A 115,343-nucleotide genomic window follows, 5' to 3' on the forward strand; every position below is an offset into this window, starting at 1 on the left:
GGTGGAGGTTTCGCGGAACCTCGGCACCAAGGGCTACCTGATCGACAACTCGAAGGCGATTCGCCCGGAGTGGCTGGAAGGCGTGGCCACGGTGGCGGTGACGGCTGGCGCCTCCGCGCCCGAAGTGCTGGTTGAGGATGTGGTGAAGTACCTGGGCTCCAAGGGCTTTGGCTCGGTCGAAGAAGTGGAAGTGATGCCGGAGAATGTGCGCTTCGGGCTGCCGCCTGAGATTGTGCAGGCGATTCAGGCCGCGCCGTCTTCTCCTGTGTCCGCTTAAACGTTGTTCACCAGAAATCGACGGGAAAGCAACGAGTTCGCATGAGCGTATCGGAAAGAGCGCAACCCGGGGGGAATCCTATTCCGGGAAGCACTTCGCAATCCGCAGTGAAATTCGGGCGCATTGATGCGGCCCTGGAAGATGTGAAGCGCGCGATCGCGGGCGCGAAGGACCGCGTCTTTGCGCAGCAGAGCAAAGACGGCTGGTGGTGCGGCGAGCTTGAGGCCGACTCCATGCTCGAGGCTGACTATATCTTCGCGCACACGCTGCTGGGCACCGGCGATGCGGGCAAAATGAAGCGCGCTCTCACCGAGATGCTGCGCTACCAGAATGAAGACGGAAGCTGGAGCATCTATCCCGGCGGCCCCGGCAACATCAGCCTGACGGTGAAGTGCTACTTCTCGGCCAAGCTGATGGGCATGACCGCCGATAACCCGATCCTGGTAAAGGCACGGGAGTGGATTCTGGCCCACGGCGGTGTGGTGGAGTGCAACACCTTCACGAAGATTTATCTGTGCTTCCTGGGGCAGTACGAGTACGACGCAGTGCCGGCGATTCCGCCGGAGATCGTGCTCTTCCCGAACTGGTTTTACTTCAACATCTACGAGATTTCGTCGTGGTCGCGCGCCATTCTGGTGCCGCTCTCGATCGCGTATGCGAAGAAACCGTTCAAGAAGATTCCGCCTGAGCAGGGCATTGATGAGCTGTTTGTGGGCGGCCGCGAGAAGGCCAACCTGCACCTGCGCTGGGACAGCAAAAACCTGCTGAGCTGGCGCAATTTCTTTCTGGCGCTCGACCGTGTGACGCACTGGTTTGAGCGGGTACACATTCGCCCGCTGCGCTCGATTGCGCTCAAGAAGGCCGAGAAGTGGATGCTGGCGCGCTTTGAGATGTCCGATGGATTGGGCGCGATTTATCCAGCCATGCTGAACGCCATCATTGCGCTGCGCTGCCTCGGGTATTCGCTCGATGATCCGCAGGTGCTGCGAGCAATGGATGAGTTTGAGAAGCTCGGCATCGACGAGCCCGAGGGCACGGCGGAGTATGCAGAGCCGACCTTCCGCATGCAGCCCTGCGTTTCGCCGGTGTGGGACACGGCGCAGGCTGTCTTTGCGCTGGGCGAGGCTGGCGTGCCGAGGAACGATCCGCGCATGCAGAAGGCCGCCGACTGGCTGCTCTCAAAGGAAGTGCGGCACAAGGGCGACTGGGCCATGAAGGTGCGCAATGCGCAGCCGGGTGGCTGGTATTTCGAGTTCAACAACGAGTTTTATCCTGACGTGGACGACTCGGCGCAGGTGCTGCTGGCGCTGAACAAGGTCGATAATCCGCGCGAGCGCTACCAGTACGACGTCTGCCAGCGCGCCATTGACTGGATCTTTGCGATGCAGTGCCGCAACGGCGGCTGGGCGAGCTTTGACAAAGACAACACGAAGATGATCTTCCAGTACGTGCCGTTTGCCGACCACAACGCGATGCTCGATCCGCCGACGGTCGATATCACGGGGCGCATTCTGGAGATGCTGGCCACCTACGGCTACACGCGCAAGGACCGCCGCGTGGAGAAGGCCATCAAGTTCATCTATGACGAGCAGGAGCCGGACGGAAGCTGGTTTGGCCGCTGGGGCGTGAACTACTTGTACGGCACCTTCCTGGTGCTGCGCGGGCTGGAGGCCATCGGGGTGTGGAACCACGAGCCGCAGATTCAGCAGGCGGCGGAGTGGATTCGCTCGGTGCAGAATGCCGATGGCGGCTGGGGTGAGACCTGCGGCAGCTATGACGACCCCAACACGCGCGGCGTGGGACCGAGCACGCCCTCGCAGACGGCATGGGCCATTCTGGGGCTGCTCTCAGCCGGTGATGATCGCAGCGATTCGGTGGCCAAGGGCATCAAATGGTTATTGGCGCACCAGAAGCCCGATGGCGGCTGGGATGAGAGCACCGGCAGTGGATCGAAACATCAGGCGCTGTACACGGGCACCGGTTTTCCGCGCGTGTTCTATCTGGCGTATCACCAGTACCGGGATTACTTCCCGCTGCTGGCGCTGACCAATTACGAAAAAGCCATGGAGCGCGGCGAATAAGCCGGCGGAGGATTTGTAACAATGGCCGTACCCATTTCACAGGCATGGACTGTTGCTTCATATGTGCTGAAGCAGAAGATCAAGGGACGCAAGCGCTATCCGCTGGTGCTCATGCTGGAGCCGCTGTTTCGCTGCAACCTGGCGTGCGCCGGCTGCGGCAAAATTCAGTACCCCGCGCACATTCTGAAGCAGGAGCTGACGCCGGAGGAGTGCTTCCGCGCGGTAGAAGAGTGCGGCGCGCCGATGGTGTCGATTCCGGGCGGCGAGCCTTTGTTGCATCCGCAGATGCCCGAGATTGTGGCCGGGCTGGTGGCGCGCAAGAAGTACGTTTATATGTGCACGAACGCGCTGCTTCTTAAAGAGAAACTTCATCTCTTCAAGCCGAGCAAATATCTCTCCTTCTCAGTGCATGTGGACGGCCAGCGCGAGCATCACGACTTCTCAGTGTGCCGCGAGGGCGGCTATGACATTGCGATGGAAGGCGTGCGCGCGGCGGTGGCTGCGGGCTTCCGCGTGACGACGAACACTACGCTGTTCGACGGCGCGGACCCGAACTCAGTGCGCGCGCACTTTGACGAGCTGATGGCGGCAGGAGTCGAGAGCATGATGGTCTCGCCGGGCTACACGTATGACAAGGCTCCTGACCAGAATCACTTTCTGGGCAAGGCGCGCTCGCGCAAGCTCTTCCGCATGATTCTGTCGAACCGCAACAAGAGCTGGCAGTTCAACACGCATCCGCTCTTCTCAGAGTTCCTGATGGGCAAGCAGCACTTTGAGTGCACGCCCTGGGGCATGCCGACCTTCTCGATCTTTGGCTGGCAGAAGCCCTGCTACCTGCTGCAGGACGGCTATGCCGATACCTTCGCCGAGCTGATGGAAGCCACGAAGTGGGAGGAGTACGGCGCGAAGAGCGGGAATCCGCGCTGCGCCAACTGCATGGTGCACTCCGGCCACGAGGCATCGGCGGTGGACTACAACTTCAGCTCGCTGAAGGGCTTTCTGACGACGGCGAAGAAGTATATGTTCCCGTCGCTTTACCCGGATGCGGACGCGCAGAAGATGCTGAACGAATGGAAGCCGGAGCATCCGCAGCCGCTGGTGCAGATTGCGCCGCAGGCTCACGAAACGATGGAAACCGTCTCAGGAGACTAGTCCGCATGGCAACAGAACAGCAGGAACGGGCAAAGACAGACCAGTTGCGGATTCACAACGCCGATGAGCTGGAGCACATCGCAGGCCGCGAAAAAGAGGATCTGCAGGGATGGATTCCTTCGCTGGCGAGCGATGAGGAAATTCGCGTGGCGCTCGAAAAGGCCTTTGATTATCGCGGCGACATTACCTTGACGTTAAAGGATGGCCGCCAGGTGCAGGGCTACATCTTTGATCGACGCACGGGTACGTCGCTGGCCGACTCGCTGGTGAGGATGATTCCCGCGACCGAGCGCACGAAGCTGTCGATTCCTTATGCCGAGATCGCGGCGCTGCACTTCAGCGGGCGCGATACGGCGGCGGGCAAGAGCTTCGAGGCCTGGGTGAAGAAGTACTGGGAGAAGAAGGCGCGCGGCGAGAAGAACATTCAGATCGAGCCGGAAAAGCTGGACTAGAACTCACTATCCCCATGTCCGAAACCACGGACATGGGGCACCCCTTTTCTCTAAAACTCACCATTCCATGTCTAGACACACGGACATGGGCACCCCTTAATCTTTGATCTGGTGTCCAGGCGGATGTCCACGAGGCAGCCGTGAGAGGATTTACGCGGACTCCTCGCCCTGCTGGGGCGAGGTTGCTTTTTGGGGCTCGATGCGGCCGTGCAGGGCAACGATGTCTTCCGTACTGCAGACGTGCTCCGCTTCCTGCGCGCTGAGGCTGTCGACCGGGCCTGCCGCTCCTACGGTGCGAAAGCAGCGCAGGCAAATGCTCTCATGCATACCAGACCGCAACGGACGATGGGCGAACTGCCGGTTCGAGGGCATGGCCGAGGCCTTTTTACAGATGGATTTGGCTGGATAGTAGCACGGTTTTAGAAAATGGTCGCGTCAAACTTTGGGTGGAAGGGAAGTTCTTTTGCCGGGCCGTTGGCGCGCACAAGGGCCTGAGATGTCCGGGCAAATGCCAGAAAGCACACGGCCCGATGCAGGCCAGTGCGGCTTGCATCGGGCGCTATCTTGGCACGCGAGAAATGCTAGTCGAGAATGTGCAGATCCTTGCCTGGCTTGAAGCGGACGGCCTTGCCGGGCGTGATGGAGACTTCGGTTCCGGTGCGGGGATTGCGTCCGATGCCGGTTTTGCGGGGGCGCACGTTGAAGACGCCAAAGCCGCGCAACTCAATGCGCTGACCCTCGGCCAGGGCGTGCTTGAGGCTCTCAAAGACGGTGTCCACGGCATGTTCGGCCTTGGTCCGGGGCAGCCCGGTGCGTTCAATGACGTGGTGAATAATATCCTGCTTGATCATAGGGTCACCTCGGCGGCGCGGAATATGAAGTTAGAACGATGCTAGGAAGAACGCCCCGCATTGTCAACGCGTTGTCCCTTTCGTAAGATGCAGTTTCTGGAAGTATTTTGTTGCTTTCTCACTTAAATTGATACGAGGAACCACAGGAGCAGGATGTCCATCAAAAGCGATCGTTGGATTCGGGAACAGGCCCTCAAGGGCATGATTGAGCCCTTCAGTGAGAAGCAGGTGCGCGAGGGCGTGATTTCGTATGGCTTGTCATCGTATGGGTATGACCTGCGGGTCTCCAACGAGTTCAAGATCTTCACCAACGTCAACAGCGCGATTATTGATCCGAAGAACTTTGATGAGCGCTCGTTTGTCACGGTCGAGGCCGACTCGGTGATTGTGCCGCCGAACAGCTTTGCGCTGGCGCGCTCGATTGAGTACTTCCGCATTCCCCGCGATGTGCTAACCATCTGCGTGGGCAAATCGACCTATGCCCGCTGCGGCATCATTGTGAACGTAACGCCCTTTGAGCCGGAATGGGAGGGCTACGTGACGCTTGAGATCTCAAACACGACGCCGCTGCCCGCCAAGGTGTACGCCAACGAAGGGCTGTGCCAGATTCTGTTTTTTCAGGGCGACGAGCCGTGCGAGATCAGCTACGCTGACAAGAAGGGCAAGTACCAGAACCAGCAGGGGATTGTGCTGCCCAAGCTGTAACCTCTGTCTGCCGCGGGTCAATTGATTTGCAAGATGGCGAGCGAATAAAAATCGGATTGCTGGAGTTTGAGCCCCTCCGGGTCGCGGGGCTGCTCTCGATTTTTGAGGCAGCGCCGCAGTATGAGGTGCTGGCGACGGACATGAAGGACATCCTCGCCAACAAGTCGATTGACCTGGTGCTGTTTGGGCTGCAACCGCCGGAGTCGTTTGAGCGGCTTGCGCGGCTGCGCGCCGAGCGGCCCTCGCTGCGGTTGATTGTGGTGGGCTCGCTGCGCGACGATGAAACCATCATCAACGCCATCGCCGTGGGAGCCAAAGGCTACGTGGAGAACCAGGCCACGCCGGAGCAACTGCTGCAGGCCATCGAGGTGGTGCTGAGCGGGTCCATCTGGGCGCCGCGGCGTGTGTTGTCAAAGTTTGTGGACCGCATGCTGCACTTCTCCGCCAAGCCGGTGCGCCGGCATACCAGCCAGTTCACTGAGCGGGAGCAGCAGGTGCTGCGCCTGCTGGTGGCGGCTCGCTCAAACCGCGAAATCGCCGAGACGCTGGGCATTGAAGCGCGCACGGTCAAGGCCTATGTAAAGACGCTGATGGCCAAGGTGGGCGTGGACAACCGCGTGGCGCTCTCACTGCACGCGGCCAGCGCGGCGCTGGTGGAAGAAGAGGATGAGGCGTAGAGGCTTGTTCGCGGGGCCGGGATTCGGCGCGCCTTTTCGCCCCTGAAAAATCGCAGAACCGCTTTTCATCCAGTCATTTCGCTGTGGTTTGCTACAGGGAAGCGGCCTGTCTTCGGTACCATAGTCGGAATACCATAAAGCCAGGAAGACAGAGCGAGATCCATGTCCGATTTTCTTGAGGCCCTGAAGCAGCGAGTGCTGGTCTACGACGGCGCGATGGGCACGAACATCCAGAAGCACGCGCTCACCCTTGACGATTACTGGGGCAAAGAGGGCTGCAACGAGCTGCTGGTGCTGAGCCGTCCTGACATTATCCGCGACATTCACGCGAGCTTTTTTGCCGTGGGCTGCGACGTGGTGGAGACAGACAGCTTCGGCTCCTCGCGCATTGTGCTGGCCGAGTATGATCTGCAAGACCAGACCCGCGAGCTGAACATCGCCGCCGCGAAGCTGGCGCGCGAAGTCGCCGACAGCTTCTCCACGCCGGATAGGCCGCGCTTTGTGGCCGGCTCCATCGGGCCGACGACCAAGCTGCCTTCGCTGGGGCATATCAGCTACGACGACATGGCGCTGACCTATCGCGAGCAGATTGAGGCGCTGATTGAGGGCGGCGTGGACGTGCTGCTGATTGAGACCGCGCAGGATTTGCTGCAGGCCAAGATCGCCCTGGCCGCCTGCCATGACGCCATGCGCGCGACGGGCAGGCATCTGCCCATCCAGATGCAGGTGACCATTGAGGCGACCGGCACGATGCTGCTCGGCACCGAGATTGGCGCGGCGCTGGCGACGCTGGAATGCTTTGATCCGGACATCATCGGTCTCAACTGCGCGACCGGCCCGGCGGAGATGAACGACGCCGTGCGCTTCCTGTGCCAGAATGCGACGCGGCCCGTCAGCGTGCTGCCCAATGCGGGTCTGCCGCAGAATGTGGGCGGCCATGCGGTGTATGCGCTCACTCCTGAGGAACTGGCGAAGTATCACCGCAGCTTCGTGACCGAATATGGCGTGCAGGTGGTGGGCGGCTGCTGCGGCACCACCCCTGAACATTTGAAGGCGGTGGTCGAAGCGGTCAAGGACGCAAAGCCCGCGCCGCGCCACGTGCAGCCGCAGTCCGTGGCGGCGAGCGCGTTTTCAGCGCTGCCGCTTGAAGTGGATGGCCAGCCGGTCATCGTGGCCGAGGAGATGAATACCACCACGCGCGTCGAGCACTTCCGCAACATGGTGCGCGCCGGGGACTACGACGGCATTCTGGCGCTGGCCAAGAAGCTGGTGGCCGAGGGCTCGCAGATGCTCGATCTCTGCTGCGCCATTGTGGGCGAGGACGAGAAGGCCTACATGTGCTCCGTGCTCGAGAAGATCGCCACGCGCGTGACGGCGCCCATTCTGGTGGACTCGACCGAAGCCGATGTGATCGAAGAGGGGTTGAAGCGCATTCCGGGCAAGCCGGTCATCAACTCCATCAATCTTGAGGATGGTGAAAAGCGCACCAGCCAGGTGCTGCCGATGGCCAAACGCTACGGCGCGGCGGTGATTGCGCTGACCATTGACGAAGACGGCATGGCGCTGACGGCGGAGAAGAAGGTAGCCGTTGCGCGCCGCATTCACGACCTGGCGGTGAACAAGTATGGATTGCGCCCGCAGGATCTCATCTTCGATCCTCTGACGCTGCCCATCTCCACCGGGCAGGAGGACTATCGCACGGCAGGCATCGAGACGCTCGAAGCCGTGCGGCGCATCAAGCAGGAGATTCCTTACGTCAAGACGATTCTGGGCGTGAGCAACATCAGCTTTGGGCTTAACGCCTATGCGCGGCGCGTGCTGAACAGCGTGTTTTTGAAGGAAGCGGTGGATCGCGGGCTCGACTCGGCCATCGTGAACTACTCCAAGATTTATCCGCTCTACAAGATTCCCGAGCGCGAGGTGGAGCTGGCGCGGCGTCTGGTGTTCTACGACACGGTCGAAGGCGATCCGCTGCAGGCCTACATGGCCCACTTTGCCGGCACCAAGGGCAAGGTGCAGGATGACTCAGAAGAGCTGGCCTCGCTGCCGGTGGACGAAACGCTGAAGCAGTTGATCATTCGCGGGGAGCGCAGCGTGGGCTCCGGCAGCAACAAGCGCTCGCTCGAAGAGGTGCTGGAGTCAGCGCTCACGGATTGGAAGCCGCTCGACCTGATCAACGACGTGCTGCTCGACGGCATGAAGACCGTGGGTGAACTGTTTGGCGCGCGCAAGATGCAGTTGCCCTCGGTGCTGGACTCGGCCGCCGTGATGAAGGCCGCCGTCGCCTACCTTGAGCCGAAGATGGAGCGCGTCGAAGGATCGCAGCGCGGCACCATCGTGCTGGCCACGGTGAAGGGCGACGTGCACGACATCGGCAAGAACCTGGTGGACATCATTCTCTCGAACAATGGCTTCAAGGTGGTGAATCTCGGCATCAAGCAGCCGGCGGACACCATCATCCAGGCCGCGCGCGAGCATAAGGCCGATGCGATCGGGCTGAGCGGCCTGCTGGTGAAATCCACGCTCGAAATGAAGTATGTCGTGCAGGACATGCAGCGGCTGGCCATGGAGATTCCCGTCATCTGCGGCGGCGCGGCGCTCACACGCAAGTATGTGGAAGAGGATTTGCGGCAGGAGTATTCGCAGGGCGTCTTTTATGCCGAGGATGCTTTCGCGGGCCTGCACGTGATGACGGACATCACCTCAGAAGAGGCTCTGCGCGAGGCGCGCATGAGCGAAGGCCGCACGGTGAAAGTCTTCCCGAAGAAGCCGGTGGTCGAGGTCTCTGCCGTGGATGCGGCCGCGCCGGTGGTGCGTTCGTCGTGGGTGACGGAGAATCCTGAGGTTCCGGTGCCGCCGTTCTTTGGCGTGCGCGTCAAAAAGGACTATGACCTCGACACGGTCTTCGAGTACATCAACGAGATCGCGCTCTTCAAGAATCAGTGGCAACTGAAGACCGCCTCGGCCACCGACTACGCGCGGCTGGTGGAGGAGAAGTATCGCCCCGTGCTCGAAGAGCTGAAGACCGAGGTGAAGCGCGAGGGATGGTTCCATCCGCAGATGGTGTATGGGTTTTTCCCGGCGCAGAGCGAAGGCAACGACCTGATTGTGTATGACGCCGAAGACCCCGCAAAGGAGCGGCTGCGCATCACCTTCCCGCGCCAGGCGGAGGGCCGCAAGCTCTCGATTGCCGACTTCTTCCGGCCGAAGAGCGAGGGCGTCTATGACGTGGTGGGCTTCTCCGTGGTGACGATTGGCCACGAGGCCAGCGAAGTCACGAAGCGGCTCTTTGACGCCGGTGACTTCACGCGCTACCTCTACCTGCACGGGCTGAGTGTGGAAACGGCCGAGGCGCTGGCCGAGCTGGCGCACAGGGAGATTCGCCAGGATCTCGGCATCGCGGGCGAAGACGCGCCGCGCATCAACGATCTCTTCCACCAGAAATATCGCGGGTCGCGCTATTCCTTTGGCTATCCGGCGTGCCCGAATCTTGAGGATCAGACGAAGATCTTCGAACTGCTCGAGCCGGAGAAGAATATTGGAGTGCGCCTGACCGAAGGCTTCCATCTGGAGCCGGAGCAGAGCACCAACGCGCTGATCGTGCATCATCCGCAGGCGAAGTATTTTGTGGTGTAAGCCGCGCTGCCGGAAATTTGCCGCAAACCTGAAACAATAGAGACAGAGATTCACACGAAAGGGCGAGGCCATGGGCTTCGCCCTTTTTCTGTTTCAGGAGGATGAGCAAGGCATGAGTGTGCAGAGCGAGTTTTTAGCGAAGGCCTGCGCGGCGGCGCGGGCGGCGGGGCACGTGTTTCCTGAGATGGCGGCCTGCGAGGCGGCGCTGGAGTCCGGCTGGGGACATTCGCGGCTCACCGAAGAGGCGAATAACCTCTTTGGCCAGAAGCAGGATGCCGGGCGCAACGAGGGCGTGGGCACGCTGGCGATGCCGACCCGCGAGTTTCTGCGCGGGGAGTGGGTGACGGTCGAGGCCGAGTGGGTGAAGTTTGCCGATTGGCAGGCCAGCTTTGCCGGCCGCATGCAGATTTTGCGCGCGCTGAGCGCCGAGTATGCGAGCTATGCCGCGGCGCTGCGGGCGAAGACGCCCGAGCAGTTTGTGCAACTGGTGTCGGAGCGATGGTCGACCGATCCGCGCCGCGCGGCCAAGGTGGTGGAGATTTATGACGCGCACCGCGCCGCGCTGACTGTCGTCTAGAGCCCGAGGGGCTCTGTTTCCGCGAAGACCCTGCCCACCATCACCAGCGCGGGGGCGGGCAGCGCCGGGTGCGAGGTTAGTTCCGCCAGCGTGAGGCGCACCATCTGCTGCCCCGGCAGGCTGCACTGTGAGATCACGGCGCAGGGCGTCTCCGGCGGCAGGCCGCTGGCGGCGAGGTCATGGGCCAGCCCCGCGTAGTCTGAGCCGGGCATGTAGAGCGCGAGCGTGGCCGAGGCGAGATTTTCCGGCAGGCGAAAGTAGCGGTGCTCGCCCTCGGTGCGCCCGGCGCGGTGCCCGGCCAGCAGCAGCACTCCTGAGGAGGCATCGCGCGCGGTGAGCGGGCTTTCGAGCGCAGCGGCAGCAGCCAGCGCCGCCGTGATGCCCGGCACAATTTCAAAGGGAATCCCGGCCTGCCGCAGCGCGTGGATTTCATCGGCGGCACGGCCAAACAGCAGCGGGTCGCCCACCTTGAGGCGCAGCACGGAGCGGCCGGCGCGCGCCTCCTGAATCATGAGGGCGTCAATCTCCGGCTGGGTGATGCTCTTGTCTCCGGCGCGCTTGGCGACGCTGACCACACGGGTCTGAGCTCCGGCGAGCTGCAGAATGGCCGCATCCACCAGGCCGTCATGCAGCACTACGTCTGCGGTGGCCAGCAGGCAGTGGGCGCGCACGGTCAGCAAACCGGGATCGCCGGGGCCTGCTCCGGTGAGATAAACTTTGCCTGCCTCAGCATTTTGCATTGCTTTCATCGTGTCACAAACGGGCCAGAATTTGTTTGCTTCTGTAACGGGGTACGATTTGCGCGCTTTCATTGTATTTTCTGCAACTTTTCCGGCGTCCAGGCCGTCCATTGGACGAGCCTGCCACAACTGAAAGTTTTCCGGCTGCGCGCATCCTTTGCCGGGACCTGATCAGAGAACCGCACCAGCTCCAACACGCTCCATCGCGAATGCTAAACTCCAATTTTCGACGGTAAGTCGAACGTAAAATACGCTTCCCTGAGACATCACCCGACCTATGGACGAGCAAAATCAGACTACCCCTGTCCCTCCGGACCATCGTTTGCCTGCGCACGCAGCCCCGGATGCGCCGCCCCCGAAGAAGCGTCCATGGATCTGGATCGTCGTCCTTGTGCTGATTGTGCTGGTCTTCTACTGGGGCCTCAAGCGGCATGACAAGAACGCCAAGATGGCCGCCGGCGGCCGGGGCCGCTTCTTTGGTCCGGTCTCTCTGACCACGGCCACCGCCAGGCAGGGCAGCATCGGCGTCTATGTGAGCGCGCTCGGCACGGTGACGGCGCTGCACACGGTCTCGATCAGCTCGCAGGTGACAGGCGTGATCAACGCCGTGCATTACCGCGAGGGGCAGTACGTGACCAAGGGGCAGCCGCTGGTGGATATTGATCCGCGTCCCTATCAGGCGCAGGTGATGCAGGCCCAGGGCACGCTCAAGCGCGACCAGAACCTGCTGGCCGAGGCGAAGATGGATCTCGCCCGCTACCAGACCGCGTGGTCACACAATGCAATTCCGCGCCAGACGCTTGAGGACCAGGAAAAGCTTGTCCTGCAGGACGAAGGCACGGTGGAAAACGACCAGGGCGTACTCAAGTATGACCAGGTGCAGTTGAGCTATTGCCACATCGTGGCGCCCATGGATGGCAAGGTGGGCCTGCGGCTGGTGGATCCCGGCAATCTGGTCACGGCCAACTCCAGCACGTCGCTGGTGGTGGTGACCTCGATGAATCCCATCACCGTGATTTCGCCCATCTCAGAGAGCGCGCTCACCCAGGTGCTGGCGCAGCCGGGGCACGGCCTGGGGCTGCCGATTGAAGTGTGGGACAGCAATAAGACCCACATGATCACCACCGGCAAGGTGACCTCCATCAACAATCAGATTGACACCACCACGGGCACGGTTCTGCTGCGCGCTACCTTCAATAACAGCAAGTATGAGCTGTATCCCAACCAGTTTGTGAACACGCGGCTGCTGGTGAAGACTCTTCAGAAGCAGACGCTGGTGCCCGATTCCGCCGTGCAGCACAACGGCAATGAGGCGTATGTTTTCCTCATTCAGCATGGGCCGCACGGGCTGACCGCCAAAATGCAGGATGTGACAACAGGCGTGTCAGACAACGGGATCGTGGCCGTGCAGGGCATTCAGTCGGGCGATGTGATTGCCAACAGCAGCTTTGAGAAGCTGCAGAATGGTTCGCAGGTCAAAATCTCCAAGGTGGCGATGTCCAGCAACACGAGCGAGAGCAACGTTCCGTGAGTCCGTCGCGCCCATTTATTCTGCGGCCCATCGCAACGTCGCTGTTGATGGCCGCCATTCTGCTGGTGGGTATTGTGGCTTACCGGCAGTTGCCCATCTCTGCCTTGCCGCAGGTGGACTATCCCACCATTCAGGTGCTCACCTTTTATCCCGGGGCAAGCCCTGACGTGACGGCTTCGACGGTCACGGCTCCCCTGGAGCGCCAGTTTGGCGAGATGCCCGGTCTGAGCCAGATGACCTCGACCAGCGCGGGCGGCGTGTCGGTGATCGTGCTGCAGTTCAGTCTGCAGTTGAACATCGACGTCGCCGAGCAGGAAGTGCAGGCGGCCATCAATGCCGCGCAGAGCCTGCTGCCGGCGAATTTGCCCGCGCCTCCGGTCTACAACAAAACCAATCCGGCCGATGCGCCCATTCTGACCATGGGCGTCACCTCAAACACCATGCAGCTCTCGCAGGTCGAAGACCTGATTGATACGCGGCTGGTGCCGAAGCTTGCCCAGATCAGCGGCGTGGGCATGGTGACCATCAGCGGCGGCCAGCGGCCGGCGGTTCGCATTCAGGTCAACCCCACCAAGCTGGCCGGGTACGGCATCAGCCTTGAGGCCGTGCGCACCGCGCTCACACAGGCCAGCGTGAATGCCGCCAAGGGCAACTTTGACGGGCCACGGCTCGACTATCAGATTGACTCGAACGACCAGCTCACCGAGGCGAACGAGTACAACGATGTGGTCATCGCCTATCAGAATGGCGCGCCGGTCTTTTTGAAGAACGTGGCCACCGTGATCAACGGCGTCGAAAACGAGAATCAGGCTGCGTGGATGAACCGCCAGCCTGCGATCATTCTCAACATTCAGCGTCAGCCCGGGGCCAATACCATCTCGGTGGTGCGCAGCATCAAAGAAGCGCTGCCGCAACTGGAAGCGACACTGCCGGCGGGCATTCAACTGCACCAGCTCACCGACCTGACCACCAGCATTCAGGCCAGCGTCAACGACGTGGAGTTTGAACTGCTGCTCACCATCGGGCTGGTGGTGATGGTCATCTTCCTCTTTCTGCGCAGCCTCTACGCGACCATCATTCCCAGCGTGGCCGTGCCGCTTTCGCTGGTGGGCACCTTTGGCGCGATGTATCTGCTGGGCTACAGTCTCGACAACCTCTCGCTGATGGCGCTGACCATCTCCACCGGCTTTGTGGTGGATGACGCGATCGTGATGATTGAGAACATCTCGCGTTATCTCGAAGAGGGCTATTCGCCGATGGAGGCCGCCTTCAAGGGCTCCGGACAGATCGGCTTCACCATTCTGTCGTTGACGGTCTCGCTGATTGCCGTTCTGATTCCGCTGCTCTTCATGGGCGACGTGGTAGGGCGTCTCTTCCGCGAGTTTGCCGTGACGCTGGCGGTGACCATCATCATCTCGGCCGTGGTCTCGCTCACACTGACGCCGATGATGTGTTCGCGCATTCTGCGGCATGATCCCAAGGCGCAGCAGGGCCGCTTCTATCAGGCCTCGGAGCGCGTCTTCAACGGCATGATCGGCTTTTACGGCCGCACCCTAAAGGTGGTGCTGCGCTTTCAGCCCCTCACGCTGCTTGTGGCCGTGGCTACGCTCGTGCTCACGATTTTTCTGTACATCGTGATTCCCAAAGGCTTCTTTCCCACGCAGGACACAGGCGTCATCCAGGCCATTTCGCAGGGGCCGCCGGCAATTTCATTTGATGCGATGACGAAGCGCCAGCAGGAACTGGCCGACATTGTTCTCAAAGACCCGGCGGTGGAGAGCTTGTCCTCGTTCATCGGCGTGGACGGCATCAACACCACGATGAATACGGGCCGCATGTCGATCAACCTGAAGCCGATCAATCAGCGCGATGCGAGCGCGGCCGATGTGATCCGGCGGCTGCAGAACAAGCTGGCCCAGGTGCAGGGTATTCACCTGTATATGCAGCCCGTGCAGGACATCACCGTGGATGACCGCGTGAGCCGCACGCAATACCAGTACACGCTCGAAGACCCCGACAGCGACGAGTTGAATGAGTGGGCCGATAAATTTGTGGCCCGGCTCAAGAAGCTGCCCGATCTTGAAGACGTGGCCACGGACCAGCTCACCGGCGGCCGGGCAATCAATGTGGACATTGACCGCGTGACCGCCTCGCGGCTCGGCATTGCGCCCTCGACCATCGACAACGTGCTGTATGACGCCTATGGGCAGCGCCAGATCAATACGCTCTACACCTCGCTCAACCAGTACCACGTCATCATGGAGACCTCGCCCGAGTGGCGCGAGAATCCAGGGAATCTGGGCGACCTGTATGTGCAGTCGAACATCTCGGCGGGTGCCAGCGGGCCGGCCGCCGCGACCACATTTGCAGCCTCCGGTTCCAGCTCGGCCGGCTCCAACGCGACGACGACCGGAGTGCGCTACACGCCCTCGTCCGGCGTGATGAGCGTGCCCGGCAACCTGATCTCCACCTCGGGGCTGACGGTGAATGGCAGCTCGCTGAGCAGCGGCACCTATGGCGGAGTCACTCCGAACACCACCACGCAGGCTGTCAGCAACAGCGCCGTACCCTTGAGCGCGTTCACGCGCATCAGCTACGGAACCGAGTTGCTCTCGATCAATCATCAGGGGCAATTCCCGTCGGTGACGGTTTCCTTCAACCTGGGGCCGCATGCGGCGCTGGGCAATGCCATCAACTCGGTGGATAAGGTGGCCTCGCAGATGGGCTTTCCCGCCAGCCTGCAGCATGGCTGGGAGGGCACGGCGCAGGCCTTCAAGAGCTCGCTCTCCAACGAGGCTCTGCTGATTCTGGCCGCGCTGGTGGTGGTCTACATTGTGCTGGGTGTGTTGTATGAGAGCTTCATCCACCCCATCACGATTCTCTCCACGCTGCCGTCGGCCGGTGTGGGCGCGCTGCTGGCGCTGTTCCTCTTCGGGCAAAATCTCAACGTGGTCGCCATCATCGGCATCATTCTGCTCATCGGCATCGTGCAGAAGAACGGCATTCTGATCGTCGACTTCGCGCTTGAAGCCGAACGTGTGCGCGGCCTGAATGCGACTGAAGCTATTTATGAAGCGTGCCTGTTGCGCTTTCGCCCAATCATGATGACCACCATGGCCGCGCTGCTCGGCGGTCTGCCGCTGGCGCTCGGCACTGGCTATGGTTCTGAGCTGCGGCGTCCGCTGGGCATTGCCATGGTGGGCGGCCTGCTGTTGAGCCAGGTGCTCACGCTCTACACCACGCCGGTCATCTACATCTTCTTTGACAATCTTGGCCGGCGGCTCGGTCGCAAGCCACAAGGACCCCACCCGCAGCCGCCCGCGCAGACGGAGCTGGCATGAACCCCTGCGCACCCTTCATCCGGCGGCCCGTGGCCACCACCCTGCTGACGCTGGCGGTTGCCATCGCCGGTGCGGTGGGCTATTCGGTATTGCCGGTAGCGCCGCTGCCGCAGGTGGACTTCCCGACCATCAACGTGAATGCCAGTCTGCCGGGTGCAAGCGCCGAAACCATGGCGACCTCGGTGGCGACGCCGCTGGAGCGGCAGTTCGGCCAGATCTCGGGCGTGACCGAGATGACCTCGTCCAGTTCGCTCGGCAGTGCGTCCATCACGCTGCAGTTTGATCTGAACCGTGACATCAATGGCGCGGCCAACGATGTGCAGGCGGCTATCAATGCAGCGCGCACCTATCTGCCCGCAAACCTTCCCTCGAACCCAAACTATTTCAAGGAGAATCCCGCCGACAGCCCGATTCTCATCATGTCGCTGACGTCAAAGAAATACGACACCACGTACATGTATGACAAGGCTTCGACGATTTTTCAACAGAAGCTCTCGCAGATTAACGGCGTAGGCCAGGTCTTCATCGGCGGCGCATCCAGCCCCTCCGTGCGTGTGGAGGTGAACCCCACCCAACTGGAGAGTTACGGGCTGACGCTGCCCGACCTGCAGGCCGCTCTGAGCACTCAGAACGCCGATCTGCCGCGCGGGCAGATTGCGAACAGTTCGATGACCGCCGACGTCATCACCAATGACCAGATTTCAAAGGCTGCGCAGTATCAGCCGCTGATCGTGGGCTATCACAACGGTGCGGCGGTTCGCCTTGACCAGGTAGCGCGTGTCTATGACGGTTCACAGAACGTTCGTACTGCCGGATACACAGATGGCGTGCCCTCGGTAACGGTCATCATCTTTCGCCAGCCCGGCGCGAACGTGATTCAGACCGTGGACCGCATCAAAGCCCAATTGCCGGCGCTTGAAGCAGATATTCCAACAGGCATCGATGTACATATCGTGCATGACCGCACGGTGACCATTCGCGCCTCGGTCAAAGACGTGGAGCTGACGCTTCTGGTCGCGCTGGTGCTGGTGGTGCTGGTAGTGTTTATCTTCCTGCGCAGCCCGCGCGCCACGCTGATTCCCTCGGTTGCGGTTCCGGTTTCCATTATTGGCACCTTTGCGGTGATGTATCTTCTGGGCTTCAGCCTCGACAACCTGTCGCTGATGGCGCTGACCATCTCCACGGGCTTTGTGGTCGATGACGCCATCGTGGTGATGGAAAACATCACGCGGCACGTTGAGAACGGCATGACCCCGATGGCCGCGGCGCTCAAGGGTGCGGGCGAAATCGGCTTCACGGTCTTTTCCATCAGCATGTCGCTGATTGCGGTCTTCATTCCCATTCTGCTGATGGGCGGCATTATCGGGCGTCTCTTCCGCGAGTTTGCCGTCACGCTGGCGACGGCCATCGTGGTGTCCATGGTGGTCTCGCTCACCACCACGCCCACCATGTGCGCGCATCTGCTCAAGGGGCACGAGCCAGAGAAGCAGAACCGCTTCAGCCGCGCCAGCGAAAAGGTCTTTGACAGTCTGCTGTGGGGTTACCGCAAATCGCTGGAGTGGGCGCTGGAGAATCCGGTCCTCATCCTGATCATTCTGGGGCTGACCATTGCGCTCAACTTTGTGCTCATCGCGCGCATTCCCAAGGGCTTCTTCCCCGAGCAGGACACGGGCTTTCTCATCGGCGGTGTCATGGGCCCGCAGGATGCATCTTTCCCCTATATGAATCACTCTTTGTTACAGATCGTGAAGGTGATTCAAGCCGATCCGGCCGTGGAGTATGTGAATGCCTACACAGGCGGCCGCGGCTCTACCAATAATGGGTTTGTTTTCGCCTCGCTCAAGCCACTGAGTGTACGCAAAATCAGCGCGACGGGCGTCATCAACCGCCTGCGTCCCAAGTTGAACAAGCTGACCGGCGCCGCAATCTTTCTGCAGTCGGCGCAGGACCTCCGTATCGGTGGACGCTCCAGCAACGCGCAATACCAGTACACGATTCAGTCCGACAACGAGGCTGATCTGCTGCATTGGGGGACCATCATCAAGCAGCACATGAGCCGCCTGCCCGGTTTTGCCGATGTCAACAGTGATCAGCAGGATGGCGGACTCGCCAAGCAACTGGATTACAACCGCATGACCGCTGCGCGTCTGGGGCAAACCTCGCAATCGCTCGACAGCGCCGTCTATTCCGCCTTTGGGCAGTCAGAAGTGTCGGTGATTCACAGCCCGCTCAACCAGTACTATGTCGTGCTTGAGGTCGCGCCCAAGTACTGGCAATCTCCCGAGGGGCTGAACAGCATTTACCTCAAGACCGGCAGCAGCGGCAGCAATGCTTCCTCCATGACGCCTCTGAGCCAGTTCGCGCGCTTTGAGACGACGACCACGCCGTTGCAGATCAATCACACGGGGCAGTTTCCCTCGGTGACGATCTCCTTCAATCTGCAGCCGGGCGTATCGCTGAGCACGGCGACGAGCGAGATTGACCGGATGGAAGAGCAGATTGGCCTGCCCGGCACCGTGCGCGGCACCTTCTCCGGCACCTTGCAGGCATTTCAAAAATCGCTCTCCACCGAGCCCATGCTCATCATCACGGCCATTCTGGCGGTCTACATCGTGCTGGGGGTTCTGTATGAGAGCCTGATGCATCCGCTCACAATTCTTTCCACGCTGCCCTCGGCCAGCGTCGGCGCGATGCTGGCCCTCATGCTGTTTCACAAGAACCTCGATGTGATCTCGATTATCGGCATTATTCTGCTGATCGGCATCGTGAAAAAGAATGCCATCATGATGATCGACTTTGCGCTGATGGTGGAACGCAACGAGGGAAAAAGTCCGCACGATTCCATCTTTGAGGCCTGCATGCTGCGCTTCCGGCCGATCATGATGACCACCACTGCCGCACTGGGCGGCGCGTTGCCGCTTGCCTTTGGCACCGGCATTGGCGCCGAGCTGCGGCGGCCGCTGGGCATCACCATCGTGGGCGGCCTCATGCTCAGCCAGATCATCACGCTCTATACCACCCCGGTGGTGTACCTTACGCTCGACCGTCTGCGCCTGCGGCTGCAGGGCAAGCAGCGCGATACTTTTCATCCCGGGGAACAAGCCGCCCATTAGCGGAGAACTGCCATGAAGATTCGACCACCCCATACCCGTTATCACCGCCTGCTGGCCGCTGCCACGCTTGTATCGCTGGCCGCGCTGGCCGGCTGCAACCTCGGGCCCAAGTATCATCCGCCCGCGCCGCCGCAGAAGCTGCCTGCGAACTACAAGGAATCCACCGTGCATTTTCAGGATGCTCCCGGCTGGAAGGTCGCGCAGCCCAGCGCGCCGATGCTGCATGGCGACTGGTGGCAGATATTTCACGACGCCGAGCTGAACAAGCTCGAAGGCGAACTGAACATCAACAACCAGAACATCAAGCAGTACTTTGAGAGCTTTCTTGAGGCTCGCGCCCTCGTGGCCGAGCAGCGCGCCAGCTTCTGGCCCACGCTCACCACCAAGCCGACCTGGAACCGTTCGCTGGCTTCCTCCACCATGTCGAACACCTACAACACAGGCACGGGTGCTTCCACGGCCACCAGCTCGGGCCAGAAGAGCACCATCATGGCGCTGCCCTTTGACGCCTCCTGGACGCCCGATCTCTGGGGACAGATTCGCAATCAGGTGCGCACAGCCGAGTACGCCTCGCAGGTCAGCGCCGCACAATTAGCCAATGAAAAGCTGACCGAGCAGGCCAGTCTCGCGGCCTTCTACTTTCAGTTGCGCGGGCAGGATGCGTTGATTGCCATTCTGCAGCAGACCGTGGCGGCCGATCAAAAGGCCTATGACGTGAACCTGTCGTCCTACAAGACCGGCGTGGGCGACTACATCTCGGTGGTTGAGGCCAAATCTACTCTCGAGAGCGCGCAGGCGCAGCTCACTAATCTGCAGGTGGCGCGCGCGCAATATGAGCATGCGATCGCGATGCTGATTGGCCAGCCGGCCACCAGCTTTTCGCTGCCGCCCGATCCCGGCTTCTTCACGCCGCCCCCCATCCCGGTGGGCATTCCTGCCGAACTGCTGCAGCGGCGTCCTGACATTGCCGCGGCCGAGCGCACGCTGGCCGAGGCCAATGCCACCATCGGCATTGGTTATGGTGCGTTCTTTCCCGCCATCACGCTGTCAGCGAGCGGCGGCTTTGAGAGCTCCACCTTCTCGCGCTGGTTTGAGTGGCCGAGCCGCTTCTGGTCGATCGGGCCTTCCATTTCGCAGACCATCTTCAATGGCGGACTCTACATCGCGCAGCTTCATCAGTACTCGGCCACCTACAACGCTGATCTGGCCACCTACCGCCAGACGGTGCTGGCGGCCTTTCAGCAGGTAGAGGACAACCTCTCGGCAACGCGGCTCTATTCGCAACAGATACTGCAGCAAAAAGCAGCCTTGGCCGATGCGCAGAAGTACCTGGCGCTGGAGCAGGGCCGCTACGAGAGCGGCATTGATCCTTATCTGAACGTGATCACCGCGCAGACCACCGTGCTCAATGACCAGCAGACCCTGGCCCAGGTGCAGGTGCTGCAGATGACCTCGGCCGTGCAGTTGATTGAGGCGCTGGGCGGCGGCTGGGACAAGTCGCAGTTGCCCACCCCCCGGCAGGTGGGCGCCAAGGTGCCCAAGAGCGAATACAAGCTGCAGCATTGATGGCATTGCCGGAGCGGCAACATTGACCCGCTCCGGCAATGCTTCGTATGATGAGAGAGCGGCTCCCGCCTGTTTGCGGAACCTGAGCCCGGCGGCGTAGCTCAGATGGTTAGAGCGACGGACTCATAACCCGTAGGTCGGAGGTTCGATTCCTCCCGCCGCCACCAAAGATCCCTTCCGTGACCTCCCACCTCGGCAACCGCAGAGAGTATGATTTGAAATAACGCGGCTTCGCTAGCGCTCTCTGAATCTATGTCTCGAAACTTCAAGCATGTTGTCCTCGGCCTCGCGGCCGCCGTGATTCTGGTCATCTTCCTGGGCGGATTCGCTCCGGCTGGCGTCAGCAGCCATCCCCTCGACAATGCCTATCAGCAGATGGGGGTCTATGAAGAGGTTCTGCACAAGATTCAGGCCGACTATGTGACGGTTCCTGACCTTGCCGACGTCACCACGGGCGCGCTGCATGGCCTGCTCGAATCCCTCGATGGCGATTCGGCCTACCTGACGCCTGTGGAGTACAAGCAGTACCTTGCGCATCAGAATGACGGCACCGCGCAGGTGGGTCTCATCGTTTCGTCGCGCGCGGGCTATGCCACGGTGGTTTCCGTGGTGCCTGACAGCCCTGCGGCCGGGCAGAAGATTCAGGATGGCGACATGATCGAGGCCATCAACGGACAGTCCACCTACAACATGTCCGTGGCCATGGTGCGTCTGCTGTTGCAGGGCCAGGCCGGCAGCAAGATCACGCTGCGCATGATCCGCGCACAGAGCATTTTGCCGGTCAACCTCACCATGACGCGCGCTGACAACCTGGCGCCCGCGCTCGAGGTGAAGCAATACGCAAACAACAATATCCTCTACATCAAGCCGTATTCGCTCACGACGCATCGCGTCGATGAGGTGATTGCAAAGCTCAAGAGCATGCCTGCCAATACCAAGGTGCTGCTCGATCTGCGCGACTCCGCGCAGGGTACCGAGGCCGACGGCCTGCGTTTGGCGAATGCTTTTATTCAGTCCGGCACGCTGGCCTCGCTGCACGGCCAGACCCTCGCGACCAAAGTCTTTCAGGCCAAGCCTGAGGACTTTGTCACGCACGCTCCGCTGGTGGTTCTCGTTAACCACGGTACGGCGGGCGCGGCCGAGATTGTGGCCGGTGCGGTGCTCGATGACAAACGCGGCGATGTGGTGGGCGACCCCACCTTTGGCGAGGGCGCACTGGTCAAGACCATCACGCTGCCCGATGGCGCGGCAGTGCTGCTGACTGTCGGCAAATATGAAACGCCAGACGGCGCCGCCATTGAAGACAAGGCCATCACTCCCAACTATCTGGTGGACGAGAGCATCGATTCCTACCTGGCCGAAGAGGGCGAACTGCCGGCCTCGGAAAAGAACACCCCGATTCAGGACGACCAGCTCAACAAGGGCCTCAGCCTGCTGCAGCAGAAAAAGGCGTAGCGGAACAGGACGGCGCGCTTGGATCGACTGGATCGACGCGGTCCCTGGGATGTCACCGAAGAGAGCTTTCACCGCAGGCCTGCTCGCGCGCAGCGTCCGGAGTTTCGTCCGCCCGCGCGCCGGCGCAAGGTGGCCGGCTCTCTCGCGCTGGTGCTGCTGGTGGTGCTTGCCGCTGCTGCCGGCTCGCTCGGCGGCGTGCTGCTCATCTATTCGGTCGATCTGCCGCAGATCTCCGAGCTTGAGCATTACCGCCCCATGTCCACCACAGAGATTTATGACCGCAACGGCCAGTTGATTGGCTCGTTTGCGCTGCAGCGCCGCACCGTGGTGCGCTACCAGGACTTCGCGCCGGTGCTGCGCGACGCCATCATCTCCATCGAAGACAAAAATTTTGAGAGCCACTGGGGCGTCAATCTCTTCCGCATCGCGGGCGCGGCTTATCACGACATGGTCTCGCACACCCGCTCGCAGGGCGCTTCCACGCTCACCATGCAACTGGCGCGCAATCTCTTCCTCTCTGACCGCCGTACCTTCTCGCGCAAGCTGCAAGAGGTACTGCTCACGCTGCAAATGGAGCACACCCTCACCAAGCAGCAAATCTTCACGCTGTATGCGAATCAGATCTATCTCGGCAGCGGCGTCTACGGCTTTGAGGCCGGCGCGGAGTTCTACTTCTCAAAGCACGCGAGCCAGCTCACCCTGCCCGAAGCCGCTCTGCTGGCCGCGCTGCCCAAAGGCCCAGAGGAATACTCGCCCATCCGCAACCCCACGCGGGCCTTTGAGCGCCGCAATCTCGTCATCGACGAGATGCTTGAGGACGGCAAGATTACCGACGCACAGGCCAACGCCGCCCGCAACGCGCCGCTGGGCCTGCACCTTGCGCCGCCGCCCAACTCGGTCGCGCCCTGGTTCGTTGAGAACGTGCGCGAAGAGCTGGACCGCCGCTTTGGCACGCAGCGCGTGCATGAGGCCGGGCTCAAGGTCTACACCACGCTTGACCTGAATCTGCAGAAGGTGGCGAATCAGGCGGTGCTGACCGGCCTGGAGGCCTATGAGCAGCGCCACGGCTGGCGGGGGCATCTGCTCAACGTGCTCGATGCCGATTTGAACCCCGAAACCTTCTGGCATCCGGACTGGTCAAACCCCGCCGTGCCCGGCGCCTGGATGCATGCCGTCGTCACCGATGTGGAGCCTTACCAGGTGACAGCGCGCATTGCCAAGCGCACCCTGCTGCTCGCTCCCGACGACTGGAAGTGGACCGGCTTCACTTCGGCGGAGAAGTTTCTGCACGTGGGCGACATCATCTATGTTCACCTGACCGCAGATGACGGCACCGTGCTGCACGGCGAGCTCGCCGAAGACTCCGGCGTCGAGGCCGCGCTGCTGGCCATCGACAACTCCACCGGCGGCGTGCTGGCCATGGTGGGCGGCCGCGACTTCAACCTCTCGCAGTTCAATCGCGCCACGCAGGCCGAGCGGCAGACCGGCTCATCCTTCAAACCCTATGTCTACACGGCGGCCGTCGAAGACGGCATCACGCCGCAGGATCACATTCTCGACACGCCGGTTTCATGGGGCTCATACGTGCCGCACAACTATGACCATCGCTTTGAGGGCAGCATCACCATCGAGCATGCCTTTGCCGATTCGCGCAACATTCCCGCGCTTAAGCTGGCTGCCAGGGTCGGCATTCACAATGTGATTGCATTGGCGCACAAATTTGGGGTGACCAGCAACATTCCGCCGTTTCTGCCCATTGCGCTGGGCGCGGTCGAGATCAGCCTTGAGCAGCAGGTCTCGGCCTACTCCGTCTTTCCGAATGACGGCGTTCGCATTGCCCCGCACCTGATTCGCAAGGTGACCGACGCGCAGGGCATTCCTTTGTTGCAGACTGAGCCGCAGGTGAGTGAAGTCATCACGGCGAAGACGGCCCGCACCATGATCGCCATGTTCAAAGACGTCATCGCGCACGGCACTGGAGAAAATGTCGCCGCGCTGCATCATGCGCTGGGCGGCAAGACCGGCACCACCAACAACTACACCGATGCATGGTTTGTGGGCTTTTCGCCCTCAACCACCTGTGGCGTGTGGGTGGGCTATGACGATCGCGAATCACTCGGCAAAGGCGAAACGGGCGCACACGCAGCGCTGCCCATCTGGACGGAATTCATGAAGGCTGCCATCACCGGCAAACCGGATGAGACCTTTCCCGGAGATGCTTTTCCACTGCCAGATTCCATGAAGGGAAGTACTATCCAGATACAACCTCATTCCGCCGCATCGCATCCTTGATGCGTGTTTGATTCACGCTTGAAACCTGCTTCTCTCTCCCCCCAAAAAGCCACGTCTGTGACATCATCGCTGTCTTAAGGGTCGCTGATGGCCATACAAAAATATCTTCGAACACTCCAAGGGAAATCATTGCCTGCTGTAATTGAAGAATTGCGCACTGCGCCGGGAGCGTTGCATTACGAAACGCGCACGCATATCGGCGCGCTGGATGGCATTCGAGGGCTGGCTGTGCTGATGGTCTTCGCCGATCATTATGGCAATCTCGACGCCTACTCACACTCCACCATGGTGATGCTCGCGGAGCATCTGAAATCGACGGGCTGGATGGGGGTGGACCTGTTCTTTGTACTCTCCGGCTTCCTGATTACAAACATTCTCTGGAGAACCCGGCAGCAGACGCATCGTGCGCGTAACTTCTACATGAAGCGCATCCTGCGCCTGTTTCCTGTTTACTACGGAGTCTGGATTTTTCTGCTCCTGTATAGCGCGATCACCGCGACCGGCTGGGAGCCGCGTGTTTTCCTGGAGTATCTTTTCTACGCCGGCAACTATGCGGCACCCACCCATTTGAGAATCGGCCCTTTCATGATCGACCACTTCTGGTCTCTCGCCGTGGAAGAGCAGTTTTACCTCATCTGGCCTCTGGTTTTATGGAATATCCGGCGCATGGATACAGCGCTCAGGCTGCTTGCGGCAATGTTCGGATTGTCCGCGTTGATCAAACTGGTGTGCCTGTTTGTAGATCCGAAAATTCACGCCTACTACTATTTGCCGACCCATATGGAGCCTCTTGCCGCGGGTGCGTTTGTCGCATTGGCATACATGAAGTGGCCGGATGCCTGCCAACGTGCCGCACGGGCCGGACTGGTCTTGACCGTGCCTGCCTTGGTAATTGCGTTCAATTACTTTCATGGGCTCGCTGATACGAGTCTCCGTGTCTTGACGGTGGCACTCCCACTGGTTGCGATCGCTGGCGTCTCGTTGCTTCTGCGCTCGTTGGACTCCAGAGCTTTCCTGGCAAAGCTGATGAACCTGCGTGTTCTCAGGTTTTACGGCAAGATCAGCTATGGTCTGTATGTCTATCACTACCTGTTGCAAATTCCTCTGAAGCAGGTCCTCTATGTGCCGATTCACCATGTCTTGAAAAGTCATCTTCTTGCGGGCGTTGCTTATTTTGCACTGGCACTCGCAGTGTGCACGCTCATCGCCACATTAAGCCTGCAGTTTTATGAGAAGCCATTCCTTAGAATGAAACGCCGATTTGAAGAACCTGCGGGCCCAGCCCAGGAGCAGGCAGCTTGAGCAAACGCGAGGGAGTGGAGCAATCAATGCCTCAATCGCGGCTTTCACTTGGCGGGCCCACTGCCAGCATGCCCGGCGAAACCTTTCCCGGAGTTGACGAGAAGGAGTGATATAGTCTTTTCAAGTCGAACGTAATCACTCGACTTCAGATTAATCCGCAAAATTTATAGTTCTGTAATGTGGACGGTGGATAGGTGCGCAGAGTGCTGTGCGGCTTAACGTCTACAGACGCAGCAGGCATGGTCAACAATTTCGCCTGACCCAGGCAGTCGACTAACAATGTCGAAAGAGCGGCTTAGAAAAATGAATGCCAATGTATTAGATCTCTCCCCTCAGGCGGAGAAGACGCAAATCAAGCCAAAGGCACACATCAGCGCACTCGATGGAATCCGTGGCCTGGCAGTGCTGCTGGTTTTCCTGGATCACTACGGAGATCTTACCCAGCATGCGCACTCTACCGTGCTGGTGCTCATGCAGCGAATCAAGTCGACAGGCTACATCGGTGTCGATATTTTCTTTGCTCTCTCTGGGTATCTGATTACTGGAATTCTCTGGAAAACGAAGCACGATGAGCATCGGGTCCGGAATTTCTACGCCAAGCGCGCACTTCGTCTCTTCCCCGTTTATTACGGCGTATGGATATTCCTGCTGCTGTATAGCGCCATCACTGGTGCGGGTTGGAACCCTGTGGCATTCCTGGAGTACTTATTTTATTGGGGAATCTGGCGGCACAGCATCACGGCATCATCGGTCCATTTCTTGTGGGCCATTTTTGGTCCCTCGCGGTAGAAGAGCAGTTTTATTTGCTCTGGCCGCTCGTTCTTTGGAACTGCCGAAGTTTGACTACAGCATTGCGACTGCTGGTCGCGCTGTTCTTCATTTCGCTTGGCCTGAAAATAGCGATATTAATCGGTCATTGGAACGTCCCGGCGTACTACCTTCTGCCGACTCACATGGAGTCGATTTCAGCCGGTGCGTTTATCGCGCTCGCGAATCTGCGGTGGCCCGACTTCTGTCAGCGTGCCGCCAAGATCGTGTTGCCAGCGACACTCATTGGACTGGTTGCAGCATTCGTCGTTCTGCATGGGCTGCCTGATCAAAAACTATTGCCGATCACCGTGGTTTTTCCTTTGGCTGGCGCGGGAAGCGCAGCATTGATTCTTCGGGCGCAGGATGTTGCATCTGTTTGGTCAAAGGTGATGAATTGGAAGGCGCTGCGCTTCTACGGAAAAATCAGCTATGGCTTTTACATTTATCACTACCTGCTGCGGGAAGTGCTCAAGAAGTACCTTTTCATTCCGCTTCACGGTTTAATCCACAATCGCATATTCGCTGGTAGCATCTACTTTGTTCTTGCTCTTGCAGTTTGCACGGGTATCTCCGCTGCCAGCTTCTACTTTTACGAGAGCAGATTTCTGAAGATGAAGCGCTACTTTGAGTCGCGTCCTGCTCGATAGCATGCATGTGCTCATGGCAAAGCCGCTCTTGGTATACGGAGTTAACGGGTTGCAGTAGAGGTGTGGCTATGGCGGTCACCGGAATGCAGCAGAGTGATTCACCGGATATAGGATCAGACACTTTCTCATTGCACGGCCGGCATGTCTGGCTCGAGCCGCTCACGCTCGACCATGTGCCGGGGCTGCTGGCAGCCGCCGCGGCCGATCCTGCGCTGTATGCGATGACGGTGGTTCCGCAGACGCACGCCGGCATGACAGAGTATGTGCAGACGGCGCTCGCCTGGCGCGAAGCCGGCACGGCCTTCCCCTTTGCCGTGCTGCGCGCCGACAGCGAGGAAGTGATTGGCTCAACGCGCTTCTATCAACTGGAGCATTGGGCATGGCCCCCCGGCCATCCACTGCATGGGCGTGCGACGCCGGACGCGTGCGAAATCGGCTACACCTGGTATGCCCCGAGCGCGGTGCGCACCGCAGTCAACACTGAGGCGAAGAAGCTGCTGCTCACCCACGCCTTTGAGCACTGGCAGGTGCTGCGCGTGTGTCTGCACACCGATGTGCGCAACGAGCGCTCGCGCCGCGCCATGGAGCGCATGGGCGCAAAGCTTGAGGGTATTTTGCGCGCGCACAAGATAGGCTCAGATCTCACCGTGCGCGACTCGGCCCGCTACTCCATCACGGCCGGGGAGTGGCCCGCCGTCAAAGCGCATCTTGAGGCTCTCGAGCAGCGCTACCTCTGACATTTCTCTTGCATCCGGCGCTCTCGCGGTGAATCCAAACAAAAGCCATGAAAAAGGTCACGCTTTATAGTCAACCCGGATGCCCGCCGTGTTTCGCGGCCAAGGCCTTTCTGCAATCGCGCAACGTGCCGTTTGAATACAAGGACGTGCAGGCCGACCCCGCGGCTTTGCAGGAGTTGCTCGCGCTCGACAGCCGCTCCACGCCCACGCTGGTGGTCGGCGAAGAGGTGATGATCGGCTTTGACCCCGACCGGCTCACCCGCATGCTCGAGGGGTAGAGCAGTTTAGGAAATACTGTGAACTTTCCTGCGGTTTCCTGGGTCGTCGCTCGCTGTTGGTCGCGACGACTTGGCGGCGGAGGCTTCGAGCTACACCATTTCCTAAACTGCTTTAACGCCGCTCGCACGCGCGGCAGCATGTTTCGCTTCGCAGCAGCAGGCCGTCAGCCCAGCCGCTCCGCCAGCCGGTGGTAGTGTTCGGCCTTCGCCACGTCGCGCATGATCTGCGCCTTCAGCGCCTCTGGGGAAGGGAAGGCCTGCTCGTCGCGCAGCCTTTGCAGAAAGCAGACTTCCACCGGCGTCTCCGGCGTGATTTCGACCGGGTCCGCTTCCGGATTCCAGCCCAGCAGATACGACTCAATCGCAAAGCGCTCCACGCCAAAGGTGGGGCGCACGCCGCAGTTGGTCACCGCGCGAAAGCTGCGCTTCGCCGCGCCCGCGCCGATGCGCACGCGCGTCACATACACGCCATGCGCCGGAACCAGCTCGTCATACGCGGCCAGATTGATGGTCGGCACCAGCAGCCGGCTGCCGATGCCGCGTCCGCGCTCCTGCGTGGAGCAGACGGAAAACGCGCGGCCCAGCAGCGCCCGCGCCATGCCCATTTCGCCGGCCGCGATGCGGCGGCGCACTTCGCTGCTTGAGACCGGCACCCCCCGCACGGTCAACACGCGATGCCCATACACGGCAAAGCCCATCTCCTTGCCGAACTCCACCAGCTCCGGCGTGCCGGCTTCGGCGCCGCGCCCAAAGCGGAAGCTGTCGCCTTCATGCACCTCCACGGCGTGCAGTCCGCGCGCCAGCACGCGCTCGGCAAAGTCGCGGGCCGGGGTCTGCGAAAACTCCCGTGTGAAGGGCAGCACCAGCGTGGCATCGAGACCCGTGGCAGCCAGCAAATCAAGCCGTTCCGGCAGCGGAGTGATGAGTCTCGGCGCGGCCTCGGGCCGCAGCAGGCGCACCGGGTGAGGATCAAACGTCACCGCCACCGAGGCTGCCTGCAGCGCGGCGGCGCGGGCGCGCACATCGGCGATGATGGCCTGGTGTCCGCGATGCACGCCGTCAAAGTTGCCGATGGCGGCCACGGTGGGGCCAAGCGCGGCGGGAATTTCGTCGAGTGAGCGGAAAACTTGCATGTCAGATTTCAATGGGGATGCGCAATCCGTCGTAGGACAGCCGCACATGCGGCGGAAAAGTGGCTTCAGTCGCCTCGTGATCAATCTCGTGCGACATATGCGTGAACCACGCCTGGCGCGGCTTCACCACCTCTACCCAATGCAGCGCTTCCTCAAGGTTGGCGTGGCTCGGGTGCTCCTGCGGCCGCAGCGCGTCGAGAATCATGACATCGAGCCCCTCAAGCAGCGGCAGGCTTGCGTCAGGAATGCTCTTCATGTCCGTCAGATAGGCAGCGTTGCCAAAGCGAAAGCCGGAGACCTCCACGTTGCCATGCTGCAGCGGTACGCGCTGAAAGGCGGCTCCCGCCACCTGCGTGGTGTCGTGCCCGTCAATGGGGAAGAGTTGGACGCGCGCGCGAGTGGGATACTGCGACGCGGGCGAAAAGGTGTACTCAAACACGCGCTCCAGAATGCGCGCGGTGTTGGCGTCGGCGTAAAGCGGCAGATAATTCGGCCTGTGGCGAAAGCTCAGCGGGCGCAGATCGTCCAGCCCCAGAATGTGGTCGGCATGCGGATGCGTATAAAACACCGCGTCCACGTGGTGTACTCCGGAGCGCAGGGCCTGCTCGCGAAAGTCCGGCCCCGTGTCGATGAGCACGCGGCGCGGCGCACCCTCCCACTGCCACTCCACGGCAATGGAGGGCCGCATGCGGCGATTGCGCGGGTCGGTCGAGGTGCACACCGCGCAGGTGCAGCCGAGCGTGGGCACCCCCATGGAGGTGCCGCTGCCGAGAATGACGATCTCTGCCTGCATGCCGGCTGCGGAGCCTACTTCTGCCCCGGAGGCGGCTGGTGCGCGGCCTTGGAGATGGCGTTGGTGATCTCCAGGAACATCATGCGCAGCTCAAAGAGCGCGCTCTGCAGCAGCGTCTGCTCGCGCTCGCTCAGGTTGCCTTTGGTCTTCTCCTGCAGCACGCTGAGCATGTCAATGCTCTGGCGCGCGCCAAGAATATCAATGCGCGGCTTCTGCCCCGGCTCGGTACCCGCACCCATGGCGATCATGGCCGAGAGATAGATCGACTGCACCACATGATCAAACGTCACCGGGCCGCTCGCCTGCATGCCGGGATTGGCCTGCTTGAGCATGTCATCGAGCTGCTGCGATGAGGCTTGATACGCCGCATGCTGCTCGGCGGACTCCTCTGCGGTAATTGGCGCGGGCTGGTCTTCTTCCGTCGCGGCTTCCGCAGCGGCATCTGTATGTGCCACCACAGGCTCCGGGGTTGCGGCCGCTTCCGGCTCGGGCTCGCGGCGCGGCATGCTGACCACCTTGGCGGCTTTGGGAGCAGCCTCCGGCGCGGATTCAGGAGCTACTGCCTGCGGCTCGAGGGTCTTCGCGGCTTCGCTCGGGCTCGCGGTGGTTTCGCCGTCGCGCAGGTCACCGTCAAAGGTGAACTTGCGGCGGTCAGTCACGGTAAATGCGGGTGGTTTCTCGTCCATGTCTCGTCTCTCCGCGTGAGCCTCTGGCTCCACGCTTAATCTCCAAGCCTGATGGCGCGGCCTGTCTTCCGGTCCAGATCACTTCGCCGGATGCTGCGCCGCCGGGGAAAGCTGTTGTGCTGCCGATGAAAGAATTTCAGTGCGAAGTGCAGTCAGCGCCGCGGCGTCAAGCGCGCGCAGCGTGCCTCCTTCATAGGTCAATGTCTGCTGGCGCTCCATAGCCTCGTTGCGCAGCATGGCCAGCCCCAGCAGGCGCGGGCCGCCGGGCAGCGCCGCCGCACTGGTGATTTCGCCAATCGCCTGTGCCTCGCCAACCTCTACGGGCGCGGGCAAAGCGGGCAGCGTGCCGGTCAGCTCCACCACGCGCAACTGCCGATGCACGGTCGCGCGCGAGCGAATGCGCTCCACAATCTCCTGCCCCAGATAGCAGCCCTTGTTAAAGTGCAGGGGACGGCTGCCGTCCACTTCCTGCGGCAGATATTTCTCGCTGAAGTCCACGCCATACTGCGGTACGCCTTCGAGCAGGCGCAGCATCTCGAGCGCGTCCGCACCTGCGGGCATCATCCCGGCCACTGCGAGCCGGTCCCAGAAGGCAGGCGCGTCGGCCTCGGCCATCCAGAGCGTGAAGCGGGGCACCACCGGCCCATACTCCTGCAGGATAAGAACGGGCTGCGAGCCCAGATCCGGCGCATCCACAAAGGTCAGCGGACCCTCCGGCAGCGGCAGTCCGGCACGTTCCAGCAGCAGCGCGGCTTCCGGTCCGGCCAAACCGATGGCGGCGCGTCCCTGCACCTTTTCGAGCTCCACATCGTCCATGATGATGAAATGATCGAAATGCTCCGCCAGCCCCGCCACCTGCGTCTCATCGGTCACCAGCAGGATATGATCGGGAAAGCGGCAGGCCGTCAGGTCGCCCAGAATTCTGCCCTGCGCATTGAGCACATAGCTGTAGTTCGAGTGGCCGGCAGGCAGATCCTTGATCGTGTTGGTGATCATGCCGTTCAGCCAGCGCTGCTGGTCGCCGCCGCGAATCGAAAGCAGGCTGCGATGCGCCAGATCAAAAACCGCCGCGGTGCTGAGCAATGCGTGCAGCTCCTGCGCGGCATCGCCAAACCGGCGCACGATGGCGCGGCCACTTCCCTGAGCCTGATCAGAAGACCATTCGGCTCCGGGGTACTTTTCCGCCAGATGCAAAGCGAGCGGGGAGATCGCTGCAGGGGTATCTACCATTCCTTGACTCACACTCGATTATATCGGGCCGCCCCCCCGCTACCACACCCGCTTCGCGCCCGATTCACACGCAAATTACGCATTTCACAGGACATCACGGGATGAATCTTCGACCTCGCCTTTTTTTTGCCACCGCTGTGCTCGCCGCGAGCGCGCTCTCAACGCTTCCCGCCACGGCGGCGGCGCAGACTCTGGAGCCTCCTGCCGCCAAGCCGGCCAGTGCGCAGCCCGATCCCTGCTCGGCCTTCGGTCCGGCTCCGGCGGCCAAACCAGCGGCGCAACAGAAGGCGGCCGCTGCGGCGAAGGCTGCCCCTGCTCAGGCCCCGGCCCAACCTGCAGCCCAATCTGCAGCCACCCCCCCGGCCAAATCCACGGCAAAAAAAGACAAGATCATCACTCCCGCCCAGGCCAAAGAGCTCTTTGCCTCCGTCGATCAGATCATGCAGTTCGACTCCAAAGACACGGGCCTGCCCATCCGGCATCCGGTGAAGCGCCAGCTCACCACGCGGGCGGCCGTCGAAAAGTATCTCGACTCCAAAATGCGCAACGGCAAAGACGAGCGCCGCATGCAGCGCTCCGCCGTTGAACTGAAAAAGTTTGGTCTGCTGCCGCGCGACTTTGACCTCGGGCCATTCCTGATCAAGCTGCTCAAGGAGCAGATCGCCGGCTACTACGACAGCAAGACCAGGACCGTTTACCTGCTCGACTGGATCGACCCCGACGAGCAGAAGCCTGTCCTCGCGCACGAGCTGACGCACGCCCTGCAGGACCAGTACATCTCGCAGTCCCACGTCTCTCTTTCCAAGTGGAGCGGCGTTTCGCTCAACGGCATCTCGCACAACGTGGCCGAAGACAACCGGCACATCCAGCTCGACGAGGCCGATACGGCTCGCGAAGCCGTGCTGGAGGGCCAGGCCATGGTCGCCTTCATTGACTATGCGCTCGCGCCGCATGGGGCCAGCATCTCCATGAATCCCGACTTCATCCTGAGCCACATCGACGAGATGACAGCCGACACCTCCGGCTCGCCCGTCATGGCCAGCGCGCCGCGGGTGCTGCGCGAGTCGCTGATTTTTCCCTATCGCGAGGGGCTCAAATTTGAAATCTCATTGCTGCGCGATGAGGGCAAGCAGGGCGCGTTCGCCGGCGCGTTGAATCATCCGCCGTCGAGCAGCTACCAGATCATGAACCCCGCCGCCTACGAGCACCATGCGAAGGTGCCGGTGCTCACCATGCCCGACATTCATCCGCTCATCCGCGCCCACTACAAGCCGTATGACGTGGGCGTGATGGGCGAGCTGGACGTGCGCATGCTCATGCAGCTCACCGCCAGCGATGCCGTGGCCAGCCGGCTTGCTTCGCAATGGGATGGAGGCATCTACTACGTGGCGCAAAAGAAGCATTCTTCCACCCCCGTGACCACCGCTGACGTGGCCATGGTGTACCTGTCACGCTGGAAGACGCCCGGCGCGGCCGCGCTCTTTGCAAAAAACTACGAGCAGGAGCTGCGCAAACTCTATCCCGGGGCCGAGCGCCAGCTCGCGGACGATGCTTCCGGCGCCCGCATTTACACCACCACCGAGGGGCCGATGATGATCGTGCCCGAGGGCCGCGAAGTCTACGTGAGCGAGAGCTTTCCGCTGCCCCTGGCCCGCAGGATCGAAGGGCTCATGCTGGCGTCGAATCCCGCCGTCTCCGGCGGAGAAGTGGCCGCGCTCCACCCTGCGCCGCACGCTTATGCTGACCTCACCGGGGGCTTGCAACAACTGCTGCCCGCCGATGCCGTGCTGAGTATGGAACTGCCCGCCGCACAGCTCCTCGCAAAGCAGTTGGCCCGTCACGCAGCGTCGTCGCGGCAGCACTGACCGGCCGCGCTCATAACAACCCTGCCGGGAGGGCGGAAACTCAATCCCTCCCGGCATTTATACTGGCTTTTCTGTTCCAAAATTCGTCTGGGAGATCCCCCTTTGCAACAGGCAGAGATCGGCATCATCGGCGGCAGCGGGCTTTATGCCATGCCGGGTTTGAGCAACGTACGTGAACTGAGCGTGGACACGCCCTTCGGCAAGCCCAGCGATCCGCTGGTGCTGGGCGACCTTGAAGGCCGCAAGGTGGCCTTTCTGGCGCGCCACGGGCGCGGGCACCGCCTGCTGCCTTCTGAGCTGAACTTTCGCGCCAACATCTACGCGATGAAGCAGATCGGCGTCGAGCAGATTCTCTCGGTCTCGGCCGTCGGCTCGCTCAAGGAAGAGCACAAGCCCACCGACTTTGTGATTCCCGACCAGTTCATTGACCGCACCTTCCATCGCGAATCCACCTTCTTTGGCGAGGGCATCGTCGCGCACGTCGCGTTTGGCGACCCCGTCTGCGCCAACGTGCGCCAGGCGCTCGAAGCCGGTTGCACGGCCGAGAAGGTTGTGGGCAAGCAGGGCGGCACCTATGTCTGTATGGAGGGCCCGCAGTTCTCCACGCGCGCCGAGTCCAACCTCTATCGTAGTTGGGGCGCCGACGTGATCGGCATGACCAATTTGCAGGAGGCCAAGCTCGCCCGCGAGGCCGAGATTTGCTATGCCACCCTCGCCATGGTCACCGACTATGACTGCTGGCGTGAGGGCCACGACGACGTGACCGTGGACCAGATCGTCGCCGTGATTCATCAGAACACGGCCAACGCAAGCCGCGTCATTCGCACCGCCGTGCAGCAGCTGCCCACCGAGCGCACCTGTGCCTGCAAGACCGCGCTGACGCACGCCGTCATGACCAGCCCCGATGCGATTCCGCAGGCCACGCGCGCCAAATTGGCGCTGCTGCTCGATCGCGTGCTGCCGTAGCGGCGTTTTATCCCCCTGACGAGAGAACTGAGGAATTCCCGCATGTCGATTCTGGTTGTAGGCAGTGTTGCATTCGACACCATTGAGAGCCCCGCGGGCCGCGCCGAGCGCTGCCTGGGCGGGGCAGCCACCCACTTTGCGCTCGCCGCCAGCTTCTTCACGCCCGTGCGCGTGATTGCTGTGGTGGGCGAGGATTTCACGCCCGAAAACGAGGCTGTGCTCACCCGTCGCGGCATTGACACACGCGGCATCGATCACGCGGCCGGCAAGAGCTTCTTCTGGAGCGGCTCTTACGAGGGCAACCTCAACGAGGCCCAGACGCGCGCCACTGAGCTCAATGTCTTCTCCAGCTTCTCGCCGCGCATCCCGGCCGAGTACATGGATTCGGAGTATCTCTTCCTCGCCAACATCGATCCGGTGCTGCAGGCTGAGGTGCGCGGCAAGATGCCTGACGTGCGCATGGTCTGCGGCGACACCATGAATTACTGGATCAACGGCCATGCCGAAAATCTGGCTCGCGTGCTGTCTGAGCTGGACGTGCTGCTCATCAATGACACCGAAGCAAGGCTGCTCGGCAATGACGATAACATCGTCCGCGCCGCGCACAACGTGCTGGCCCAGGGGCCGAAGACGCTGGTCATCAAGCATGGCGAATACGGCGCGACCGCCTTCTTCAGCAAGCAGTCTTTCCCTGAGGAGCACCAGCAGCACATCGCCGTTCCGTTCCGCGCGCCCGCGCTGCCCCTGGCCAATGTGGTTGACCCGACCGGAGCCGGCGACTCCTTTGCCGGCGGCTTCTACGGCTACATCGCCTCGCAGCCCAGGCTGACGCCCGAGGTCTTCAAGCGCGCGCTCTTCTACGGCGGCGTGATGGGTTCATTTGCTGTCGAGCGCTTCGGCACCGAACGGCTGGCGCAGCTCGATCCGCGCGAAATTGAGGAACGGTTTGCCATCTTCCGCCAAATCTCGCACCTCGACTGAGATCACCCCCGAGGCGCAGCTCCGGCAGGAGACGATGTTCGTCGGCCTGCTCGCCGCGCTGGCCTCGGTGCTGGCCTTTGCCTACTGCTTTCCGCGCGGCATGATGCTGCTCTATGGCGATGCGGTCGCGCACCTGGGCATCGCGCGGCGGCTGACTGATTCGCTCGATCCCGGCATCCGCCAGCTCGGCTCCGTGTGGCTTCCGTTTCCGCATTTGCTCATGGCGCCCTTCGCCATGAAGATGAGCTGGTGGCAAAACGGCATGGCCGGAGCTATTCCATCCATGTGCTGTTACATTCTCAGCGTCATGGCGCTCTACCGCCTGGCGCGTCTGTGGCTGCGGCCCATGGCGGCCGTGGTGGCAGTGCTGTTCTACGGGCTCAATCCGGGGCTGCTCTATATGCAGACCACGGCCATGGGCGAGCCCGTCTACCTCGCGCTCATGATCTCGGGCATTCTTTTTGTGGCGGAGGCGCACCGCGCTCTCGTTCAAAAAGATTTCCCCTTCGCCGCGCGCCGCATCTGCTGGGCCACGCTTGTCTTCATGGGCGCGGTCTTCACCCGCTACGACGGCTGGATTCTCGCCTTCCTCGCATGGATCGTCGTCTGCGTGGTCATGGCGCGCGCCAAGGCATGGAAGACTCGCGCGGGCGGCGCATTTCTCATGATGACCGCGCTGCTCGGCGCATCGCCCTTCCTCTGGTTTCTCTGGAACTCCCATCAATTCGGCGACTGGCTCTACTTCATGCGGGGGCCATATTCGGCGCACGCCATTGAGCTGCGCACCACGCCGCCGGGCGCGCATCATTATCCGGGCTGGCACAATCCCTGGATCGCCAACCTCTACTACCTCAAGTGCTCCACGCTCGGCATGGTGCCCGATCTCTTCACCTGGGTGCTCTTCTGGCTGGCGGTTGTCGGCACGCTCGCCGCCATCTACCTGTGGCGCCGCAAGCAGTTGATGCCCGCGCTCGTGCTGCTCTGGATGCCGGTGCCTTTTTATGCCTGGGCTGTCGCGTACAGTTCGGTGCCCATCTTCATGCCCGTCTGGGGTCCGAACTCCTGGTACAACACCCGCTACGGTATGGAGATGCTCCCGGCCTACGCGCTCTTCCTCGCCTTTCTCGCGGGCGCGGCCATGATCGCGCTTGAGCGGAAGCGCCCCGCGCTCGCACCTCTGGTTGCCCTGGCCGCCATTTGCCTTGCTATCGTCGATGCCTCCGCCGAGATGCGCGCCACGCCGCTTGTTTTGAAAGAGGCCGAGGTCAATGCGCGCACGCGCATTCCTTTTGAGCTGGCCTATGCACGCGCTCTCAACCAGTTGCCGCCTTACGGAACCATCCTGGCCTACACCTCTGACCACGTGGGAGCCTTCGAGCGTGCAGCCATTCCGCTGCGCCGCACCATCAATGAGAGCGACGGCACGGCCTGGCAAAAAGCGCTTCAGGAGCCCGCGCTGGCCGCGCCCTTTGTCATTGCCGAAGATGGTGGCCCCGTGCGAAAAGCCGTGCAGCGCGAACTGGCCGCCCACCCCGGCGCGCTCAAGAGCCTGATGGTCGTCTGCTCCACCGGCCAGCCCTGCGTTCACATTTACCGTTCAACACGCGTGGGTCTGGATGGTAGCATCATCACGAAAATGTGGCACTGATGATGCTTCAGAACTCAGTCGCGATGGACTTCAACCACCTGCAGCAGATCGCCTTCACCCGCGATGTGGCGGGCCGGTTGCTGCTGGCCGCGGCGCTGGGCAGTGTGGTGGGCCTGGATCGCGAATGGCATCACCACGCCTCCGGCGTGCGCACCAATGTGCTCATCTGTTTTGGAGCTGCACTCTTTACCTTCCTCTCGGCGCTCATCGCGGGTGACTCCGCCAATCGCGCGCAGATCGCATCGAATATCGTGCAGGGCATCGGCTTCCTTGGCGCCGGGCTCATCCTGCACAATCGCGACCGCATCAGCGGACTCACCGGCGCGGCCACCGTATGGGCCGTGGCCTCCATCGGCATGTGCTGCGGCGCGGGACTTTACCTGCCCGCCGCATTTGCCACCGCGCTCGTGCTGCTGGTGCTCGAAGGCATTGGCCTGCTCGAGCGCAAGGCCAACTTGAAGCTTTATTCGCGCCTTTATGAGGTGCGCGGGCGTGACGCGCTGCAACTCAATCTGGCCGTGCTGCGCGCCATGGATCACGAGAAGAAGCCCTTTCACGGCGCCGACGAAGCGAACATCGGCGACCTCTACCGGCTCACCTTTCATCTGGCGGCCACCACTCGCGGGCACCAGCGCATGCTGCACGCGCTGCAAGGCGCGCAGGCCGTCGACGAAGTGCATACCTTTGCAGATGTGGAGAACGATTGATGCAGTTTGTAAAAGCCGATGCCTGTGGCAATGACTTTTTGATTGTGGAAGGCAAGGCCGACGCCGCGCTCGCCATTGCACTCTGCCAGCGCCACACCGGTGTGGGCGCTGATGGCGTCGAGTTTCTTGAGAAGACCGGGCCTCACAGCGGTACCATTCGCCTGGTGAACGCCGACGGCTCCATTGCAGAAATTTCCGGCAACGGCACGCGCTGCGTCGCCGCCTGGATGGCCCACGAGAGCCATGCCCGGCCCGGCGATACGATCACGCTCACCACCGACGCCGGCGCGCGCGCCTGCCGCGTCGTGAGCGCGGACGGCGCAAAATTTCTCATGGCCACCGGCATGGGCGTGCCCACCGTGCGCCACGGCATGGTCAAGCTGCCGCAGGGCATCACGGTCGAGGGCTCCGTTGTCCACACCGGCAATCCCCACTTCGTGATTGAAGTGCAAAGCGGCGATTTCACCGTTCAGGGCCACGACTGGCGCGAGATCGGCAAGGCCATCTGCTTCCACCCTGACTTCCCCGCGCAGACCAACGTCGAATTTGTACACTTCATCGATACAAATACCGTCGCCATCCGCATCTACGAGCGCGGCGTCGGCCCCACCACCTCCTCCGGCACAGGAACCTGCGCCAGCGCCGCAGCCACCATCGCCGCCGCACGCGCCGCGTCTCCCCTGCGCGTCATCGCCGAGGGCGGCGAGCAGCGCGTCGAGTGGGCTGGCCAGGGCGCCGAGATCACGCTCACCGGCCCCGCCGAACTCATCTGCCAGGGCGAGGCCTTCGTTGGCTGACCGCGCCGCTGTCCTCAAGCCCCGGGCACTGCGCCCCGGCGCGCGCATCATCGTGGCCGCGCCCGCCAGCAGCGCCCGGCCTGAGAGAACGGACGCGGGCATTGAAAACCTGCGCCAGCGCGGCTTCACCGTGCAGCCCGGCCCGAACGCCTACCGCAAGCACGCGCCCTATTTTTCCGCTCCTGCCGCAGACCGCCTGCACGAGTTCACCTCCGCATTTCTCTCGCCCGGCGTGGATGCGATATTTAGTCTCCGTGGCGGTTACGGATCGAACTACCTGCTGCCCGGCCTGCCTCTGGAGCAGTTGCGCCAGCATCCCAAAATCTTCCTGGGCTACAGCGACACCACCACGCTGCAGACGTACCTGCTCGACCAGCTTGGCCTGGTCGCCTTTCACGGCCCGCTCGTTGCCGGTGACTTTGACCGCGAAGGCGGCGTCGATGAAGCCAGCTTCACCGCGGCCACCAGCGGCGGCCTCGTGCAGGCAGGCCCAGAGCACGGCCTGCGCCCCCTGCGCGTGCCCGCAGGGCAGGGAAGCGTGCGCGGCACCCTCTACGGCGGCTGCCTCAGCATTCTCACCTCCGCGCTCGGCACCCCCTATGAGCCCGCGACCGAGGGCAAGCTGCTGTTTCTCGAAGACGTTGAGGAGCGCCCATACCGCATCGATCGCATGCTGCGGCAGATGATGCTCGCGGGCAAATTTCGCGGTGTGCGCGGCTTCATCTTTGGCGAAATGCTCGGCTGCGTCTCCCCCAACACTGAGCCCGATCTCGTCGAGCGCGTCATCCTCGACGTCCTCTCGGGCTTCAATGTGCCCATCGCCTTCGGGCTGCGCTCCGGGCATGTCTCGCGCGGCAACGTGACGTTGCCTTTGGGCATTGAGGCTGAGCTGCGCCTCGACGGCACGCCCACACTCCAGTCTCTTGAACCGGCGGTAATCTCTTAATGTCACACATGCAGGCCAACAAGCACATTCATCTCATCGGCATCTGCGGCACGGCCATGGCCTCGCTCGCCGGACTCCTCCAGCAAAAGGGCCACCGCATCACCGGCTCCGATCAGGCGGCCTATCCGCCCATGTCCAACCTGCTCGCGAGCCTTGGCATTCCCATTGCCGAGCCTTTTGCCGAGGCCAACCTGCAGCCCGCGCCCGATCTCACCATCATCGGCAACGCCATCTCGCGCGGCAACGCTGAACTGGAGCACGTGCTTGACCGCAAGCTGCCGTTCACCTCCATGGCGCAGGTCATTCATGATGAATTCCTCGCCGGGCGCGAATCGCTCGTCGTCTCCGGCACGCACGGCAAAACCACCACGACCAGCATGCTGGCCTGGATCTACGAGGTCGCCTCGCGGCGCCATGCCGGGTTCACGCCATCGTTTCTGATTGGCGGCGTCGCAGAGAACTTCGGCACCAGCTTTCAATACAAGCCCGGCAAGGCTTTCATCATTGAGGGCGATGAATACGACACGGCCTTCTTTGATAAAGGGCCGAAGTTCATGCACTACTTTCCTGACGCGCTGATTCTCACGCATGTTGAGTTTGACCACGCCGACATCTATCTCGATCTTGATGCCGTGAAGACTGCCTTTCGCCGCCTCGTCAATCTCGTTCCCCGGCGCGGACGCATCGTCGCCTTTGACGCCTCGCCGCATCTGCGTGACTGCGTGCAGAAGGCGCTCTGTCCGGTCGAGTTCTACGGTGCGCGGCCCGATTCCGCATGGCAGGTGGTCGATCTCGTCCAGCAGGGCGGCATCATGCAGTGGAAGGTGCTGCGCTACGGCGCGCCCTGGGCGGAGTTCCGCATGCAGCTTGCCGGCGAACACAACGCCTTCAACGCCACGGCGGCAGCGGCTCTGGCCGTGGGGCAGGGAGTTCCGCTCGCGGCTATCACCGAGGCGCTCGCCAGCTTCCGCAGCGTCAAGCGCCGCCTTGAGGTGCGCGCGCAGGTCCACGGCGTGACCATCATCGACGACTTCGCGCACCATCCCACGGCCATTCGCGAGACGCTGCGGGCACTGCGCGGAGCCTACCCCGGGGCGCGTCTGTGGGCGGTGCTGGAGCCGCGCTCGAACACCCTGCGCCGCAACGTCTTTGAGCACGAACTGGTCGAGAGCCTCGCGCTCGCCGATCAAATTGTCATGGCGCAGGTCTTCAAGAGCGAAGCCGTGCCCGAGGCCGAGCGCCTGCAGCCCGAGCGCGTCATCGCGGCCCTTGAGCAGCAGGGCAAGCCCGCGCATCTCATTCCCGGCGTCGCCGGCATTGTGGCGCGCATCGCGGCCGAGGCACGGCCCGGTGATGTGGTGGCGATTCTGTCGAATGGTGGCTTTGACGGCATCTATGAAAAACTGCCGCACGCTCTCCAGGAGCGCGTCGAGAATCAGCCCTCGCAAGACCACGCCACACACGGGGCCGCGCCCATGCAGGAGCCGCGCGGCTGACGCCCATGCTCACCTCCCTCGCCCTGGTTGTGATCTACATCGTGCTGGGCTTTCCGGCGGCGCTGGTCTGCGTGCCGGTTGTGCTGCTCACCGGCGACATCTCGCTCATGTACGCCTGGGGCATGGGCATCACGCGGCTGGGCCTGCGCGTCATGGGGCTCAGGCCCACGCTCCACGGCCTGGAGCACGTCGAGCCGGGCGGGCAATACCTCTTCCTCTCCAATCACCTGTCCAATCTTGATCCGCTCATGCTGCTGCCCGAGATTCCGGTGCGCATCGCCGTCTTCATCAAGCGGCCGCTCATGAAAATCCCCATCCTCGGCTACTGCATGGGGCTGGCCGGCTTCATTCCGGTCGACCGGCGCGGCGATGTGGAGGCGGCGCGGGCCAGCGTACGCCGCGCGCAGCAGGTCATGGACTCGGGCGTCAGCGTGGTCTCGTTTGTCGAGGGCACCCGCTCGCCCGACGGCCGCATGCTGCCCTTCAAAAAAGGTCCCTTCTACCTCGCCATGGAGTCGAAGCAGCCCATCATCCCCGTCTCCATCCACGGCACCGAAACCATGATGCGCAAGGGCAGCCTCGCCATCCGTCGCGGCCGCGCGCACATCACCTTCCACGCCCCTCTCGAACCCTCCCACTACCCTGACCGCGACGCCCTCATGGCCGCCGTCCGCACCGCCATCGCCTCCGGCCTGCCCGAGTGGATGCGCGGTTAGGGACTGGCCCTCCAGGCACACGCGCCTTCAGCGCCCTTGCGGGGGATGCACCAGGTAGAAATGCCGCCGGCTGGAGCCTGCTACCACTGCACGCCGGGGTAGAGGCTGGGGATGCGCTTGGCTCGATAGAGGTTAGCGCCGGTTTCCTGCAGCGTCCACACAGTCTGCGAGCTGTTGCCTGTCTTGATTTCCTCGACGGCCGAGGTATAGTCTCCGTTGGAGGCCGCCGGTTCATCACACAGATCAAACTCCATATCACCGTTGGCAAGCACCTCGGCATTTCCTCCCCAACTGTTGTAGTCGGCGGCAGGGATAGTATCGCGGAAGGTGAGCGTAGCGGTTTTGCCGCTTTCGCTGACGGTGAAAATCGGAACGGTCGTGTAGCAGGAGAAGGTTGAGGTGCCGCAGAGATTTCCGCTGGCATCGATGCGGTCGTCTCCGTTGTCCATCATGACGATGCCGAAGGCGCCGTCGGTGTTCGTTGTCGTGAACGAGGGGTTGTGCTGCGCATAAAACCAGTCGATCGGGTCTGAGCCGTTCTGAAGCGTGAAGTCCCCGCCTTCGCCCAGATGCCAGACGATGTCGCCCGCGCCATTGCCATTGTCATAGTCGATCTTGAGGATCCAGTTCTGGTGGCGAATGGATATGACCAGATCGCCATCGCTGGGCGAGTAGAGCACGGCATTGGTATGCGTCCAGTCAGGGAAGCTCATCGGGTGCCGGTTGAGGTCGAGGTGGTCAAACTCGTTCCACACCCAGACAGGCTTGAGGTTCGTGTCGAGATCGACGAGCACATCGCCGAGCACATTGACCGTGCCACTATAACCGGTGAGGCCGGTCTCTTGTTGGATGGTGTTCGCCAGCACGATCCAGTGGCCGTTAGGCAGAACGAGTACGTCGTGGTGGAAATCGTCAAGCGTGAGATTGTAGCCCGCCGCAGCCAGCTCTGAGTTAAGCTGCGCCATGGTAATTTGCTTGACGACGTTGCCTGCGAGGTCAATCTCGCGGACTAGATCGACGGTACCAGCGGGGGGCGTGACCACGTCGTCGTTGCTGTCGAGCAGGAATTGTGAGGCATAGGAGAGTACGACGATGTAGTCGCCGTTGGTCATCTGCTTGACGGGTTGCACGATGGTGGGGAAGTCGCTGCCGTTGTTGCGGTCGCCGTAGTTGTATCCCCAGATGATATTGCCCTGAAGGTCGGTGGCGTAGGCCTCAAGATAACCGGTGATGGAACTGTTGCTGGCGCTCATCAGTTCAACGCCGGGCTGTGGCGTCTGGCCGCTGGCAGTGGTGGTCGTGATGGTGGGGAGAATGGCGGCAGGGAAGTTAGATGTAGTGAAGGTGTGGTCAGAGTCCTGATATGTGGTGCCGTCGTTCAGGGTGAGGGTCGCGCTCATGTGGTAGAGCGTATTAGCCTTCATGCCTGCGACGTAAATTGAGACCGGATCGCCGTTCGTGGGTGTTGCGTAGGAGGCAGTCTCAAAGCCATAGCCGGTGGTAGTGCCAAATTGTACAGCGACGTTGCCCTGGCCGGTGGGCGCAAAGGTATAGAGCGCGACCAGCGGGTTGTTGGTCGCGGTCACGATGCCTTGGCCGGCAGAGAGTGCGACGCCCGTGCCGGTGAGGTTGACGGTCTGGGGCGCTTGCGCCTGCTGGGTGATCTGGAGCACGGCCGCCTCTGCGCCGTCCTGCTGCGGAGAGTAGGTGATGACAACTGCGCAGGAGGATTTGGCGGCGAGCGTGCCTCCGCAAGAATAACTGGAGGCCAGTGAGAAGCTGCTGTCGCCCGAGAGTGACAGATCGACCGATGTGCTGGAAGAGCTGGAATTGGTGACGGTGACCACGGTGCGCTCCACGCTGGTGTGGAGCGCAGTCTGCCCGAAGTCAAAGGTCTGGGAACTGAGTTGAACGGCACCTGCTCCCGTGCCGCAGCCGGAAAGCAAGATGGGGAAGAAAAGACCTGCAGAGGTGGCAGAGAGCAGTAACACGCGGCGAATACTCATCGCGTGTTCAGACGAGCCTTTGAGCTGGAAGTTGCAGTGGGGAAGAACCCCGTTCCACTATTTTGGCCGGATGGCCACACAAGCCTCTTTTGTTCAGCTTCGTGACAGTCTTTCCATTGTGGTTCGAGACATGCTTTACACTCCTCGCTCGAGCGAGAGCGAGCGCGAAGGTGTAAAGGGCTATGCCGCGGGTTCGGGACAATCCCTCCTCCATCCCTGCCGGAAATAAACACCCCATTCGTTACCATGGAAGAAGGGGAAAATCTCCGGCTCTCCGCCCTCCAGACCGTCCAATTCCCAACCGAGCCAATCTCACCGCCACCCCACTCCCCCGACCGGAAAGCCCACTTCACCCTCAAAAATCCGCAACAAATGTGAATCCGAATTCACATTTTCGGCTGAGCCGGTAAGGCCTACCTAACCAGCACGTAATCAACTAGATAGGGCGAAAACCCGCGCCCTCCGTCTCAGCGCCCATAAAAAAGACACCCGGAATGTGAATTGTAATTCACATTCCGGGTGTCTGTCTTGTATCCATCAGAAAATAAACATCTTACCTCGCCTCAAGGAGCCCGCAATCGCTCTCTTTCGCGAAAAAATGCGAATCTTCATTCACATTTCTTAAGCGCGCCCAATCCCACGCCGAAAAGTCTGCGAAAGTCGCCCCGCCTACGGCTTCAGGATGGCGTTATAACCGTCGGACTGCAGGCGCTGGCGCATCTGGTTGGCGGCGGCGCGGCTGTTGAAGGGGCCAATCTGCACGTGGGTGAGGCTGTCCTGCGGAAGGCGGCGTTCCATCACGTGGTAGCCATGCTGGCGCAGCGCGCTCATCAGCACGGCGGCATCGGCGGGGTTTTGCACGGCGGCCACCTGCACCATGTAGATCTCGGCGGGCGTGGCCGGGCGGGCTGCCGGGCTGGGTTGCAAGACCGGGGCAGCGGCGGGCGCGGCGACCGTCTTCACCGCCGGAGCCGGGTTCGCCGTGTTGGCCGTGGCGGCAAGCACCGTGCCGGGCTGCTGGCCGGGCGTGGTGGAGGCGACCGCCGGGGTCACGGTCGCGCTGGTTCCGGGGGCAGTGGTGCCGTTGGTTGCGGTGGTGGCCGGCGGCAGGCTCTGCTGCGCCGAGGGCTTGGCCGCGCCGCCACTGGGCGCAAGGCCGGAGTCAGAAGAGGTGGCAGGCGTCGAGGCCGACGGATTCGTCGCGTTATTCGAGTGCGAGCTGCCCCGGCCCAGCGTATAGCCAAAGCCGAAGAAGATGCCGCAGATCAGCACCAGCCCGAAGAAAATACCCAGCAGCGAGGGCAGCCCGAGGGTGATTTCGGTGTCCTTCTTTTCCAGATCGTCGTCGTCAAAAGCTTCGCGCATCATCTCTTTAGATTATGCGGCAGGGGGTGCCGGGTTGTCCTTGCTGAATGCGGACTGAAACTTGTTGAGCAATGAGACCAGTTCCATGGGCAGCGGAAAGACGATGGTGGTGTTCTTTTCCGCGCCAATGTCGGTCAGCGTCTGCAAATAGCGCAGTTGCAGGGTGATGGGCTGCTCGGCGAGCATGGCGGCTGCCTCGACGAGGCGTTGCGCGGCGGCGTATTCGCCCTCGGCATTGATGATCTTGGAGCGCTTCTCGCGCTCGGCCTCGGCCTGTTTGGCCATGGCGCGCAGCATGGTGTCGGGCAGGTCCACCTGCTTGACCTCGACGCTGACCACCTTCACGCCCCAGGGCTCGGTGCGCTCGTCAATGATGGCCTGAATGCGCTGGTTGAGTTGTTCGCGATGGGCCAGCAGGTCGTCGAGCTCCACCTCGCCGAGCACCGAGCGCAGCGTGGTCTGGGCAAACTGCGAGGTCTGGTAGACGTAGTTGGCCACCTCGATCACGGCGCGCGCGGGGTCAAGCACGCGCAGGGTGATGACGGCGTTGACCTTGATGGTGACGTTGTCGCGGGTGATCACGTCCTGCGGGGGCACTTCGAGCACGTCCTGGCGCAGCGACACGCGCACAATCTGGTCAAAGGGGCGCAGCACAAAGATCAGCCCCGGGCCCTTGGGCTGCGGCAGCGCGCGGCCCAGGCGGAAGATGACGCCGCGTTCGTATTCGCGCAGGATGTTGATGCATGAGAAGAGATACACCACAACGACGACGATGAGAACCAGAAGAGGAATGCCGATCATAATGCTCCGTTCTGAAGAGGTGGAGAGCCGTGGGCTGAGTTCTGCGGACGGGAGCGATTGTATCGCACGCCGCTACGGGCTGGCGTGACGGGCCTCAGGTGGCGGTGGCTTCCGAGAGGCTCTCCACCTGCAGAGTGAGGCCGCGCAGGCCGGTCACTTTGACGTGCGCTCCGGCAGGGATGGGCTCGGCGGCCTCGGCAAACCAGAGTTCGCCGCGAACGAGGACCTGCCCGCGCGGGGCAAGCTCCTCCTGTGCAATGCCGATGGCGCCCAGCATGGCGGCGGGGCCGGTCATGATCTTGTTGTGGCGCGCCCGCCACGCGGCTCGCACGAGGATGGTGGTGATGATGCCGAAGCCGAGTCCCGCGGCGAGGGCGGTGGCCAGTTGCACGCGAAGCTGCGGAATGGGGCCGTTGACGAGGGTCAGCAGGCCCACCACGAGCAGCACCGTTCCAAGGCCGGCAAGAATGCCGTGGCTGGGGAATTTGGCCTCGAGCAGGATGAGCACAAAGGCCGCGAGAATCAGCAGCCACGAGGCATCATGCACCGGCAGCATGTTGAGGGCAAAGAGAGCGATGACCACGAGCAGCGTTCCCAGAGCGCCGGGCACGATGGTGCCGGGAATGTGAAATTCGAGATAGATGAGCAGAGCGCCGGTGATCAGAATCAGCACGGCGACGTTGGGGTCCATGAGCGGGTCAAAGACTCTCTCGCGAAAGCTGGGCGTGACGTCCACCAGTTGCGCTCCGGCGGTGTGCAGCACCACCTGCTGTCCGTTGAAGCGGGTGATGGCGCGGCCGTTCAGTGCCTCCAGCAGCGCGGGTGTGCTGGGCTCGATGAGGTCGATCAGGTGCAGGCTGAGCGCTTCCTGCGGCGTGTAGGACTTCGAGTGGAGCACGGCCTCCTGGGCGGCGTCCACATTGCGGCCGCGCGGCGCTACGTAGGAGCGCAGGAAGGCCATCGCGTCATTGGTGATTTTTTCCTTGAGCGTCGCGCCCATCGACCGCCCTTCGAGAATGGGGTGCGAAGCTCCGGCCTCGGTGCCCGGAGCCATGGCGGCGACGTCGGCGGCTTCGAGCAGGAAGAATCCCGCCGAACCGGCACGGCTGCCCGTGGGCGCGATGTAGAAGATGACCGGCACGGGACTCGACAGAATGTCATGCACCATCACGCGTGTGGAGGCGAGCAGACCGCCCGGCGTGTTCATTTCGACGAGCAGCGCCTCGGCGTGGGCGCGGCTGGCTTCATGAATGCCGCGCGCGAGATAGTCCGCGCTGATGGGCTGGATGGTGTCATCCAGATGCAGCACGTAGACCTGCGGCGCTTTGGATTGCGCGCCGAGGGCGAGACACGAGAAGGCCAGAAACCAGAGCGCAAGCAGCAATCGGAATCGGCGTTCTCGTGGAAAGGTCATGGCTTGCTGGCTCCGGCCTTGTTGGTTTCGAGCTGGTTGAGGGCGTCGTTCAGACTATGCGCCGCCGCGTTGCCGGGGTCAAGCTTCAGGGCGGCAGCCACCTCTGACTTTGCTCCGCTGTTATTCTTCTGGGCCATGTCGAGCCGCGCCAGCACCAGGTGCGCCTCGGCATTGGGCTCAAGGGCGAGCGAGTCCTTTGCTTCCCGCTTGGCAGCCTTGTCATCGCCGGAGCGCTCACGCACCTCGGCAAGGCCCGCGTGGGCCATGGCGGAGTGGCTGTCCGCAGTGAGGGCCGCGTGGTATTCGCGCTCGGCTTCGAGAATCAGACCGCGGTCGAGGAACTGGTCGCCATCCTTGACCAGCGCCGTGGCGCGCTGCGGCGCCGGCATGGTGGCGAGGCGCATCTCCTGCATCTGCTCCAGCTCAAAGGCGGCCTGGCGCACGCTGGCGCCGTCATAGTGGCGCTGGATGCGCTCAAGCGGCGTGTCCGTGTCGGCAATGGCCTGGCCCGGGTCAGGATTGGCGGCAGGCGGCGTCTGCAGCGTCTCAAGAAAGCTCTGCGCGTCCGTGTCGTTGGGGTTGAGCTTGAGCGCCGTCTGCAGTTCGGCAATCGCGCCCTTCACGTCATGCTGGCGCTCGAGCGTCACGCCGAGGTTGAAGTGATAGTTCTCATTTTTGGGGTCGGCGGCGATGGCTTTGCGGAAGAAGTCCGCCGCCGGCTGCCCTCGGCGGCTGGCCGCGACGCCCTCGTTGTTGAGCACCTCGGGCAGCGGCATCGACTCTGAGACAAAGGCAAACGCATTCTCGGCCTGCGCATAGTCGCCGAGGTAGAAGAAGGATAGTCCGCGATAAAAGTCCGCTTCCGTAGCGCGGGAATAATAGCGTGGCAGATGGCCAAGCGTAGCGGCGCAGAGCTGGTAGTCCTGGTCGGCAAAATAGGCGAGCCCAAGCTGCATCCACGCAGGAAAGAAATCAGGAGCGATGCGGATGGACTCCTTGAGATCGGTGATCTGGTCGGTCAGCGCGGGCGCAATCAGGCCGCGAATGTAGCTCTCATAGGCTGCCGGAGGCAGCTTGCCATCGGCAGCTAGAAAGGTCTGCTCGGCCACGGCATAGTGGGGGTCCATTTTGCGCACCACGCGCCAGGCGAGGCTGTTGATCGCGTTGAGCAGGTCAGGCAGCGCGGCGTTCACCTCAATTGGCTTGGTGAGGGTGAGCGCGGCCATGTCGAGAATCTGTGCCTGCGCCGTGATGCGGTTGCCCTCCACCTTGTAGCTGCCCACAATCACGTAGTCGGCATCGACCAGTTGCGCAATGCGAATGGTCAGCGCGCGTGAGGGCACCAGGTTTCCGGGCAGCCCAAGATGGTCAAAGGCATAAAGACGGTCTTCGCGGCCAAGCGGCAGATAGTCGGCTCCAGCGAGGCGGCGGCTGAAGATGTCAGGGAAGGCCGTACCGATCCAGTCCACGGTCGCGTCGTTGCTGCGGTTCTCAAAGGGCAGCAGCAGCACCAGGCGGCCATGCATGGCCGCGTCGCCGCTGGCTGGAGACGGGCGGACGGAGTTGCCGAGCGTGTCCTGCGCGCGGGCGCTCAGGGCAGAAAGGCTCAGGCAAAGGCAGAGCAGCAGCAGAGAAAACTTTTTCAGGCTCACGACAGGTTGATTATAGAGAGCCGCGTGGCAAAGTTCCCGCTGGGTTGTCTCCCGAGGGCGTATCGAGGCCCGTCCCGGGAAGACGCAGCCGCGCCCATTCCGGGTGATTGAAGCTGATCACCGCCGCCCACAGGCCCTTGCTCTGCTGCTGCCATTCGATTTTGCCGTGCAGAATGCGGGCAATGGTTTCGGGGTCCAGATCGCGGTGAAAGTCGAAGTAGCGCTTGTTGATCGCCGTGTTCCACGGGCCGAGGCGCAGGGCCAGGTGCGGTGGATCGTACTTGGTCGAGAAGACCAGCGCAACATCGTACTGGCCTTCTTCCTGAGCGGCGCGGGCAATCTGCCCGGCGGCAAAATCCTCAATGGGAGTGACGGCGACGGGCTGCCGCACGTAGCCCAGCTCCGGCTTGCGCAGCTCATCGCTCGCGGGCCAGGCCGTGAGCACGTTGGCGGTAGCGTAGTGCGCCTCGATCTGAGCGATGGCATTCTGCTGCAGGCGCACAAACGCCGCATATTCCAGATTGTCTTCCGGCGCAAACTGATACGGCGGATTCACAAACAGGCCCACCGCAAACGCAATCGCCGAGAAGGCCACGGCATACTCCCAGTGGCGCATGCGCCGCCAGAAGGTGTTGACGCAGAGCAGAATCACCAGCGGATACACCGGCAGCAGGTAGCGCGTGAGCAGCGCTCCGCCAAAGAGCGAGAAGAAGACCACATTCGCCGCGATCACCACATAAAAGATCGCCTGATCGCTCCAGGCAATGCGCGGCCGGCTGCCGCTGTGTTCGTCTTTGACCGCAGGCAGAAACAGGCTCGCCAGCATCAGCAGAAACGGCACAAAGAGATTCATGTGCAGCGTGATCTGCAGCATGCGATGGAAGAGCGCAATGGCAAAACGCTCGGGTGAGAGCGTGCTGGTGGCGTTGTAGCGCAGAAACTGCGGATTGCCGAAGGTATAGCCCGTCATGGCGTGGTGATAGGCATACCAGCCGGCCAGCGGCAGAGCGGGCACCAGCAGAAGCAGTCCCGAACGCAAATGCGCCCGGCGTTCTGGCGCGCTGGCCCGCGAGCGCCAGAGCTGCCACAGCTCCCAGGCGGCCAGAGCGGCGGGTGTGGCAATCGAGGTCTCCTTGGCAAGAGCGGCGAGGGCAAAGCAGAGCACGGCCGGCCAGAGGCGCTTCGCATTCTTCGCATTGCGGCTCTCAAAGTACCCGTGGCGGCTCTCAACGTAATAGACCAGCGCCCACAGCGTGAAGGGCGCGGCAAAGATGTCCGCATGCGCCAGCGAGCTTTGCGCAAAGAAGACCGGATAAAGCCCCGTCAGCAGCGCCGTGGCCAGCGCAACGGACTGGCGGCATCCCACGGCGAGCGCCAGCCGCCACACAGCCACCAGCGACAGCGCGCCCGCGAGGCACGCCGTAGTGCGCGTCACAAAAGGGTGAAAGCCGAAGAGCTTCCACGCCGCCGCCAGCACAATCGAGGGCAGTGGCGGGTGCGCGTTGCTGAGCGTGGAGTAGGGAATCAGCGCGCCGCTGCGGAAGAAATCATACGCAGCCGGAATGTAGTATCCGGCCTCGTCCCAGAAGTAGGGCAGATGCAGCAGCGGATAATGCGCCGCCCACACCACGGCCCATGCGCCCAGCGCGATGAGCAGGGCGCGAAGCGCGCTGGCGAACGGCGAATGGGGAACTGCCCTGGATGGCGTCGCGGCCACGAGCTAGTGGACCGGTCCTGAACCCGGAACCGGCACCGGACCAGGCATGCCGCCGCCCTGTGGCTCCAGCGCGATTTTGCCGAAGGTCTGCTCGTAGCTGGCGAGGTTCTGCCCGAGGATGTTCCAGAGCGCCTTGGCCTGCTGCGGGCTGAGGTAGATGCCCTGCGTGATCTTGAAGTCCACGCGCTCGGCGGTCTCCTGCTGGGCGATGCCAAAGGCCAGATAGAAGTCCCAGACGCTGACGCGAATCTGCACACTGTTGGCGTAGCCTTCGCGGAAATCGGGGGATTGCTCGACGTGGACGTTTGGCTGTTGTGGATGGCTCATGATGCATTCAGGTTACAGGAGCCGGAAGAAGATGTGGTGCGGAAGGGGGGACTTGAACCCCCACGGGTTGCCCCGCCAGATCCTAAGTCTGGTGCGTCTGCCAATTTCGCCACTTCCGCACACAGCGGGCCGCGCGCTGCACGAGCCGCTGTGGCCAGTCTACTGGCCGCTCTCGCCGGGCGCAATCGGGTGTGGCGATACGGGTACGGCTGAGGCCGAGGGAACCGTGCGCGCGCTCCCGGTCTGCTGTGCAAGATGCTTTGCCAGACGCCGCGCGGCAAAGGCCGAGCCATAGACGAAACGGAAGACCGGGCCGAAGCTCGTCGCGGCGGCCGGGCCGGTGAAGTACAAGCCTTGCACCGAGGACTCGAAGTCCGCGGAGAGCGCGGGTGCGGCTGCTTCGGTGCGAATCTGCGCGCGCAGGGCCGCGTCAAGAAAGGCGAGCCGCTCGACCTCCACCTGAAAGCCGGTCGCGGTGATTACGAATTCGGTGTGGTGCTCGCGGCGCGCGCCATCGGCGGCACGCAGTTCGAGGCAGACGCCGTTGACCGATTCAGTGGCGGCTTCGACTGTGTGGCCCAGCAGCATGGGCACGCGGCCCTCGATGCGCTCGCGCATGGGCCATCCGGCAGAGGCGCGCAGATGCCGGTTCACGATGCGCAGGCGGATGGCGCGGGGCAATGCATGAAAGAGCTGCGGCGCATCGCAATAGAGGCGCGAGCGCAGGCCGGGGCCGAGGCCCGAGCTGGGATGCCGCAGCCGCGCGCACAGGGGGCGTCCGTTGGGCGGTGGGGGAGCGTGAAAGTGCAGCTCGTGCCCGCGGGCGAGCAGCGTCACCTGCGTGCCCTGCTCATGCAGCAGTACGGCCAGATCAATGGCCGAGGCTCCCGCGCCAATCACAGTGACGTTGCGTCCCCGGTATTGCTCGACGGGGCCGGCAGCAAAGCCGGTGCTCAGCCGGGCCCCGGAGAGATGAGCCAGTTCGCCGGGAACGCGGGCAAAATGCGTAATGCCGCAGGCGGCGACCAGGCGCGAGGCGAGAAGCTCTTCGCCATCCTGCAGGCGGATGCGAAAGCCATGCGCCGCGCGCTCGACGTGGACGATCTGCCGGTCTTCCAGATGCGGCACAAAGCGCTGTTGAAAGGCGACGCCATAGGCGGAGAAGACTTCGAGCGAGACGGGGATTCTGGTGTCGTCATAGGGCAGGCCGCGCTCGGCGCAGAAGCGGCTCAGCGGATATTCGCCGCGTGGGTCAGAGAGATTGGACGCAAAGCCGTCGGACTTGAGCAGCATGCCCGTGGGCATGTGGTTCCGCCACGAGTCCATGGGCGCGCCAAAGATGCGGTGGGGCACGCCGCGTCCGGCGAGGTGCGCTGAGAGCGAGAGCCCATAAGGGCCTGCTCCGGCAATGACAACAGGAATTGGTTTCTGCATCAGTTTCCCTTGCTGGCAGACCTCGCCAGGCACGGCCCGGTGCGCGGGACGCGCGAATAGTCCATTTGGGGGATGGAGTGTGCAGCAGGCGGGGGATGCAGACTGCTCTAACTGCAACTTACACTGATTTTGAAATCGAAGTCTACGAGACCGTCACGCGGCTACCCCCCAGGCCAGCGCGGCTCAGAAAAGAAAGAAATCTGCCGATGGAACCTCTCATTCTTCTGGTCAATACGAATCCTGGATTTGGTTCAGCCCGCCTGGCGTTGTCATGGCTGCAGATGGGGGCGCGCGTCGAAGCCGTGGCGCCGGCCGTGCATCCGGTGCGCAAGGTGCGCGGCGTGCGGCGCGTGCATCGTTATCGTGGCAGCCGTCCGTTGACCTCATTGCGTGAGGCTCTGGCCGCGGCCCGGCCCGATCTGGTGATTCCCTGTGATGACCTGGCCCGCACTTATCTGAATACGCTGCGCGCCAGCCGTCACGATGCGGAATGGCACGAGCTGATCGAGAAATCTCTGGGAGACTCGGCGCACTACGAAGTGTTCACAAACCGCACCGCAGTGATTGCGACAGCCAAACGCGCCGGCGTTGCGGTGGCGGATTCAGTAGAGCTGAGCAGCATCGACGCGTTGCCCGCCGCGATGGAGCAGATGGGCCTGCCTGCAGTGCTCAAGAGCGACCAGACGGCCGGCGGCACCGGCGTGCGCATGGTTTCTTCTGTGGCAGAGGCGCAGGCGGCGTTCCCGCGCATGAGCGCTCCGCCGTCGGTCGCACGCATCGTCAAACGCGCGCTGCTCGACAAGGACACAAACCTCGTGCCTCGCTTCGTGCGGCAAAATCGCAGCGCCATGCACCTGCAGCGCTTTGTGAAGGGCAAAATTGCCACCGCAAGCGCGGCCTGCTGGCGCGGAGAACTGCTGGCGGTAGTTTGCGTCGAAGTACTGGAGACGCGTGAGGATCGCGGCCCGGCCGCAGTGGTGAAGATGATCGATCATCCGCAGATGAAGGCCAGCGTGGCCGCCATGGTGCGGGCGCTGGGAGTTTCCGGCTTCTGCGGTCTTGATTTCATGATCGAAGAAGAGACCGGCACGGCGCGCCTGATTGAGATGAATGCCCGCGCCGCGCAAATGCATCACCTGCGCCTCGGGCCGGGGCGGAACCCTGTTGCGGCCGTCTATGCCGCGCTCACCGGCAACGCGCCCCGCGTGGCCGAGGAGCGCATCGCGCTGGATACGGTCGCACTGTTCCCCAACGCATGGCTGGCGCCGAATGCGGATGAATATCTGCAAGCGGCGTGGCAGGATGTGCCGTGGGAAGAGCCGGCGCTGGTGGAGTTTGGCGTGCGCATGAAGCAGGCGCAGAATCGGTTCTCGTTCACCTATGCGGATCTGGCGCGTCTGAAGGCGTCGATCGGCGGGCGATTTCGGCTCCGGCACGCATGGAATTCCTGAGCCCGGCAGCGCCGGTGCGAATTTGCTTCGCGTCCTGCGGCAGCGGCAGTATGCTGAAGTGCGCATGACGTCTTCGCAGGATTCCTTGCCCGGCGCTTCGGGCGCTTCATCCCATCTTTTGGCAACTCTCTCGGTGGTCATCATTGGCCGCAACGAGGGGCCGCGCCTTGGGCGCTGCCTCGACTCCGTGCGCGCAATGCAGGCATGGCCGGGACCGGTCGAGATGATCTACGTCGACTCCGGCTCGACGGACAACAGCCTCGCGGTCGCCGAGGCCGCTGGCGCGCACGTCATTGCGCTGCAGCCGGAGCGGCCCACCGCCGCGCTCGGGCGCAACGCGGGCTGGCGCGCGGCCAGCGGCGAATACATTCTGTTTCTCGATGGCGATACGGTGCTGCATCCGGAATTTGCGGCGGCGGCGCTGGCCGAGTTGCGGCAGCACGCCGAGGTGGCTGCGGTCTGCGGGCATCGCCGCGAAATGCATCCGAACCAATCCATCTACACCCGCGTCTTTGACCTGGACTGGATCTTTCCGCTGGGCGAAGACATTTTCTTTGGCGGCGATGTGCTCATTCGCCGCGCGGCTCTCGAAGCAGCGGGCGGCTATGACCCCGCGTTGATTGCCGGCGAGGAGCCGGAGCTATGCGGACGCTTGCGTGCGGCGGGCTGGAAGATTCTGCGCATTGACCATCCCATGACCGGCCACGATCTGGCCATGACGCGCTGGCGCGAATACTGGCGGCGCGGTGAGCGCACCGGGCACGCGGCGGCTGAGGTTTCGCGGCGCTTTCGCGGCACTGCCGATGGCCTCTGGGCAGGTGCGGTGCGAGCCACGGCGAAACGGGCGCTGTTCTGGATGCTCTCGCCGCTCGCCGCGCTGGCTCTCTCGTTGGTGCTGCGCAGCGCGTGGCCCCTTGCGTTGTGGCTCCTGCTGGCGCTCGCGCTGGTCGCGCGCACGGCGTGGAAGTATCGCTGGAAAACGCGGTCGCCGTATACGCTTGCGCTCTACGCGGTGCATTCGCACCTGCAGCAGATTCCTATTTTTATGGGGCAGGTGCGCTTCTGGTTCGATGCGCGGCGCGGACGGCAGCGCGGCCTGATCGAATATCACCGCTGAGGCGGCAAGCTACATGCGCCCGCCGCGCCTGAGATAAAACAGGCTGCCGCGCATGTCTTTGCGCGACAGAATCGCGTCCGGCACGGTGAGGAACTCCCACAGGCCGCTGAGAATAATGCGCAGGCGGGAGTGCTGCGGAAAGTCCAACATGCCCGCACCGTGGCGAAGGGTGTGGTAAATCTGCCCGGCGAGCATACGCTTGCCGGTGACGCGGCGCGAAGCCCGCAGGGCGGGCGGCCGATGCGGCGGCTCGAGTCCAAACGCTGCAAGTGCGAGCATGGGCTCGTCGTAGCCGAGATGAATCACCTTCGGGGTGGTTCCGCCGATGCGGTAGTTCACCTCCAGGAAGAAAATCTCTCCGGTGTCCGCGGATTGCAGCAGATCAAAGTGAAAGGGTCCGTGTAGGTTGGCCAGATGCGCAAAGCGTTCGGCGGCTTGCCGCAGATCCGCCGGCAGATTCATGCGCTCGATCGAGAGCGCGTAGCCCTTGTACTTGCGATAGGCGCGAAAGCACTCGAGCGCGAGCACTTCGCCGCCGGTGGAGCGCACACCATGCAGCACCAGGTTAGGACCAAGGCAAAAGGGTTGGGCCAGCAGCGGGCTGGTCCACGTGAGCGTGCTGAGAAACGCATGCAGCTCGGCCGGCGAATCCACGCGATGCGCCTTGAAGGGGGGCGTGACCGAGTTCATGTGCGTGGGGCGCAGGCAGAGCGGAAAGCTGCTTGCGGGCACGGAGTCCGCATCGGCGCGCGTGTGCAACAGCCAACTGGGCAGCACCTGAAAACCGGCCTCGCGCGCCAACTGCACCTGCTCTGACTTTTCCATGAGCCGTGCGATGGCCTCGGCGGAAGAGGCCAGGACTGTGCAGCGGGGCTCAAAACGGTGGCGATGGCTGGCCAGCCAATAGAGCATGAATTCGTCATCGCTGCAGATGGCATCGGCCTGCACGCTTTGCGTGAAGGCGACGATGCGCTCCATGCCCGCGGGAGTATTGATCTCTTCCCAGCGAAGTGCGCCCCCATCGGTGGTGATGGCATTGCTGGGCAGCGGAATGCGTTGCGGCCAGTTGCCATGACGCAGCAGATGCACTTCAATACCCGCCTCGTGACAGCGGCGCAGAAAGGCCATGGACGGTGCCCAGAAGCCAACATGCACCAGATGGCGAATGGGCCGCCCAGAGCCGGACAGCGAAGCTTCGGAGGTCAGAGGCGGAGGCATGACGTTTAGCGCCGGCGGCGGCTTCCTTTGCCGTACTGGCCGGGAGAATGGGGCGGAAGAATTGCCAGATCCCCGGTACCGGGATCGTTCCAGTGGAAGGCGTACTCTTCAAAGCGGCGGCGTGGCCGCTGCGCGGGTTCCACATCCGGCTCCGAGGGAACTGCGGCCGCGGTCTTTTCCGGCGGCAGCACGCTCGCCTGCTTGCGCGGCACGGCAATCTCAATCGGTGTGACGGCCACGGGCGCGGCTGGCTGGGCGATCGCTTGAGGCGGCTCCGGCTCGACATTCCAGCGCGATTTGGGCGCGAGGTGCTGCGCTACAGGCGCGGGCTCTTGCGCCTGGGCAAGAATGGGTTCTTCTGCCACCGCCTCAAAGATGGCGGGGGATGCGGCCACGGTTTCGGCAGGCACCTCAGGCTCAGACGTGGCGGCAGCCTCGGCTGCGGCCTGGGTGCGGGAGGCCGTGACTGCTTCCAGCTTCTCTTTGGCTGCCGACTCCATCAGGCGGTTCAGCAGTGCATCAAACGCGGCGGCGCGATCCACCGGTGTGGCCGAAGGGGACTGCGGCTGCGTGATCTTGTCGCTGCCGATGCTGGGCGCGGTGATGCTGGCCTGCGACTGCACCTGCGGCGCAGTGATCGCAGCCGCAACGGTCTGGGGCATGCTCGCTCCGATCCAGGTGGATTCGGTCTGCGGTGTCCATGCGGCAATGATTTCGTTGCGCGCCGAGTGCTGGAGCGCCGGCTCTTCTTCCAGATGCATCTCCGGCTCAAAGGCGGGCGGCGCAGCGGGCACGGCTTCCGGCGTTGAGACTTCTGCGTAGGACGGCGTTTGTGTATGTGCCACCTGCTCCATGCGCACCAGTTGATCGAGCAGCGAGGGCTTCTCCTGCGGCGGCACAACCGCAGCCATTTCCTGTTCCGGTGCTGCGATCGCCGGTTCGGGTTCGACAGGCAAATCCGCAACCGTTCCGGCCTGCACCGGGCGAGCGTTGCGGTCTTCCCGCCCAGCCGCCGCGATGGGTTCGGCCTTGCGTGCCGGAACGCGCTCAGCATCGGGCTGATCGGCGGCGGGCAGCGGAATGTTGGCTGCGGCCTGCAGAGGCGTTTCGGCCGGATGCGGATTGAGCGAACGCCATGTGTCCGATTCCATCTCGCTGCGGCGCGGCGAGCGCGAGGTGCTCAGCAGGCGGTCTTGCGTGGCCTTGAGATCGGCAAGAAATTCAGGATCGGCGGTGCGCGGCGGAATGGAGGTGAGAATGGCTCCGACGCCAGGGGCCTGAATGCGGTCGAGCAACTGCGCGGCGCGCGCCACGTCAGAGCGCTCGGTGCGTCCGCTGTCGCAGACCAGCAGCGTCGCGTCGGTAAAGCGCGCGAGATATTCGGTGCCGGCCGAGAGCAGCAGCGGCGGCGCATCAATCAGCACCACCTCATTGGCCGCGGAGAGACGGCGCAGGTTCTGCTCGATCACGCTGCCTTCCGGTGTCGCACCGGTTTCGGCCGCATGCGCCTCTGACGGTGCGAGCACCGAAGCCGAATCCAGCGTGAGCGTGCGGCGGCCAATGCGCGCCAGCGTGGTGCCGAGTGCATGGGCCAGGTCGCTGGTGCCCACGCCGGTCACCACAAACGTCTTGGCGTGGGCTGAAGCGGCGGCATGGTCAATGCCGGCGGCCAGGCGCAGCAGATACTCCTGCTCCACGGCAGGGGTCACGTGCGTCGCCTCGGGCAGCACGCCAAGCGGGGCAAAGCCCAGGATGTGCTGCACATCGCCGGGAGTATGCACGTGACGATCCAGCGCGTTCGCACCCAGTGCGGAAAAAAGTCCAAAGAAGAGCGCAAAGGGCAGCGCCAGTAGCACCAGCTTGTGGCGCATGCCGGAGTTCGCACTGACCGGCGGCTGTGCGGCCGAGGAAAGATGCACGGCGGCGGGAGCAGAAGAATCCAGCTCCACGTTGTGCAGACGCGTGTCAATGGCGGCGTAACGCTGCTGCAGGCGCAGAATATCGGCATTCAGCTCGTTGGCGCGCTGCATCTTCGGTGTGGAGGTGGTGGCGAGCGCCGTCGTCGCATTGAGCTGCGAGGTCAGTTGCGCGTCCACCGCGCCGGTGCGGTCAAGATCCGCACGCACCTTGGCATCCACCTGCTGCTCGGCCTGCGTCTGCAGCTTCGCCGTCATCTGATCGAGAGACTGATTGAGCTTGTTCAGCTCCGATTCATCCTGCTGGTAGACGGGATTCGCCGGCTTGAGCTGCGACATCTGCGCGATGAGCTGGCTGCGATGCTGGCTCATGGCGCCCTTCATGGCAGAGAGGCCAGGATCGTTGGCAAGAATCTTTTGCGTGGCCGTGGCCAGCGCGGCCGAGTGCGGGCCGCCGGTGGTCAGCGCGTTCAGTTCGGCCTCTGCCTGGTCATGATCGGCGCGGGCCTTGAGCAACTCGGCACGCAGCGTATCAATCTGCGCGGAGTAAGGGTCGGTGTTGCCGGACGTAGCGTTGGCGACGCCGAGTTGCTTAGACAGTGCGGCCTGCTCGGCATAGTCGGCATTGAGTGCCTTTTGCACGCGGTCACTCTCGTCGCGCAGCATGGCGATGCGCTCGGCGCTGCCGGCAAACTCATCATTGCGGGCCGCGGCCAGATACGCCGTCGTGACGGCGTTCACCATTTTGGCGGCTTTGACCTTGTCTTTGCCGGTGAGCGAGATGGAGACCTGATAAGAGGTGCCTTCGCGCTGCACGGTGAGCATTTTGCCCAGTCGTTCGGCAGCGGACTGCACGCTCTCCTTCGGCATCTGAAAGACGCCGGGGCCGGTGGCGCGAATGGCTGCTTCCAGAATGTCAGGCCGGGTGACGGCCTGCACCTGCTGCTGAATAAATGCGTCGTAGGTCAGCGAATCGTAAGACCAGTTGTTGTTGGTCTGCCCGCCGATGACCGGCTGCGGCGACGGTTGCACATACACCACGCTGGTGGCGGTGTAGGTGGGCCGGATGGCGAAGTGGGCCGCCATCATGAGCACAAAAATGCCCGCGGCCACGCCCAGCGCCAGCTTGCGGTGCAGGCGCAGGCTGCGCATCAACTGGATGCGGAAGACCGGCTGCTCCGGAGACACAGGGGTGCCTTCGGAGCGGGAATTGGCCCCGGATTGCCCTGCGGGTCTGCCTGCGAGAAGCTTCATGGTTTCGCCTTCTGTTTGCCGGGGTGACGTGCGCCGGTCCCTGCCCTGCACTTTAAGGATGATATGTCAGCATGCTGTAGGTAAATAACGAGGTTAGGGGACTGAATGCATTAAGAGTGTTAGTTACCTTATAGAAACCGCTCCTGGGTACGAAAATCACATCTCCGGACTTCAAGGTAAGCTCGGCGGCATTACCTTTATTCGCCAGAACGTCCTTGAAGGGGATGATCGTCTTCTTGCCGGTGGAGGGGTCGAGAACTTCGATACGATGGGCGGCTCCGTACTGGGTGTTGAGTCCGCCGGCCAGCGCCAGCACATTGGCCAGGGTCATGTCCGGCGAAAGCTGCACCGCCCCCGGATGCTGCACTTCGCCGAGCACGGAGACGAAATTGTCCTGTGGATTGGGCACAAAGACGACATCGCCGCGGCGCAGGCGAAGGTCAGCCATGCTGTTGCCCTCGCGGAGCAGCTTGCGCAGATTGACCCAGACCACCTCATTGCGGCCCCGGTAAACGGCGCAGCGCTCAGGGATCGAGGCCATCGCGGAGGGTGCGGTTCCGAGTGTCGCAACCTGGTTACTTGAGTTCCGCGGAGCGCCGGGCAATCCTGCCTTGGCGAGCGCCTCCAGCAGCGTAGGCTGCGCGTCAAACTGCACCAGACCCGGGTGATCGACCGCGCCGATGACCAGCACGCGGTTTGAGGTGTACTTCTCCACCGAGACTGTGGCGCGAATGTTGTTGTAGTACTCCGAGAGCGCCGTGTCGATCGCGGCGGCGGCTTCTTCGCGGGTCTTGTTGCCCAGGTCGATGTTGCCGGCCAGGGGCAGCGTGATGCGTCCGTCGGGGCCGAGTACGAGTTTCTGGCTCAGTTCAGGGTGGCCCGGAACATCGATGGCAATCTGGTCTCCGGGGCCGAGACGGTACTCCTGATCGGCCGGGCCCTCGAACTGGCGCAGCACGTCGAGCGGGTTTGGCTGCAGCACCGGCTCTTTAGGAAGTGCTTGTGAGGTGTTCTGTGCGGCGTCGCTGTTCTGCTGGGCCGGGAGCGTAACGGGCGCGAGCAGCAGGGCCGGGATGATGAGTAACCGTGCGAGTTTCATTTAGAGAGCCTCCTCGCCGGTAGCCGCGCCGGAGGCATGAAGCCCGGCCGCGGACAGTGCGCGACGGATGGATTGGCGGGCCATGCGACGTTCTTCCGGATGAAGGATGAAGCGGTCGAGCAGCAGTCCGGAAAGAGCAGTGTAAACAAGCCCGGCGGCAATCAGAATGCCCATTCCGGGCCATCGGCCAAATCGGGCCACCAGTGTGGTGACGGGCACGCGCAGGGCAAAGCCCGCAGCGTAAAAAATGACAGACGGCAGCAGAACCATCCGCGCATAGGGCCAGAAGCGGAAGCCGAGCACGCGCTGCACGCGGGCCAGCAGCACGCAGGAGGCGCCAGCCGTGGCGCAGAAGACGGCGACGCCGATGGCAAAGGTGGTCCAGTGGCCGGTGATGAGCCGCGAGGCCGGAACAAAAAGGCAGAGCAGCAGCAGGTTGGGCACCGAGTAGAAAAACTCGTCATAAACGCGGCCCATGCCGCGCAAAATCGAGGTGCCGGGGCCGGTGAGCAGATGCATCTGCGTGCCCAGCGTGAAAAGCAGAAAGAGGATGGTCAACTGCGCGAGGTAAGGATTCTTCGGGCCGAGCCACACCGCAAGAATTGCGCCGGGAATGGCGGCCATGAGCCCGCAGAAGTAGGACGTGCAGAGGTTCGAGTAGCGCGAGCCGCGCAGATAAAAATCGCGCAGCACGGCACGCTGCTCAGCGGGTGAAGCGTGCGCGTCAAGATGCGAGGCCGCCGGCAGAAATGCGCCGAAAAAGGCCATCGGAAGCGTCTGAATGGAGGAGGGCCACTTCTTCGCAATGTCAAAGAGGCCGGTCGCCGCAAGCCCGACCGTGAAGAGTGCAATGACTTTTTCAATCGAGGCCAGCAGAATCGAAAGCATGCTCTGCAACTGCACCATGCCGCCAAAATGCAGCACATAGCCGACCACTTCGCGGCGAATGCGGCGCGGAGAAAGACGCAGCCACGGCAGACGCCGCCAGGCCCACCACATGCTGAGCCCATCGTTGACAAGCACGCGCAGCAGGTAGGCTTCCGCCAGCCCGCGCAGGCCAAAGCCGAGGCCCACCAGCGTGAAGACAGCGGCAAACTCGACCAGATAGCCGAGGGTCCAGAAGGTTTGCGCGGCGGCAATCTCCTGCATGCCGGTGAGCGTGTCGCTGAAGGCGTTGAGCGAGATGCTGGCCAGAAAGACGCCCAGCACAATCAGCACGGCATCGCGGCCATCCTGTGCGTGCGCTGCGGGCAGATGCAGAAAAGGCGCGATCCACGGCCAGCCGAAAAAGATGGCTACGAAGATGGCCGAGCACATCGGCAGCGTGATGGCGAGGCCGGTCGAGAGCAGCGAGTTGATGCGGTCGTATTCGCGGCGCGCGTTGAACTCGGCGACGTACTTGATGTAGACGTTCGAGATGCCCAGCGTCGAGATGCCGACATAACTGACGAGGATGAAGACCATGCTCCAGATGCCGTAGGCATCGAGGCCAATGCGCGCCAGCACAAAGGGCGGAATCAGGATGCGCGTGACCATGTAGCCCACGCGCGCGAGCATGGTCGCCGAGACGTTGCGCCGCACGGTGCTGTGAACGGATGCAGTTTCGGACTGCACGGCCGATGCGACGGCGGGCGGCGGCAGCATCTCGTCCTGCTGCAACATTTCCATCGCCTCGGAGATCGGTTCGGGGGCCTGCTGCGGATGCTGGCTCATGGCTGCACCTCGCGGCTGGTGCGAACCCACGCGGCTTTGCGCGAGGCGCTGCGCAGCATGGCGGGCACCAGCGAGAGCTTGCGCAGCACAAACCAGGGCGCTGCGAGCAGAGCCAGCGCGGCGCGGCCCGGATGCGGCGCGAGGCGCGCCGAGCGCACCACATAGCCAAGGCAGAGCGTGAGCCCGGCAAGTGCATAGGCCAGCAGCCACTCCGCACCCGTGAAGAGGCCCAGCGCAAGCGCCGCCAGCAGCAGCAGCAATCCAAAGGCAAAGGGCAGACTGAGCGCATCCAGCAGCACTTCGAGCGCGTGCAGGTTGCCGGCGAGCGAGGCGCGCAGCAGCGGAGCCATCATCTGGCGCACGAGCGCGATGCGTCCGCCCTCCCACCGCAGCCGCTGCGAGCGTCGGGCATCGCGGCTGGCGGCGGCGACTCCCCATACGCGAGCTTCGGCGGCAAAGGCGCAGCGGCGGCCGGCCAGCACCAGCAGCGCATGATATTCGCGATCTTCGGCAAGCCCATACGCATTCCATGGAACGGCGGCGATGGTCTCTGCGCGAAGCACGAATCCGTTGCCGAAGAGCCCCGAGGAGAAGCCTGCGCGGTCGCGGCCCAGAGGACGCACCGCGTTCATGCCGCGAAAGGCGAGCGCGCCGAGTTCCTGCCCGGTGTTGCCATACGCATTCGGCTCGCCCAGTTCATACCATGCCTGCGCAGCATCGGCATGCGCGAGCGCCTGCCGCAGCACCGCGAAGAGATTGCGGCTCACCTGCGTGTCGGCGTCAATCACGGCGATGGCGGCTGCGCCCTCTTTGAGCGCGATCTCGATGCCGTGGCGCAGGGCGTGGCCTTTTCCGGCAGGGCCTGCAAGGGGCTGCACACGCGCTCCGGCCTCTGCGGCGCGTGCGGCGGTGTTGTCTGTGCAATTGTGCGCAATCACGGTTACATTTACCGGATTTGGATCCGCCTTGGCCGCCGCGAGCACGCTTTGCACGGTGCGGGCGATGAGCGCTTCCTCATTGTGTGCCGGAATCAGCACCGTCAACGGACCCGGCAATAGCGTGCCTGCCGGACGCCCGGAGGAAAACCACCGGCCGAGGCAGGCCAGCGCCAGTTCCACGCACAGGGGCAGGGTGGCGAGAGCCGCGAGCAGGCCGAGCAGAAGAGCCGGGATATGGAAAGCGTGCGCCATGGTCAGGCCAGAACCCTCCGGAAGCGTTGCGGCTGGTACGGCAGCGCAGGCTCGGGTCCTGAGCCGCTGACGGAGTCAGTGGGTTGCAGGCCATGAATCCAGCCCGTGAGCAGAAAGAACAAATAGAAGACCTGCATGCCGAGATAGACGGTGGCGAGCGTGGCCAGAATGCCGCCCATGATGCCCATCAGGCAGAAGAGAAAGGCGCGGTCGGCAGGCCCGGTCATCCAGCGCATGGCGCGCAGCATGCGCCGCCAGTTCTCGACATTGATGAGCACAAAAAGCGCGAGCCCGATCAGCCCCTGCGTCACCGCGAGCAGCAGGTACTCATTGTCGATGGAGAACTGGTTGTGCATCACCGGATAGTCGGTGATGCCCCAGCCGATCAGCGGCCGCTCTTTGACAATGGGGATATAGTTCTTGAGCAGTTCGCGGCGGTAGATGGCATCCTGCTGTTCCAGATTCTTGGCCTGGGCAATCGTGCCGGAGGTGTAGCGATTGGCATAGCCCCAGCTCATGGCCAGCAACACCACGGCGGCCGCGGTCACCTTCCATGCGGCGCGGCGGATATCGCGCTGGCGGCCAACCCAGACAATGGCAATGGCCAGAATGGCTCCCAGCCACGGCCCGCGCGATTGCGTCATGAGCAGCCCGGCGATCATCGCGGCAAATATCGCGGTACGGATGCGCAGCGGTACGTATGCAAAGAAGCGCCGCGTGCCCCATTGCGGATAGGCGCGGCGCAGCCACATGCAGAAGAGCAGCCCGATCAGAAAGACCATGGCGCACAAAATAGACTGCGCATAAGGGCCGGCGATGCGGCCAAAGCCCCAGCGCATCTGCTGCGGCCAGATGATCGGCTCATCGGGAAAGACGTGCTTCCAGAGAGCCTGGGTGACGCTGCGCCCGCTCTTGAATTCATAAAGGCCCACTGCGGCCACAAACGAAAGCAGCACCACAAAGCGGCGGATGAACGCCGCGCGCAGGCGGTACGGCTCAATGAGCAACCGCCCGGCCATGTAGGGCAATACAGCGCCGGTGAGTTCTGAGAAGATGTCGAGGCCGCCGGTATGGGTGTTGGTCTGGCGCGATTCTGAGATGCCGACCAGCAGCACAAAGAGCGCGATCCATATATCGGTGAGCGACCACTGCCATTCGAGACGCCGCGAGGCGAGCAGCGCCGCCATCGCAATGCCGATGGGCAGAATGGCCGTCTCGCTGAACAGCAGCGGCGGCAGATGCTTGAGCCGAAGATCAAAGTACATGGGCAGCAGCAGAATGGTGGGCAGATAGACATCCAGCAGCACCTGGGGCACGGTGCGGCGGGCCAGCGCAAGGCAGGCCAGCAGACCGGGCAGCAGGATGACCAGCTTCATGGATCTTCGTCCCCTCGCGCTGTTGGCGGCGAGGTTCGCGGCCAGCACATGATCAATGGCTTAATCTTCGAGTAGCGGCGACTTGCGCGATACTCCGGTCGATTGGCGGTTGATGGTAATGGTACCCGGGGTGCGTGCCTTGCTGCTACGGGATTCGAGGATGTCCGCAGGCAGATAGCGCAGCAGCGTCAGGGCGTTGCGCAGGTAGCGGGGAAAGAGCCGCAACGGCTCCTGCGAGGCGCGGTAGAGCCATTCGAGTCCGCTGCGCTGCATCCAGAGCGGCGCGCGGCGCAGGCGGCCGGCGAGCAGGTCGAGCGTGCCGCCAATGCCGATCGAAACCGGTACCTTCAGGCGGTCGCGGTGCATGTAAATCCAGCGCTCCTGCTTGGGATTGCCAAAGGCAACCAGCAGAATATCGGGCCTGGCATTCTCAATGCGGCGCAGCATGCCATCGTGATCCATCTCTTCGAGCGAGGCAGCCTTGGGTGAGTCGCAGCCCACAAGGTTGATGTTGGGATACTGGCGGCGAAGCTCGGCAACCGCGCGCGCCATGACGCCGGCATCGGCGCCCAGCAGATAAATTCCATAGCCGCGCTCGGCCGAAGCCTGCGCCAGCAGGGGCACAAGGTCCACGCCCGTGACGCGCTGCTGCAGCGGCTTGCCCATCAGGCGCGAGGCCCACACAATCGGCATGCCATCGGCCAGCACCAGGCTGCACTCCCGCAGAATGCGCTTCACACAGGGATCTTTTTGAGCATGGGAGAGAAAATCGACATTGGCCGTTGCCACCTGGTGGGAGTCTCCGCTGGCAATCGCTGTTTCCACCCATTCCAGCGCCTCATGCTGCGAGACGTTGTGAAAGGGTACCCCCAGAATCGAAACCGCGTAGTGTGCGTGGCCCTTTGTCATTGCCTGGTCTCCCTGCCGCTCAAATTTGCTTGCGTTCTGCTTTGGCGGGGGACCATCGCACTCGCGTTCCGTCTGGCCTAAGCGGCCTTCCTGAACCCGGTTCCGGCCTCCCTTGCGGGACAGCCGGACGATTCGGGTTGACTCAAGTGTCCCCTGTTGGCGGTGAGACCTGTATCCCTGAATCGTGGCCCCAGACTACCACTTGTGGAGGGCCGAATACCACGGATGGGGGAGAAATAAAGGCAATGAATTGAGCCACATACAGCTTTAGTCACTCATCCGTGGTTACCCTGTTCTGCCTCGTAATCTGCTCGCGGAAGGTGGCCTGTGGTTACTGAAAATCGAGCTTCGGTAGACGTTCCAGCAGAGCAGCAGGGCTTACCAACGAATTACGGTCATGGAAAGCGCAGGAAGGGTAACTTTATCGCTCATGGTAACCATGTGAGTTGTCTGGATCATTACCATCGCGGACTGCTCATTGGTCAGCCCGGGCTGGCTGGCCGCGAGGCGCGAGATTTCCACCGGTTCGCCGGCATTGGGGGCTTGCGGACCCCTCAGCTCAATCGTGTGAGCGCGGCCAAGGTCGAGGTTGAAGAGCACCAGCGCATGGTGATGGGCCGAGCGAAAGGCAAAGGCATCGAGCAGTTGCGCGTGGGCGAGATCGACGGGGCCATTTGCGCTGTGAATGGCGAGCATCGGTCCGCCGCCCTCCATGCGCGCTTCGGTCTCCTGCGCCGGTTCGTTGCCGATGGCGAGATTGGCCAGCTCCGTGGTCAGGAATTGCGGGCGCTTGCGATTGGTGACGCCCATGTCCACCACGGTGCCCCACAGCGGAACCAGCTTGCCGTCATTGCGGCGGTACTCAAACTGCGGCAGCGAGAAGAGCAGCGCGTTGCGCACTCCGGCATCGCGCTGCATGCGCAACAGGTGATCGGCCACGGCGAGCCCGGCGGCGGCTGAGGCAGGGAAGCGCGCAAGCACCGCCTGCGAAGCCGTGCCCTCGGTGGTGTGCAGATTCACTTCATACACCGAGAGCGCCGCATGCCGGGCGGCGGCGAGGCGAGCGGCGGAGGCAACTTCGCTGTCCGGCTGCTCCCTGCTCTGTGCGGCGCTCTGCTCCATCTGCTCCATGGCCTGCGGCTGGGCCAGCAGAGGAGCGTAGGTGGCTTCGGGCGTAGCGGTATCGCTCAGGCTCCGCATCAGGTAAGGCGCAACGGCGAAGGTGTCAAACTGCGAGGCCGCGGCCAGTATCTGCGCATTGCGGGCCGGGTAATCGGCCTGTCCGCCGAGGATGAGGTCAAACTTGCCCGCGGAAAATCCCGGCGCGGCGCGCAGGGCGCTGAACAAGCTGGTCGCGCGCTGGCCGTAGGCGTGCGGATCCGTGATGGACTCGCCCGCAAAGCCTGAGTTCCATGTTTCGTTGCCCAGCTCCAGGTGAATGCGGCCGAAGGCGCTCGTCCAGGGCGCGGCATGATGAACGAGCAGGCGCAGCTTGCCCCACGGCGATGTGACGGGGCCGGAGAGATACTCGATCAGCTCGCGTCCTTCTTCGTCCGAGGTTGCGCTGGGCAGCGTAATCCAGGGATCGGCATGGACCGTTTTGCACAGTGTGAGAAATTCGCCCAGCCCCATCGGGATGGCCGGGTCGTCGAGCGACCACGCGGAGTAGCCCGTGCGCTCGCGCGCAAAGGGCGGCGCCAGCAGATTGGCGAGCGTGCTGCCCAGCTCCGCGCCGGTGGCCATGTAGCGCAGCACGCCGGGGTGCAGTTGCCGCAGCGCCGCGACCACCGATGCCCGGAAGGCCGTCGGATTGGCCGCGGCCTGCGGGCCTGCTTTCTCAAGCGACACATCGTCGAGCAGCACATTGCTGTGCGCGACATGAAAACTCAGCGCCGCCGTGGCCGGGGTAATGTCCACTTCATGGGCCGAAAATGCGAGTGTGTAGCTCTTCCACTGTGAAGTGAGCGTCAGGTTGCGCTGCAGGTAGGCAGGCATCGTGCCGCGTGCAACGCTCACCGCGAGCTGCGCGTGCGGACTGAGGCCGCGAGCCCTGAAGCGCAGCATGTACGCGCCGTGAAGCAGTACGAAGGTATGCCCGGCCGTGGAGTCAAAGTAGGACGAAACCGTAGCGGACTGGCCCGGCCCGTCCGCAAGAATGCGCAGCGCCTGACGGCCGGGCGAGCCGGGAGCAAGATCGTGCAATTCCGCAGCAAAGCTCGCACCGCCAGTGGCCTGCGTCCACCACCCCGCAGTGGGGTCGCCAGGGAAGGCCTTGTTGAGCACAAGATATTCGCCGGCATGCAACGGCGCGGCAAAGGTCAGCACCATGCCTCGCCGGGGATTATTTCTTGACGGAGGCTGCATGACGGCGACAGTGCCGGTCGCCGAGCCATTCAGCGTGCGGAAGTGCGCCCCCGTCCAGAAGCCGGGCGTCCAGGCCGCATCGGGGCGGCTGGCGGTGCAGGTCGTCGCCGTGACCTCCACGCAGCGAACTATGCTGCGATAGCGCGCGCCCTCAAAGCCGGGATTGCGGAAGATAAGATTCCGCATCATCTGGCCGGAGTCATAAAACGTCTGGTTGCCGAGATTGATGCCGAAGCGTTCCACCTGCGGACGCAGCACGCGGCCCGTCAGATCAATGCGCGTGACTCCGCTCGTGTTGGAGCGGGTGCCGCTTGCGGCGCGCGCCACATCGAGGCCATGCCAGCGGATGCCAGCGAAGGCCAGCGCGGCAGCGGCAATGGCGAGCAGCAGCGCCAGCCAGCGAAGGCCTGCGGATCGTGAGGAGCGGAGCGGAGAACCGGACGGCATGGAAATTTGTAACAGTCTGTGATGAATTTTCCGGGAATGAGCCGGAAGGCCGGTAACAGGGGGTTATTACCAGCGCGCTTAGTGTACCGGAACCGTATGCGGCAGCCGCAATGATACCTTGGAGCTATCGACGGCAAGTCGAATCCCCGGGAACCTGCTAGATATGAGAGACAATGCGCCGCAAGCCTTGCCGCGCCCGCGTGGCGGGGTTCGCATGGCAATGCTGATGAGCCAGTATCCGGCGATTTCGCACACCTTTTTTCTGGCGGAGGTGCTGGGGCTGCGGCGCGAGGGCTTTCATGTGGAGACGGTCTCCATCAATCCGCCCGACCGGCCGCTGCACGCGCTGCCGGTTGCGGAAGCCGAAGAAGCCCGAACTACCAAATATCTAAAGACCGGGCTTGCCGCGCAGATGCTGCGGGTGGCCGGCATCGTGTTGCGGCATCCTGTGGTGGTGCTGCGCGGCGTCGCCGCATCGATGCGATACGGCGCATGGGATCTCGGCCTGCAGGCCTGGGGACTCGCTTACCTGGCCGAGGGGCTGCTGCTGGGTGACTGGATGCGCCGCCGCAAGCTCGACCACCTGCACATTCACTTTGGCAGCAGTGTGGCCACCGTCGGCTATCTCGGCGCCAAGGCGTGGAAGATTCCATACTCCATGACCATGCATGGGCCCAACGAGTACTTCGACATGCGCGCCTACCGGCTGCTCACAAAGTTTTCGGCGGCGGAGTTTGTCATCTCCATCTCTGACTTTGGCCGCTGGAATGCGATGTTTCTGCTGCCTTCGCACCAGTGGCACAAGGTGCGCGTCTGCCGGTTGGGCATCTATCCCGAAAAGTTTGAGAGCGCAGCCCGCCCGCAGCCCGGCGAAGACCGCGAGCTGCATCTGTTGTGCGTGGGCCGTCTGGTGCCGGACAAAGGCCAGCGCATTCTGCTGCGCGCCGTGAAGGCGCTGCATCAGCAGGGCATGCGCTTTCGCCTCACGCTCGTGGGCCGGGGCAGCGAACGCGAGGCGCTTGAGCAATACGCCCGTGCGCATCAGTTGCCCGTCACCTTCACCGGGGCGCTCGACCACGACACCACGCTGGCGCTGGTGCAGACCGCGGATGTGTTCGTGCTGCCCAGCTTTGCCGAGGGCATTCCCATTGCGTTGATGGAGGCGATGGCCGCGCGCGTCCCCTGCGTTTCGACCACGGCCTGTGGAATTCCGGAGCTGATTCGCCACGGCGAAGAGGGCCTGCTGGTGCCGCCCGGCGACGAGGCTCTACTGTCCGAGGCGCTGCGGCGCTTGCTGCTTGATGAAGCATTGCGCGCGCAACTCGGTGAGGCCGGACGCCGCCGCGTGCTGGCGGACTATAACCTCGAAGAAAATATTCCCCGCAAGGCGCGCTTGCTCGAAGAACTGCTCGCCGATGCGCGCCACCGGCAAAGGTCCGGCGCATGAGTGCCATCGAAAAGCCCGCCAGTGTCGCGCTTGTGGTGATCTCGTTCAACACGCGCGAGATGTTGCGCGACTGTCTGGCCACGGTGTTTGCCGAGCAGGAATCACTCCAGTCCGCCACCGGGCGCGCCCTTGAGGTGCATGTGGTGGACAATGCCTCGCGCGATGGCTCGGCCGATATGGTCGCGGCGGAGTTTCCCGCTGTCCACCTTACGCGCAGCAAGATCAATCTGGGGTTTGGTCCGGCAAACAACCTCGCGCTGCGGACCATTCTGGCCGAGGGCCGCGCCGAGTACATCGTGCTGCTCAACTCCGACGCCTTTCTGCATCCGGGTGCGCTGGCTGAGGCCGTGCGGCAGATGGACGCCGCACCCCGCGCGGGCGCGGGCGGAGCGCGGCTGGTGCATGGTGACGGACGCTGGCAGGCCTCCGCGCGGCGCTTTCATTCGCTGCTCGACGATGCCATCGTGGCGACGGGGCTGGCGGCAAAGTTTCCTTACTCGCGCTTCTTTGGCCGCTTTGACCGCACCTGGGCCGACCAGAATCAAGCCGCGCAGACTGACTGGGTGCCCGGCGCATTCATGATCCTGCGCGCCGAAGCGTTGCGCGCCGTGGGCATTTTTGATGAGCGCTTCTTTCTCTATTACGAAGAGGTGGATCTATGCCGTCGCATGCACGCCGCGGGCTGGCAGGTGTGGTACTGGCCCGGCATTGGTGTGACGCACCTGTGCGGCGAGTCCTCGCGCACGCTGCGAGAGCTCGACTACTCCTCACGCGAAGCGCAGGTGGTTAAGTGGCGCATGCGCAGCATGATGCTCTATTACCGCAAGCATCATGGCGCGCAGGCGTGGCTCTCCATGAGCATGGAGCGCCTGCACCGGCGCATCATCCTCCTGCGCAACCGCTGGAGCCGCCAACCGGAGCGGCGCATTCGCGCGCAGCAGCAGACCAGTCTGCTCGCGCTCTTGCGCGATGCGTGGCATGAGACGCAGGGCGGCCGTGTATCTCCGCCGCAGCCGTGGTAAAACGGCGGAAGGGCATTGAGCGATGGGCGGAATGAAGGGCATTCTTTCGGCAATTCTCAGCGCATTGCTGCGCGCCACGCACGGCATGCGTCGCGGAGGCCGCCGCTTGTGGCATCACGCGCGGCTGGCCTCGCAGTTGCGGTATCCCGTGCCGGCCTCGGTGGTCATTGAGGGCCGCGCGTTTGTCTATGGCACAGGCGCGATTCGCATCGGCGAGCGTGCGCTGCTCTACCCTCACCTCTATCTCGAAACGCAGCAGCAGGCAGAGATCGTTCTCTCTGACGATGTGGTGCTTTCGACAGGCGTTCATATCGCCGCGCGCGCGGGCATTCGCGTAGGTCGCGGCACCATGATTGGCGAATACACCAGTCTGCGCGATGCCAACCACGCGCGCGAAGAGGGCAGACCCGTGCGCGACTCCGGCTATGTCACGCAGCCCATCGTGATTGGCGAAGACGTATGGATTGGCCGCGGAGTCATCGTGCTCGGCGGCGTCACCATCGGCGACCGCGCCACCATTGGCGCCAACGCGGTCGTCACGCGCGACGTGCCTGCGGGAGCCGTGGTGGCGGGCGTGCCCGCACGGCCCCTGCGCGGCTAGCGCAAATATCTACTTCGTCTGCTTCACAAAAATATCTTTCGGCAAAATCGCATGCACTCCGACGTTGTGATCCACAAGCTGCGTGATGTCCACATCCACGGCGACAGACGTGAGCATGTAGGCCTCATCGCGCGTGAGATGCTTCTGCGCCACCAGAAAGCCGATCATGTTGCGCACAGCCATCTTGGTTGCGGTCTCAAGGTCGGGGCTGAAGCCCATGGTGATGTAGCTGGTCGGCGTCTCCGCCTCGGGCCACAGCAGATGCTCATGCTTGTGCACCACAAAGCGAAAGGTGCCGGTCAGGAACGTCTCCATCGCGGTGATGTCCACTTCACCGTTGCCTTGCCCGGCGTGGCCGTCGCCAGCTTCAAAGAGCGCGCCTTTGGCAAAGACCGGAATGTAGAGCTTTGTGCCCGCGACGAGCAATTTGTTGTCCATGTTGCCCGCGTTCATCCACGGCGGCACGCTGCTGTAGCGACCGGCCGAAGGCGGCGGCGCATCGCCCATGCTGCCAAAGAAGGGATGCAGCGGAATCCGGATGCCGGGCGCAAAATCCGCGACCATATGTTGGCGGTCGAGTGGAATGATTTTTGTGCGGCCATAGGGAAAATCGTTGGGCAGAAAGCCCTCCCCTACGCCGAATCCGTTGCATGCAAAGTCGGTGTCGAGATGCACCTTCAGAATGTCCACTTCGAGCACGTCGCCGGGCTCCGCGCCTTCAATCGCGACGGGGCCGGTGAGGATATGCCCGCCCGGGCCGCGGTCATGCACCTGATCGTAAATCTGTTGATTGTAGGCGGGGATGGCCGACGCGGGCACGCCCTCTTGTTCGAGCCGCGTTGAAGGGCCGCAGGTGGAGAGCGTCTGCATGGTCACCACGTCGCCGGAATGCACCGTGAGCACCGGCCTGGCCTGCGACCAGTAGTAGCCCCAGGCCACGGTATGGGGCGAGGCAGGCAGAAAAACAGGCTTCGAAGATGTTTGCGCGGCGGCGCATACGGCCATCAGAAAGGGGAGTACGGCGGCCAGGTGAAGCTTCATGCGGAATAACCTCGTGCAAAAAAATCCGCGGCACTCAGGCCGCAGCCAGATGTTGGAAACGCAGGGCGAAAGTAAAGATTTCTGCATCGTAATGCGAAGGGGAAGAAGATGCCATGAGGATTTGCCGTATGCACCGCCGAATGGGCACTTGCGGCGCGGCTGCGCCCATGGTACATATGAATCATTCAAGTTTGCTCCTAAAGAGCGAGCCTGAATTTCATGAAGAGTGGCTGAGGGACGGGCCCTGTGACGCCACGACAACCGGCTCGAGCAATTCGGGACATCGGTGTCAACTCTCTCCTGCGTAACGGCGGGGAACATGAGATTCGGGGGTGCAGCAGGATCGCATCTCGCTGAATTCCAGAAGTGTTAGAGTTCGCAGGATTCGCCAGAGTGTATCTGCTCTGGGGTTTCGTGCAAGCGTCAGCAGGCCCGGTAAGGTGTAGCCCTGGCTTCTTCTTCGAGGAAGAGGAAACGGCATGGCTGTGGCTTTTGAACTTCGTTGTCGTGAGTGCGGACGATCCTATGGAAACGCTCCGCTGTCGATTTGCGAGGACTGTTTTACGCCGCTGGAGGTATTCTGCGATCTCGAAGCGGCGCGTGGCGAGTTTACGCGCGAGAAGATTGCGGCTGGCCCCACGAGCATGTGGCGCTACAAGGCGCTGCTGCCGGTCGCGGAAGATTTTGAGCCGGTCACGCCCGCCGGCTGGACGCCTCTGCTGAAGGCTCCGAACCTTGGCCGCCGCATCGGCGCCAACAATCTCTACATCAAGAACGACGCCGTGTGCCTGCCCACGCTGAGCTTCAAAGATCGCGTGGTCGCCGTGGCTCTGGCCAGCGCCAAGGCCTTTGGATTCGATACGGTCGGCTGCTCCTCGACCGGCAACCTCGCCAATGCCGTAGCCGCGCAGGCCGCGCGCATGGGACTCAAGACCTTCATTCTCGTCCCGGCCGATCTTGAGGCCGCAAAGATTCTCAACACGCAGGTCTACGGCGCAAATCTGGTGCGCATCGACGGCAACTATGACCACGTGAACCGTCTCTGCTCGCAGATTGCCGACCGCTACCACTGGGGCTTTGTGAATGTAAATCTGCGCCCCTACTATGCCGAAGGCTCCAAGAGCGTGGGCTTTGAAATCGCCGAACAGCTTGGCTGGCGCTTGCCTGACAACGTGGTGGTCCCCATGGCCGGCGGCTCGCTGATCCGCAAGATTCACAAGGCGTTTCGTGAGCTGGTCGCGCTCGGCCTGGTCGAAGACAAGCATGTGCGCTTCTTTGGCGCGCAGGCCACCGGATGCTCGCCCATTGCTGCCGCTGTGAAGGCGGGCCGCACTGAGATTGAGCCGCAGCGCCCTTCGACGATTGCGCGTTCGCTCGCGATCGGCAACCCGGCCGATGGCCGCTACGCCGCCGCGCTCATTCAGGAGACGGGCGGTTATGCCGAAGATGTGTCCGACGTGGAGCTGGTCTCCGCAATTCAGGAGCTGGCCGAAACCGAAGGCGTCTTCACCGAGACGGCCGGCGGCGTGACCACGGCGGTGACCGCGCGGCTCTATGCGCATGGCCGCATTCATCCTGACGAGCTGACCGTCACCTGCATCACCGGCAACGGCCTCAAGACCACCGACGCACTGCAGGGCTCCTATGAGCTGGAGCAGGCGGTGCGTCCGCGCCTGGCCGACTTTGAGGCTTACGTCGAAGAGAAAAAATTCCAGCATGAGCTGGTACTGGAAGGAAGCTATGCCCGTTAGAGTTCTGCTGCCCAACGCATTTCACAAGCACACCAATGGCACCAAGGAGATTCAGTCGTCGGCCGAAAATCTGCCGGCCCTGATCGCCGAAATCGAAACCACCTTTCCCGCGCTGGGCTCACACCTGCGCGACGAGAAGGGCGAGGTGCGCCGCTTCATCAACTTCTATGTGAACGACGAAGACATCCGATTTCTCGGCAACGAGAAGTATGTGTTTCAGGATGGCGATGAAGTGCTCGTGATCCCTTCCATTGCCGGCGGATGCTGCTGAACAGAATTGCCTGAGTATCTCCTGAACCAAACTACCGGCAGCCCCGCAAAGGGCTGCCATTTTTGTATTTGTCACAGTTTCCCAAGCAAATCACAGGCCCGCTGCAGATCCTCTTCGCGCTTGGCAAAGCAGAAGCGCAGCAGGTTCTCTCCCCGTCCTTCGGCAAAGAAGGCCGTGCCGGCCACGGCGGCCACGCCGGTGGCGGCCAGCAGCGTGCGCGCTTTCTCGCGGGCATTCGCACCGGCGATGCGGCTGGCATCGGCCAGCACGTAGTAGGCTCCCGCGGGAATGGACGGCGTGAGCCCCATGCGCGTGAGCGCGCCGCAGAGCAGGTCCCGCTTCGATTGATAATCGCGGGCCATGGCCTGGTAATACTCATCCGGCAGCGCCACCAGCCCCGCCGCCGCGCCGTGCTGCAAAGGCGCCGGCGCGCACACATACGTCAGATCGTGAAAGTAGCCGATCGTGCCCAGCACGCTGCGGTCGGCAATCAGGTAGCCGACGCGCCAGCCCGTGATGCTGAAGGTCTTCGACAGGCCCGAGATGGTGATGGTGCGGCTCGCCATGCCCGGCAGCGTGGCAAAGCTGACATGCTGTGCGCCTTCAAAGACGAAATACTCATAAATCTCATCCGTGAAAACAATGAGGTCATGCTCTTCCACGATGGCGGCAATCTGCGCCAGCTCTTCGCGGGTAAAGACCTTGCCGCACGGGTTCGACGGCGTGTTGATCAGCAGTGCGCGAGTGCGCGGCGTGATGGCTCGCCGCAGCCGGTCAAAGTCGATGGCCCAGTTGCCGTTCTCGAGCGGCACCGCCACCGGCACGGCGCGTTGCGCGCGCAGCGTGTTGGCGTGGTAGCCGTAGAAGGGCTCAAACAGCAGCACTTCATCGCCGGGATTCAGCAGCGCCAGGCATGCGGCATAAAACGCGCCGGTCGCCCCTGACGTCACCAGCACTTCGCTTTCCGGGTCCGCATGAATGCCGTTGTAGCGCAGAGCTTTCTGCGCGATGGCGTCGCGCAGCACCGCGATGCCGTCCAGCCGCGTATAGATGTTGTGGCCCTGCTCGATGGCCGCGAGCGCGCGCTCGGCCACGGGCGCCGGAACGCCGGTATCGCAGACGCCCTGCGCCAGGTTGACGCCGCCCATGCGGTCGCACTCCACCGACATGGAGCGGATTTCCGACTGCACAATCAGGGGAGAAATTTCACTCAGACGAAGAGCGCTCGCAGAAGCCATGCAGCATGTGTAGCACAACGGGGCAACCGGCGTCAGGCCGTCGAAACAGGGCCTTCGACGGGAGGCAAATCTGGCAAGGCCCCTCGCAGGGCCAGCGTGTGCTCGCGCAGCTCGCGCGCCGCTTGTTTGCGATCCCGGAAGCTTTGCATGGTGAGACCAAAGCGCACCCGGGCCTCTGCGCGGGGCACGCGCAGCAGGCTGCGCAGATGCGGCAGAAATGAGACGTCGCCGAAATAGCAGAAGCCGCTCTCAGTCCGCCCGGGCGAGGCGTAAGCAACAGCCGCTGGCGTGATGGGCGCACACACGCGAATGGCGGCCTCAAGCAGCGAAGGGAAGTAGGGCAGCACCTCGCTGCCATCCGTGCTGGTGCCCTCGGGAAACAGCACCAGCGGAAACCCCTCGGCCAGCACGGCTTCCATCTGCTGCGAAACGCTTTCGACGGCCGTGCGGCGTTCGCGATTCACAAACAGGGTGCCGCCAAAGCGGGCCAGCATGCCAAAGACGGGCCAATGCAGCACGTCTGCCTTTGACACAAAGACGCACGGCATTACCGAGGCAAAGGCCAGCACATCCAGATAGCTCAGGTGGTTGGAAGTTATCAGCCCCGCCGCGGGCGGAGTCCCCTCCCATGCAATCTCTAATTGAAAGGCGCGCGCCACGCGACGGCAGGAGCGATGCATCCAAAGCGCCCGCTGACGCAGCGGCACGCGGCCACCGTGCCGCAGGCTGAGCATGCCAAAGGTGAGATAGTTGACGGCCAGCGCCCGCGCAACGCTGGCGGCCCGCAATGTTTGTGCCAATGCAGAGAGCGAAGTTATTGCGTGTCCGTCATGAACCGGGTGCGCGCCGCCGGGGAAAGCTCTTCCAGGTCGAGCAGCGTCAGAAAGTCGATCGTCCCGAACTCGCGATCCCAGGCTGGTTCGCTGCAAATGCGTGCTCCTACGCCGATGTAGGTCCTGAGTAGCTTGGGTACCTTGACCTCGATGCCGGCGGTGGTATCTTCTGGCGGCAGTTTGTAGGCATCCGTCGCCTCGGTGCGAAATTGCTCCGGCGCGAGGAAACTGCCGAGGCGATGATACATTGCCCAGCCTTCCTGAGGCTCGCGGGAGTTCAGCGAAGAGCAGCCGATCAGGTAACGCAGGCCCCGCATGCGCGCATATTGCCCAATGGAGCGCCACAAGAGCGTCAGCACTTCGCTGGTGCGGTGCTGGCTGTCGATCGACGCGCGCCCCAGCTCGAGCACCTGAGCGCGAATGCCTTCGTAAGGCTGAAAGCAGAATTCCTGCTCGCTGTAGTAACCAAAGTTTTCCCGGGCGGTCATTCCGGACTGCATCCTATAAGTGCCCACGATGCGTCCAAGTTCCATGTCTTCTACAATCAAGTGGTCGCAGACGGCATCGAATTGGTCCTGGTCGAGTCCTGTTTGGTAAGACTCCAGCAGGCCCTCCCCCAGTTCGAGGTTGAAAACCTTAAACCGGAGCCTGCATGCATCTTGCTGATCCGCCACAGTTTGCGCGAGGCGCGCGCGGTATTTTCCATAAGCGCCAAGCGTCGCGGCCTCGGGAATAACCAGAGGCAGAGAGGCGGAAGCATCTGCCGATGTTTCTCGCGCCGGGTACCGGTTCCGCTCGGCAGGCAGGGTCACCAAGGGGCCAATCACGCATTGATGATGCTGCACATTTGTTTCACCCGTCTTAAAAGGGCGAGAAAACGGGGCAAAATTTCTGTAAATGACACGGAAGGGGCAGAACCTTCTCAGTTAGGGCCAATACGTATTTTCGTGACGAATGGCCCATTTATGGAATACTTTGACCATAGTTGTGTTTCCCAGACAGTAATACGCAACAAATAAGAACGAAGGATGAAATCCAAAAAATGACACGCGAAGAAATCATCGCAGCAATCGACGAAGAAATCGGACGGCTTGAGAAAGTGAGAGAACTGCTCCAGGCCGCCGGATCCAGCAAGTTTGCCGGCTCTATCGGGCGCAAGTCTGTTTCCGCACCCAAGAAGCGGAACCTCAGTGCGGATGCGCGCGCGCGCATCGCCGCTGCCCAGAAGCGCCGTTGGGCCAAGCAGAAGGCCGCTCAGGGTAACAAGAAGCAGGCCTCCTAAGCTCTGCCAATGATTCTTGTAAAACTTCTCCATCCCGAGGCCCAGGTCCCGACCGTTGCGCATGCCGGCAGTGACCTGGGCTTTGACCTTTACTCCATTGAGGATGTCGTTCTGCCGCCCGGCGTGCCCGTCAAGGTGCGCACCGGCATCGCGGTGGAAGGCCCTCCCGGCTGCGGCTTTGTGCTGGGCGACCGCTCCTCGATGGCAGCCCGTGGAATCACCTACGCCGGAGGCCGCATCGATGCCGGCTATCGCGGAGAGATCCTCGTCTGTCTCATCAACGTCAATCAGCCCGTCTATTCGCTGCGCACCGGGCACAACAACACGGGCGCGGTGACGGCCGTTCACCTCGATGTCTCTGACGTCAGTGTGACGCTCCGCAAGGGCGACCGCATTGCGCAGATGTCGCCCTTTGAGGCGCGCACCGGTCTTGAGGTTTCTGTCGTAGAGGAACTCTCGGAGTCCACGCGCGGTGCCGGGGGCTTTGGTTCGAGCGGCCGCTGACCCAGCGGCCGCCTCGGCTATTTGCCGCGCAGATAAGCGTCCGTGCCGTTGATCCAGTCTTCGCGCGGCGGCGCAAACACGTCTAAATCAATCGTGTCTTCCAGCGCCTCAGCCGCGTGCGGCATATGCGGCGGAATCACCAGCGTCTCTCCGGCGCGCACGACAATCTCGCGTCCATCGTCAAAATGAAACCGCAATGCTCCCGATAAAACGTAAGTGATCTGCTCATTGTGGTGGCTATGCCGGGGCACCACCGCGCCCTGGCGCAGCAGAATGCGTGCCAGCATTGACTGGCTGCCGTGCACAAACTGCCGCGTGATCAGAGGATTCAGCGGCTCAGGCGGAAGCTTGTCGAGGGCAATGTGCTGCAGTTCGTCTCGGGTCACAGATTTGCCTTCAGGGGACACAGGAACTCCTTGATCGCAGGATGTGGAATCTCCATCGGCAGAGTGCCTGACCATGGGCCATCTCGGCAAGTGCGCCGCGCCTCTGGCATCATCAAAGCTCAGGAAGGAAGACACGCCCATGGAGCTTGGAATCAAAAACAAGGTCGCGCTCATCGCCGGCGCCAGCCAGGGAATCGGCCGTGCCACAGCGCTCACTTTCGCCGCTGAAGGCGCGCATCTGGCGCTTTGCGCGCGCAACCGCACCGCGCTCGACGCCGTTGCAGACGAGGCCCGCGAGCGCTTCAACGTCTCGGTCTATGTAGAGCCGGTCGATGTGGAAGAGACCGATGCGCTGCAGGCCTTTGTGTCGCACGCCGCAAACGAGCTGGGCCGCGTGGATATCTGCGTGCCGAACGCGGGCGGACCACCCGCCAAGCCGTTTCTTGAAACCACCATCGAGGACTGGGAGCGCGCCTGGCACCTGAATCTGCGCAGCGCCATCGTGCTGGCGCAGGCGGTGCTGCCCGGCATGGTCGAGCGGCGCTGGGGCCGCATCGTCACGCTTACGTCTTACACCGTGAAGCAGCCGGTGCCCGAGCTGGTGCTCTCGAACACCATCCGCGCCGGCATTCTCGGCCTCGTCCGTTCGCTCGCCGGGCAATTCGGCAAAGACGGCATCACAGTCAACAACGTAGGGCCGGGCTTCACTGAGACGGCCCGTTCGCGGCAATTGCTGGAGCAGCGCGCGCAATCGCGGGGCCTGCCCTTTGACCAGGTGCGGCACGAACTGGAGCGCGAGATTCCCATCGGCCGCATGGCCTCGCCCGAAGAAGTGGCCGGCACCATTGTCTGGCTTGCCTCAGAGCTTGCCGCCAGCATCACCGGGCAAACCGTGCTGGTGGATGGCGGCAGCTACAAAGGCACCTGACTCTCGCGGCCCATCCATCCCTATGGCGCTCAATCTCATCCATCTGTGCAGGCTTCAGGGTGTGCAGGTCTCAGACGGCAGCACCGGGCCAATCAAGGAGAGAACGATGAAAGCATCTGGATGGATTGGCGTGGTTCTGATCGTCATTGGAATCGTTGCGCTGGCATGGGGTGGAATTACCTATACCCACAAGAAGAAAGTCATCAACATGGGGCCAATTCAGGCCTCGCACAAAGAGAAGAAGACCATTCCGCTGCCGCCGATTCTTGGCATTGTCTGCATCGTCGCTGGCGGCGGTCTGGTAGTTGCGGGCAACCGCAAGTAGCCGCAAACGTTCCGGCAGAAAAAAGAAAGGGCATCCGCGAGGATGCCCTTTTTGAGGTTGGTGACAAACCTATGCAGCAATCGTTTTGTAACAGGGCATGACTTCAGTCATGCCGATCAAGCTCAATGAAATCAGCGGGCTTTAGCCCCTGCGCGATGTTTGTTCTGCTCTAATTCAACTTTGTCAGCAGTCAGAAAGGGCATCCGCAAGGGATGCCCTTTCCGCAGAGTAGAGTGAATCCCTGGATTACGGCAGATAGTAACGGAACGAGGTCCAGAACATGTTGTCCGTGCCCTTGGCGCCGCCATCAGGATTGTTGGGGCCGCCGATGCCGGACCACAGATTGCGTGTAAAGTACGCGTACTGCAGACCGAAGCGGAGCATTCCCTTGGGTCCGTTGTAGAAGTTGTACCAGTCGCCCGCGGTGAACTCCTGCACGTCCTTGGTGTTGCCGCCGCAGTTGGCCGGCGCGGCCGGTGCGCCGCTGGCGTAAGGGCCGCTCGGAACGGACTCAGTATTGCAGCCCGACATGTTGGTATATGGTGAGCCATAGCCTTCACCGCTTGCGTCGAAGTAGCGGCGGCCCGCGTAATCAGCACCGTAGTTGAAGTAGAGCATCAGGCGCTTGTTCGGGTTCACTTCGAGCGTGCTGAGCGCGGAGAAGGTGTGCAGCAGAGCAAGCTGTCCATCCGGACGCAGCGTGGCGTCCGCAATGGTCGAGGAGCCCATGCGGCCCGTGCCGTCGCCATAAAGGCCCTTCAGGCCGATGGAGACCTTCTTGTTGAACAATGGTCCGCGCACGCTGGCGCCAACGCCGCCGCCCACAGTGGAATCGTTGTAGGGCGAGCTGCCGGTGGGGTACACGCGGTCATGGAAGAAGCGCGCGACACCGAAGAGTTCCCAGTGGCCCCAGCCGGGCTGTACGGCCATCTTGGCAACCAGCTCAGGAGACAGATTGAACGAGTAGTTGGCTGTAGGGTTATAAAGGCCGCCACCATTACCGGCGGAGCCGACCAGTTCATTCTTGGGCAAATTGTTGCCTGCCAGCAGCATCTGATCTGCTTCGGCCGAAGCGCCGAACCAGAGCTTGCTGTTGACCTTCTTCGTCACTCGGAAGCCATACTGGCGGTTCCACACAAAGCCGGCGGTGTACTGCGGGTCGATGGTTGCGGGAAGAACCTCGCTGCCATTCTCAAGTCCATCGGTCGTTTCGGCAACGAGTGACCACATCTGGCCGCCGGTGAAGGTCCAGCCGTTATCGAGGGCGGCCTGCGCCCACAGTTGGCGCATGCGCACCACATAGCTGTTCGACTGATTGTTGTTCGAGGTAATGCCGGTTCCGAGCCAGTCCATTTCGTAGTAGCCGGTCATGCGCATGTTGCCCGCCTTGCCGGTGGCCTTGAGCGCGATGCGCGACTGGCGGCCGGTGGCGTCAAATTCACTGATGCTGGCATCTGGCGCACTGTCAAGCGGAACGCCCGTGAAGGCGGTATTCAAGCCGCCGCCGGTCGCGCCCTGACGCCACACGGATTCGGCCGCGATGAAGCTGCCGTGAGGTGAAATCGTGATGCCCTTGTAATGAATCTCGTCCGGATGCAGCACCGCCTTCTTCATGGCGGCCGTCTGACGCTTCACTGAAGCCACAACATGCTCGTTGCTGGCCTTCAGGTCGGCAACCGAACTCTGCAGAGAACTCACAGCCTGGGCATTGCTGTTCAGCGACTGCTGCTGCTGGTCAGCGGCGGCCTGAGCCTGCTGCGCCGCGGTCTGGGCCTGCTCGGCGGCCGTCTGGGCCTGCTGCAGTTCTTCGTTGCGCTCGTTCAGCTTCTGCTGCAGGTCGTTGATCTGGTCCCGCTGCTGCTCCATCTGCTGCTGCAGTGCCTGAATCTGTGACTCAATGGAGCTCTTCTTCGCGACCTTGTGATGGTAGTGGTGCTTGGGCGCGGCGGCCGGCTGTGCGTAGGCGGCCGAGACGGTTGATACCAGCACAAGACTGGCCAGCGCCTTCAGATTGATTTTCATTGGGCCTCTCATTTTTGTGTGGCTTTAAGAAGTTGGCTACTTTTGTTGGCAGTCATATAGTTCAGAGTGACCGTACGAGTCTGGCCGCTTTGGACTAAAGAATTTCTTAAGACCACGTAGAGTGTGTCAGCCCAATGTGAATTTCCTGCTAATGCCGTGTAAACGTTCGTGTAATCGCGGGCAATCGAGGCAACTCTCGCTGAATCTATGGGTTAACCGGCAGTCCCGGCGCCTTTGCCCGCAACAGGCACAAAAATGGGCTCGCTCCCGGCCAAATGCTCCAGAAGCGAGCCGATCCCTGATACGGCAGAGGACGGAAAAACTACTTCCCGGCGCTAATCAGGTTCGCCATCAGCCGGAACGCCCCCGGCACCGCCTCATCCAGTTGCCGGTAGAGCGCATACGAAACATAGATATAGGTCCCCTTGCCGTAGCGCGCATAAACGAGGCCGCCGCGCTGGGGCGCCTGGCCGGGATCATGCACTTCGGTGAGCGCGGAATAGTGCGCGTCCCAATTGGAGAGAAAGGAATGGCCGAACTCCTCAAACCAGCCATCAAAGTCCGCCGCGGTGATGCGATTGGGCGTCGTCAGCAGAGGATCGTTCGGCTGCAGAATGTGAACCGTGTCGCTCTCCTCGACCACATTCTCCACCTCATTGCCCAGCGAGAGCGGATACGGCGCGGCACTGCCAAACTCCGTGCGCTGGTACTGCACAATCAGCGTTCCGCCCTGGTGTACATAATTCAGCAGGCGCTGCTTGTTAGCCATGAGCGCGGGCCGCGCGGAGTAGGCCCGAATGCCCACCAGAATCGCGTTGTACTGGTCGAGATTGCCTGTAGCCAGATCGGCGTCAGTCAGCAGAGTGGGGTGAATGCCCATCTCGCCCAGCGCCTGCGGCACGTCGTCGCCCGTGCCCATGATGTAGCCCACCTTGAGGTCCGAGGGCACCTGGATCGCGACCCCGCGCGCGCGGTACGTCGCCGGCTGGTAGAGATAATACGGGCGCAGCCCGGCATAGCCCACCTGGTCAAAGCCTTCGGCGAAGTCCTTGCCGCCGCTCGTGGCCACGGCCTCGATCTCATAGTTCTGACCGGCCAGCCCCTTCGGATGCACCGCAAAGGTCACGTCCTGCGCCCCGCCCGGCGCGAGCTGCAGCGAGCCGGAATCCGGCGAATCCGTCCAGCCCTGCGGCAGCTTCAAATGCACTTCTGCCGTCCTGGCCTTCTGCGTGTCGTTGCGCACCGTCACGGTGAGCGGCCACGTTTCTGTGCCAATGGGAATAATCCCCGCATGCGCCGCAAGATTCACGCTCAGCCGCGGCACCACCGCGAGCGGCCACGCCACTTGCCCGGTTCCATGCTCGCGATGCACCGTCTGCACCACCTGCCCCACGCGCACCGGCACGCCGTCATAGGTGAACTCCGCCCATCCCGCCAGCGGATACGGCGCAAAGGGCCGCTCGGCCCAGCGCGCATCGCGAATCTCATAATGCGCCTGCTCGGTATTGGGCCGCGTGAAGTAGGGGCGGGTGAGCGTCGCATCGTCCGGCACGCTCGCGCGAAAAACCGCATCCGTCGCATTCGTGCCTTGCGTCGAGGCAGCATCGAGCTGCGTCACCGGCCAGTGATCTCCGTTAGGATTGGCCAGCCAGACGCGCGTGAGCTGCAGCGTGCCGCCGTTGCTCCAGTCCTGCGCAGCGGTCACGTGAACGCGCACCTCCGCATCCGAGCCCGGCGTCACCCAGGCCGGCGTCTCCTGCGGCACCTGCCGCAAAAAGGGATTGCCGCCCTCCGCCGCGCTGCGAATGGCATACGCACCCACCTGAAGGCCCAGAGCCTCGGCCAGTGCGGTGTTGAACTGCGCGGCCTTGATCTCCAGCACCTGCACAATGCTGGCCTTGTCCGCCGCTGAAAAATCGCTGGCCTTCACGGCCGCAATCAGCCGCGTGGTCTGCTTTAGCCCGCTGGCCAGGGTGGGCGCAATGGCCTCCGGGTGCGTGGGCTGGTACGCAGCGGTCGCCTTCTTTACGTCCTCTGAAATCTGCTGGAGCGCCGCCACCAGAAACTGCTTATGGGCGCTGTGCGCCAGCATCGCAATGCCGGGCAGGGAAGTGTCAATGCCATCGAAGAAAGACGTCTCAAGACCGTTCTGATACGTCTCTCTTGAAGCCGGAACGCGCGAGCCATACAGGTGATAGCTCACATCGGCAGGCCCGGGCAGCGCGATAAATCCGCCGCCAAATTGCGACTTCTGGTGGCTCCAGCCCGTGCGCGCCATCTGGTTATAAGACTCGCCCAGCACCGGGTCCCACTGCCCTTCATGCATCACCACATTGGCCTTGGGCACATGCGCCGACCACGTTTGCGTCACGTAGTTATAAAACCGCACCGGAGCCCAGTGATGCGTCGCATAGTCATACATGCCCTTGCTGCTGATGTCATAGCTGGGCACGCGGGCATACACCTTCAGCGGCGACCACGGCTCGAGCCCTTCCGCAATCTGATCGGGAAAAACCTTCGGATCGCCCGCCGCACGAAAGACCTTCTGCGCCATCTCCCCGGCCACCTGATGGTGCCCGTGGCCGTCTGTAATGCCGCCCACAAACACTGAGGACACCACCAGCGGCCGGTACATGCGCACCGCGCGCACCACATCGCGCAGCACATTCTCGTCGCCCCACTTGCGATGCGCCTCCGTGATGGTCTTCGAGAATCCGTAATCCACAAAGTGGCTGAAGTACTGCTGCGCGCCATAGTAGCGGTCCGCCGCCAGCAGTTCATTGGTGCGAATCAGCCCGAGACCATCCTCCGTCTCATTGGACATCGCATTCTGCCCGCCCTCGCCGCGCGTGATGGTGAAGAGCGCCACGCGGTCGCCATGCCCGCGCGAAAGGTCCGTGAGCAGCCCGCCGTCTTCATCATCCGGATGCGCGACAATCATCATCATGCTGCCCCACGTCCGCAGCTTGCGCAGCGTCTGCGCCAGGCCGTCGGCGCCGGCATCCTGCGCCAGCGGACGCGCACTCGCCGAGGCGGCAATGCCAATCTGCCGGGGCGCAACCTGCGCGCCAAGCGTGGAGGCAGTGAGAGCGCCGGCCAGCGAAAGGGCAACAGCGCGCGAATACACACGAGAGCAGGCGAAAAGGGAAGGGCGCATGAGTGTCATCGTGGAAAAAGCCAGTGTACAGCGCTTTTCTAGTAGATGAACGCCAACGCGGAAACGCTTCGTTTCTGCTGGCCGGGCATCCGATGAATAAGTCCCGGTAAGATCATCTTCAACGCATGAACTCTGATTCCAACGAAGCGCTATCAGGCAAGCCGATCCCTTCGCCCGGTCTTCCAGATCTTCTGGAGCGACGCGTCGGTCTGCCCAGCGCCATCGCCTTCAACATGATGAACATGATCGGCGTCGGCCCCTTCATCACGCTGCCGCTGGTTGTCGCCGCCATGGGCGGCTCGCAGGCCATGCTCGGCTGGGTGCTCGGCGCAATTCTCGCCCTCGCCGACGGACTCGTCTGGGCCGAGCTGGGCGCGGCCATGCCCGAGGCCGGCGGCTCCTATGCATTCCTGCGCGAGATTTACGGCCGCGACGGCGCCGGGCGCCTCGTCTCGTTCCTCTACATCTGGCAGCTTGGCTTCAGCGCGCCCCTCTCCATCGCCTCCGGCTGCATCGGCTTTGCCGAGTATGCGGTGTATTTGTATCCGCCACTGGCACATAAGGTGCCGCATGCCTTCGGACTGCACTACACCAGCCTGCTCGCGGCGGCCACCTGCATCGGCATCGTCGCCATGCTCTTTCGCAATGTGGATCAGGTGAAGCGCCTCGGCCTCATTCTGTGGGCTGGCGTCATGCTCACCATCGGCGCGGTCATCCTCGCCGGCTTCACGCATTTTCATCCGGCCCTGCTCGTGCCTCCGGCCGGCGCGTGGCGCCTCACCCCGGCCTTCTGGACCGGCCTCGGCGCGGCCACGCTCATCTCCACCTACGACTATTGGGGCTACTACAACGTCTGCTTCATCGGCAGCGAGATTCGCCAGCCGGAGAAGACCATCCCCCGCGCCGTGCTGCTCTCCGTCGTGGTCGTCGCGGTGCTTTATCTCTCCATGAACATCAGCGTGCTCGGCGTCATCCCTGCGCATGCGCTCAAAACCACCGCCGCTGCTGAAGTTATCCGCATCGCCTTCGGGCCCGTGGCTGGTGGTGTCATGGCAGTCTTCATCATGTGGACGGCGCTGTCCTCCGTCTTCGCGCTGCTGCTCGGCTACTCGCGCGCGCCCTACGCCGCCGCGCTCGACGGCAACTACTTCCGCGCCTTCGCGCACGTGCACCCGAAGCACAAATTTCCTGATGTTTCGCTGCTCGCGCTCGGAGCCGTCGCCACGCTCTGCTGCCTGCTGCCATTGGCCGTGGCCATCGCCGCCCTGGTCGTCATTCGCATCGTCTTGCAGTATGTGCTGCAGCAGGTGGGCGTGATGATTCTGCGCGTGCGCCGGCCTGAGATGCCGCGCCCGTTTCGCATGTGGCTCTATCCGCTGCCGCCGCTGGTGGCGCTCGCCGGATTTTTCTTCATCCTCATCTCACGCCAGAACGCCGCGCGCGACTTTCTCTACGCCGTGGCCGTAGGGCTCACCGGCGCCGCACTCTATTTTCTGCGCGCCCGCCAGCGCCGTGAATGGCCTTTCGCTCGCTAGAACTGGTCTCATAAATGGTTGACGCCTGATTGCGGAAAGTGTGAGACCCGCCACCGAAGCGGGGCTCATGCTGCCGGCCGGAGCCTGGAATCTATATATGAGACCAGTTCTAGTCCCGCCAGCGCTATTTACGCAAAGCGAATCTTCACGCCGCCAAATGTGCTGAACTCAATCCTTGCAACCGACCCTGCATGCGCCAGTGTCTTGCCCGACCAGCTTCCCGTCGTGATGACCTGCCCCGCGCGCAGGCCGCCTGTGCGTGCCGCGCCTTCATTCGCCAGGTAGACCACCAGCCGCAGCAGATCGGTCCCCGCCGAGTTGGACGCGGTGCCACGAAAGCGCACCTCGCCATCGACGGTGACCTTGACGCTCTCCTCTGTGAGATCGACGCTTTGCCAGCCGGGCAGCGCGGGCCCGAGCACATAGCCGCCGTTGATCTGCAAATCGCCCATCATCGTCGGCCGCTCCACCTTGTCCGGATCGACAAAGGCCGACTCCAGCAGCTCCAGCCCCGGATGCGCGCTGGCAATCGCCGCCACGACCTCTTCGCGCGTGTAAGGCGTATCGCGCGGCGGCAGGTCGCTGCCCAGCAGAAAGGCTATCTCAGCTTCAATGCCGCGCATGCGGCGCAGCGGGCCGCCGATCAGAACTTCTTCTCCCGTTGCCGCGCGCGGAAAGCCGCCCGCCACAGCATCAGGCCCAAACAGCGGCATCGGGCCAAAGAGAGGAGCCGCCTCCGGCGTGGGCGCGCCAATCTTGTATCCGCCCACCGCGCCAAACAGGGCCGCGACGCGATCCTGCACAGCATAGGCCTCGTCCAGCGTGCGCGGACACAGCTCAACGGGCAGGTTCTCCAGCAGAGAAAGCGTGCGCCGCGCCTCGACCAGCATCCCGGCCGCGCGATCCAAACGGTCAGCGTGTTGTGTCATCAATTTGAGATTCATTCCATTCCTGCCCCAAATGGCATCGGCTCTTGACGCTTTTCAGATCAGTCTAGGCGAAGTGCGCAATTGTACAAAGCTGCTAGGGTCTGTCTGCTTATTAAGCTATATCTGCGTGGTACATGGCTTCCGATGCTGATAATTATTTAGTGGCTGTCAAGAGCGTGTAACTAATTCGATAAGAAATAAATGCTTTATTAATGGAGTATTTCAGCTTGAATCAAACGCGATAAGCAATCATACTCGCCTGAATCTTCAGTGTTAGGGGCGAGCCTTTCCCGGCTTCAGGTTGCGCCGCGCAAGGATGTTTGTGGTAACGGCAGGCTGGCTATCGCCTAAGTGAATCCACTCTAGGTGCCTATGCATTTGTTGTTGAGGTTATCTCTGGCTTGAAAGGTCGACACCGTGAAGAGAATCGGTGCAGCAGTATGGTTGATGATACTGGCAGTAAGCGGATGCGCGAGAATCTCCAGCGGGATTAAGATGGAACCTCAATACCCGCCACAATTGTCACTCGGCACGGTGTCAACGCGCCTGCAGGGTGACTGGAGCAAACGCTACCATAATCTGCTCGATAAGGGCTTATGCCCGGATGATAGCGGGAATGGTGTAGCAGCGCTGGCAAGCGTGTGTCCCGATGGGTTAGCGCAACAAACGGCAATACAGCTTTATCGCAACGAGATTCTTGACAGCATTCGCGCAGAGATTGATATACGGTATCGCGAATACATCAGCGGTCTACGTGCAGGCCAAGTCTATTCGGGTCTATTCGGCGATCTGGCTACCTTGGGTTTAACGACAAGCGCGACCTTGGTTGGAGCAGACGATCTGAAGGCGATCTTGACGGGTACGGCGACGGCAACTCAGGGAGGGGTATCTTCCATCGATAAACGGATGTTTGAGTCGCAAACTATTCAGGCCATCATTCCCGTCATGGATGGCAATCGTGCCAGGGTTGCCGTCATCATGCAAGCGGAAGAGAAGGAAACTGTCCAGAATTACACGCTTGAATCGGGCCTGTCTGATCTGAATGATTACTTCATGCGGGGCACGCTTCTCAATGCCTTGCAGTCGATGGCGGCGGCCGGAGGGCAGAAGCAGAACAGCGCGGACAATCAAAAGGCAACCGGTCTTAATTTGAATCTGCAGTGATTTTGCCTGTTATCAATAGGCCGTAAGATCAAACCACCCCAAAAACGAAAAAGTACCGGGTGACCCACTGCGCGCGCACATACCCGTTACCGTTGCTTCCTTCCGGACCTGGCGGGGTTGGCGGGGTTGCGCCGCGTAGGACCCGGCACAGCTCAAGTTTACCATCGAGCGCCGATGCGTGCCGCTCTTCTGCTGCCATCTCTTTGCGTGCCCGCATTTTCTGCATCTCAGCAGATAGATCCATCCTCCTCGCGCATGGATCAGACAAATTTCGCTCAAGGAGAATCCATGTCTGGTACGCAAGCAAACGGCATCACCCGCAAGCAATTCATCGACGCGCTCAATGAAGATCTGGCCCGCGAATATCAGGCCATCATCGCCTATGTGAATTATTCGCAGGTGCTCAAGGGCGCTGCCTACATGAACATTGCCAGGGAGCTCGAAGTCCACGCCGCCGAAGAGCTGAGCCACGCACTGCAGCTCTCCGATCACATCGATTATCTCGGCGGCATGCCCACCGTCCACGCCAAAGAGGTCAAGACCTCTGAGAAGGCCGAAGACATGCTGCGCTTCGATCTCGAGAACGAAAAAGAGACCATCCGCAACTATCGCCGCCGGGTCAAGCAGGCCGACGAACTCAACGAGTTCGCCATCTCCGAGAGCCTGCGCGGCATTCTCGTGCAGGAGCAGGATCATCTCTCCGCCCTCGCCACGGCGCTCGGCATTGATGCGCCCGATCCGGGCATCGCCGACTGATTCCTCCCGGCGCTTCCGTTCACAAATCCATACCGGCGGAGGGCCTCGGCCCTTCGCTGAGGTTTCCGCCCGTGAGGCCGCCCTTAAAACGGTAAAATAAAGGGGTGAAACCTCTTGTTACCCCTGACGGCGTCTCTGCTGCCGCTGATTCCGCGCGGCCCCGCATCGGCTTCGTCTCTCTCGGCTGCCCTAAAAACCTGGTCGACAGTGAAGTCATGATGGGCCTGCTCGATCGCGCGGGCGGCGTCATGACGCAGGATGCCGCGTCCGCCGACATTCTGGTCGTCAACACCTGCTCCTTCATTGATGCCGCCAAGCAGGAGTCCGTCGATACCATCCTCGAAATGGCGCAGCACAAGACCACGGGCCGCGCGCAAAAGCTCATCGTTGCCGGCTGCCTCGTCGAGCGCTATCGCGACGAGATTCAAAAGAACATTCCAGAAGTGGATGCCGTCGTCGGCACCGGCGAGCTTGAGAAAGTGCTGGAGGCCGCGGGCCTCGCCCTGCCGCCCGCGCCGGCCGCGTCCGATTCGCCCTTCACCATTCTCTCTGCCGGCGTCGCCGCGCGCCCTGAGGGCGAGTTGCGTGAGCAGCAGGGCCGCTTTGACCGCGAGCAGTGGGATGGCGCAACCGCCGCGCTGCCGCAATATCTCTACGACCACACCACGCCACGTCTGCGCGCCACCAGGTCCGCCTCGGCTTACATCAAGATCGCCGAGGGCTGCGACCACCCCTGCAGCTTCTGCGTCATTCCCAATCTGCGCGGCAAGTTCCGCTCCCGCCGTTTTGAGTCGGTCGTGGCAGAGGCTCAATCGCTCGTGGCACAGGGCGTACGCGAAATCACGCTTATCGGCCAGGACACCACCTGCTACGGCGAAGATCTCGGCCTCAAAGATGGCCTCGCCCTGCTGCTCGAGCGCCTCGCGCAGATTGAGGGCCTCCTCTGGCTGCGCTTCCTCTACGCCTATCCCAACAAGATCACCGGCAAGCTGCTCGACACCATCGCAAAGCACGACAACATCTGCAAATATCTCGATGTTCCGCTGCAGCACGCCTCCGGCGCGGTGCTCAAGAGCATGAAGCGCGGCGCCAATGCCGAGATTCTCCTCAAGACCATCGAGAAGGCGCGTGCCCGTGTCCCCGGCCTCGTGCTGCGCACCTCGTTCATCGTGGGCTTCCCCGGCGAAACCGCCGAGGACTTCGCCACCCTGCAGCAGTTCGTGCGCGATGCGCAAATCGACTGGCTCGGCGTCTTCACTTACTCCGATGAAGAAGGCTCCAAGGCCTTTGACCTCGAAGGCAAACTGCCCCGCCGCACCATCGAGCAGCGCAAGCGCGCGCTCATGAAGCAGCAGCAGGGCATCAGCCGTCGCGCCAAACAGCAATGGGTGGGCCGCGTCGTCGATGTGCTCGTCGAGGGCGAGTCTGAGGAGACGCCGCTGCTCTGGCAGGGCCGCACCGCCTGGCACGCTCCTGAAATTGATGGTGTCGTTTATCTCAATGACTTCGGCCCCTTTGAATCCCTCACGCCCGGCCGATTCTACCGCTGCGAAATCACTGAAGCTCACGACTATGACGTGGTGGCCCGCGTCATGGAAGAGTCTCCGCTCGAGGCGCGCGCACTCGCCGAGGTGACGGCATGACGGCGAAGAAGAAGACCCTCCGCTGCCCCACCTGCAGCACGCTGGTGACCGCAAAGGACGCTGATTTCCCCTTCTGCAGCGACCGCTGCCGCAAGATCGACCTCGGCAAGTGGGCCAGCGGCGCTTACAAAATCTCCTCGCCCGTCGTGGACCCCGAAGTGCTCGAAGGCCTGAGCGAGCAGGCCCGCTCCAATCGGAGCAACGATGACGAATAGCGCCCAAAAGCCCAAAACCCTCTGGGCCTGGACCGCCGCCACCGCGCTTGGCGTCGGCTTCGGCAAGCCCGGCCCCGGCACCTGGGGTTCCGTGGCTGCCGTCCTTATCTGGTTTGCCGTGGGCGCGTTCTCGCATTTGAGCCGCGCCTCCATGGCCTGGGGCACGCTCGCCGCGGCCATCATCGTCACGCTCATCGGCATTCCCGCCGCCACGCGCGTCGAGCAGGAATGCGGCCGCCAGGACCCCGGTTTCGTCGTGCTCGACGAGGTTGCCGGGCAGTGGCTCACGCTGGTCGCCTGCCCCGTGGAGTGGCGTCACGCGCTGCTCGGGCTGCTGCTCTTTCGCCTTTTTGACATTGTGAAGCCATGGCCCGTACGCCGGCTCGAACGCCTGCCCGGCGGAACTGGCATCATGTTAGATGACGTGGCTGCCGGCCTGCTGGGCCTGGTGGTCATGCAACTGGTGCTGCACTGGTGGTAGCGCCGCAAAGGGATTTATGCCATTCACTTCCATCCTTCCCGATACCAATGCTCCGGTGATTCGCGAGCTGGATCCTTCGGCGGCTATCCCCGGCGGCGAATTGCAGATTCTCGGCGACCATCTCAGCCCGGCCATTTATCGCCAGCCGGTCGCCATGCTCGGCGATCTCGCCGCGCCCGTCCTCATGAGCCGCCGCGACCGCATGGTCATCGCCGTGCCTGAGGAAGCCCAATCCGGCCAGCTCCGCATTCTGCGTCACGGCGCGCAAAGCAACAGCATGCCGGTCACCGTGGCGAGCCTGCTGGCCGAGGGCGTGCATTCGGTCGCCAGCCCCGTCATGGACGAAGAAGGCCGTGTCTACGCCACACTCTCCGGCGCGCGCGGGCAAGAGACCCCGGTTTCCGTCTTTCGCACCGAGCCCGGCGGCGAAATGCAGCCCTTCGCCACCGGCATTATGAACGCCACGGGCCTCGCGCTCGATGGCGCGGGCTTCCTCTACGTCTCCTCTCGCCACACCGGAACGGTCTACCGCGTCTCCCCCAACGGCGTGGTCGCCACCTATGCCGAGGGCATGGGCGTGGCCACCGGCATCGCCTTTGATGCCGAACAGAACCTCTACGTGGGCGACCGCTCCGGCACCATCTTCAAAATCGCGCCCGACCGGCAGATCTTCGTCTTCGCCACGCTGGAGCCGAGCGTCGCGGCCTACCACCTTGCCTTCGGGCAAGAGGGAACGCTCTACGTCAGCGTGCCCACCGCATCGGGCCACGACAGTGTGTACGCCATCGACTCCAACGGCAACACCACGCCCTATTTCCGCGGCCTTGGCCGCCCGCAGGGCCTCGCCGTCGATATTGCGGGCGATGTCTACGCCGTCGCCTCCTGGCAGGGCCGTCGCGGCGTCGTGCGCCTGCCGCAGGATGGAGAGCCGTCGCTCGCCGTGGCCGGGGATGGCCTGGTTGGCTTTTCGTTTACTCCAAGAGGAACGGCGCTGCTCGCCACCCGGACGGCCATTTATCATGTGGATTTGGGAATCGAGGGCTGGCGTGTGTTCTGATGCGCGCCTGTCATTTCAAAGGGAGAGACAAACCGGATGATCGCGGAAATTATCGCTGTGGGCTCTGAGATGCTGACGCCCTTCCGGCAGGATACGAACTCTCTCTATCTCACCGAAAAGTTCAACAGCCTCGGCGTGACCATCGCCTTCAAGACCATCGTGGGCGACAAGCAGCGTCACCTGGTCGATGCCATTCGCCAGGCGCTGCGCCGCGTAGATATCGTGGCCATCTCCGGCGGTCTTGGCCCCACCGAAGACGATCTCACGCGCGAGTGCGTCGCCGAGGCGCTCGGCCGCACCCTCACGCGCGATGCCGCCCTCATCGCCAACATGTACGCGCGCGCCGCCGCCCGCCGCGTCACCATCACGCGCAACAATGAGAAGCAGGCCGACGTCATTGACGGCGCCGTCATCCTAGAGAACGGCCGCGGCACCGCTCCCGGCCAGTGGCTCGACATCGTGCATGGTGAGCATCGCAAGCTGCTCATGCTGCTTCCCGGGCCTCCGTCCGAGCTGAAGGGCATGTTTGACGAGCAGTGCATGCCGCTGCTCGCTGACGCTCTGCCCAAACGCGCCATCGCCATGCGCGTGCTCAAGGCCGCAATGATCGGCGAGTCGCAGTGCGACGCCCGCATCGCGCCCATCTATCAGCAGTACACCGATATTGAGACCACGATTCTCGCGCACCTCGGCGACATTCAGCTCAATCTCTCCTGCAGCAAGCCCTTCCTGGCGCAGGCCCGCTTGCGCGTCGATGAGCTGGCCAGCCGCATTGAAGAAGAGCTGGACGACGTGCTCTATTCCTCGCAGGGCGAGACGCTCGAGCAGATCGTGCTCTATTACCTTGAAATGCGCGGAGCCTCGCTCGCCGTGGCCGAAAGCTGCACCGGCGGCCTGATCTCCGAGCGCCTGACCGGAATTCCCGGCAGCTCCCGCTCCTTTGCCGGCGGAGCCGTCGTCTACAGCAACGAGCTGAAGACGCTGCTCGCCGGTGTCGATCCAGAGCTGATCGGCAGCTACGGAGCCGTGAGCAGCCAGGTCGCCAAGGCGCTGGCCGAGGGCATCCGCGAGCGCTGCAGCGCCCACTTCGGCCTTGGCGTCACCGGCATCGCCGGTCCCGGCGGCGGCTCCGAAGACAAGCCCGTCGGTCTCGTCTATCTGGCCGTCAGCACGCCTGAAGAAACCACCGTTCTCGAGCGCCGTTTTACCGGCGACCGCCACCGCATCCGGCATCTGGCCGCGCAACAGGCGCTTGACATGGTGCGCCGCCGGCTAATGTGACCGTGACTGCTACACTAAGTTCGCTCTTCACTCACCAACGGGATATGTCATGCCATACGTAACAGTTATCGTCCTGGCCGCCGCGGCTTACCTGCTCGGTTCCATCCCGTTCGGATTCCTGCTGGTCAAGTACGTCCGCAAAGAGGACATCCGGCAGAAGGGAAGCGGCAACATCGGCGCCACCAATGTCGTCCGCTCCGGCGCCAAGGGCCTCGGCGCGCTCACCTTCCTGCTCGATGCCTGCAAGGGCGCGCTTGCCGTGCTGTTGTGCGGCTGGCTCGGCGCGCATTCTCCGTTGCCCGCGGTCAGCTTTAGCGACGCTCTCGCGCTGGGCGCGCTTTTCGCGATTCTCGGCCATATTTATCCCGTCTGGCTCGGCTTCCGGGGCGGCAAGGGCGTGGCCACTGCGTTTGGAGTCTTCATCGCGCTCGCTCCCTGGCCCGCGCTGTGCAGTCTCGGGCTCTTCATTCTGCTCTTTGCCGTCTCCCGCTACGTGTCGCTCGGCTCCATTGTCGCGACCATCTTTTTTCCCATCTTTGCGTGGTTGCTGCCCCACCGGCCGCAGGGCTCTCTGATGTGGAGCGTCATCTTCTTTCTCGCCGTGCTCGTCATTTACAAGCACCGCCAAAACATCGTGCGCCTGCTGCATGGCACTGAGTACCGCTTCGGCAAGCCGCGGACCGAGGCAGCATGAGCCGCATCGCTGTCATGGGGAGCGGTGCCTGGGGCACCGCAATTGCGCTGCATCTCGCGCGCCAGTCAGAGCATGAGCTGCTGCTGTGGTCTCATTCCGCGCGCGTGGCCGAGTCCATTCGCGCCTTCGGCGAGAATCGCGATTTCCTGCCCGGATACCCGGTCCCTCCCGCGCTTGCCGTCACCGTCACCGCCGATGCCGAGGCGGCGCTCGAGTTCGCTGAAATCATCATCAGCGTCATGCCGTCGCATCACGTGCGCCACAGCTACGAGCAGATCTTCGCGCCCTACCTGACTCCGTCGCACCGCATTCTCAGTGCCACCAAGGGCCTTGAGGATGCCACCTACCTCCGCATGTCGCAGGTCATCAGCGATGTGCTTCTGCGCCGAGGCCTCGATCTGCCGCTCGCCGTGCTCGGTGGTCCCTCCTTCGCGCAGGAGGTCGCCGCCGGTTCGCCCACGGCGGTCACGGTCGCCTCGAAAGACGCCGCCTTTGCCGGCGAGCTGCAGCAGGTATTCTCCAACGGAACGCTGCGCCTCTATACCAACGACGACGTATGCGGCGTCGAGATGGGCGGCGCGCTCAAAAACATCATTGCCATCGCCTCCGGCGTGGTTACGGGGCTGGGATTAGGTCACAACAGTACCGCTGCCATCATTACCAGGGGAATCGCCGAAATGACGCGCCTCGCCGTCGCCTGCGGTGGCCGCCGCGAAACTCTCGCCGGATTAGCCGGCCTCGGAGACCTCGTGCTCACCTGCACCGGCTCTCTCTCGCGCAACCGCACCGTGGGCGTCGAACTCGGCAAAGGACGCGGTCTCGACGACATTCTGGCTGGCCTCGGCGGCAAGGTGGCCGAAGGGGTGCGCACCACCGCGGCCGCTCTGGGACTGGCTGCCAGCCTCGGCGTAGAAATGCCTATTGCTCAACAGGTACACACCGTTCTGCAGGGCCAGGCCTCGCCATTGCAGGCCATGCAATACCTCATGAGCCGCCCGGGCCGCGACGAATAGCCCCGGCCAAAGGCCTGCAGAAATATTGCCCGGTGGATTCCCACCTTTGCGCTCCATGGCTAACACTTTCGTGTAAGCTTTTCCTGCATCTCACTCCCTACACTGTTGTTAGCAGTGCCGTGACGAATGTCCTCCTTTCGCCAATCCGGTACGTTTGTCTTTCTTGTGTCTGCGGCCGCTCTGTCGCTCACGGCTCTCATCCCCTGCGTCTTCTATGCGGAAGCAGTCTGGATGCATGTGCATCCTGTGTGGCCCAGGGTCATGCTGGGGTTGCTGATCAGCCTGACTATGGGCTGGCTGCAGGCCGTGCGTTTTGCGCGCAAGTTGACCGGGTTCAAGCGGATACTGATGAGCGGTATGCTCACCGGCTCCGTGCAGGATGCCGAGCAGCAGGTCAAGGCTCTGCGCTACTCTCCGTTTGCTGACATTGCGGAGGCCTGGCTCGCCACCACGAACTCCCTGCAGCACGCCTATCATGACAAGCAGATGCAGGTCTGGCAGCAGACCCAGACGCTGGCCGAGCTGATGCGCATGTTCGCCAAGGCCGTCGATGAGCGCACCCCCTATCTGCGTGGCCACTCCGAGCGCGTGGCCGCCTATGCCGAGCAGATCGCCCGCGAGATGGGCCTCTCCGCGCATGACACGGAGCGCGTGCGTCTCGCCGCGTTGCTGCACGACATCGGCAGCCTCGGCATCGATGACCAGATCATGGCCAAGGAGAGCACGCTGACCGCCGAGGAATTCGACTCGGTCAAAGCGCACCCTCTGCGCGGCGCGGCGATCCTGCGCCCCATCGAGCCGCTGCACGATCTCATCCCCGGCCTCGAGTTTCATCATGAAGCGCTCGACGGCTCCGGTTATCCCTACGGCGTCAAGGCGGATGAAATTCCCCTCATGGCCCGCATCATTTCAGTCGCTGACAGCTTTGACGCCATGACCACGTGGCGGCCTTATCAGGCGCCCATGGACCCTAAATACACTCTCGAAGTGCTGGAGCGTCTGGCCGGCAAGCGCTATGACGCGCAAGTCGTTGCCGCGCTGCAGACGCTTTTGCTGCGCGGCGCGATCGTCGTGCCCGTGACGCGCCCGGTCTTTGATCAGGACCCGCCCCGCCGCCTGCGCCTGGTGCGCTGACCTCCGCTCACATCCCGCCCGGATTGCTACACTCAACCTATGATTCAGACATTGTTCGGCAGCCTCGATCAGCCCGAGGAAAAAGGCTTTTTCGACCGCATGAAGCAGGCGGTCTCGCGCACCCGCGAGTCGCTGAGCGATCGCATCGAGAGCGTCATCGCCATGACCCGCGAGGTCGATGAGGCGGCCCTCGAAGAGCTGGAGATGACCCTCATCGCCTCCGATCTCGGCGTGCATGTCGCTGCCGAAGTCGTCGGACAGATTCGCGATCGCGCCAAACGGGAGCAGATTCGCGACGGTGCGGAACTCCGCGACCTCCTCAAATCGAGCCTCAAAAAAATTCTGGACGAACACCAGAAGCCGCCTCGCACCGTCGCCACGCCGCCTGAGGTCATCGTGATGGTCGGCGTCAACGGCACCGGAAAAACCACCACCACCGGCAAGCTGGCCGCTTACTATCGCCGCCAGGGCAAGACCGTGCTGCTCTGCGCGGCCGATACCTTTCGCGCCGCCGCCATTGAGCAACTCGAAGTCTGGGGTGAGCGCACCGGCGTCGAACTCATCAAGAGCCGTCAGGGTGGCGATCCCTCGGCCGTGTTGTTTGACGCGCTGCAGGCCGCCAAAGCGCGCCAGACCGACGTGCTCATTGTGGATACAGCCGGCCGCCTGCACACCAAGAGCGGCCTCATGGCCGAGCTCGACAAAATGCGTCGCACCACCCAGCGGTTCATTCCCGACGCGCCGCATGAAGTATTGCTGGTGCTTGACGCCACCACCGGCCAGAACGGATTGCAGCAGGCCCGCCTCTTCACCGAGTCCGCCGGCGTGACCGGCATCGTGCTCACCAAGCTTGATGGAACGGCGAAGGGCGGCATCGCCATTGCCATCGCCCGCGAAATGGGCGTTCCCGTGCGCTTCGCCGGCATCGGAGAGCAGGTCAACGATCTGCTGCCCTTTGACAGCGACGCATTTGTTGAGGCATTGCTCGGCTCGCCCGAAGTCATGCGTCCCTGAAAGGCAGGACCATCATTGGACGATACAAGCGGCCAATCTTCGCAGAGCATCCCAGCCCCGCAGGGTAGTCCAGCCCCGCAGGGAATGCTAGCCCCGCAGGGTAGCCCAGCCCCGCAGGGCAACGAAGACCAGCGCTGGATGCAGCGCGCCCTTGCCCTCGCGCGGCTGTCTAAGGCCGTCAGCTCGCCCAACCCCGCCGTGGGCTGCGTACTCGTGCGCGAGGGAGCGCTCGTCGGCGAGGGCTATCACGACTACAGCCGCAAGGATCACGCCGAAATCGTCGCCCTCAAACAGGCCGGCGATCAGGCGCGCGGAGCCACCGCGTACGTCACACTCGAGCCCTGCTGCCACACCGGCCGCACCGGTCCCTGCACTGAGGCGCTCATCGCTGCCGGAGTGCGCCGCGTCGTCGCGGCCACCGTCGATCCCAACCCCAAAGTCAGCGGCCAGGGCCTTGAGCGCCTGCGCCAGGCCGGCATCGAAACCACAGCCGGCATCGGCGAGTCCGAAGCCCGCGCGCTCAACGATGCCTTCGCCTGCTCCATGCGCAACGGGCATCCCTTTGTCACGCTCAAGGCCGGCGTCTCGCTCGATGGCCGCATCGCGCCCCGCCCCGGCAGCGTAGAGACCGGCAAGCCATACTTCCTCACCGGGCCGCAGGCGCTCGCCCAGGTGCAGGTCATGCGCCACGAGCACGACGCGTTGCTCACCGGCATCAACACCGTGCTCACTGACGATCCGCAACTCTCTGATCGCACCGGCCTGCCGCGCCGCCGCCCCTTGCTGCGCGTCGTCCTTGACTCGGCGCTGCGTCTGCCGCTTGATTCAAAACTGGTGCGCACCGCGCAGCAGGATGTGCTGGTCTTCTGCTCCTTCGCGCCCATCGCGCGTCGTCAGGCGCTTGAGAGCATGGGCGTCCGCGTCGAAGAACTGCCCGGCAAAACGCGCGGCCGCATTTCGCTCGACGAGGTTCTCGGCCGCCTCCATGAGATGCAGATTCTCTCCGTCATGCTTGAGGCAGGTGGCATGGTCAACGCCTCCGCGCTTGCAGATGGACTGATCGACAAGCTCGTGCTCTACTACGCTCCCGTGCTGCTCGGCACCGGCGGCATCTCGCTGGCCGACGGCATCGAAATGCAGCAGCTCGCACTCCAGCGCCCCGAGTGGACGCAGACCGGGCCCGATCTGCGCTTCAGCGCCTACCTGCGCGACCCCTGGCAGGCGTGACCCCCGGCAACGCCGCACACCACGCGCAAGCCGTACACTGGACTCAGCTATGTTCACTGGTCTCATCGCAACTACCGGCAAAATTCTGCAGCTTGAAAAGCGCTCCGGCGCGGCCCGCCTCACCGTCGAAACCGCCACGCTCGCTCCGCGCCTGCATGAGGGCGACAGCATCGCCGTGAATGGCGTCTGCCTCACCGCGCTCGGTCTTGAGCCCACGCGCTTTCATGCCGATCTCGCCGCTGAGACACTGGCTCGCACCACGCTCGGCGATCTCGCCCCCGGTACCCTCGTCAACCTTGAACTGCCCACCCCCGCCGGCACTCCGCTCGGCGGCCACGTCGTGCAGGGCCATGTGGATGCCACCGGCACGCTGCTCGCACTCGATCCCGTCGATCCTGAAGCCGGTCCCGCCGCTACCGACTGGTGGCTGCGCATCGCCGTTCCTCCGGCCGTGCAGCCCTATGTCGTCGAGAAGGGGTCTATCGCCATCGACGGCATCAGCCTCACCGTCGCCCGCTGGGATGGCGCCACGCTCGCCGTGGCCATCATCCCGCACACCTACTCTGCCACGCATCTGCACACGCTCGCGCCCGGCGCCAGGGTCAATCTTGAGGCTGACGTGCTGATGAAGCTCGCGCTTGAGCAGCAGCGCGCGCAACAGCATGCCTCCACGCTCACTCTCGAATCGCTCATCGCGCGCGGCTACTAGCCTTTCAACGCTTTACTGCGGAGTGATGATGCCGCCCACCGGCATCCGTCCCGGGTAGCGGCGAATGCCGAGCAGCCGCGCCATCTCGCCCGCGCTTGCCAGCGCCGCACGCGGATTCACGATCACCGTGCTCCCCGGCAGCGCCGCATGCTGCTCGCAGTAGGCCGCAGCCGCCGCCGCGCCGGGTGCGAGCAGCCATCCCTTGCGCGCCCATGCTTCCATCGCCGCGCGCACGTGCTCTTCTTCCACAATGCCCACCGCGTCCGAGACCTTGCGCAGCACCTCTGCCGCCACTCTTGCAGGCCCCGTGCCCGGCCCACCCATCGCGGGCGCAATATGAATCGCCACGCAGCGCGGCGTGTGCGGGGAGCTCACCCATTCCTGCTCGCGCAGCCATGCAAAAGCATTTTCATAGGCCAGCATCTCCAGCGGACTCGCCCCCGGCGCCAGCAGCGTCTCCGGCAGCTTCCACCGCATCTGCTCGGCCAGCTCCATGGCCAGCGCGCGCGCCGCTAGCTGCGTCGCCCGCGCCAGGTCGCCCGCTGCGATATTCCCCTCGCCACTCTCTGCCCTACCATTCTTTGCGGGCCAGGCCTGATCGGCTCCCACCGCCGCCACGCGCAAAAAATCCACCTCGCTCGCCGCCGCGCTCAGCGTGACCTGAGAGCGCAGCCCTGCCTGCGCGGCATACGTGGCCACAGACACCGCCAGCGCATCGGCCAGCGAATCTGGCATCGAGCCCGGCATCGAATTCGGAATCGAACTGGGCATCGAGCCCGCCTGCACGCCGCTCTCGCCCAGCGCCACCCGCATCCATCCCGCCGCGCGCGCCGCCGAAATCAGAATCGACGCCACGCGGTCCTGCACGCTGCCCGTCGGGTTCAGTCCCTCTTCTTTGAGCAGCAGCCCCGCCCGCAGCGTCTGCAGCGGCGTACCGCCTTCGCCCAGCGTCACCGGATGCGCAACGGCGTGCGCCATCTGCAGGTACCGCCACTGCGTCATGCTCTGCGCATCCGGCGCGGGACGCGCGCTGACGGTCTCCATCGCAGCCAGCAAATTGGTAAGAGGTGCCTGAGTCATGACGAATCCCGTGACGAATCAAAGTCGATCAAGAGCCGATCGAAAGCCGTGAATAAAAAAACTATCCGCGATCTATCCGCGCAAAAAATGCACCGAGGGCGCGGCCGGCAGCGCACCGCACTCCGCACCGTAACGATAGAACAATTCGATGCCGTCCATGCACGACGCGTCGAGCCGGTACCAGATATTCTCGGTCAAATACGTGCGAATCGTCGCAGCCGGCAGCGGCATGCGCGCGCTCCACTCCGCCACCAGGTCGTCGATATGCGCCAGCCCCGCATCGCGCGAGGCTTCAAAGTCGGCAATCAGGCGCGCGGCTCCCATCCCTGACCGCTCCACCGAGGCCGGCTGCACCGCCCAGAAGGCCGCCACCCAGCTCGTGCCCGTCAACCGGTGCCACTCCTCGGCCACGTCCAGATACACCAGCCGCTCTCCGGTCCTTGCCTCGCGCGCCTCCCGGTCTTCGAGCGCCAGCAGAGCGGGGTCGCCAATCAGCAGCGCCGCATCGGCCGTGGCCAGCATCGCGTCCAGATCCGGCCCATGCGCAACAAACTCCGGCTTCGCCTTCCACACGCGATCAAACAGAATGCGCGTGTAAGCCGCCGAACTGCGCGACGACGTATCGAGAGCCACCGAGCGAATCCCGTCCATCGCGCGCCCTTCGCGCACCACCAGCACAATCGAGCGCACGTGCCGCCGCGAGGCGATCGTGCAGCCGGGAATAATCTGCATGCCGGGATGAAAGGGATAGGCCGCAATCGGCACCAGGCCAATGTCCGCTTCATTGGCGGCCAGCCGCGCCGCGCACACCGAGGGCGTCGACCACATCAGTTCGTAGCGTCCGGCCAGTTCCTCCCGCCGGGGAGAGTGTTCAAAGTCCCACATCAATGGCGCGGGATTCAAGAAGGAAATGGCTGCGATCCGGAGCTTCACTACCCAGTGTATCAATGAAAGCTTTTAGCCTTTAGCTTCTAGCTTTTAGCTCCAAGCCTTCAGCTCCAGGCTCCCGGCTCTCATCTCTAAACGCGTGATTTCCGGTCCTCTGGTGCAGGTCGAAGCATCTTCCTCGCATCCTTCCATCGGTGACGCAACAGACAGCCTCCCTCGAAGGCTCGACCCCCTTAGAGCCAGCAGCTAAAACCCAAAAAAGCTAGCAGCCAAAAGCTAAAAGCTAGCAGCTAAAAGCTAATAGCTATAAGTAACTTGACGCCGCACCCCGCGCCACATAACCTCCGCCCTAACTCCCGCATGCATCCGAATACTGCGCCATTCTCGCGTGGCGCTCCCTTCCATGCCATGCAAAAGGATACGCATTGTCTGCTCCCGCGCCCTCGCTCCCAAGCCCTGCACTCCCCGCCGCTACCCTCACTGCCGATCGTCTCGCCTGGGTCGCGCTCGCACTCACCCCCGGCATGGGGCCGCGCCGCATCCTGCAGGCCGTCGAGGCCGCCGGCTCCGCGCAGGCGCTGCTCGATCTGCCGCTCACGCAGTTGGAGTCGCTCCGGCTCCCCGCCGAAGCCGCGCAGTTTCTGCACGATGGCCGCGCCCTGCGCGCCGCCCAGCAGGAGGCCGAGCGCGTCGCCGCCGCCGGCGCGCAGATTGTCACCTGCATCGATGAGGCTTACCCCGAGCGTCTGCGTGAGATTTATGACGCGCCTCCTATATTGTGGGTGCGGGGCGATGCCTCGCTGCTCAAGCGGCCCTCCATCGCGGTCGTAGGCACGCGCCATCCCACGCCCTATGGTGCGGGCATGGCCGAGATGCTCTCGCGCGATCTCGCCGCCAACGGCCTGCTCATCCTCAGCGGCATGGCGCGCGGCATCGACACCGCCGCGCACAAAGGTGCGCTGGCCGCCAAAAAGCCCACGCTCGCCATCTGGGGCACCGGCGTCGACGTCATCTACCCAAAAGAGAACAAGGCGCTCGCCGAGCAGATCGTCGCCACCGGTGGAGCCATCGTCTCCGAGCTGCCCCTCGGCACCTTTCCCGCGCCGCAGAACTTTCCCAAGCGCAACCGCATCCTCAGCGGCATCAGCTTTGGTGTGCTGGTCGTCGAGGGCGGCGAGTTCAGCGGAACCCGCGTCACCGCCCGCTGCGCGCTCGAGCAGAGCCGCGAAGTTTTTGCCGTCCCCGGCAACGTCACCAACAAGCAGGCCTGGGGGCCTAACACGTTGATTAAGCAGGGCGCAAAGCTCACCGCTACCTGGGAGGATGTCTGGGAGGATCTCCCCACCGACGTCCGCGTCGCCGTCACCGCCGACGCGGTCGTTGCATCGCCGGAGCCCGTTACTGCATCCTTATTTGACGACAACACTGCGGCTCCCGTGGAGGCGGCCCTGCTGCGCATCCTTCGTCACGACGAGGCGCTGCAGATGGAAGAGATCCTCCAGAAGCTGGAGGGCGAATTGAGTTCGTCAGAGATCTTCACCGCGCTCTTTGAGTTGGAGCTGGCTGGACGAATCCGCCAGCTTCCCGGTAAGAATTACGTCAAGAGCTTCCCGGCGGCTCGCACCGAATAGGCGTCACGCATCGTCTAATGAGTCCAGGAAAGGGAACAAAGCGGATGCACGAAGTTCCGGTTTCGTGCGTCTATTCTCGTTCCGTGATAGTTTTCTGCAAGGCAAGGCAAAAATCCGCCTCCTTGAACAGGACGGCGATTTTTGGCCGCAGGGGTTGGTCGTAAAAGGAAACCAATGAGCAAATCACTCGTGATCGTCGAATCGCCCGCCAAGGCGAAAACGATCAATAAATATCTCGGCAAAGACTTCCAGGTGGAAGCCTCGATTGGGCACATCAAAGATCTGCCGAAGAACAAGCTCGGCGTCGATGTCGAAAAAGGCACCTTTGAACCGGAGCTGATCGTCATTCCCGGCAAGGAAAAGGTTGTGGACAAGCTGCGCAAGCTGGCCACCAAGGTAGACACCATCTATCTCGCGCCTGACCCTGACCGCGAAGGCGAGGCCATCGCCGCGCATCTTGAGGACGAGCTGAAGGCCGTCGTCAAAAAGCCCGAGGCCATCCGCCGCATCACCTTCAATGAGATCACCCCCAAGGCCGTCACCGCCGCCCTCGATCATGCGCGCAGCGTGGACCGCAACCTGGTCGACGCGCAGCAGACCCGCCGCGTGCTCGATCGCATCGTGGGCTACCAGATTTCTCCCTTGCTCTGGGACAAAGTGCGCCGCGGCCTCTCCGCCGGCCGCGTGCAGACCGTCGCCCTGCGTCTCATCGTCGAGCGCGAGCAGCAGATCAAGGCCTTCAAGCCGGTCGAGTACTGGACCATCGACGCCGTGCTCAAGACCGGCGGCAACCCGCAGGAGTTCACCGCGCACTTCATCGGCATCGATGGCGAGCGCGCCCGCGTCGAGACCGTCGATGCGCCCGCGCTGCCCGATCAAAAGCTTACGGACGAAGTCGTCGCGCAGCTCCACAAGGCCGACTGGTCGGTGCGTGAGGTCGAGCGCAAAGAGCGCAAACGCAATGCGCCCGCGCCCTTCACCACCAGCAAGCTGCAGCAGGACGCCTCGCGCCAGCTCGGCTTCAACGTCAAGCGCACCATGGGCGTCGCGCAGCGGCTCTATGAAGGTATTGAAATCGGCGGCGATGCCGTCGGTCTCATCACCTATATGCGTACCGACTCCACCCGCGTCGCGCCCGAGGCCATTGAGGCTGTGCGCGGTTACATTCAAAAGAAGGTCGGCAAGGACTATCTGCCCGCCGCGCCCAACGCCTTCAAGTCCAAGAAGGATGCGCAGGACGCGCACGAAGCCATCCGCCCCGCCGATCCCAATCTGCATCCGGACGACATTCGCAAATATCTCTCCGACGAGCAGTACAAGCTCTACCGGCTCATCTGGCGGCGCTTTGTCGCCTCGCAGATGATGCCCGCCATCTTTGACCAGACCACCGTTGAGATTGCCGCCAGGGCCGACCGCCGCTACGACTTCCGCGTGACCGGCTCGGTCATGAAGTTCGACGGCTTCCTGCGCGTCTACGAAGAGGTCAAGGAGAAGAAGGACGCCGACGACGAAGCGCTGGCCAACAAGCTGCCCGCCCTCAACAACGGCGACAGGCTCGCGCTCTCCGCCCTCAAGCCGGAGCAGCATTACACCGAGCCGCCCCCGCGCTACAACGAAGCCTCGCTCGTCAAGGAGCTCGAAGAGCGCGGCATTGGCCGCCCGTCCACCTACGCGACCATCATCAACACCATTCAGGACCGCGAATACGTGCAGAAGATGGGCGGCCGCACCGGCCGCTTCATCCCGACTGAGATCGGCACCGTCGTCACCGGCCTGCTCGTCAAAAATTTCCCCTACATCTTCGACACCAAGTACACCGCCCGGCTCGAAGAAGAGCTGGACGACATCGAAGACGGCAAAGAGCGCTGGACCGATCTGCTCAATGGCTTCTATGACCACTTTGAGGACGAGCTCAAGGACGCGGCCACCAACATGGAAGACATCAAGCGGATGGAGAAGCCGACTGACCAGAAGTGCGACATCTGCGGCTCGCCCCTCGTGCTCAAGTGGGGCAAGTTCGGCTCCTTCTACGCCTGCAGCGCCTACGACAAAAAGAAAAAGGATGGCTGCACCTTCACCAAGGAGAACTACGAGGCCAAGCCCAACCTGGCCGCGCCCTCCGATGAAGCCGAGCAGGAAGAGGAGTACTGCGAAAACTGCGGCCGCGTCATGGTGCTGCGCAACGGCCCTTGGGGTCCGTTCATGGCCTGCCCCGGCTACAACGAAGATCCGCCCTGCAAGACCGTGCGCCGCCTCAACCAGAAGCAGCAGCAGAAGCCCCCCCAGCCGCTCGATGAGAAGTGCCCCAAGTGCGGCGAGCAGCTTGTCCTGCGCCACGGCCAGTACGGCGAGTTCATCTCCTGCTCCGGCTATCCCAAGTGCAAATACATCAAGCAGAACACCATCGGCATGAAGTGCCCGCAGTGCAAGGTGGGCGAAATTGTCGAGAAGAAGGCCCGCCGCGGCAACTTCTTCTATGGCTGCTCTGAGTATCCCAAGTGCGACTTCACGGCCAACTACAAGCCCGTGGACCGGAAGTGCCCCGAGTGCGGCAGCGCCTACCTGATGGAGAAGACTCTCAAGTCCGGCGTCTACCTCGTCTGTCCCAACAACAAGAAGCCTTCCGCTGAGGAAGAGACCACCACCAAACGCAAGAAGAAGGGCGACACCGGCGAAGGCGTCTCCTGCAGCTTCACCGAGCGCATCGGCGATGCCCCGTCCGAGGCCCCCGCGGCCACGGCCACCAAACCCGCCGCCAAACCCACAGCCAAGACTCACGGCCCCGTCGTCGAGGAACTGGCCAAGGTCTAGCCCCCCTCGAATGAAACCCTCACCGCCGGCGGCCTGCACACCGCCGGCGTCTCTATTTCCGGCACGCCGTCATTCAATTGCATTACAATTCAGACATCGGAGAAACCCCATGGCCGCCAATGCTCTCGTCCAGACCCGCATCGATCCCGAGGTGAAAGACCGCGCCGCTGCCGTGCTGGAGCGCATGGGGCTCACCGTCTCCGATGCGGTTCGCATCCTGCTCACCCGCACCGCCAATGAGGGAGCCTTGCCCTTTGCAGTCACTCCCACGCCAGAAGAGTACGACGCGTGGTTCCGCAAAAAAGTGCAGGAAGCGCTCGATGATCCACGCCCGATGATCCCGCATGAAGAAGTAGAACGTCGTATGGCTGTTCATCGCGCGGCAATCTTGAATCTGTCCAGGGACACGAAAAAGTAACAGATGAAGATTCACTGGACCTCAGCCGCGCTTACGGATCGCATGGCCATTTTTACTTACATTGCCCAGGACCGTCCGCAGACAGCGACTGCAGTGGATGCGCGCATTCGTTCGCTTGTTGAGCAACTGGCTCGCTTTCCGAATAGGGGAAGATCAGGGCGCATGACAGAGAGCCGCGAACTGGTCATCCCCCAGACCCCTTACCTGGCCATCTACCGCATCGACGGGCACACCATCTCTATCCTCCGCATCCTGCATGGCTCACAGTGCTGGCCCGCCTAGCCGCCCCTGCACACCGCCGGCGTTTGCATTTATATTTCGTGAGGGAGACACCACATGGAATCCACGCTAGCCACCAGCCACGACGCTGACCTGATCCTCAAGCTCTACGACCTGCGCCGCGAAGCCACCATGCGCCGCGCGCGCCACTGGATCACCGCCGAGTTCTTCCCCCAGACCGCCGAAGAGGCCATGGCGCCCATGCTCGCCTGGGGCACCGAGCAGAATGCCTGGTTCCGCCAGGTCACCAGCTATTGGGAGATGGCCCTCTCCTTCGTCGTGCATGGCGCGCTCAATGGCGACCTCTTCCTCGACTGCAACGGCGAGCCCTTCTTCATTTACGCCAAGTTCCAGCCTTTTCTGGCCCACATTCGCACCACCCATCCCAATTTCCTCATGAAGATGGATCACGTCATCGAGCAATATCCCGCCGCCCGCCAGCGCGTCGACATGATGCTTCGCAACCTTGAGAAGCGCCGCGCCGCCGCTAAGGCCTAGGCATGGCAGCCTTTAGCGCCCTGCGAGGGGCCCGCTGCATCTGATAATGTGGGAGAGGTGCCGTCAGCCCGACTTTTGACGGCAAGGAAGGATGGAAAATCATGGCTAAAGCAGTCTGGAATGGTAAGGTCATCGCCGAGAGCGAGAAATTCGAGACAGTGGAAGGAAATCTCTATTTCCCCGAGAGCACGGTCAACCGCGAATACCTGCGGCCCAGCTCCACCACCTCGACCTGCCCATGGAAGGGCCAGGCCCGCTACTACACCATCCTGATCGACGGGCAGGAGAATCCCGACGCCGCCTGGTACTACCCCGATCCCAAACCAGCCGCCCGCAACATCAAGGGCCACATCGCCTTCTGGCGCGGCGTCGAGATCGAAAAGTAGTCCACGCCCGCCTGTTCAGCCCAGCCCAATCAGCCCTACCCAGGCCCGCCCCGCGCGGGCCTGTCGGCTTCTCCGGCCCGCTTCAGGAATCAACCTCGTCATCTCCCGCCGCATATCTCTCCGCCCCTGAACCCGCGGCTCGGGGTATGCTTGCACCCATGACCTCGTCGCTTACCCGTCGCGGCTGGTTGCGCCTGGCGCTTCCAGTCGCGGGCGGCCTTCTTCTGACAGGCCGCTCCGGCTTCGCGGCTTCCCCCCACATCGCCGCTTTTGAAGACGCGCTTGCCCATCTGGAGCGCTCCAGCGGCGGCCGCCTCGGCGTCGCTCTCTGGCAGCCCGCTACCTCGCTCCGCGCCGGTCACCGCCTCCATCAGCGCTTCCCCATGTGCAGTACCTTCAAGGTCATGCTGGTCGCCGCCGTGCTCCACCGCGCCGACCAAGCCCCCGATCGTGCAGACGGCCACCTCGACCGCCGCCTCCACTACACCCAGGCCCAGGTGCTCTCCTGGGCGCCCGTCACCTCAAAGCACGTGGCCACCGGCCTCACCGTGCGCGAACTCTGCGCCGCCGCCATCACCCTCAGCGACAACACCGCCGCCAACCTCCTGCTCGCCAGCCTCGGAGGCCCCGCCGCCGTCACCGCCTACGCCCGCACCCTCGGCGACACCCGCACCCGCCTCGACCGCACCGAGCCCACGCTCAACTCCGCCATTCCGGGCGACCCCCGTGACACCACCACCCCCTCCGCCATGGCGCACAACCTCGACCGGCTCCTGCTCGGCAACGCGCTCTCCCCGGCCTCGCGCCGCCAGCTCACTGCCTGGATGCTCGATTGCCAGACCGGTCTCCATCAGCTTCGCGCCGGCCTGCCCGCCGCCTGCAAAGTCGCCGACAAGACCGGCAACGGCAGCCACGGAACCAGCAATGACATCGCCGTCCTCTGGCCCCCGCACGGCGCGCCCGTCATCATCACCGCCTATCTCACGCAATCCACCCTCACCTACAGCGAGCAGAATGCCGTCCTGGCCCGCGTCGGCCGCGCCGCCGACGAGTGCCTGCGTCTCTAACTCTCTCGGTAACATCCGCAACTCCGCCGGTGACCATCGAGTTCGATTTCTCTTCACGCCCGGGCAAACTCCTGAGACATTCCGCCGTCCAACTACCCTAATCCCCGGGACGTAGCTTCGGCGTTCACCCTCTTGACCGAAAGGAACCCTCCCATCCCCCATGGCTGAAATCACCGACCCCCAGGTACTCCGCCAGATCATTCGCACCCAAAACGAGATATCGCGGTTAGGGCCCGACCTGGGGGCCGTCATTCAATGCGCGGCAGAGAGCGTGCAGCAGCTCACCCATGCCGGCGCCGCCATTGTCGAAATGGCCGAGGGGGACCAGATGGTCTACCGCGCCGCCACCGGCTTCGCCACCGCATGCCTCGGCCTGCGCCTCAAGCGCGAGGGCAGCCTGACCGGGCTCTGCATTCAAAACGGCCAGATGCTCATCTGCTCTGACTCTGAGACCGATCCCCGCGTCGACCGCGACGCCTGCCGCCGCGTCGGACTCCGCTCCATGGTCGTCGCCCCGCTCTTCTTCCATCAGTCGCCCGTGGGCGTGTTGAAGATCGCCTCGCCGCTGCCCGATGCCTTCCGCGAGCAGGACATGGCCGTGCTCGATAGCATGTGCGAGCTGATCGCCTCAGCCATGTTCCACGCCGCCCGCATGGAAGAGGGCGAGCTCTACTACAAGGCCACGCATGACTCGCTCACCGGCCTGCCCAACCGGGCGCTCTTTTATGACCGCCTCCGCCAGCGCCTCGCCCTCGCCCGCCGCAACGGAGTCTCCTTCGCCGTGCTCAGCCTCGACATGGACGGCCTCAAAAGCATCAACGACACCTACGGCCACCAGGCCGGCGACGCGGCTCTGCGGGAGACGGCCGCCCGCATCAAGGCCATCACCCGCGTCTCCGACACCTTCGCCCGTCTCGGCGGCGACGAATTCGCCCTCCTCCTCACCGAGGTTCACAACCGCGAGGGAGCGCTCGAGGCCGCCAGCCGTCTCGAACAGGCCCTCTTCGAGCCGCTCCAGTTTGAAGGCTGGAGGCTGCCCCTCAGCCTCAGCATCGGCCACGCCCTCTTCCCCCTCGACGGCGAAGAGATCGACCCCCTCCTCGACGCCGCCGACCAGGCCATGTACCAAACCAAACGCCACCGTACCAATAAAGCCGAAGACTTCGCCATCTAACCGCAGCGGAGTCAGCAATCAGGTCCCACCTGCAACCCACCGGAGACCCACCCACCCCGGCACGCCATCCCCGTGCACCGCGCAGTTTGGCGGTAGATGAGCGCATTGGGCTGAAGTCGTCAGTCTAGGTGGGTATGGGGAGACGGGAAGCGGCATTTTTCCCGCACCCCAAAAGAGGCTTGCGTGGGTCACCCACCCAATTTCCAGCAGCGTCATTCTGAGCTGCGAAGCAGCGAAGAATCCCGGCGATGCTTCGGTCGCATCCGCACTCGGGAGTTTCTCCCAACATGCCGGAGTATTTCCACTCTCGGGAAAGTGCGATAACCCGACAACCGTCAAGGAGTGCATTGGGCTGAAGGCAACAACGGACGACTAGGCGCAGATGTCAGGCTAGTCCGTTCTACGGCCAGGTGGACTGGATTTGTAAAGACTTGCCGACTTTCGAGGAGGTAACCGGCTCTCATCCGAAGGTGTGGTGTGCCGGTGATAAGGCCAGAACCGAATCCTTTATGTCCATGTCACAATGTGCGGTATGGCAGAACAGACATTCCGCCCCGGTGATAACTCGTTCGTCGCCAGCGACGCTCCGGGCCATCAGCATGGCGCGTTTTTCGAGGATGACGGCGAGACAGGGTACTTCTACGCGGTTGACCTGACTCGTGCTGAAAACAAAGTTCTCGACGCGATGAGCATCTACGACGTGAAGAACGTGACGGAGCGGGACAGGCCATCGGTCCTCTCCATTGTCTGGTCGGGTGACGGATTGAAATGTGCCCTCTTGATCAATGGTCACGCTCACGCAGTATTCGACTTCGCAGCCAAGCGGGGCTTCTGCCGAACGAATTTCCCAAACTTTCCAGATCGTTGCGACGGTCGTTGGCCGAGTTCTGACCACGGTTGGTCTGAAGACGCAGTTGCCTGGCTTCAATGAGAGTCAGTTTAGCTTCTACGGGATGAAGAATAGCTACCGCCAGACGGGCTCTGCTCCAACTTTCGGGCGGCGAGGTCGCTGCAGGAAACTTGAAGCCAGGCCGACTTTACGAGGATCAATTGGCGCCATGGCCAGTGGAGATCTGCGACATCCCCGGAGCCCAAATGCAAGGCACCGGGGGCGCCCGCCGGAAATTGGTGTAGCCTCAATTGGAGATGGGGGAGACGGATCAATGTGCGACCCGGAAGAAGCCGCTGCCAAAGCAGTGGGAGAATCAGTCGGAAAGATTCTCGATAGCGAAGTAGCCAAAAACCTGCTTGCTCCCGTAACGACTGAGTTGGGGTTGGCACTCGGCGAGATTGGCAGTGCATTCAGATTCTACGTCTCTGAGAATCTGAAAACCGTTTTCAAGAAATGGGCAAATCAGCGACAAGGCCAGCCCGTCGACCCAGAACAATTTCAACGAGTGCTCCCGCTTCTCCAAGATGCTTCTTTACAGAGTGACGACGCATTGCAAGAGAGGTGGGCTGCGCTTTTAGAGAGCACTGTCACGCGGCCGGAAAACGTCCTTCCGTCATTCGGCAATACTCTGTCGCAACTCACAGCGCATGAGGCGCGATATTTGGATGAACTCTGGACGGCTATGAACAGAAAGTTCCCCGTAAAAGGTGAACCATATCGTAGAAACGAGAGGTTATTCGATTTCCGATTTATGATGTTTGTCTTTGACCCGCAGCTATCAACGCAATTGCTTGCAGAATACAAAGCACGAAGAATGCTTCATCAGCCCGTATCCCAAGCGGAAATGAACGCGAGCGCCAAACGAGACGAGCTGCGACTGATAATTCAAGATTTTAAAAGACTGGGAATCATAGGCACCAAAACCGAATTGGCGCAAGGGAGTTCAAGTTGGATCGAGACGGATGAAAAAGCAGTAGAGATTCCCGGTGAAGTCGCATTGTTCGAACAGACGTTTTTTACGCCCTACGGTAGAGGTTTCATCAAAGCGGTCCGGCCGAAGGCTCAAACATCGGAGCAGTGATGATGCGACGACGGGCATGATCTATCCACGAGACCGACGCCATCTGCTATTGGGATTACAGTCACGATTTTCAACATAGATCCCCGCAAACGGGCCAGTGTTCCGCGATCCACTTTGACGGAAAGTCGCCATCTCGGACAAATTGCCTCCCGAGATCAATAAGTGCATAAGCTCCAAGTTACTCATCCAGCCATATCACTCCCGGCAACCCACCCCGGAGAATACCCCGCAGCCCGTCGCCCGCCATGCGGCGCGGAAAGCTCAATCCTCCTCAATGCGCGTCCACGACGACCGTCGCCGGTGACCTCAGCGCTGTTGGAGCGCTTCCAGAAACGCCGCAGACCCTAAAATCCGCACCTCGCCCCACGGGTCCAGCACCAGCAGGTCCTCATCGCTGCTCACCACGGCGTCTGCTTCCGCCGCATAAGCCAGCGCCAGAAACTGGTTGTCCTTCGGGTCCCGGCACGCGGGATGATCGGCAAAGCACTCCTCATCGCGCACCGGATACAGCCGCACATGGCCCTCGACCATCGCGACGAACTCCCGGCGAAGCTCATCAGAAAGATAGGCCCGGAACTTTGCCCGTCCCATCACCTTCTTCAGCTCCGCCAGCGTCTCCTGGCTGGCGCAGACCTCGCAATACCGCAGCGCGGCATGCAGCGCCTGATAGGGAATCGAATCGGGCCGCAGCGCCGCCGAGACCAGCGTGCTCGTATCCAACACCACGCGACGGATCATCCTACCGGCCACGGGACGGGGCGTCATCGCGCCGCATGCACCATGCGGTTCACGTCCTCATCGGTCAACTCGCCGGCGGCCGCCGCCTGTGCGCCGGAACGGTCCTTGGCGGCTTTGGCCGCCCAGGCCTCCAATTCGGTCACGGCGCGGCTGCGCCGCCTGCGGGCATCCAGCAGCTCCTCCATGTCCTGAGGAGAAACAATGAACGCCGCCGTTCGCCCATGCCGTGTCACCGAAACCGTCTCTCTCTGTGCCATGTCAATCAACTGCCCAAAGCGGTTCTGCGCCTCCACTGACGTCACCTTCACCATGATCGAACCCTCCTCCGAATATCCCTGTAATACCTAGTATAGCTATTTTAGGGACTCCCCGGCCGCGCCCGCACCGGCCAGTATCTTTCCTCCAGAGGGCGCACGCCCTGACCCACAAGGCATGCATGGCCCCTGCAACAATCGAGATGATCGCCCATCCACGGGCCCCACCCCTGCCGGGAATTCCCCCCATTTTCGCTACCATGGGAACAGGGGAAAACTCCGTTCTCCCACCCCCGCAGCCGGTCGTCCCAACCCATTCCCGAGGCACTTCCGCCCATCCCAAACCGCCCCCAAACCACCCCAAAACCACTCCGGAACCACCCCGAATCCCCACCTTATCCCTCGTTCCACCCCACCCCCAAACCCCTCAAAAAGGCCCCATTTCCGCCCAAAAATGTGAATCCGGATTCACATTCCCCGCCCAGCCCCCTCGCCCGCCATAAACCCCACCCCGTCAACAAGATAGCCACTCCCGTCCACCCCTCATCATCCCACCCCCTGCCGCCCTCAGAAAAAAACACCCCAAAAGTGAATGCACATTCACATTTCGAAATCACCCCATCTAAGCCGCTGATAAACAAAGCCTTACCGCCGCCCCGCCCACCCGAAGCACCCTCATTTTGCAAATAAATGTGAATCCCCATTCGCATTCCATTTCCACCCCGCCCAAACCCATCCAGCCGGCCCCCAAATAGAAGCGTCCTCAGCCCCTGAAGGGTACGGGCTTCAGCCCGTACGTCCAGCCCATCCCCAACAACCGGGCTTTAGCCTCTGAGCCCCCGCCCAATCCGGCATACCAATCCGGCATAATGGTCGCACCAGAAAAATAATATTTTTCGCGGAGCCTCCATGCCCACTCGCCGTTTCACCCGCTCCCTCGCCCTCGTCCTCGCCCTTGCGGCCTCGCCGCTGCTGCTCCGCGCGGCCCAGCCCTCCGGCGGCCCGGCGGCTGCGACGATCCTCCACCGCGCCGAGGCCCAGGCCCGCGCCCAGCACAAAAACATCCTCCTCGAGTTCGGCGCCTCCTGGTGCATCAACTGCAAGCTCTATGACCGCATGCTCGACGACCCCACGCTGAGCCCCATCCTGCATCGCTACTTCGTCTTCACCACCATGGACACGGGCGAGATGCCCAGCGACCACCACCATGCCGACACCCCCGGCGGCGTCGCCTATGAGACCTCCATCGGCGGCAAGGGCGCCGGCTGGCCTTATCTGGTGGTGCTCAACCCCGCAGGCAAACCCATCGTGAACTCCTTCCGTCCCGACCCCAAATCCAAAGACGGCAAGGCAAACATCGGCTATCCCGCGCTGCCTGTCGAAATCGACTGGTTCATGACCATGCTCCATCGCGGCGCACCCGCCATGAGCGCCGCCGACCGCGCCAAAGTGCGCACCTGGCTTGAGGCCGAAGCGAAGACCCTGACGCACAGCTAACACACGAGTCGTTCCACAGGCTGGAATGCCCCACC

At 62.7% G+C, this 115,343-nt stretch carries 99 protein-coding genes, 2 tRNA genes, 1 other RNA gene and 1 riboswitch (1 of these 103 running past the window's edge); of the genes, 65 read left to right on the forward strand and 37 right to left on the reverse strand.

Annotated elements, in window-relative coordinates:
• The 4 genes in view from ACP_RS15905 to ACP_RS15920 are tightly spaced (at most 41 nt apart) and all read left to right on the forward strand, a layout consistent with a single transcriptional unit that may run on beyond the window.
• On the forward strand, positions 1–277 hold the 3' portion of the coding sequence (locus ACP_RS15905) for a 4-hydroxy-3-methylbut-2-enyl diphosphate reductase (protein ID WP_015898361.1). Its footprint begins 740 nt before the window's first position; the window shows 277 of its 1,017 coding nt (coding positions 741–1,017); its start codon lies off the left edge, out of view; the stop codon is at positions 275–277.
• Positions 278–318: 41 nt separating this feature from the next.
• Entirely contained in the window at positions 319–2,358 is a 2,040-nt protein-coding gene (shc, locus tag ACP_RS15910) for a squalene--hopene cyclase (RefSeq protein ID WP_015898362.1), read from the forward strand.
• A 21-nt stretch (positions 2,359–2,379) separates the two neighbouring features.
• Entirely contained in the window at positions 2,380–3,510 is a 1,131-nt protein-coding gene (gene hpnH, locus ACP_RS15915) for an adenosyl-hopene transferase HpnH (protein ID WP_015898363.1), read from the forward strand.
• A 5-nt stretch (positions 3,511–3,515) separates the two neighbouring features.
• Positions 3,516–3,962: a hypothetical protein gene (locus ACP_RS15920; protein ID WP_015898364.1), complete on the forward strand. Its 447-nt coding sequence runs from the start codon at positions 3,516–3,518 to the stop codon at positions 3,960–3,962.
• 150 nt (positions 3,963–4,112) lie between these two features.
• On the opposite strand, the gene ACP_RS18185 is transcribed toward ACP_RS15920, so the two are convergent.
• A complete protein-coding gene (locus ACP_RS18185) occupies positions 4,113–4,289 on the reverse strand; it encodes a hypothetical protein (protein ID WP_169306001.1) in 177 nt (58 codons plus the stop codon).
• A gap of 254 nt (positions 4,290–4,543) precedes the next feature.
• Entirely contained in the window at positions 4,544–4,813 is a 270-nt protein-coding gene (locus tag ACP_RS15925; RefSeq protein ID WP_015898367.1) for an HU family DNA-binding protein, read from the reverse strand.
• A 153-nt stretch (positions 4,814–4,966) separates the two neighbouring features.
• Between ACP_RS15925 and dcd the strand changes: the two genes are divergently transcribed.
• The 4 genes from dcd (at position 4,967) to ACP_RS17525 (ending at position 10,408) form a co-directional block, all read left to right on the forward strand.
• Positions 4,967–5,518, forward strand: coding sequence for a dCTP deaminase (dcd, locus tag ACP_RS15930; protein WP_015898368.1), 552 nt, complete (start codon positions 4,967–4,969; stop codon positions 5,516–5,518).
• Between the two features lie 56 nt (positions 5,519–5,574).
• The gene (locus ACP_RS15935) at positions 5,575–6,195 is read left to right on the forward strand and encodes a LuxR C-terminal-related transcriptional regulator (protein WP_052294846.1); all 621 of its coding nucleotides are present in this window, start codon (positions 5,575–5,577) and stop codon (positions 6,193–6,195) included.
• A 162-nt stretch (positions 6,196–6,357) separates the two neighbouring features.
• Entirely contained in the window at positions 6,358–9,831 is a 3,474-nt protein-coding gene (gene metH, locus ACP_RS15940; RefSeq protein ID WP_015898370.1) for a methionine synthase, read from the forward strand.
• A 70-nt stretch (positions 9,832–9,901) separates the two neighbouring features.
• Positions 9,902–10,408 (forward strand): glucosaminidase domain-containing protein, encoded by a 507-nt coding sequence (locus ACP_RS17525; RefSeq protein ID WP_015898371.1) that lies wholly within the window; start codon positions 9,902–9,904, stop codon positions 10,406–10,408.
• Here ACP_RS17525 and cobA read toward each other — a convergent pair.
• Positions 10,405–11,148 carry a uroporphyrinogen-III C-methyltransferase gene (gene cobA / locus ACP_RS15950; RefSeq protein ID WP_041840418.1) on the reverse strand — a complete coding sequence of 248 codons (744 nt, stop codon included), beginning with the start codon at positions 11,146–11,148 and terminating at the stop codon, positions 10,405–10,407. The genes ACP_RS17525 and cobA overlap by 4 nt on opposite strands.
• A gap of 277 nt (positions 11,149–11,425) precedes the next feature.
• Between cobA and ACP_RS15955 the strand changes: the two genes are divergently transcribed.
• From ACP_RS15955 to ACP_RS16010, 12 genes are all read left to right on the forward strand, one after another.
• Entirely contained in the window at positions 11,426–12,679 is a 1,254-nt protein-coding gene (locus ACP_RS15955; RefSeq protein WP_041839679.1) for an efflux RND transporter periplasmic adaptor subunit, read from the forward strand.
• The gene (locus ACP_RS15960; RefSeq protein WP_015898374.1) at positions 12,676–16,020 is read left to right on the forward strand and encodes an efflux RND transporter permease subunit; all 3,345 of its coding nucleotides are present in this window, start codon (positions 12,676–12,678) and stop codon (positions 16,018–16,020) included. The genes ACP_RS15955 and ACP_RS15960 overlap by 4 nt, the downstream gene beginning before the upstream one ends.
• Positions 16,017–19,133, forward strand: a complete 3,117-nt coding sequence (locus ACP_RS15965) for an efflux RND transporter permease subunit (protein ID WP_015898375.1) — start codon at positions 16,017–16,019, stop codon at positions 19,131–19,133. Before ACP_RS15960 ends, ACP_RS15965 begins: the two co-directional genes overlap by 4 nt.
• Before the next feature lie 12 nt (positions 19,134–19,145).
• Positions 19,146–20,699 (forward strand): efflux transporter outer membrane subunit, encoded by a 1,554-nt coding sequence (locus ACP_RS15970; protein WP_015898376.1) that lies wholly within the window; start codon positions 19,146–19,148, stop codon positions 20,697–20,699.
• Positions 20,700–20,789: 90 nt separating this feature from the next.
• A tRNA-Met gene (locus tag ACP_RS15975) sits at positions 20,790–20,866 on the forward strand.
• 85 nt (positions 20,867–20,951) lie between these two features.
• Positions 20,952–22,154: a S41 family peptidase gene (locus ACP_RS15980; protein WP_015898377.1), complete on the forward strand. Its 1,203-nt coding sequence runs from the start codon at positions 20,952–20,954 to the stop codon at positions 22,152–22,154.
• 18 nt (positions 22,155–22,172) lie between these two features.
• Complete coding sequence (locus ACP_RS15985; RefSeq protein WP_015898378.1) at positions 22,173–24,446, forward strand: penicillin-binding protein 1A; 2,274 nt, start codon at positions 22,173–22,175, stop codon at positions 24,444–24,446.
• An 87-nt stretch (positions 24,447–24,533) separates the two neighbouring features.
• Positions 24,534–25,748, forward strand: coding sequence for an acyltransferase family protein (locus tag ACP_RS17530; RefSeq protein WP_015898379.1), 1,215 nt, complete (start codon positions 24,534–24,536; stop codon positions 25,746–25,748).
• Between the two features lie 303 nt (positions 25,749–26,051).
• A complete protein-coding gene (locus ACP_RS18715) occupies positions 26,052–26,537 on the forward strand; it encodes an acyltransferase family protein (protein ID WP_041839680.1) in 486 nt (161 codons plus the stop codon).
• Positions 26,510–27,205, forward strand: a complete 696-nt coding sequence (locus tag ACP_RS18720) for an acyltransferase family protein (RefSeq protein ID WP_274426283.1) — start codon at positions 26,510–26,512, stop codon at positions 27,203–27,205. The genes ACP_RS18715 and ACP_RS18720 overlap by 28 nt, the downstream gene beginning before the upstream one ends.
• A gap of 68 nt (positions 27,206–27,273) precedes the next feature.
• On the forward strand, positions 27,274–27,942 hold the full coding sequence (locus tag ACP_RS16005) for a GNAT family N-acetyltransferase (protein ID WP_238525589.1): 669 nt from the start codon (positions 27,274–27,276) through the stop codon (positions 27,940–27,942).
• Between the two features lie 47 nt (positions 27,943–27,989).
• Complete coding sequence (locus ACP_RS16010; RefSeq protein WP_015898382.1) at positions 27,990–28,220, forward strand: glutaredoxin family protein; 231 nt, start codon at positions 27,990–27,992, stop codon at positions 28,218–28,220.
• Between the two features lie 164 nt (positions 28,221–28,384).
• On the opposite strand, the gene ribF is transcribed toward ACP_RS16010, so the two are convergent.
• From ribF to ygfZ, 4 genes are all read right to left on the reverse strand, one after another.
• The gene (gene ribF, locus ACP_RS16015; protein ID WP_015898383.1) at positions 28,385–29,353 is read right to left on the reverse strand and encodes a bifunctional riboflavin kinase/FMN adenylyltransferase; all 969 of its coding nucleotides are present in this window, start codon (positions 29,351–29,353) and stop codon (positions 28,385–28,387) included.
• 1 nt (position 29,354) lies between these two features.
• Positions 29,355–30,146, reverse strand: a complete 792-nt coding sequence (locus ACP_RS16020; protein WP_015898384.1) for an MBL fold metallo-hydrolase — start codon at positions 30,144–30,146, stop codon at positions 29,355–29,357.
• Positions 30,147–30,160: 14 nt separating this feature from the next.
• Positions 30,161–30,832 carry a DUF1844 domain-containing protein gene (locus ACP_RS18445; protein ID WP_015898385.1) on the reverse strand — a complete coding sequence of 224 codons (672 nt, stop codon included), beginning with the start codon at positions 30,830–30,832 and terminating at the stop codon, positions 30,161–30,163.
• 78 nt (positions 30,833–30,910) lie between these two features.
• Entirely contained in the window at positions 30,911–32,062 is a 1,152-nt protein-coding gene (ygfZ, locus tag ACP_RS16030) for a CAF17-like 4Fe-4S cluster assembly/insertion protein YgfZ (protein ID WP_083770647.1), read from the reverse strand.
• Between the two features lie 101 nt (positions 32,063–32,163).
• Between ygfZ and ACP_RS16035 the strand changes: the two genes are divergently transcribed.
• The 9 genes from ACP_RS16035 (at position 32,164) to ACP_RS16075 (ending at position 42,184) form a co-directional block, all read left to right on the forward strand.
• Positions 32,164–33,927 (forward strand): hypothetical protein, encoded by a 1,764-nt coding sequence (locus tag ACP_RS16035; RefSeq protein ID WP_015898387.1) that lies wholly within the window; start codon positions 32,164–32,166, stop codon positions 33,925–33,927.
• 102 nt (positions 33,928–34,029) lie between these two features.
• Positions 34,030–34,893, forward strand: coding sequence for an S-methyl-5'-thioadenosine phosphorylase (gene mtnP, locus ACP_RS16040; protein ID WP_015898388.1), 864 nt, complete (start codon positions 34,030–34,032; stop codon positions 34,891–34,893).
• Positions 34,894–34,935: 42 nt separating this feature from the next.
• Positions 34,936–35,874 carry a PfkB family carbohydrate kinase gene (locus ACP_RS16045; protein WP_015898389.1) on the forward strand — a complete coding sequence of 313 codons (939 nt, stop codon included), beginning with the start codon at positions 34,936–34,938 and terminating at the stop codon, positions 35,872–35,874.
• On the forward strand, positions 35,840–37,522 hold the full coding sequence (locus ACP_RS16050) for a hypothetical protein (protein ID WP_148215189.1): 1,683 nt from the start codon (positions 35,840–35,842) through the stop codon (positions 37,520–37,522). The genes ACP_RS16045 and ACP_RS16050 overlap by 35 nt, the downstream gene beginning before the upstream one ends.
• A complete protein-coding gene (locus ACP_RS16055) occupies positions 37,522–38,229 on the forward strand; it encodes an MgtC/SapB family protein (RefSeq protein WP_148215190.1) in 708 nt (235 codons plus the stop codon). The genes ACP_RS16050 and ACP_RS16055 overlap by 1 nt, the downstream gene beginning before the upstream one ends.
• A complete protein-coding gene (gene dapF / locus ACP_RS16060; RefSeq protein WP_015898392.1) occupies positions 38,229–39,026 on the forward strand; it encodes a diaminopimelate epimerase in 798 nt (265 codons plus the stop codon). The genes ACP_RS16055 and dapF overlap by 1 nt, the downstream gene beginning before the upstream one ends.
• Complete coding sequence (locus tag ACP_RS16065) at positions 39,019–39,972, forward strand: S66 peptidase family protein (protein WP_015898393.1); 954 nt, start codon at positions 39,019–39,021, stop codon at positions 39,970–39,972. Before dapF ends, ACP_RS16065 begins: the two co-directional genes overlap by 8 nt.
• Before the next feature lie 8 nt (positions 39,973–39,980).
• Positions 39,981–41,468, forward strand: a complete 1,488-nt coding sequence (gene mpl / locus ACP_RS16070; RefSeq protein WP_015898394.1) for a UDP-N-acetylmuramate:L-alanyl-gamma-D-glutamyl-meso-diaminopimelate ligase — start codon at positions 39,981–39,983, stop codon at positions 41,466–41,468.
• Between the two features lie 5 nt (positions 41,469–41,473).
• A complete protein-coding gene (locus ACP_RS16075) occupies positions 41,474–42,184 on the forward strand; it encodes a lysophospholipid acyltransferase family protein (protein WP_015898395.1) in 711 nt (236 codons plus the stop codon).
• 80 nt (positions 42,185–42,264) lie between these two features.
• Here ACP_RS16075 and ACP_RS16080 read toward each other — a convergent pair whose 3' ends face one another.
• From ACP_RS16080 to ACP_RS16120, 9 genes are all read right to left on the reverse strand, one after another.
• Positions 42,265–44,190 (reverse strand): aryl-sulfate sulfotransferase, encoded by a 1,926-nt coding sequence (locus ACP_RS16080; RefSeq protein ID WP_041839683.1) that lies wholly within the window; start codon positions 44,188–44,190, stop codon positions 42,265–42,267.
• 669 nt (positions 44,191–44,859) lie between these two features.
• Positions 44,860–45,558, reverse strand: coding sequence for an SPOR domain-containing protein (locus tag ACP_RS16085; RefSeq protein WP_041839684.1), 699 nt, complete (start codon positions 45,556–45,558; stop codon positions 44,860–44,862).
• 9 nt (positions 45,559–45,567) lie between these two features.
• On the reverse strand, positions 45,568–46,356 hold the full coding sequence (locus tag ACP_RS16090; RefSeq protein WP_015898398.1) for a slipin family protein: 789 nt from the start codon (positions 46,354–46,356) through the stop codon (positions 45,568–45,570).
• Positions 46,357–46,450: 94 nt separating this feature from the next.
• Entirely contained in the window at positions 46,451–47,770 is a 1,320-nt protein-coding gene (locus ACP_RS16095; protein WP_015898399.1) for an NfeD family protein, read from the reverse strand.
• Entirely contained in the window at positions 47,767–49,422 is a 1,656-nt protein-coding gene (locus ACP_RS16100; protein WP_015898400.1) for a tetratricopeptide repeat protein, read from the reverse strand. Before ACP_RS16100 ends, ACP_RS16095 begins: the two co-directional genes overlap by 4 nt.
• Before the next feature lie 10 nt (positions 49,423–49,432).
• The gene (locus ACP_RS16105) at positions 49,433–51,139 is read right to left on the reverse strand and encodes a glycosyltransferase family 39 protein (RefSeq protein ID WP_015898401.1); all 1,707 of its coding nucleotides are present in this window, start codon (positions 51,137–51,139) and stop codon (positions 49,433–49,435) included.
• Positions 51,140–51,142: 3 nt separating this feature from the next.
• Positions 51,143–51,466 carry a DUF3467 domain-containing protein gene (locus ACP_RS16110; RefSeq protein WP_015898402.1) on the reverse strand — a complete coding sequence of 108 codons (324 nt, stop codon included), beginning with the start codon at positions 51,464–51,466 and terminating at the stop codon, positions 51,143–51,145.
• 34 nt (positions 51,467–51,500) lie between these two features.
• Positions 51,501–51,585, reverse strand: a tRNA-Leu gene (locus ACP_RS16115).
• A 40-nt stretch (positions 51,586–51,625) separates the two neighbouring features.
• A complete protein-coding gene (locus ACP_RS16120; protein ID WP_015898403.1) occupies positions 51,626–52,900 on the reverse strand; it encodes an NAD(P)-binding domain-containing protein in 1,275 nt (424 codons plus the stop codon).
• Between the two features lie 206 nt (positions 52,901–53,106).
• On the opposite strand from ACP_RS16120, the gene ACP_RS16125 reads away from it, so the two are divergent.
• A complete protein-coding gene (locus ACP_RS16125) occupies positions 53,107–54,351 on the forward strand; it encodes an ATP-binding protein (RefSeq protein ID WP_041839685.1) in 1,245 nt (414 codons plus the stop codon).
• Positions 54,352–54,469: 118 nt separating this feature from the next.
• Positions 54,470–55,468, forward strand: coding sequence for a glycosyltransferase family A protein (locus ACP_RS16130; protein ID WP_041840427.1), 999 nt, complete (start codon positions 54,470–54,472; stop codon positions 55,466–55,468).
• A 9-nt stretch (positions 55,469–55,477) separates the two neighbouring features.
• Here the strand turns inward: ACP_RS16130 and ACP_RS16135 are convergent, their stop codons facing one another.
• The 8 genes from ACP_RS16135 to ACP_RS16170 all read right to left on the reverse strand — a co-directional run bounded on the left by ACP_RS16135 (position 55,478) and on the right by ACP_RS16170 (position 68,954).
• Positions 55,478–56,686 carry an ATP-grasp domain-containing protein gene (locus tag ACP_RS16135; protein WP_041839686.1) on the reverse strand — a complete coding sequence of 403 codons (1,209 nt, stop codon included), beginning with the start codon at positions 56,684–56,686 and terminating at the stop codon, positions 55,478–55,480.
• A gap of 5 nt (positions 56,687–56,691) precedes the next feature.
• Positions 56,692–59,856: a chain length determinant protein gene (locus ACP_RS16140; RefSeq protein WP_015898407.1), complete on the reverse strand. Its 3,165-nt coding sequence runs from the start codon at positions 59,854–59,856 to the stop codon at positions 56,692–56,694.
• A gap of 52 nt (positions 59,857–59,908) precedes the next feature.
• Positions 59,909–60,955 (reverse strand): polysaccharide biosynthesis/export family protein, encoded by a 1,047-nt coding sequence (locus ACP_RS16145; RefSeq protein WP_015898408.1) that lies wholly within the window; start codon positions 60,953–60,955, stop codon positions 59,909–59,911.
• Positions 60,956–62,668 (reverse strand): lipopolysaccharide biosynthesis protein, encoded by a 1,713-nt coding sequence (locus ACP_RS16150; protein WP_041839687.1) that lies wholly within the window; start codon positions 62,666–62,668, stop codon positions 60,956–60,958.
• Positions 62,665–63,858, reverse strand: coding sequence for a glycosyltransferase (locus tag ACP_RS16155; protein WP_015898410.1), 1,194 nt, complete (start codon positions 63,856–63,858; stop codon positions 62,665–62,667). The genes ACP_RS16150 and ACP_RS16155 overlap by 4 nt, the downstream gene beginning before the upstream one ends.
• Positions 63,859–63,860: 2 nt before the next feature.
• Positions 63,861–65,234 (reverse strand): O-antigen ligase family protein, encoded by a 1,374-nt coding sequence (locus tag ACP_RS16160; RefSeq protein ID WP_015898411.1) that lies wholly within the window; start codon positions 65,232–65,234, stop codon positions 63,861–63,863.
• Positions 65,235–65,294: 60 nt separating this feature from the next.
• Positions 65,295–66,143: a WecB/TagA/CpsF family glycosyltransferase gene (locus ACP_RS16165; protein ID WP_015898412.1), complete on the reverse strand. Its 849-nt coding sequence runs from the start codon at positions 66,141–66,143 to the stop codon at positions 65,295–65,297.
• A gap of 378 nt (positions 66,144–66,521) precedes the next feature.
• On the reverse strand, positions 66,522–68,954 hold the full coding sequence (locus ACP_RS16170; RefSeq protein ID WP_015898413.1) for a hypothetical protein: 2,433 nt from the start codon (positions 68,952–68,954) through the stop codon (positions 66,522–66,524).
• Positions 68,955–69,168: 214 nt separating this feature from the next.
• Here ACP_RS16170 and ACP_RS16175 point away from each other — a divergent pair, with 214 nt between their 5' ends.
• From ACP_RS16175 to ACP_RS18725, 3 genes are read left to right on the forward strand one after another with little or no spacing between them, the layout of a single operon-like run.
• The gene (locus ACP_RS16175; protein WP_015898414.1) at positions 69,169–70,401 is read left to right on the forward strand and encodes a glycosyltransferase family 4 protein; all 1,233 of its coding nucleotides are present in this window, start codon (positions 69,169–69,171) and stop codon (positions 70,399–70,401) included.
• Positions 70,398–71,423, forward strand: a complete 1,026-nt coding sequence (locus ACP_RS16180; protein WP_015898415.1) for a glycosyltransferase family 2 protein — start codon at positions 70,398–70,400, stop codon at positions 71,421–71,423. Before ACP_RS16175 ends, ACP_RS16180 begins: the two co-directional genes overlap by 4 nt.
• 31 nt (positions 71,424–71,454) lie before the next feature.
• Positions 71,455–72,024: an acyltransferase gene (locus tag ACP_RS18725; protein ID WP_015898416.1), complete on the forward strand. Its 570-nt coding sequence runs from the start codon at positions 71,455–71,457 to the stop codon at positions 72,022–72,024.
• A 9-nt stretch (positions 72,025–72,033) separates the two neighbouring features.
• On the opposite strand, the gene ACP_RS16190 is transcribed toward ACP_RS18725, so the two are convergent.
• Positions 72,034–73,065: an acetamidase/formamidase family protein gene (locus ACP_RS16190; protein ID WP_041839688.1), complete on the reverse strand. Its 1,032-nt coding sequence runs from the start codon at positions 73,063–73,065 to the stop codon at positions 72,034–72,036.
• Positions 73,066–73,279: 214 nt separating this feature from the next.
• Positions 73,280–73,391, forward strand: a riboswitch (SAM riboswitch).
• 153 nt (positions 73,392–73,544) lie between these two features.
• On the opposite strand from ACP_RS16190, the gene thrC reads away from it, so the two are divergent.
• Both thrC and ACP_RS16200 read left to right on the forward strand, forming a co-directional pair.
• Entirely contained in the window at positions 73,545–74,816 is a 1,272-nt protein-coding gene (gene thrC / locus ACP_RS16195; protein ID WP_015898418.1) for a threonine synthase, read from the forward strand.
• The gene (locus ACP_RS16200; protein WP_015898419.1) at positions 74,806–75,087 is read left to right on the forward strand and encodes a MoaD/ThiS family protein; all 282 of its coding nucleotides are present in this window, start codon (positions 74,806–74,808) and stop codon (positions 75,085–75,087) included. The genes thrC and ACP_RS16200 overlap by 11 nt, the downstream gene beginning before the upstream one ends.
• Positions 75,088–75,158: 71 nt before the next feature.
• Here ACP_RS16200 and ACP_RS16205 read toward each other — a convergent pair whose 3' ends face one another.
• Genes ACP_RS16205 through ACP_RS16215 form a run of 3 tightly spaced genes read right to left on the reverse strand, consistent with a single transcriptional unit; the run spans position 75,159 to position 78,003 of the window.
• On the reverse strand, positions 75,159–76,325 hold the full coding sequence (locus ACP_RS16205; protein ID WP_015898420.1) for a pyridoxal phosphate-dependent aminotransferase: 1,167 nt from the start codon (positions 76,323–76,325) through the stop codon (positions 75,159–75,161).
• A 32-nt stretch (positions 76,326–76,357) separates the two neighbouring features.
• The gene (locus ACP_RS17540) at positions 76,358–77,125 is read right to left on the reverse strand and encodes a lysophospholipid acyltransferase family protein (protein ID WP_015898421.1); all 768 of its coding nucleotides are present in this window, start codon (positions 77,123–77,125) and stop codon (positions 76,358–76,360) included.
• Positions 77,126–77,139: 14 nt separating this feature from the next.
• Positions 77,140–78,003 (reverse strand): GNAT family N-acetyltransferase, encoded by an 864-nt coding sequence (locus ACP_RS16215; RefSeq protein WP_238525590.1) that lies wholly within the window; start codon positions 78,001–78,003, stop codon positions 77,140–77,142.
• A gap of 197 nt (positions 78,004–78,200) precedes the next feature.
• Between ACP_RS16215 and ACP_RS16220 the strand changes: the two genes are divergently transcribed.
• Together ACP_RS16220 and ACP_RS16225 are read left to right on the forward strand one after the other, a co-directional pair.
• Positions 78,201–78,440, forward strand: a complete 240-nt coding sequence (locus tag ACP_RS16220; protein ID WP_041839689.1) for a hypothetical protein — start codon at positions 78,201–78,203, stop codon at positions 78,438–78,440.
• Between the two features lie 9 nt (positions 78,441–78,449).
• A complete protein-coding gene (locus ACP_RS16225) occupies positions 78,450–78,944 on the forward strand; it encodes a dUTP diphosphatase (protein WP_015898424.1) in 495 nt (164 codons plus the stop codon).
• A gap of 17 nt (positions 78,945–78,961) precedes the next feature.
• Here the strand turns inward: ACP_RS16225 and ACP_RS16230 are convergent, their stop codons facing one another.
• Positions 78,962–79,330 carry a cupin domain-containing protein gene (locus ACP_RS16230; protein ID WP_015898425.1) on the reverse strand — a complete coding sequence of 123 codons (369 nt, stop codon included), beginning with the start codon at positions 79,328–79,330 and terminating at the stop codon, positions 78,962–78,964.
• A 43-nt stretch (positions 79,331–79,373) separates the two neighbouring features.
• Between ACP_RS16230 and ACP_RS16235 the strand changes: the two genes are divergently transcribed.
• Entirely contained in the window at positions 79,374–80,258 is an 885-nt protein-coding gene (locus ACP_RS16235) for an SDR family oxidoreductase (RefSeq protein WP_238525591.1), read from the forward strand.
• A 106-nt stretch (positions 80,259–80,364) separates the two neighbouring features.
• Positions 80,365–80,583 carry a YidH family protein gene (locus tag ACP_RS16240; protein WP_041840432.1) on the forward strand — a complete coding sequence of 73 codons (219 nt, stop codon included), beginning with the start codon at positions 80,365–80,367 and terminating at the stop codon, positions 80,581–80,583.
• 246 nt (positions 80,584–80,829) lie between these two features.
• On the opposite strand, the gene ACP_RS16245 is transcribed toward ACP_RS16240, so the two are convergent.
• Positions 80,830–82,605: a hypothetical protein gene (locus tag ACP_RS16245; protein ID WP_015898428.1), complete on the reverse strand. Its 1,776-nt coding sequence runs from the start codon at positions 82,603–82,605 to the stop codon at positions 80,830–80,832.
• A gap of 322 nt (positions 82,606–82,927) precedes the next feature.
• Positions 82,928–85,762, reverse strand: coding sequence for a PIG-L family deacetylase (locus ACP_RS16250; protein ID WP_052294913.1), 2,835 nt, complete (start codon positions 85,760–85,762; stop codon positions 82,928–82,930).
• A 125-nt stretch (positions 85,763–85,887) separates the two neighbouring features.
• On the opposite strand from ACP_RS16250, the gene ACP_RS16255 reads away from it, so the two are divergent.
• Positions 85,888–87,297 (forward strand): APC family permease, encoded by a 1,410-nt coding sequence (locus tag ACP_RS16255; protein ID WP_015898430.1) that lies wholly within the window; start codon positions 85,888–85,890, stop codon positions 87,295–87,297.
• Between the two features lie 128 nt (positions 87,298–87,425).
• On the opposite strand, the gene ACP_RS16260 is transcribed toward ACP_RS16255, so the two are convergent.
• Complete coding sequence (locus tag ACP_RS16260) at positions 87,426–88,241, reverse strand: 2-keto-4-pentenoate hydratase (protein WP_015898431.1); 816 nt, start codon at positions 88,239–88,241, stop codon at positions 87,426–87,428.
• A 480-nt stretch (positions 88,242–88,721) separates the two neighbouring features.
• Between ACP_RS16260 and ACP_RS16265 the strand changes: the two genes are divergently transcribed.
• Positions 88,722–89,390, forward strand: coding sequence for a hypothetical protein (locus ACP_RS16265; RefSeq protein ID WP_148215192.1), 669 nt, complete (start codon positions 88,722–88,724; stop codon positions 89,388–89,390).
• A gap of 50 nt (positions 89,391–89,440) precedes the next feature.
• Here ACP_RS16265 and ffs read toward each other — a convergent pair.
• An RNA gene (ffs, locus tag ACP_RS17880) (signal recognition particle sRNA small type) lies at positions 89,441–89,538 on the reverse strand.
• Positions 89,539–89,678: 140 nt separating this feature from the next.
• On the opposite strand from ffs, the gene ACP_RS16270 reads away from it, so the two are divergent.
• From ACP_RS16270 to ACP_RS16325, 12 genes are all read left to right on the forward strand, one after another.
• Positions 89,679–90,146 carry a ferritin-like domain-containing protein gene (locus ACP_RS16270; RefSeq protein ID WP_015898433.1) on the forward strand — a complete coding sequence of 156 codons (468 nt, stop codon included), beginning with the start codon at positions 89,679–89,681 and terminating at the stop codon, positions 90,144–90,146.
• 104 nt (positions 90,147–90,250) lie between these two features.
• Entirely contained in the window at positions 90,251–91,789 is a 1,539-nt protein-coding gene (rimO, locus tag ACP_RS16275; RefSeq protein WP_015898434.1) for a 30S ribosomal protein S12 methylthiotransferase RimO, read from the forward strand.
• Entirely contained in the window at positions 91,786–92,004 is a 219-nt protein-coding gene (locus ACP_RS16280) for a DNA gyrase inhibitor YacG (RefSeq protein ID WP_015898435.1), read from the forward strand. Before rimO ends, ACP_RS16280 begins: the two co-directional genes overlap by 4 nt.
• Positions 91,994–92,485, forward strand: a complete 492-nt coding sequence (locus ACP_RS16285) for a phosphatidylglycerophosphatase A family protein (RefSeq protein ID WP_015898436.1) — start codon at positions 91,994–91,996, stop codon at positions 92,483–92,485. The genes ACP_RS16280 and ACP_RS16285 overlap by 11 nt, the downstream gene beginning before the upstream one ends.
• 16 nt (positions 92,486–92,501) lie before the next feature.
• Positions 92,502–93,542 carry an NHL repeat-containing protein gene (locus ACP_RS16290; RefSeq protein ID WP_015898437.1) on the forward strand — a complete coding sequence of 347 codons (1,041 nt, stop codon included), beginning with the start codon at positions 92,502–92,504 and terminating at the stop codon, positions 93,540–93,542.
• A gap of 36 nt (positions 93,543–93,578) precedes the next feature.
• On the forward strand, positions 93,579–94,823 hold the full coding sequence (locus tag ACP_RS16295; protein ID WP_015898438.1) for a competence/damage-inducible protein A: 1,245 nt from the start codon (positions 93,579–93,581) through the stop codon (positions 94,821–94,823).
• Between the two features lie 49 nt (positions 94,824–94,872).
• Positions 94,873–95,517, forward strand: a complete 645-nt coding sequence (gene plsY, locus ACP_RS16300) for a glycerol-3-phosphate 1-O-acyltransferase PlsY (protein WP_015898439.1) — start codon at positions 94,873–94,875, stop codon at positions 95,515–95,517.
• Positions 95,514–96,530, forward strand: a complete 1,017-nt coding sequence (locus ACP_RS16305; protein WP_015898440.1) for an NAD(P)H-dependent glycerol-3-phosphate dehydrogenase — start codon at positions 95,514–95,516, stop codon at positions 96,528–96,530. The genes plsY and ACP_RS16305 overlap by 4 nt, the downstream gene beginning before the upstream one ends.
• A 126-nt stretch (positions 96,531–96,656) precedes the next feature.
• The gene (locus tag ACP_RS17545) at positions 96,657–97,664 is read left to right on the forward strand and encodes an HD-GYP domain-containing protein (protein ID WP_052294850.1); all 1,008 of its coding nucleotides are present in this window, start codon (positions 96,657–96,659) and stop codon (positions 97,662–97,664) included.
• Positions 97,665–97,703: 39 nt separating this feature from the next.
• Complete coding sequence (gene ftsY / locus ACP_RS16315; RefSeq protein WP_015898442.1) at positions 97,704–98,678, forward strand: signal recognition particle-docking protein FtsY; 975 nt, start codon at positions 97,704–97,706, stop codon at positions 98,676–98,678.
• 84 nt (positions 98,679–98,762) lie between these two features.
• A complete protein-coding gene (gene ribD / locus ACP_RS16320; protein ID WP_015898443.1) occupies positions 98,763–99,905 on the forward strand; it encodes a bifunctional diaminohydroxyphosphoribosylaminopyrimidine deaminase/5-amino-6-(5-phosphoribosylamino)uracil reductase RibD in 1,143 nt (380 codons plus the stop codon).
• A gap of 49 nt (positions 99,906–99,954) precedes the next feature.
• Positions 99,955–100,614, forward strand: a complete 660-nt coding sequence (locus ACP_RS16325; RefSeq protein WP_015898444.1) for a riboflavin synthase — start codon at positions 99,955–99,957, stop codon at positions 100,612–100,614.
• Positions 100,615–100,626: 12 nt separating this feature from the next.
• Here the strand turns inward: ACP_RS16325 and ACP_RS16330 are convergent, their stop codons facing one another.
• Both ACP_RS16330 and ACP_RS16335 read right to left on the reverse strand, forming a co-directional pair.
• The gene (locus tag ACP_RS16330) at positions 100,627–101,694 is read right to left on the reverse strand and encodes a PALP domain-containing protein (protein WP_148215193.1); all 1,068 of its coding nucleotides are present in this window, start codon (positions 101,692–101,694) and stop codon (positions 100,627–100,629) included.
• Between the two features lie 72 nt (positions 101,695–101,766).
• Positions 101,767–102,627 carry a menaquinone biosynthetic enzyme MqnA/MqnD family protein gene (locus ACP_RS16335; RefSeq protein ID WP_148215194.1) on the reverse strand — a complete coding sequence of 287 codons (861 nt, stop codon included), beginning with the start codon at positions 102,625–102,627 and terminating at the stop codon, positions 101,767–101,769.
• A 380-nt stretch (positions 102,628–103,007) separates the two neighbouring features.
• On the opposite strand from ACP_RS16335, the gene dprA reads away from it, so the two are divergent.
• From dprA to ACP_RS16385, 10 genes are all read left to right on the forward strand, one after another.
• Positions 103,008–104,213 carry a DNA-processing protein DprA gene (gene dprA / locus ACP_RS16340; protein ID WP_015898447.1) on the forward strand — a complete coding sequence of 402 codons (1,206 nt, stop codon included), beginning with the start codon at positions 103,008–103,010 and terminating at the stop codon, positions 104,211–104,213.
• A gap of 174 nt (positions 104,214–104,387) precedes the next feature.
• Positions 104,388–107,024: a type I DNA topoisomerase gene (gene topA / locus ACP_RS16345; protein WP_015898448.1), complete on the forward strand. Its 2,637-nt coding sequence runs from the start codon at positions 104,388–104,390 to the stop codon at positions 107,022–107,024.
• 109 nt (positions 107,025–107,133) lie between these two features.
• Positions 107,134–107,442 carry a type II toxin-antitoxin system RelB family antitoxin gene (gene relB / locus ACP_RS16350; RefSeq protein WP_015898449.1) on the forward strand — a complete coding sequence of 103 codons (309 nt, stop codon included), beginning with the start codon at positions 107,134–107,136 and terminating at the stop codon, positions 107,440–107,442.
• A 3-nt stretch (positions 107,443–107,445) separates the two neighbouring features.
• On the forward strand, positions 107,446–107,724 hold the full coding sequence (locus tag ACP_RS16355; RefSeq protein WP_015898450.1) for a type II toxin-antitoxin system RelE/ParE family toxin: 279 nt from the start codon (positions 107,446–107,448) through the stop codon (positions 107,722–107,724).
• Positions 107,725–107,778: 54 nt separating this feature from the next.
• Positions 107,779–108,219, forward strand: coding sequence for a DUF4760 domain-containing protein (locus ACP_RS16360; protein WP_015898451.1), 441 nt, complete (start codon positions 107,779–107,781; stop codon positions 108,217–108,219).
• 101 nt (positions 108,220–108,320) lie between these two features.
• Complete coding sequence (locus ACP_RS16365) at positions 108,321–108,605, forward strand: DUF427 domain-containing protein (RefSeq protein WP_015898452.1); 285 nt, start codon at positions 108,321–108,323, stop codon at positions 108,603–108,605.
• 158 nt (positions 108,606–108,763) lie between these two features.
• The gene (gene bla / locus ACP_RS16370) at positions 108,764–109,672 is read left to right on the forward strand and encodes a class A beta-lactamase (protein WP_015898453.1); all 909 of its coding nucleotides are present in this window, start codon (positions 108,764–108,766) and stop codon (positions 109,670–109,672) included.
• 160 nt (positions 109,673–109,832) lie between these two features.
• Complete coding sequence (locus ACP_RS16375) at positions 109,833–110,846, forward strand: sensor domain-containing diguanylate cyclase (RefSeq protein WP_041839693.1); 1,014 nt, start codon at positions 109,833–109,835, stop codon at positions 110,844–110,846.
• 532 nt (positions 110,847–111,378) lie between these two features.
• Positions 111,379–111,777: a DUF2251 domain-containing protein gene (locus ACP_RS17885; RefSeq protein ID WP_041840436.1), complete on the forward strand. Its 399-nt coding sequence runs from the start codon at positions 111,379–111,381 to the stop codon at positions 111,775–111,777.
• Positions 111,778–112,009: 232 nt separating this feature from the next.
• Complete coding sequence (locus ACP_RS16385; RefSeq protein WP_041839694.1) at positions 112,010–112,819, forward strand: Abi-alpha family protein; 810 nt, start codon at positions 112,010–112,012, stop codon at positions 112,817–112,819.
• Between the two features lie 306 nt (positions 112,820–113,125).
• Here ACP_RS16385 and ACP_RS16390 read toward each other — a convergent pair whose 3' ends face one another.
• Positions 113,126–113,557 carry a putative toxin-antitoxin system toxin component, PIN family gene (locus tag ACP_RS16390; protein ID WP_041839695.1) on the reverse strand — a complete coding sequence of 144 codons (432 nt, stop codon included), beginning with the start codon at positions 113,555–113,557 and terminating at the stop codon, positions 113,126–113,128.
• Positions 113,558–113,580: 23 nt separating this feature from the next.
• Complete coding sequence (locus tag ACP_RS16395) at positions 113,581–113,868, reverse strand: type II toxin-antitoxin system Phd/YefM family antitoxin (protein ID WP_015898457.1); 288 nt, start codon at positions 113,866–113,868, stop codon at positions 113,581–113,583.
• Between the two features lie 852 nt (positions 113,869–114,720).
• Between ACP_RS16395 and ACP_RS17550 the strand changes: the two genes are divergently transcribed.
• The gene (locus ACP_RS17550) at positions 114,721–115,308 is read left to right on the forward strand and encodes a thioredoxin family protein (protein ID WP_015898458.1); all 588 of its coding nucleotides are present in this window, start codon (positions 114,721–114,723) and stop codon (positions 115,306–115,308) included.
• Positions 115,309–115,343 lie beyond the last annotated feature (35 nt).

This window comes from Acidobacterium capsulatum ATCC 51196 (assembly GCF_000022565.1).
Lineage (GTDB): Bacteria > Acidobacteriota > Terriglobia > Terriglobales > Acidobacteriaceae > Acidobacterium > Acidobacterium capsulatum.

Coding starts and splice junctions, on each gene's coding strand:
- ACP_RS16190 (WP_041839688.1), bottom strand. CDS start 73,065: ATGAAGCTTCACCTGGCCGCCGTACTCCCCTTTCTGATGGCCGTATGC.
- ACP_RS16290 (WP_015898437.1), top strand. CDS start 92,502: ATGCCATTCACTTCCATCCTTCCCGATACCAATGCTCCGGTGATTCGC.
- ACP_RS16330 (WP_148215193.1), bottom strand. CDS start 101,694: ATGACTCAGGCACCTCTTACCAATTTGCTGGCTGCGATGGAGACCGTC.
- ACP_RS16010 (WP_015898382.1), top strand. CDS start 27,990: ATGAAAAAGGTCACGCTTTATAGTCAACCCGGATGCCCGCCGTGTTTC.
- dcd (WP_015898368.1), top strand. CDS start 4,967: ATGTCCATCAAAAGCGATCGTTGGATTCGGGAACAGGCCCTCAAGGGC.
- ygfZ (WP_083770647.1), bottom strand. CDS start 32,062: ATGGTAGATACCCCTGCAGCGATCTCCCCGCTCGCTTTGCATCTGGCG.
- ACP_RS16220 (WP_041839689.1), top strand. CDS start 78,201: ATGACACGCGAAGAAATCATCGCAGCAATCGACGAAGAAATCGGACGG.
- ACP_RS16225 (WP_015898424.1), top strand. CDS start 78,450: ATGATTCTTGTAAAACTTCTCCATCCCGAGGCCCAGGTCCCGACCGTT.
- ACP_RS16170 (WP_015898413.1), bottom strand. CDS start 68,954: ATGCCGTCCGGTTCTCCGCTCCGCTCCTCACGATCCGCAGGCCTTCGC.
- ACP_RS18725 (WP_015898416.1), top strand. CDS start 71,455: ATGAAGGGCATTCTTTCGGCAATTCTCAGCGCATTGCTGCGCGCCACG.
- ACP_RS16035 (WP_015898387.1), top strand. CDS start 32,164: ATGAATCTTCGACCTCGCCTTTTTTTTGCCACCGCTGTGCTCGCCGCG.
- ACP_RS16360 (WP_015898451.1), top strand. CDS start 107,779: ATGGAATCCACGCTAGCCACCAGCCACGACGCTGACCTGATCCTCAAG.
- ACP_RS16325 (WP_015898444.1), top strand. CDS start 99,955: ATGTTCACTGGTCTCATCGCAACTACCGGCAAAATTCTGCAGCTTGAA.
- ACP_RS16055 (WP_148215190.1), top strand. CDS start 37,522: ATGATGCTTCAGAACTCAGTCGCGATGGACTTCAACCACCTGCAGCAG.
- ACP_RS16385 (WP_041839694.1), top strand. CDS start 112,010: ATGTGCGACCCGGAAGAAGCCGCTGCCAAAGCAGTGGGAGAATCAGTC.
- ACP_RS16095 (WP_015898399.1), bottom strand. CDS start 47,770: ATGACCTTTCCACGAGAACGCCGATTCCGATTGCTGCTTGCGCTCTGG.
- mpl (WP_015898394.1), top strand. CDS start 39,981: ATGCAGGCCAACAAGCACATTCATCTCATCGGCATCTGCGGCACGGCC.
- ACP_RS18715 (WP_041839680.1), top strand. CDS start 26,052: ATGAATGCCAATGTATTAGATCTCTCCCCTCAGGCGGAGAAGACGCAA.
- ACP_RS16295 (WP_015898438.1), top strand. CDS start 93,579: ATGATCGCGGAAATTATCGCTGTGGGCTCTGAGATGCTGACGCCCTTC.
- ACP_RS16265 (WP_148215192.1), top strand. CDS start 88,722: ATGGAACCTCAATACCCGCCACAATTGTCACTCGGCACGGTGTCAACG.
- ACP_RS15925 (WP_015898367.1), bottom strand. CDS start 4,813: ATGATCAAGCAGGATATTATTCACCACGTCATTGAACGCACCGGGCTG.
- metH (WP_015898370.1), top strand. CDS start 6,358: ATGTCCGATTTTCTTGAGGCCCTGAAGCAGCGAGTGCTGGTCTACGAC.
- ACP_RS16145 (WP_015898408.1), bottom strand. CDS start 60,955: ATGAAACTCGCACGGTTACTCATCATCCCGGCCCTGCTGCTCGCGCCC.
- ribF (WP_015898383.1), bottom strand. CDS start 29,353: ATGCAAGTTTTCCGCTCACTCGACGAAATTCCCGCCGCGCTTGGCCCC.
- ACP_RS15970 (WP_015898376.1), top strand. CDS start 19,146: ATGAAGATTCGACCACCCCATACCCGTTATCACCGCCTGCTGGCCGCT.
- ACP_RS16075 (WP_015898395.1), top strand. CDS start 41,474: ATGCTCACCTCCCTCGCCCTGGTTGTGATCTACATCGTGCTGGGCTTT.
- ACP_RS16165 (WP_015898412.1), bottom strand. CDS start 66,143: ATGACAAAGGGCCACGCACACTACGCGGTTTCGATTCTGGGGGTACCC.
- ACP_RS16175 (WP_015898414.1), top strand. CDS start 69,169: ATGGCAATGCTGATGAGCCAGTATCCGGCGATTTCGCACACCTTTTTT.
- ACP_RS17530 (WP_015898379.1), top strand. CDS start 24,534: ATGGCCATACAAAAATATCTTCGAACACTCCAAGGGAAATCATTGCCT.
- ACP_RS17550 (WP_015898458.1), top strand. CDS start 114,721: ATGCCCACTCGCCGTTTCACCCGCTCCCTCGCCCTCGTCCTCGCCCTT.
- ACP_RS16355 (WP_015898450.1), top strand. CDS start 107,446: ATGAAGATTCACTGGACCTCAGCCGCGCTTACGGATCGCATGGCCATT.
- ACP_RS15965 (WP_015898375.1), top strand. CDS start 16,017: ATGAACCCCTGCGCACCCTTCATCCGGCGGCCCGTGGCCACCACCCTG.
- ACP_RS16240 (WP_041840432.1), top strand. CDS start 80,365: ATGAAAGCATCTGGATGGATTGGCGTGGTTCTGATCGTCATTGGAATC.
- ACP_RS16080 (WP_041839683.1), bottom strand. CDS start 44,190: ATGAGTATTCGCCGCGTGTTACTGCTCTCTGCCACCTCTGCAGGTCTT.
- ACP_RS16020 (WP_015898384.1), bottom strand. CDS start 30,146: ATGCAGGCAGAGATCGTCATTCTCGGCAGCGGCACCTCCATGGGGGTG.
- ACP_RS16255 (WP_015898430.1), top strand. CDS start 85,888: ATGAACTCTGATTCCAACGAAGCGCTATCAGGCAAGCCGATCCCTTCG.
- ACP_RS16160 (WP_015898411.1), bottom strand. CDS start 65,234: ATGAAGCTGGTCATCCTGCTGCCCGGTCTGCTGGCCTGCCTTGCGCTG.
- ACP_RS16285 (WP_015898436.1), top strand. CDS start 91,994: ATGACGAATAGCGCCCAAAAGCCCAAAACCCTCTGGGCCTGGACCGCC.
- ACP_RS15920 (WP_015898364.1), top strand. CDS start 3,516: ATGGCAACAGAACAGCAGGAACGGGCAAAGACAGACCAGTTGCGGATT.
- ACP_RS16150 (WP_041839687.1), bottom strand. CDS start 62,668: ATGAGCCAGCATCCGCAGCAGGCCCCCGAACCGATCTCCGAGGCGATG.
- ACP_RS16280 (WP_015898435.1), top strand. CDS start 91,786: ATGACGGCGAAGAAGAAGACCCTCCGCTGCCCCACCTGCAGCACGCTG.
- plsY (WP_015898439.1), top strand. CDS start 94,873: ATGCCATACGTAACAGTTATCGTCCTGGCCGCCGCGGCTTACCTGCTC.
- ACP_RS17885 (WP_041840436.1), top strand. CDS start 111,379: ATGGCAGAACAGACATTCCGCCCCGGTGATAACTCGTTCGTCGCCAGC.
- cobA (WP_041840418.1), bottom strand. CDS start 11,148: ATGCAAAATGCTGAGGCAGGCAAAGTTTATCTCACCGGAGCAGGCCCC.
- ACP_RS18445 (WP_015898385.1), bottom strand. CDS start 30,832: ATGGACGAGAAACCACCCGCATTTACCGTGACTGACCGCCGCAAGTTC.
- ACP_RS17525 (WP_015898371.1), top strand. CDS start 9,902: ATGGGCTTCGCCCTTTTTCTGTTTCAGGAGGATGAGCAAGGCATGAGT.
- ACP_RS16085 (WP_041839684.1), bottom strand. CDS start 45,558: ATGATGCGCGAAGCTTTTGACGACGACGATCTGGAAAAGAAGGACACC.
- ACP_RS16140 (WP_015898407.1), bottom strand. CDS start 59,856: ATGAAGCTTCTCGCAGGCAGACCCGCAGGGCAATCCGGGGCCAATTCC.
- dapF (WP_015898392.1), top strand. CDS start 38,229: ATGCAGTTTGTAAAAGCCGATGCCTGTGGCAATGACTTTTTGATTGTG.
- thrC (WP_015898418.1), top strand. CDS start 73,545: ATGGCTGTGGCTTTTGAACTTCGTTGTCGTGAGTGCGGACGATCCTAT.
- ACP_RS16090 (WP_015898398.1), bottom strand. CDS start 46,356: ATGATCGGCATTCCTCTTCTGGTTCTCATCGTCGTCGTTGTGGTGTAT.
- ACP_RS16250 (WP_052294913.1), bottom strand. CDS start 85,762: ATGCGCCCTTCCCTTTTCGCCTGCTCTCGTGTGTATTCGCGCGCTGTT.
- ACP_RS16135 (WP_041839686.1), bottom strand. CDS start 56,686: ATGCCTCCGCCTCTGACCTCCGAAGCTTCGCTGTCCGGCTCTGGGCGG.
- ACP_RS16045 (WP_015898389.1), top strand. CDS start 34,936: ATGTCGATTCTGGTTGTAGGCAGTGTTGCATTCGACACCATTGAGAGC.
- relB (WP_015898449.1), top strand. CDS start 107,134: ATGGCCGCCAATGCTCTCGTCCAGACCCGCATCGATCCCGAGGTGAAA.
- ACP_RS16270 (WP_015898433.1), top strand. CDS start 89,679: ATGTCTGGTACGCAAGCAAACGGCATCACCCGCAAGCAATTCATCGAC.
- ACP_RS16125 (WP_041839685.1), top strand. CDS start 53,107: ATGGAACCTCTCATTCTTCTGGTCAATACGAATCCTGGATTTGGTTCA.
- ACP_RS16390 (WP_041839695.1), bottom strand. CDS start 113,557: ATGATCCGTCGCGTGGTGTTGGATACGAGCACGCTGGTCTCGGCGGCG.
- ribD (WP_015898443.1), top strand. CDS start 98,763: ATGCTAGCCCCGCAGGGTAGCCCAGCCCCGCAGGGCAACGAAGACCAG.
- ftsY (WP_015898442.1), top strand. CDS start 97,704: ATGATTCAGACATTGTTCGGCAGCCTCGATCAGCCCGAGGAAAAAGGC.
- ACP_RS18185 (WP_169306001.1), bottom strand. CDS start 4,289: ATGCATGAGAGCATTTGCCTGCGCTGCTTTCGCACCGTAGGAGCGGCA.
- ACP_RS16245 (WP_015898428.1), bottom strand. CDS start 82,605: ATGAAAATCAATCTGAAGGCGCTGGCCAGTCTTGTGCTGGTATCAACC.
- ACP_RS16200 (WP_015898419.1), top strand. CDS start 74,806: ATGCCCGTTAGAGTTCTGCTGCCCAACGCATTTCACAAGCACACCAAT.
- ACP_RS16110 (WP_015898402.1), bottom strand. CDS start 51,466: ATGAGCCATCCACAACAGCCAAACGTCCACGTCGAGCAATCCCCCGAT.
- ACP_RS16260 (WP_015898431.1), bottom strand. CDS start 88,241: ATGAATCTCAAATTGATGACACAACACGCTGACCGTTTGGATCGCGCG.
- ACP_RS16120 (WP_015898403.1), bottom strand. CDS start 52,900: ATGCAGAAACCAATTCCTGTTGTCATTGCCGGAGCAGGCCCTTATGGG.
- bla (WP_015898453.1), top strand. CDS start 108,764: ATGACCTCGTCGCTTACCCGTCGCGGCTGGTTGCGCCTGGCGCTTCCA.
- ACP_RS16180 (WP_015898415.1), top strand. CDS start 70,398: ATGAGTGCCATCGAAAAGCCCGCCAGTGTCGCGCTTGTGGTGATCTCG.
- ACP_RS16205 (WP_015898420.1), bottom strand. CDS start 76,325: ATGGCTTCTGCGAGCGCTCTTCGTCTGAGTGAAATTTCTCCCCTGATT.
- ACP_RS16365 (WP_015898452.1), top strand. CDS start 108,321: ATGGCTAAAGCAGTCTGGAATGGTAAGGTCATCGCCGAGAGCGAGAAA.
- ACP_RS16395 (WP_015898457.1), bottom strand. CDS start 113,868: ATGGTGAAGGTGACGTCAGTGGAGGCGCAGAACCGCTTTGGGCAGTTG.
- ACP_RS16305 (WP_015898440.1), top strand. CDS start 95,514: ATGAGCCGCATCGCTGTCATGGGGAGCGGTGCCTGGGGCACCGCAATT.
- hpnH (WP_015898363.1), top strand. CDS start 2,380: ATGGCCGTACCCATTTCACAGGCATGGACTGTTGCTTCATATGTGCTG.
- ACP_RS16005 (WP_238525589.1), top strand. CDS start 27,274: ATGGCGGTCACCGGAATGCAGCAGAGTGATTCACCGGATATAGGATCA.
- ACP_RS16375 (WP_041839693.1), top strand. CDS start 109,833: ATGGCTGAAATCACCGACCCCCAGGTACTCCGCCAGATCATTCGCACC.
- ACP_RS17545 (WP_052294850.1), top strand. CDS start 96,657: ATGTCCTCCTTTCGCCAATCCGGTACGTTTGTCTTTCTTGTGTCTGCG.
- ACP_RS15955 (WP_041839679.1), top strand. CDS start 11,426: ATGGACGAGCAAAATCAGACTACCCCTGTCCCTCCGGACCATCGTTTG.
- shc (WP_015898362.1), top strand. CDS start 319: ATGAGCGTATCGGAAAGAGCGCAACCCGGGGGGAATCCTATTCCGGGA.
- ACP_RS16155 (WP_015898410.1), bottom strand. CDS start 63,858: ATGGCGCACGCTTTCCATATCCCGGCTCTTCTGCTCGGCCTGCTCGCG.
- topA (WP_015898448.1), top strand. CDS start 104,388: ATGAGCAAATCACTCGTGATCGTCGAATCGCCCGCCAAGGCGAAAACG.
- ACP_RS15980 (WP_015898377.1), top strand. CDS start 20,952: ATGTCTCGAAACTTCAAGCATGTTGTCCTCGGCCTCGCGGCCGCCGTG.